The 115,343-nt window shown below is 44.5% G+C and carries 100 protein-coding genes and 2 pseudogenes (2 of these 102 running past the window's edge); 45 read left to right on the top strand and 57 right to left on the bottom strand.

What is annotated here, in order from left to right; genetic code table 11:
• The 3 genes from Q4592_RS12540 to trxA form a co-directional block, all read right to left on the bottom strand.
• On the bottom strand, positions 1-328 hold the beginning of the coding sequence (locus Q4592_RS12540; protein WP_303513528.1) for a hypothetical protein. It extends 575 nt beyond the left edge of the window; 328 of the gene's 903 nt are visible here — the first part of the coding sequence; it begins with the start codon at positions 326-328; its stop codon lies off the left edge, out of view.
• 39 nt (positions 329-367) lie between these two features.
• Entirely contained in the window at positions 368-1,633 is a 1,266-nt protein-coding gene (rho, locus tag Q4592_RS12535; RefSeq protein WP_221075269.1) for a transcription termination factor Rho, read from the bottom strand.
• 203 nt (positions 1,634-1,836) lie between these two features.
• Positions 1,837-2,163: a thioredoxin TrxA gene (trxA, locus tag Q4592_RS12530; RefSeq protein ID WP_303513518.1), complete on the bottom strand. Its 327-nt coding sequence runs from the start codon at positions 2,161-2,163 to the stop codon at positions 1,837-1,839.
• 194 nt (positions 2,164-2,357) lie between these two features.
• Between trxA and rhlB the strand changes: the two genes are divergently transcribed.
• Entirely contained in the window at positions 2,358-3,647 is a 1,290-nt protein-coding gene (gene rhlB, locus Q4592_RS12525; protein ID WP_303513516.1) for an ATP-dependent RNA helicase RhlB, read from the top strand.
• Positions 3,648-3,668: 21 nt separating this feature from the next.
• Positions 3,669-5,156: a guanosine-5'-triphosphate,3'-diphosphate diphosphatase gene (gene gppA / locus Q4592_RS12520; protein WP_303513513.1), complete on the top strand. Its 1,488-nt coding sequence runs from the start codon at positions 3,669-3,671 to the stop codon at positions 5,154-5,156.
• 4 nt (positions 5,157-5,160) lie between these two features.
• On the opposite strand, the gene Q4592_RS12515 is transcribed toward gppA, so the two are convergent.
• Complete coding sequence (locus tag Q4592_RS12515; RefSeq protein WP_303513510.1) at positions 5,161-5,955, bottom strand: hypothetical protein; 795 nt, start codon at positions 5,953-5,955, stop codon at positions 5,161-5,163.
• Positions 5,956-6,263: 308 nt separating this feature from the next.
• Here Q4592_RS12515 and purE point away from each other — a divergent pair, with 308 nt between their 5' ends.
• The 4 genes from purE (at position 6,264) to Q4592_RS12495 (ending at position 10,020) form a co-directional block, all read left to right on the top strand.
• The gene (purE, locus tag Q4592_RS12510) at positions 6,264-6,761 is read left to right on the top strand and encodes a 5-(carboxyamino)imidazole ribonucleotide mutase (RefSeq protein ID WP_137674453.1); all 498 of its coding nucleotides are present in this window, start codon (positions 6,264-6,266) and stop codon (positions 6,759-6,761) included.
• 14 nt (positions 6,762-6,775) lie between these two features.
• On the top strand, positions 6,776-7,852 hold the full coding sequence (gene purK, locus Q4592_RS12505; protein WP_303513465.1) for a 5-(carboxyamino)imidazole ribonucleotide synthase: 1,077 nt from the start codon (positions 6,776-6,778) through the stop codon (positions 7,850-7,852).
• A 145-nt stretch (positions 7,853-7,997) separates the two neighbouring features.
• Positions 7,998-9,071 carry a GGDEF domain-containing protein gene (locus Q4592_RS12500; RefSeq protein WP_303513463.1) on the top strand — a complete coding sequence of 358 codons (1,074 nt, stop codon included), beginning with the start codon at positions 7,998-8,000 and terminating at the stop codon, positions 9,069-9,071.
• Positions 9,072-9,120: 49 nt separating this feature from the next.
• Positions 9,121-10,020 (top strand): DMT family transporter, encoded by a 900-nt coding sequence (locus Q4592_RS12495; RefSeq protein ID WP_303513460.1) that lies wholly within the window; start codon positions 9,121-9,123, stop codon positions 10,018-10,020.
• Between the two features lie 36 nt (positions 10,021-10,056).
• On the opposite strand, the gene Q4592_RS12490 is transcribed toward Q4592_RS12495, so the two are convergent.
• Positions 10,057-11,349 carry a hypothetical protein gene (locus tag Q4592_RS12490; protein ID WP_303513457.1) on the bottom strand — a complete coding sequence of 431 codons (1,293 nt, stop codon included), beginning with the start codon at positions 11,347-11,349 and terminating at the stop codon, positions 10,057-10,059.
• A 40-nt stretch (positions 11,350-11,389) separates the two neighbouring features.
• On the bottom strand, positions 11,390-12,421 hold the full coding sequence (gene hemB, locus Q4592_RS12485; RefSeq protein WP_303513454.1) for a porphobilinogen synthase: 1,032 nt from the start codon (positions 12,419-12,421) through the stop codon (positions 11,390-11,392).
• 284 nt (positions 12,422-12,705) lie between these two features.
• On the opposite strand from hemB, the gene Q4592_RS12480 reads away from it, so the two are divergent.
• Complete coding sequence (locus Q4592_RS12480; RefSeq protein WP_137674448.1) at positions 12,706-13,722, top strand: substrate-binding domain-containing protein; 1,017 nt, start codon at positions 12,706-12,708, stop codon at positions 13,720-13,722.
• Positions 13,723-13,807: 85 nt separating this feature from the next.
• Here Q4592_RS12480 and Q4592_RS12475 read toward each other — a convergent pair whose 3' ends face one another.
• On the bottom strand, positions 13,808-15,085 hold the full coding sequence (locus Q4592_RS12475) for an FAD-binding oxidoreductase (protein ID WP_303513450.1): 1,278 nt from the start codon (positions 15,083-15,085) through the stop codon (positions 13,808-13,810).
• Between the two features lie 20 nt (positions 15,086-15,105).
• A complete protein-coding gene (locus Q4592_RS12470; RefSeq protein ID WP_303513447.1) occupies positions 15,106-15,849 on the bottom strand; it encodes a gamma-glutamyl-gamma-aminobutyrate hydrolase family protein in 744 nt (247 codons plus the stop codon).
• A gap of 329 nt (positions 15,850-16,178) precedes the next feature.
• Between Q4592_RS12470 and Q4592_RS12465 the strand changes: the two genes are divergently transcribed.
• The gene (locus tag Q4592_RS12465; RefSeq protein WP_303513444.1) at positions 16,179-17,138 is read left to right on the top strand and encodes a DUF2914 domain-containing protein; all 960 of its coding nucleotides are present in this window, start codon (positions 16,179-16,181) and stop codon (positions 17,136-17,138) included.
• 71 nt (positions 17,139-17,209) lie between these two features.
• A complete protein-coding gene (locus tag Q4592_RS12460) occupies positions 17,210-17,455 on the top strand; it encodes a DUF6868 family protein (RefSeq protein WP_137674444.1) in 246 nt (81 codons plus the stop codon).
• Here the strand turns inward: Q4592_RS12460 and Q4592_RS12455 are convergent.
• The 9 genes from Q4592_RS12455 to Q4592_RS12415 form a co-directional block, all read right to left on the bottom strand.
• A complete protein-coding gene (locus Q4592_RS12455; protein ID WP_137674443.1) occupies positions 17,452-17,931 on the bottom strand; it encodes a DUF3299 domain-containing protein in 480 nt (159 codons plus the stop codon). The two genes, Q4592_RS12460 and Q4592_RS12455, sit on opposite strands and share 4 nt — an antisense overlap.
• A 12-nt stretch (positions 17,932-17,943) precedes the next feature.
• On the bottom strand, positions 17,944-19,170 hold the full coding sequence (locus Q4592_RS12450; RefSeq protein WP_303513439.1) for an ABC transporter permease: 1,227 nt from the start codon (positions 19,168-19,170) through the stop codon (positions 17,944-17,946).
• Positions 19,157-19,873, bottom strand: a complete 717-nt coding sequence (locus Q4592_RS12445) for an ABC transporter ATP-binding protein (RefSeq protein ID WP_303513436.1) — start codon at positions 19,871-19,873, stop codon at positions 19,157-19,159. Before Q4592_RS12445 ends, Q4592_RS12450 begins: the two co-directional genes overlap by 14 nt.
• A gap of 1 nt (position 19,874) precedes the next feature.
• Positions 19,875-20,666 (bottom strand): DUF2796 domain-containing protein, encoded by a 792-nt coding sequence (locus Q4592_RS12440; RefSeq protein ID WP_303513434.1) that lies wholly within the window; start codon positions 20,664-20,666, stop codon positions 19,875-19,877.
• Positions 20,667-20,711: 45 nt separating this feature from the next.
• Positions 20,712-20,996, bottom strand: coding sequence for a hypothetical protein (locus Q4592_RS12435; RefSeq protein ID WP_303513432.1), 285 nt, complete (start codon positions 20,994-20,996; stop codon positions 20,712-20,714).
• A 42-nt stretch (positions 20,997-21,038) separates the two neighbouring features.
• On the bottom strand, positions 21,039-21,857 hold the full coding sequence (locus Q4592_RS12430; protein WP_303513430.1) for a DUF2797 domain-containing protein: 819 nt from the start codon (positions 21,855-21,857) through the stop codon (positions 21,039-21,041).
• A gap of 84 nt (positions 21,858-21,941) precedes the next feature.
• Positions 21,942-22,658, bottom strand: coding sequence for an ABC transporter substrate-binding protein (locus tag Q4592_RS12425; RefSeq protein WP_303513426.1), 717 nt, complete (start codon positions 22,656-22,658; stop codon positions 21,942-21,944).
• 62 nt (positions 22,659-22,720) lie between these two features.
• Positions 22,721-23,665, bottom strand: a complete 945-nt coding sequence (locus tag Q4592_RS12420) for a chemotaxis protein (RefSeq protein ID WP_303513422.1) — start codon at positions 23,663-23,665, stop codon at positions 22,721-22,723.
• A gap of 28 nt (positions 23,666-23,693) precedes the next feature.
• On the bottom strand, positions 23,694-24,575 hold the full coding sequence (locus tag Q4592_RS12415) for a LysR family transcriptional regulator (protein ID WP_303513419.1): 882 nt from the start codon (positions 24,573-24,575) through the stop codon (positions 23,694-23,696).
• Between the two features lie 106 nt (positions 24,576-24,681).
• On the opposite strand from Q4592_RS12415, the gene Q4592_RS12410 reads away from it, so the two are divergent.
• Positions 24,682-25,299: a glutathione S-transferase family protein gene (locus tag Q4592_RS12410; protein WP_303513417.1), complete on the top strand. Its 618-nt coding sequence runs from the start codon at positions 24,682-24,684 to the stop codon at positions 25,297-25,299.
• Positions 25,300-25,355: 56 nt separating this feature from the next.
• On the opposite strand, the gene Q4592_RS12405 is transcribed toward Q4592_RS12410, so the two are convergent.
• On the bottom strand, positions 25,356-26,351 hold the full coding sequence (locus Q4592_RS12405; protein WP_303513415.1) for an NADP-dependent oxidoreductase: 996 nt from the start codon (positions 26,349-26,351) through the stop codon (positions 25,356-25,358).
• Positions 26,352-26,477: 126 nt separating this feature from the next.
• Here Q4592_RS12405 and Q4592_RS12400 point away from each other — a divergent pair, with 126 nt between their 5' ends.
• The 10 genes from Q4592_RS12400 to Q4592_RS12355 all read left to right on the top strand — a co-directional run bounded on the left by Q4592_RS12400 (position 26,478) and on the right by Q4592_RS12355 (position 37,982).
• On the top strand, positions 26,478-27,377 hold the full coding sequence (locus Q4592_RS12400; RefSeq protein ID WP_303513412.1) for a LysR family transcriptional regulator: 900 nt from the start codon (positions 26,478-26,480) through the stop codon (positions 27,375-27,377).
• Positions 27,378-27,584: 207 nt separating this feature from the next.
• A complete protein-coding gene (locus tag Q4592_RS12395) occupies positions 27,585-28,694 on the top strand; it encodes an ABC transporter ATP-binding protein (protein ID WP_303513409.1) in 1,110 nt (369 codons plus the stop codon).
• Between the two features lie 18 nt (positions 28,695-28,712).
• Positions 28,713-29,759, top strand: coding sequence for an ABC transporter substrate-binding protein (locus Q4592_RS12390; RefSeq protein ID WP_303513407.1), 1,047 nt, complete (start codon positions 28,713-28,715; stop codon positions 29,757-29,759).
• Positions 29,760-29,802: 43 nt separating this feature from the next.
• Positions 29,803-31,044: an ABC transporter permease gene (locus tag Q4592_RS12385; protein ID WP_303513405.1), complete on the top strand. Its 1,242-nt coding sequence runs from the start codon at positions 29,803-29,805 to the stop codon at positions 31,042-31,044.
• 2 nt (positions 31,045-31,046) lie between these two features.
• Positions 31,047-31,904, top strand: a complete 858-nt coding sequence (locus tag Q4592_RS12380) for an ABC transporter permease (RefSeq protein WP_303513403.1) — start codon at positions 31,047-31,049, stop codon at positions 31,902-31,904.
• Positions 31,905-32,172: 268 nt separating this feature from the next.
• The gene (locus tag Q4592_RS12375; RefSeq protein WP_137674427.1) at positions 32,173-32,901 is read left to right on the top strand and encodes a glutathione peroxidase; all 729 of its coding nucleotides are present in this window, start codon (positions 32,173-32,175) and stop codon (positions 32,899-32,901) included.
• A 74-nt stretch (positions 32,902-32,975) separates the two neighbouring features.
• Positions 32,976-34,448 (top strand): dihydrolipoyl dehydrogenase, encoded by a 1,473-nt coding sequence (locus Q4592_RS12370; protein WP_303513399.1) that lies wholly within the window; start codon positions 32,976-32,978, stop codon positions 34,446-34,448.
• A gap of 233 nt (positions 34,449-34,681) precedes the next feature.
• A complete protein-coding gene (locus Q4592_RS12365) occupies positions 34,682-36,280 on the top strand; it encodes a diguanylate cyclase (protein WP_303513396.1) in 1,599 nt (532 codons plus the stop codon).
• 101 nt (positions 36,281-36,381) lie between these two features.
• On the top strand, positions 36,382-37,575 hold the full coding sequence (gene fabV, locus Q4592_RS12360; protein ID WP_303513394.1) for an enoyl-ACP reductase FabV: 1,194 nt from the start codon (positions 36,382-36,384) through the stop codon (positions 37,573-37,575).
• A complete protein-coding gene (locus Q4592_RS12355) occupies positions 37,572-37,982 on the top strand; it encodes a GNAT family N-acetyltransferase (RefSeq protein ID WP_303513391.1) in 411 nt (136 codons plus the stop codon). Before fabV ends, Q4592_RS12355 begins: the two co-directional genes overlap by 4 nt.
• A gap of 409 nt (positions 37,983-38,391) precedes the next feature.
• On the opposite strand, the pseudogene Q4592_RS12350 reads toward Q4592_RS12355, so the two are convergent.
• Both Q4592_RS12350 and Q4592_RS12345 read right to left on the bottom strand, forming a co-directional pair.
• Positions 38,392-39,042: pseudogene (locus Q4592_RS12350) on the bottom strand (class I SAM-dependent methyltransferase); the annotation flags it as partial.
• A 155-nt stretch (positions 39,043-39,197) separates the two neighbouring features.
• Positions 39,198-42,239 carry a bifunctional diguanylate cyclase/phosphodiesterase gene (locus Q4592_RS12345; protein WP_303513389.1) on the bottom strand — a complete coding sequence of 1,014 codons (3,042 nt, stop codon included), beginning with the start codon at positions 42,237-42,239 and terminating at the stop codon, positions 39,198-39,200.
• A gap of 256 nt (positions 42,240-42,495) precedes the next feature.
• On the opposite strand from Q4592_RS12345, the gene Q4592_RS12340 reads away from it, so the two are divergent.
• From Q4592_RS12340 to Q4592_RS12325, 4 genes are read left to right on the top strand one after another with little or no spacing between them, the layout of a single operon-like run.
• A complete protein-coding gene (locus tag Q4592_RS12340; RefSeq protein ID WP_303513387.1) occupies positions 42,496-44,286 on the top strand; it encodes a polysaccharide deacetylase family protein in 1,791 nt (596 codons plus the stop codon).
• 43 nt (positions 44,287-44,329) lie between these two features.
• The gene (locus tag Q4592_RS12335; RefSeq protein WP_303513384.1) at positions 44,330-45,235 is read left to right on the top strand and encodes a glycosyltransferase family 2 protein; all 906 of its coding nucleotides are present in this window, start codon (positions 44,330-44,332) and stop codon (positions 45,233-45,235) included.
• On the top strand, positions 45,232-46,056 hold the full coding sequence (locus tag Q4592_RS12330) for a glycosyltransferase (protein ID WP_303513381.1): 825 nt from the start codon (positions 45,232-45,234) through the stop codon (positions 46,054-46,056). Before Q4592_RS12335 ends, Q4592_RS12330 begins: the two co-directional genes overlap by 4 nt.
• A 26-nt stretch (positions 46,057-46,082) precedes the next feature.
• A complete protein-coding gene (locus tag Q4592_RS12325; RefSeq protein ID WP_303513379.1) occupies positions 46,083-46,892 on the top strand; it encodes a hypothetical protein in 810 nt (269 codons plus the stop codon).
• On the opposite strand, the gene Q4592_RS12320 is transcribed toward Q4592_RS12325, so the two are convergent.
• Positions 46,889-48,241, bottom strand: coding sequence for a hypothetical protein (locus tag Q4592_RS12320; RefSeq protein WP_303513377.1), 1,353 nt, complete (start codon positions 48,239-48,241; stop codon positions 46,889-46,891). The genes Q4592_RS12325 and Q4592_RS12320 overlap by 4 nt on opposite strands.
• A 168-nt stretch (positions 48,242-48,409) precedes the next feature.
• Between Q4592_RS12320 and rffA the strand changes: the two genes are divergently transcribed.
• Positions 48,410-49,549: a dTDP-4-amino-4,6-dideoxygalactose transaminase gene (gene rffA, locus Q4592_RS12315; protein WP_303513376.1), complete on the top strand. Its 1,140-nt coding sequence runs from the start codon at positions 48,410-48,412 to the stop codon at positions 49,547-49,549.
• Positions 49,550-49,582: 33 nt separating this feature from the next.
• Here rffA and Q4592_RS12310 read toward each other — a convergent pair whose 3' ends face one another.
• The 9 genes from Q4592_RS12310 to Q4592_RS12270 all read right to left on the bottom strand — a co-directional run bounded on the left by Q4592_RS12310 (position 49,583) and on the right by Q4592_RS12270 (position 58,055).
• The gene (locus Q4592_RS12310) at positions 49,583-50,155 is read right to left on the bottom strand and encodes an acyltransferase (RefSeq protein ID WP_303513375.1); all 573 of its coding nucleotides are present in this window, start codon (positions 50,153-50,155) and stop codon (positions 49,583-49,585) included.
• A gap of 63 nt (positions 50,156-50,218) precedes the next feature.
• The gene (locus tag Q4592_RS12305; protein WP_303513373.1) at positions 50,219-51,262 is read right to left on the bottom strand and encodes a glycosyltransferase; all 1,044 of its coding nucleotides are present in this window, start codon (positions 51,260-51,262) and stop codon (positions 50,219-50,221) included.
• Between the two features lie 11 nt (positions 51,263-51,273).
• Positions 51,274-51,822 carry an outer membrane beta-barrel protein gene (locus Q4592_RS12300; protein WP_303513371.1) on the bottom strand — a complete coding sequence of 183 codons (549 nt, stop codon included), beginning with the start codon at positions 51,820-51,822 and terminating at the stop codon, positions 51,274-51,276.
• Complete coding sequence (locus tag Q4592_RS12295; protein WP_303513368.1) at positions 51,803-53,221, bottom strand: capsule assembly Wzi family protein; 1,419 nt, start codon at positions 53,219-53,221, stop codon at positions 51,803-51,805. Before Q4592_RS12295 ends, Q4592_RS12300 begins: the two co-directional genes overlap by 20 nt.
• Before the next feature lie 24 nt (positions 53,222-53,245).
• Complete coding sequence (gene glf, locus Q4592_RS12290; protein ID WP_303513367.1) at positions 53,246-54,343, bottom strand: UDP-galactopyranose mutase; 1,098 nt, start codon at positions 54,341-54,343, stop codon at positions 53,246-53,248.
• Positions 54,344-54,346: 3 nt separating this feature from the next.
• Positions 54,347-55,075, bottom strand: coding sequence for a DUF4422 domain-containing protein (locus Q4592_RS12285; RefSeq protein WP_303513364.1), 729 nt, complete (start codon positions 55,073-55,075; stop codon positions 54,347-54,349).
• Between the two features lie 31 nt (positions 55,076-55,106).
• Entirely contained in the window at positions 55,107-56,132 is a 1,026-nt protein-coding gene (gene tdh / locus Q4592_RS12280; RefSeq protein ID WP_303513628.1) for an L-threonine 3-dehydrogenase, read from the bottom strand.
• A gap of 2 nt (positions 56,133-56,134) precedes the next feature.
• On the bottom strand, positions 56,135-57,328 hold the full coding sequence (locus tag Q4592_RS12275; RefSeq protein WP_303513362.1) for a glycine C-acetyltransferase: 1,194 nt from the start codon (positions 57,326-57,328) through the stop codon (positions 56,135-56,137).
• Between the two features lie 82 nt (positions 57,329-57,410).
• On the bottom strand, positions 57,411-58,055 hold the full coding sequence (locus Q4592_RS12270; protein WP_303513359.1) for a TetR/AcrR family transcriptional regulator: 645 nt from the start codon (positions 58,053-58,055) through the stop codon (positions 57,411-57,413).
• A gap of 156 nt (positions 58,056-58,211) precedes the next feature.
• Between Q4592_RS12270 and rfaD the strand changes: the two genes are divergently transcribed.
• Together rfaD and waaF are read left to right on the top strand one after the other, a co-directional pair.
• Complete coding sequence (gene rfaD / locus Q4592_RS12265; protein ID WP_303513357.1) at positions 58,212-59,168, top strand: ADP-glyceromanno-heptose 6-epimerase; 957 nt, start codon at positions 58,212-58,214, stop codon at positions 59,166-59,168.
• Positions 59,169-59,216: 48 nt separating this feature from the next.
• A complete protein-coding gene (gene waaF / locus Q4592_RS12260; RefSeq protein ID WP_303513355.1) occupies positions 59,217-60,248 on the top strand; it encodes a lipopolysaccharide heptosyltransferase II in 1,032 nt (343 codons plus the stop codon).
• On the opposite strand, the gene Q4592_RS12255 is transcribed toward waaF, so the two are convergent.
• Both Q4592_RS12255 and Q4592_RS12250 read right to left on the bottom strand, forming a co-directional pair.
• A complete protein-coding gene (locus Q4592_RS12255; RefSeq protein ID WP_303513352.1) occupies positions 60,245-61,063 on the bottom strand; it encodes a glycosyltransferase family 2 protein in 819 nt (272 codons plus the stop codon). The genes waaF and Q4592_RS12255 overlap by 4 nt on opposite strands.
• Positions 61,064-61,076: 13 nt before the next feature.
• Positions 61,077-62,063 carry a glycosyltransferase family 9 protein gene (locus tag Q4592_RS12250; RefSeq protein ID WP_303513624.1) on the bottom strand — a complete coding sequence of 329 codons (987 nt, stop codon included), beginning with the start codon at positions 62,061-62,063 and terminating at the stop codon, positions 61,077-61,079.
• 128 nt (positions 62,064-62,191) lie between these two features.
• On the opposite strand from Q4592_RS12250, the gene waaA reads away from it, so the two are divergent.
• Entirely contained in the window at positions 62,192-63,451 is a 1,260-nt protein-coding gene (waaA, locus tag Q4592_RS12245) for a lipid IV(A) 3-deoxy-D-manno-octulosonic acid transferase (RefSeq protein WP_303513350.1), read from the top strand.
• Here the strand turns inward: waaA and Q4592_RS12240 are convergent.
• The gene (locus Q4592_RS12240; RefSeq protein WP_303513347.1) at positions 63,448-64,167 is read right to left on the bottom strand and encodes a 3-deoxy-D-manno-octulosonic acid kinase; all 720 of its coding nucleotides are present in this window, start codon (positions 64,165-64,167) and stop codon (positions 63,448-63,450) included. The genes waaA and Q4592_RS12240 overlap by 4 nt on opposite strands.
• A 110-nt stretch (positions 64,168-64,277) precedes the next feature.
• Here Q4592_RS12240 and Q4592_RS12235 point away from each other — a divergent pair, with 110 nt between their 5' ends.
• Together Q4592_RS12235 and Q4592_RS12230 are read left to right on the top strand one after the other, a co-directional pair.
• Complete coding sequence (locus tag Q4592_RS12235) at positions 64,278-65,318, top strand: glycosyltransferase family 9 protein (protein WP_303513344.1); 1,041 nt, start codon at positions 64,278-64,280, stop codon at positions 65,316-65,318.
• On the top strand, positions 65,315-66,094 hold the full coding sequence (locus Q4592_RS12230; RefSeq protein WP_303513342.1) for a glycosyltransferase family 2 protein: 780 nt from the start codon (positions 65,315-65,317) through the stop codon (positions 66,092-66,094). Before Q4592_RS12235 ends, Q4592_RS12230 begins: the two co-directional genes overlap by 4 nt.
• 1 nt (position 66,095) lies before the next feature.
• Here the strand turns inward: Q4592_RS12230 and Q4592_RS12225 are convergent, their stop codons facing one another.
• Together Q4592_RS12225 and Q4592_RS12220 are read right to left on the bottom strand one after the other, a co-directional pair.
• Complete coding sequence (locus tag Q4592_RS12225; protein ID WP_303513339.1) at positions 66,096-67,169, bottom strand: glycosyltransferase family 9 protein; 1,074 nt, start codon at positions 67,167-67,169, stop codon at positions 66,096-66,098.
• A 4-nt stretch (positions 67,170-67,173) separates the two neighbouring features.
• Positions 67,174-68,211 (bottom strand): glycosyltransferase family 9 protein, encoded by a 1,038-nt coding sequence (locus Q4592_RS12220; RefSeq protein WP_303513336.1) that lies wholly within the window; start codon positions 68,209-68,211, stop codon positions 67,174-67,176.
• 120 nt (positions 68,212-68,331) lie between these two features.
• Between Q4592_RS12220 and coaD the strand changes: the two genes are divergently transcribed.
• Complete coding sequence (gene coaD, locus Q4592_RS12215) at positions 68,332-68,817, top strand: pantetheine-phosphate adenylyltransferase (protein WP_137674400.1); 486 nt, start codon at positions 68,332-68,334, stop codon at positions 68,815-68,817.
• Here the strand turns inward: coaD and mutM are convergent.
• The 5 genes from mutM to radC all read right to left on the bottom strand — a co-directional run bounded on the left by mutM (position 68,814) and on the right by radC (position 71,447).
• Positions 68,814-69,626 carry a bifunctional DNA-formamidopyrimidine glycosylase/DNA-(apurinic or apyrimidinic site) lyase gene (gene mutM / locus Q4592_RS12210; protein ID WP_303513334.1) on the bottom strand — a complete coding sequence of 271 codons (813 nt, stop codon included), beginning with the start codon at positions 69,624-69,626 and terminating at the stop codon, positions 68,814-68,816. The genes coaD and mutM overlap by 4 nt on opposite strands.
• Before the next feature lie 2 nt (positions 69,627-69,628).
• Positions 69,629-70,087, bottom strand: coding sequence for a hypothetical protein (locus Q4592_RS12205; RefSeq protein ID WP_303513331.1), 459 nt, complete (start codon positions 70,085-70,087; stop codon positions 69,629-69,631).
• Positions 70,088-70,223: 136 nt separating this feature from the next.
• A complete protein-coding gene (gene rpmG / locus Q4592_RS12200) occupies positions 70,224-70,379 on the bottom strand; it encodes a 50S ribosomal protein L33 (RefSeq protein ID WP_343212515.1) in 156 nt (51 codons plus the stop codon).
• 23 nt (positions 70,380-70,402) lie between these two features.
• A complete protein-coding gene (gene rpmB, locus Q4592_RS12195; RefSeq protein ID WP_137675396.1) occupies positions 70,403-70,639 on the bottom strand; it encodes a 50S ribosomal protein L28 in 237 nt (78 codons plus the stop codon).
• A gap of 133 nt (positions 70,640-70,772) precedes the next feature.
• Positions 70,773-71,447, bottom strand: coding sequence for a DNA repair protein RadC (gene radC / locus Q4592_RS12190; RefSeq protein WP_137675395.1), 675 nt, complete (start codon positions 71,445-71,447; stop codon positions 70,773-70,775).
• A 128-nt stretch (positions 71,448-71,575) separates the two neighbouring features.
• Between radC and coaBC the strand changes: the two genes are divergently transcribed.
• The 4 genes from coaBC to mscS all read left to right on the top strand — a co-directional run bounded on the left by coaBC (position 71,576) and on the right by mscS (position 74,866).
• The gene (gene coaBC, locus Q4592_RS12185; RefSeq protein WP_303513327.1) at positions 71,576-72,784 is read left to right on the top strand and encodes a bifunctional phosphopantothenoylcysteine decarboxylase/phosphopantothenate--cysteine ligase CoaBC; all 1,209 of its coding nucleotides are present in this window, start codon (positions 71,576-71,578) and stop codon (positions 72,782-72,784) included.
• 13 nt (positions 72,785-72,797) lie between these two features.
• A complete protein-coding gene (gene dut / locus Q4592_RS12180; protein ID WP_137675393.1) occupies positions 72,798-73,253 on the top strand; it encodes a dUTP diphosphatase in 456 nt (151 codons plus the stop codon).
• A gap of 51 nt (positions 73,254-73,304) precedes the next feature.
• Positions 73,305-73,898, top strand: a complete 594-nt coding sequence (slmA, locus tag Q4592_RS12175) for a nucleoid occlusion factor SlmA (protein ID WP_137675392.1) — start codon at positions 73,305-73,307, stop codon at positions 73,896-73,898.
• A gap of 137 nt (positions 73,899-74,035) precedes the next feature.
• Positions 74,036-74,866, top strand: a complete 831-nt coding sequence (gene mscS, locus Q4592_RS12170) for a small-conductance mechanosensitive channel MscS (RefSeq protein WP_303513325.1) — start codon at positions 74,036-74,038, stop codon at positions 74,864-74,866.
• A 65-nt stretch (positions 74,867-74,931) separates the two neighbouring features.
• On the opposite strand, the gene Q4592_RS12165 is transcribed toward mscS, so the two are convergent.
• A complete protein-coding gene (locus tag Q4592_RS12165; RefSeq protein WP_303513323.1) occupies positions 74,932-75,387 on the bottom strand; it encodes a hypothetical protein in 456 nt (151 codons plus the stop codon).
• Between the two features lie 218 nt (positions 75,388-75,605).
• On the opposite strand from Q4592_RS12165, the gene Q4592_RS12160 reads away from it, so the two are divergent.
• The gene (locus Q4592_RS12160) at positions 75,606-76,283 is read left to right on the top strand and encodes a potassium channel family protein (protein ID WP_137675389.1); all 678 of its coding nucleotides are present in this window, start codon (positions 75,606-75,608) and stop codon (positions 76,281-76,283) included.
• A 60-nt stretch (positions 76,284-76,343) separates the two neighbouring features.
• On the opposite strand, the gene Q4592_RS12155 is transcribed toward Q4592_RS12160, so the two are convergent.
• The 3 genes from Q4592_RS12155 to rph all read right to left on the bottom strand — a co-directional run bounded on the left by Q4592_RS12155 (position 76,344) and on the right by rph (position 78,487).
• Entirely contained in the window at positions 76,344-76,934 is a 591-nt protein-coding gene (locus tag Q4592_RS12155) for a hypothetical protein (RefSeq protein ID WP_303513319.1), read from the bottom strand.
• Between the two features lie 178 nt (positions 76,935-77,112).
• A complete protein-coding gene (gene pyrE, locus Q4592_RS12150) occupies positions 77,113-77,757 on the bottom strand; it encodes an orotate phosphoribosyltransferase (protein WP_303513318.1) in 645 nt (214 codons plus the stop codon).
• A gap of 13 nt (positions 77,758-77,770) precedes the next feature.
• Positions 77,771-78,487, bottom strand: a complete 717-nt coding sequence (gene rph, locus Q4592_RS12145) for a ribonuclease PH (RefSeq protein WP_303513315.1) — start codon at positions 78,485-78,487, stop codon at positions 77,771-77,773.
• A gap of 126 nt (positions 78,488-78,613) precedes the next feature.
• On the opposite strand from rph, the gene Q4592_RS12140 reads away from it, so the two are divergent.
• Positions 78,614-79,474, top strand: coding sequence for a YicC/YloC family endoribonuclease (locus tag Q4592_RS12140; protein ID WP_303513313.1), 861 nt, complete (start codon positions 78,614-78,616; stop codon positions 79,472-79,474).
• Between the two features lie 92 nt (positions 79,475-79,566).
• Here Q4592_RS12140 and Q4592_RS12135 read toward each other — a convergent pair whose 3' ends face one another.
• Positions 79,567-81,423, bottom strand: coding sequence for a DUF2075 domain-containing protein (locus tag Q4592_RS12135; protein WP_303513310.1), 1,857 nt, complete (start codon positions 81,421-81,423; stop codon positions 79,567-79,569).
• A 97-nt stretch (positions 81,424-81,520) separates the two neighbouring features.
• Positions 81,521-81,754: a helix-turn-helix domain-containing protein gene (locus Q4592_RS12130; protein ID WP_248713521.1), complete on the bottom strand. Its 234-nt coding sequence runs from the start codon at positions 81,752-81,754 to the stop codon at positions 81,521-81,523.
• A 598-nt stretch (positions 81,755-82,352) separates the two neighbouring features.
• On the opposite strand from Q4592_RS12130, the gene Q4592_RS12125 reads away from it, so the two are divergent.
• Entirely contained in the window at positions 82,353-83,666 is a 1,314-nt protein-coding gene (locus tag Q4592_RS12125; RefSeq protein ID WP_303513306.1) for an ATP-binding protein, read from the top strand.
• 358 nt (positions 83,667-84,024) lie between these two features.
• A pseudogene (locus tag Q4592_RS12120) lies at positions 84,025-84,297 on the top strand (DUF6172 family protein); the annotation flags it as partial.
• 241 nt (positions 84,298-84,538) lie between these two features.
• On the opposite strand, the gene pulA reads toward Q4592_RS12120, so the two are convergent.
• The gene (gene pulA, locus Q4592_RS12115) at positions 84,539-91,732 is read right to left on the bottom strand and encodes a pullulanase-type alpha-1,6-glucosidase (RefSeq protein ID WP_303513304.1); all 7,194 of its coding nucleotides are present in this window, start codon (positions 91,730-91,732) and stop codon (positions 84,539-84,541) included.
• Positions 91,733-92,112: 380 nt separating this feature from the next.
• Between pulA and Q4592_RS12110 the strand changes: the two genes are divergently transcribed.
• Both Q4592_RS12110 and Q4592_RS12105 read left to right on the top strand, forming a co-directional pair.
• Complete coding sequence (locus Q4592_RS12110; protein ID WP_303513301.1) at positions 92,113-92,877, top strand: endonuclease; 765 nt, start codon at positions 92,113-92,115, stop codon at positions 92,875-92,877.
• A gap of 156 nt (positions 92,878-93,033) precedes the next feature.
• Complete coding sequence (locus tag Q4592_RS12105) at positions 93,034-94,305, top strand: GGDEF domain-containing protein (protein WP_303513299.1); 1,272 nt, start codon at positions 93,034-93,036, stop codon at positions 94,303-94,305.
• Positions 94,306-94,532: 227 nt separating this feature from the next.
• On the opposite strand, the gene Q4592_RS12100 is transcribed toward Q4592_RS12105, so the two are convergent.
• The 3 genes from Q4592_RS12100 to Q4592_RS12090 all read right to left on the bottom strand — a co-directional run bounded on the left by Q4592_RS12100 (position 94,533) and on the right by Q4592_RS12090 (position 101,498).
• Entirely contained in the window at positions 94,533-98,708 is a 4,176-nt protein-coding gene (locus tag Q4592_RS12100) for a putative Ig domain-containing protein (protein ID WP_303513296.1), read from the bottom strand.
• Between the two features lie 284 nt (positions 98,709-98,992).
• On the bottom strand, positions 98,993-100,513 hold the full coding sequence (locus tag Q4592_RS12095; RefSeq protein ID WP_303513294.1) for a M14 family zinc carboxypeptidase: 1,521 nt from the start codon (positions 100,511-100,513) through the stop codon (positions 98,993-98,995).
• A gap of 154 nt (positions 100,514-100,667) precedes the next feature.
• The gene (locus Q4592_RS12090) at positions 100,668-101,498 is read right to left on the bottom strand and encodes a mechanosensitive ion channel family protein (protein WP_303513292.1); all 831 of its coding nucleotides are present in this window, start codon (positions 101,496-101,498) and stop codon (positions 100,668-100,670) included.
• 222 nt (positions 101,499-101,720) lie between these two features.
• Between Q4592_RS12090 and Q4592_RS12085 the strand changes: the two genes are divergently transcribed.
• Entirely contained in the window at positions 101,721-102,932 is a 1,212-nt protein-coding gene (locus tag Q4592_RS12085) for a winged helix-turn-helix domain-containing protein (RefSeq protein ID WP_303513289.1), read from the top strand.
• 32 nt (positions 102,933-102,964) lie between these two features.
• Here the strand turns inward: Q4592_RS12085 and Q4592_RS12080 are convergent, their stop codons facing one another.
• Positions 102,965-103,603, bottom strand: coding sequence for an HAD family phosphatase (locus tag Q4592_RS12080; RefSeq protein WP_303513285.1), 639 nt, complete (start codon positions 103,601-103,603; stop codon positions 102,965-102,967).
• 494 nt (positions 103,604-104,097) lie between these two features.
• On the opposite strand from Q4592_RS12080, the gene Q4592_RS12075 reads away from it, so the two are divergent.
• The 3 genes from Q4592_RS12075 (at position 104,098) to Q4592_RS12065 (ending at position 107,826) form a co-directional block, all read left to right on the top strand.
• Positions 104,098-105,990, top strand: coding sequence for a PTS mannitol transporter subunit IICBA (locus Q4592_RS12075; protein ID WP_137673466.1), 1,893 nt, complete (start codon positions 104,098-104,100; stop codon positions 105,988-105,990).
• Positions 105,991-106,078: 88 nt separating this feature from the next.
• The gene (locus Q4592_RS12070; protein WP_303513282.1) at positions 106,079-107,227 is read left to right on the top strand and encodes a mannitol-1-phosphate 5-dehydrogenase; all 1,149 of its coding nucleotides are present in this window, start codon (positions 106,079-106,081) and stop codon (positions 107,225-107,227) included.
• Positions 107,227-107,826, top strand: a complete 600-nt coding sequence (locus Q4592_RS12065) for an MltR family transcriptional regulator (protein WP_303513279.1) — start codon at positions 107,227-107,229, stop codon at positions 107,824-107,826. Before Q4592_RS12070 ends, Q4592_RS12065 begins: the two co-directional genes overlap by 1 nt.
• Before the next feature lie 73 nt (positions 107,827-107,899).
• Here the strand turns inward: Q4592_RS12065 and Q4592_RS12060 are convergent, their stop codons facing one another.
• The 6 genes from Q4592_RS12060 to glmS all read right to left on the bottom strand — a co-directional run.
• On the bottom strand, positions 107,900-109,384 hold the full coding sequence (locus Q4592_RS12060; protein ID WP_303513276.1) for a hypothetical protein: 1,485 nt from the start codon (positions 109,382-109,384) through the stop codon (positions 107,900-107,902).
• Between the two features lie 226 nt (positions 109,385-109,610).
• Positions 109,611-110,030, bottom strand: coding sequence for a DUF2141 domain-containing protein (locus Q4592_RS12055; protein WP_303513273.1), 420 nt, complete (start codon positions 110,028-110,030; stop codon positions 109,611-109,613).
• A 104-nt stretch (positions 110,031-110,134) separates the two neighbouring features.
• Entirely contained in the window at positions 110,135-112,681 is a 2,547-nt protein-coding gene (locus Q4592_RS12050) for a right-handed parallel beta-helix repeat-containing protein (RefSeq protein WP_303513268.1), read from the bottom strand.
• Positions 112,682-112,887: 206 nt separating this feature from the next.
• On the bottom strand, positions 112,888-113,469 hold the full coding sequence (locus tag Q4592_RS12045; RefSeq protein WP_303513265.1) for a hypothetical protein: 582 nt from the start codon (positions 113,467-113,469) through the stop codon (positions 112,888-112,890).
• Positions 113,470-113,887: 418 nt separating this feature from the next.
• Positions 113,888-114,538: a hypothetical protein gene (locus Q4592_RS12040; RefSeq protein ID WP_303513262.1), complete on the bottom strand. Its 651-nt coding sequence runs from the start codon at positions 114,536-114,538 to the stop codon at positions 113,888-113,890.
• 406 nt (positions 114,539-114,944) lie between these two features.
• A protein-coding gene (gene glmS, locus Q4592_RS12035) for a glutamine--fructose-6-phosphate transaminase (isomerizing) (RefSeq protein ID WP_303513259.1) crosses the window boundary here: on the bottom strand, positions 114,945-115,343 show its 3' end. The gene runs 1,437 nt beyond the window's last position; only the last 399 of its 1,836 coding nucleotides appear in the window; its start codon lies off the right edge, out of view — the gene reads right to left on this strand; the stop codon is at positions 114,945-114,947.

Below are 115,343 nucleotides of genomic sequence, written 5' to 3'. Positions count from 1 at the left end.
CAATCACCGCTGCTTGTCTAATTTTTGGGCGCTCAGAAGCTAACTCTAATAACCAGTTTTTTAGAGTTTGATCGGGAATATGGTTGTTTTGGTGAAGGTACAACAAACTTTCAAACAACAGTGCTTCGCGGTCTTCGGGGCGTAAATACGGCAGTAAATCAATGATCCAAGCGGGTTGATTCTGCATTAGCGTATCAACACTACGTTGCAGGATCATCAAAGGAACATCTTGGTAAAGCGGTTGGGAAAGAGGATTAGGACCTTGCTGCTCAGCATGAACAGATAATTGGAAAAATAGCCCTAGTACTAGCAGTAAACGTTTCATCATCCAAAATGAAACTGGCCGAATTAACGGCCAGTTTTTTGTTTATTTCTTCTGTGCTTTCATCGCATTAAAGAATTCGTCATTGGTTTTGGTCATTGCCAATTTATCAATTAAGAATTCCATTGCGCCAGTTTCGTCCATTGGGTGAACAATCTTGCGTAAGATCCACATTTTCTGTAGTTCTTCGGCACTGGTAAGCAACTCTTCACGACGAGTACCTGAACGGTTAATGTCGATGGCTGGGTAAACACGTTTTTCTGCAATTTTACGGCTTAAGTGCAGCTCCATGTTACCGGTACCTTTAAACTCTTCGTAAATCACTTCGTCCATTTTAGAACCAGTATCTACAAGAGCAGTAGCAATAATAGTTAAGCTGCCACCTTCTTCAACATTTCGAGCGGCACCAAAGAATCGCTTCGGACGGTGCAATGCGTTAGCGTCTACACCACCGGTTAGTACCTTTCCTGAAGAAGGAATAACGGTGTTATAAGCACGTGCCAATCGAGTGATTGAGTCAAGCAAGATGATCACATCTTTTTTGTGCTCAACCAAGCGCTTAGCTTTTTCAATAACCATTTCGGCTACTTGAACATGGCGACTCGCTGGCTCATCAAAGGTAGAAGCAATAACTTCACCGCGAACCAAACGTTGCATCTCGGTCACTTCTTCTGGACGCTCATCGATTAGCAATACAATCAATTCACACTCAGGATGATTAAACGCCACATTTTGCGCAATGTTTTGCAGCAACATGGTTTTACCCGCTTTTGGCGGAGCAACAATCAAACCACGTTGGCCTTTACCAATTGGCGAGGCTAAATCTAATACACGGGCAGTGATGTCTTCAGTTGCACCGTTACCACGCTCCATACGCAAACGGTCGTTGGCGTGTAGCGGCGTTAAGTTTTCAAATAAGATTTTGTTGCGCGAGTTCTCTGGCTTGTCGTGGTTAACAATGCCAATTTTAAGCAAGGCAAAGTAACGCTCACCTTCTTTAGGTGGACGAATCTTACCTTCTACCGTGTCACCGGTACGCAGGTTGAAACGACGAATTTGACTTGGAGAAACGTAAATATCGTCGGGGCCCGCTAAGTAAGAACTGTCGGCACTACGCAAAAAGCCGAAGCCATCTTGCAAAATCTCCAGCACACCATGACCAAAAATGGCCTCACCGCTTTTAGCGTGAGCCTTTAAGATCGAGAAGATAATATCTTGCTTACGTAATCGGGCCAGATTTTCTAAGCCCATTGATTCGCCTAGCGTAATCAGTTCATGGACCGGGGTATTTTTTAGCTCAGTTAAATTCATAATGGTGAGTATTCAATTTTTATCGAAAGTAGGCTGACAGCAGCGTGAGTTAGGTAAAGTGGAGATGCTTACTCGACTGTTTAGTCGGCCAAGGGATAGCCTTTAATAACGGGCGTAGGAAAAATTCGAAAATAAAATTAGCACTAATGTGGGGAAAGATCCAGCAAAAGCAGGCAACGAATGTCGACCTGCTCACAATGTTACTATAGGTTCTCGTCCAAAAACGCAGTTAACTGTGCTTTTGATAAGGCGCCAACCTTAGTTGCGGCTACCTTGCCGTCTTTAAATAACAACAAAGTAGGAATACCGCGAATACCAAACTTAGGTGGTGTGCCTGCGTTTTGGTCGATATTTAGTTTGCCAACGATAACTTTACCGTCATATTCGTTAGCCACTTCGTCTAGGATAGGTGCAATCATTTTGCAAGGTCCACACCATTCAGCCCAGAAATCAACTAGTACTGGTGTGCTTGAATTAAGTACGTCTGCGTCGAAACTGTCGTCGCTTAGCTGAACTAACTTGTCGCTCATTTATTACTCCAAATATTCTATGCTATCTATATAGATAATTTACCTGACTATTTGAAAACATCCGACCAATGAATGCAAGCCCAAGCTCATTCCAAGGGAATCTAAGCTACTACCAATTAACATAAGTGACTTACGCGCTCATTTAACAAAGAATGCGTGCTGGTAGTGCCACTTAGCTGTGATATGCTTACGCAATGAGCAAAACACATTTAACTGAACTACGATTTGCCGAGTTAGGACTGCAAGATAAGGTATTAGAAGCCTTAGAGCAGCACGGCTATCACAATTGCACCCCGATCCAAGCCCAAAGCCTACCTATTTTAACCAAAGGTAAAGATATTGCAGGCCAAGCTCAAACCGGTACGGGGAAAACATTAGCCTTTTTAGTTGCCACGTTCAATCACTTGCTAACCACCGCAGTGCCTGAAACGCGTCAACAAAATCAACCTCGAGCAATCATACTTGCTCCTACTCGCGAACTAGCGATTCAAATTCATAACGACGCCCGCTTACTAGCCAAAGCAACCGGCCTAAAATTAGGCTTGGTATATGGTGGTGAAGGCTACGCTAGCCAACGCGCAACCTTAGACGAAGGTGTCGATATTTTGATCGGCACAACTGGTCGAATGATTGACTACTTCAAACAAGGTGCTTTTAGCTTAAATAGCGTGCAAGCAATGGTATTGGATGAAGCCGATCGCATGTTCGATTTAGGCTTTATTAAAGATATTCGCTATTTAATGCGCCGCATGCCAGAACCTAAACTTCGCTTAAACATGCTGTTCTCTGCCACCTTATCTTTCAAAGTGAAAGAGCTTGCGTTCGAACACATGAACGAGCCAGAGCACGTGATTGTTGAACCGGAACAAATGACCGGCGCGCGCATTCAAGAAGAGCTATTTTACCCCTCTAACGATGACAAAATGGCGCTGTTGCAAACGCTTATTGAAGAAGAATGGCCAGAGCGCGCGATTATTTTCGCTAATACCAAACACCGTTGTGAAGACATTTGGGGGCATTTAAGCGCCGACAAACACCGTGTTGGTTTGTTAACTGGTGATATTCCGCAGCGTAAACGCGTGCAAATTTTAGAACAATTTACTGAAGGTAAGATAGACGTACTAGTGGCTACAGATGTTGCCGCTCGTGGTTTACATATTCCTTCGGTGACTCACGTATTTAACTACGACCTACCTGACGATGCAGAAGACTATGTGCACCGTATTGGCCGTACTGGTCGTGCCGGTGCTAGCGGTCACGCCATTAGCCTAGCCTGTGAAGAATACGTATTTAACTTGCCAGCGATTGAAGAGTACATTAAACATCCGGTGCCTGTTAGCCAATACGATAGCGAAGCATTGATGCGTGATTTGCCAAAAGCACAACGTATTCATCGCGCTAAAAATACCAATAGCCGTAGTGGTAACCGTAGCAATAGTCGCGGTAACAGTGGTCATTCTAATCAGCGTCGCCACCGCCATTAAGCACTAAGCACAAGGAATACAGTGTCTAAAGTTTCACCCCTTTATGCAGCCATTGATTTAGGTTCCAACAGCTTCCACATGTTAATCGTGCGGGAGTTGAGTGGTAGCGTGCAAACCATTGCTAAAGTGAAACGTAAAGTGCGTTTAGCAGCGGGTTTAGATGCCAACGACAAACTCGACCATGCTGCCATGGTAAGAGGTTGGCAATGTTTAAGCCTGTTTGCCGAGCAACTACAAGATATTCCGGAAGCACAAATAAAAATAGTGGCCACCGCAACCTTGCGCCGCGCCACTAATGCCGATGCTTTTTTAGTTCAAGCCGAAAAAATCCTCAATCACAAAATTCACATCATTAGCGGCGAAACCGAAGCTAAAATTATCTATCGAGGTGTAGCCCATACTAGTAGTGGTAGCGGTAAGCGTTTAGTGATTGATATTGGTGGAGCCAGCACCGAATTAGTTGTGGGTGAGCAAAGCGAAACCTTATTGCTGAACAGCTTAGATATGGGTTGTGTAACCTGGCTTAAGCGTTTTTTCCAAACAGGGCTAAACGATGCTAACTTTGAAGTAGCGATCGATGCAGCCAAACAAGTCATTGATCCGGTACTCAGTGACTATCGCCGCCTCGGTTGGCAATCTAGCTTAGGGGCATCGGGCACTATTCAAGCCCTACTAGAGATTATAACCGCCCAAGGTTTAGACGAACGAATCACCTACTCAAAGCTGAAAACCATACAGCAGCAAGTTGTCGCTTGCGGCAGCTTAGATAAACTAGATATTCAGGGCTTAGCCGAAGAACGTAAACCGGTATTTGCGTCGGGTTTAGCAATCATTATTGCGCTATTCGAAAGTTTACAAATTGAAGGCTTAATCCTCGCTGGCGGAGCATTACGCGAGGGTTTGGTGTACGGCTTATTAAGCCAGAAAGAAACCAGCAGCGTAAGGGCTCGTACCGCCGAGAGCTTTGTAAAACGCCATCGCATTGATAAGCAACATGCAGAGCGAGTTGCTCAATGTGCGCGAGGCATGGCCCAGCAAATGAGTCCCGGTTTAAGCAATCGCGCCTTAAGTTTGTTGAAGTGGGCATCAATGTTCCACGAAGTAGGTTTGAACATTGAATTCAAAAAAGCGCCGCAACACGCTGCCTATATTATTGATCACTCTGACCTACCCGGCTTTACCAGCGCTCAAAAACACTTTGTCTCTAGTTTGTTGCTAAATCAGCGAGGAGATTGGCAAGCTGAATTGCTCGCCCAGCAACATGCTTTGAAAAAGCCCGAAGCCTTAGTACTCGCGCGCTTACTGCGCATTGCCATTATCGTATGCATGCGTCGCACTCAAGGTAGCGTACCTAAAATTACCGTGCTGCAGGCTGAAAATGATTGGCAACTATGCTTCCCGCCAACATGGAACGAACAACATCCATTGCGGGCGGCCGAGTTGGAACATGAAGCGAAAGTACAAAGCCAAGCAGGCTTTCCGCTAGCAATTATCGAGGCGCTTTGTTAAACGCCTATTTGGGAGTGGTTAATTCAATCACCACCCGTTTGCGATAGTTAAGTAAGTCGAAATCTTCTCGCCAATACTCCTCAATGAGCTTATCTAACAATCCGCTGTCTTCTGCTTTTTTTAAGGCTTCTTCGATGATTGGCGCAAGCTCTGGCTCTGAGCTACTCACGTAAAACTGAAAATCACGTTGATACTGCAAAACTAAATAGGGCTCTATGGCTAAGTAAGGGTGCTGCAGAGAGTCGTTAACAATCTCGGTAAATCCCCTAGAGAAGTAATCAATCCCTCGTTTATGATTTGCCACCATTTTGTATAAACGGCGCCACTCTCCGTCTACTTCCACGGTTTTTAACTGGTTAGCTTGCCAAACTTTTACATCAAACCAGTTTTTACCAAAACCGCCAGTTTTATTAAGATCTCTAAATTCCTCTAAGCTTCCTACAAAACGATACGCATCGACCTCAGAGCGAGGAACCAATAACAAGCGGTGGCCAATTAAACCGTTGGTTAAGCCCATATTAATAGCAACCAAGCTTGGATCTTGATTACGTTCTTCAGACGCCAACAACCACACAAGGCTTAGTTGGCCATTACGCAACATCGACTCTGCGCGCTTTTGCGGCAAATTAGATGAAGGCACATCAATCACCGGTGTATGACCCGCTTCAATAAGCGCTTGCTCAAGTAATTCATGGTAATAAATGTGTGAATCGTCTGAATATGCAGGTAGGCGTAATTCAACAGTAGCTGCGTATGCCTGAGCAGAGACCAAACATAAACCTGCCAAAAATTTCCACATAGCGTCTCTCCCTAGAGGCCGATGGCTTAATCACTAACACTGGCATTAAGCACTATTCTAACAGTAGCTCAAAATCACTACTTCTTGCTCAGCGAGTGAACAAAAAATAATTAATACCTCAAAGGTTTAGTGATTTAGTTCAGTTCGACAGCAATCAACCTAGTTAAAGTATGCTTTTATTCGCTAGCACTGCGCTAATATTGACCTTAGCGGACTAGGCTGGCAAACTGCGCCCGCGAGCAGTCAACATTTCGCTGGCTGCCATAAAAACGTGTTACCACTGTGCTATTTAAGTCGAGGAGAATACAATGCCACAACCGCAAGTTGCCATCATCATGGGTTCAAAAAGTGATTGGCCAACCATGGAAAACGCCGCCCAAGTTCTAGAACAATTAGGCGTTGAATTTGAGGTTGAAGTGGTTAGCGCTCACCGTACTCCCGACAAGCTTATGGAATTCTCAGCTAACGCAGCTGACCGCGGCATTAAGGTTATTATTGGCGGCGCAGGCGGCGCAGCACATTTACCAGGTATGGTCGCCTCAAAAACACGCTTACCTGTGCTAGGTGTTCCCGTTCAAAGCAAAGCTTTAAACGGCATGGACAGTTTATTATCAATTGCCCAAATGCCTAAAGGTGTAGCCGTTGGTACCTTGGCTATTGGCACCGCAGGTGCTTACAACGCAGGTTTGTTTGCCGCTCAGATTTTAGCGACGACCAATGCAGAGTTAGCTGAGCGCATTGAACACTTTCGTACCACGCAAACTGAAACCGTGTTAGCCCACCCAGATCCACGAGTAGCCGAGTAAGTTAGGTGAGTACAATGAACAAAATTTGGATCTTAGGCGCTGGCCAACTTGGTGCCATGTTGAAGCATGCTGCCCAGCCGCTCAACATAGAAGTTTGCCCAATTGAAACCGATGAGACAGGCACTTTTGCTATCGCCGACAACGACATCATCACCGTTGAGCGCGAGCACTGGCCGGTAACATCGGCGACTGAGCAACTAACTCAACACCCGCGCTTTCTAAATGGCCCAGCCCTAGCGCAATTGGCCGACCGCGCAAGCCAGAAAAAACTGCTCGACTCCCTAGGCCTTGCCACAGCGCCTTGGGTAGATGTTAAACAAAAGCACAGTGCCGAGCACTTGTTTGCCGAGCTTGGCGAACGAGTGTTGTTAAAGCAACGCTCTGGTGGTTACGACGGTAAAGGCCAGCACTGGCTAAAACAGCAAGGTAACGCAGAGCAACGTGCTATTCCTCAAGACTGGCTCGACCATTGTATTGCTGAGCAAGCCATCAATTTTGATGAAGAAGTATCACTGATTGGAATGCGCCACGCTAACGGCGACACAGCGTTTTACCCACTAGCCATTAACCAGCACCACGAAGGTATTCTGTTGGCCACGGTTTCTCCTGTAGCCAGCAAAGCGCCGCTACAGAGCCAAGCCGAAGCCATGCTTGGTAAACTAATGGATGGACTCGATTATGTGGGTGTAATGACCATGGAGTGTTTCCAGGTTGGCGATCAACTGCTGATTAATGAAATTGCTCCACGGGTTCACAATAGTGGCCATTGGACCCAAGCGGGTTCAAGCTTAAGCCAATTTGAAGCACATATTCGCGCAGTGGCCGATTTACCTTTAGTACAACCACTAGTGAAAACCCAAAGCGTTATGCTTAACCTTATTGGGGTAGATTTTAACAAGCAATGGTTAAGTGTGCCTGGCATAGAAGTGTTTTGGTACGGCAAAGACGTACGCCCAGGACGTAAAGTAGGGCATATCAACATTAGCATTGCCAACAGAAGTCAGCTGCTTGCAAGCCTAGCGCAGCTAGAACCTTTAATGACACCGGTTTATGCCGACGCCATTGAATGGCTAATAAAGCACCTAGACTAGTAATACAGCAGCGGTGTAGCTAGCTTTACACCGCTGCCTATTTTGTTGGTTATAAAACGGCTACGATTTAAGCTGTTTCACATTAGTTTCATTTGAAGTCTTTTAAAATAAGCGTTCGTTAGAGTAGAAGCTGTAAGGATCACGGTTGCTCAATAAAATTCTCAACATTGGCACGCGCAAAGGAAAGCGCCACGCAGTGCGAATGACCAATTTGTTTATTGTTATTGGTCTACCATTGTTGATGCTCAACGTGGCTGTTCAAGCCTCTGAGTACCAGATAAATGTTGCTGAATTTTGGCTAGTAAACGCGATGGTTATTGTCGGTTATTGCATTACGCTGTTACTCAACTGGCTAAATCAGAATGACCTTGCTCGAGCTTGGATGCTCACGGTATTTGTATTAGACGTCACCCTCGCGTCTACACGCTGGTTTGGCATTGAATCGTTAATTTTCTTCCACCTCATTGTGCTGTACCCAGTGGCCTTTTTACTCTGGCAAGACAAACCATCGATTCGCAATGCGATTTTGGTGCTTATTTCGGTGGCCTTTTTAGCCATATTTTATTGGCCAAATGCCCCAATGTTTCCAAGTGATCTAGAACAGCAACAAAGCTCAATGGCGTTGGTATTTATCAACTGCGCCATATTGCTGAGTCTAGTGGCCAAACTGTTTTCTATTGATACCCAGCGCGCCCACCAGCACTTGGCTAAACAAGCTCGCATCGATTCTCTGACCAACGTATTAAATCGTCGCGAATTAGAGCGCCAACTAAAATTGGAAAATGAGTCGGTGTTCAGCATGGCAGTAATGCTTTTTGATATTGATAAGTTTAAAGCCATTAACGACCACTTTGGCCACCACGCTGGTGACCAAGCCTTAAAACATGTTGTAGCCTGCGTGCGACAAGTGTTGCCAGAAGAAGCAAAGTTTGCTCGATTTGGTGGCGATGAATTTTGTATATTGTGGCCCAATTGCAAACGCCAGCAAGCGCAAACCCTCGCCAGAAAAATCGTCCGTCACGTGGCCAATAACGCCTGGTTACACCAGCAACATAATACCGCCATCAGCATTAGCATGGGTGTCGCCTTTGAAACCCAACGAAAAGACCTTTCCAGACTATTGATTGACGCCGACAATGCCATGTATGCTGCCAAACGTAACGGGCGCAATACCTTTGTGGCATTTTGGACCGACCAAACACAAGCAATGCCCGCTTAAACGCAACCAACGCCCCTGTTTTTGCTAACGCCAACTTTAGGATTCATCTGTGAACTACGAATGGTTAGCCCTTTTGGCGGCTGCTTTATGGGCATGCACTAGCTTAATATCGGTCACTCCTAGCCGCCAGCTTGGCGCCTTTGCTTATAGCCGTTGGCGTATGGGGTTAGTCAGCGTAATGCTTCTTAGCGCAGCTTTATTCAACAACCAATGGCAAATGATAACTCTAGAGCAAGCGGGTCTGTTTGCTTTGTCTGGTTTTATTGGAGTGTTTGTTGGAGATACCGCCTTATTTGCCTGCATGAATCGGCTTGGCCCCAGGCGCGCGAGTTTACTATTTGCTTGTCACGCGGCTTTTTCAGCGTTTTTGGGAGTGTGGCTTTTTAATGAAGCGCTATTTGGCTGGTCGTTACTAGGCGCAGGCTGCTTATTTTTGGGTGTAGCCTTAGCGGTAGCCTTTGGCCGCAAACCCGACCAACATAGTTGGGAGAAGATTTCAGGTCCGGTAGGCATTGCAGTGGCCTTAGGTTTAACTGCTGCACTATGTCAAAGCCTGGGTACGGTAATGCTCAAGCCTCTAATGAGTGCTCCAGAGTTTTCTCAAATAGACCCGGTGGCAGGCTCCGCTTTGCGCATGTTTAGTGCTTTTTCTGCTCATTGGCTGTTGTGGTTAAGCGGCAATAAACTAGCGCGAGCCCAAAATCCTCTCAACTCAAGACTCTTTATGATGATTGCCGCCAATGGCTTTTTAGCCATGGCTGTAGGCATGACTCTTATGCTATTTGCTTTACGCTACGGCGACGTATCCGTCGTCGCACTATTGTCTTCTACCTCACCAGTATTGGTATTACCTTTGTTATGGATAGTCACCAAACAAGCTCCCACTCGCTCGGCCTGGTGCAGTGCTGCCTTATGTGTTTTGGGTAGCGCTTTATTAATTTTCGCCTAAATTTTGATGGTAAATAGCAAAAGACTCGTGATTACCCTAGTCCTTAAATGCCGGGAGATTAGCAATGCGCTGGTCGATAAAAAAAACCTTCTGCTGATACAACTCAGAATCAGTTGAACCGTAGATGTGAGCAAAATCAGGCTCGCTAATACCTTCTGTAAGATCATCAATTCGCGGAAAAAATGCCTCTTCGGAACGCGCATTGCGCATCACAGTTAAAAACTGTTTTGCTTTGCTTTTTTGCTTCGCCGTTTCGGCAAATATAATGCCTGCCTTATCGGCGGCCAAATCAGCAAAGCTAAAGCCGCTCCCGCCCTCGAGCGAGTCAAACAACTCTTTAAATTCACCAATAGACGCACTAAATCCTTGTTCACCAGCCATGCTCAACCCAGCCGAATAAACAAAGTGCAAGAGTAGATCTCTACGCCCAGCTAACGTCACATTAGTCGGGGCGGCTTGTAAACTTATCTGTTGCTCAAAACGCTGGGCCATTACCTGTTGAAAAGGTCCTTGGCTGAAAAACATCGCCATAGCCCATACTAGCGCCTGCTGCTCGGTTAACAGCTCCCCTTGTTCGCCACGCATTGCCACGTCAAAACTTAAGGGGTAAAGATAATCGTAAAGTGAAATAGTCTGCTGTTGGCCATATTGTTGACTAAGTGTCAGCAGTTTTTGGTAATACACGTCTACGGGCAGCTTGCTCACACTAGGGTTTTGCCACTGACTAACATTTTTATACACGCTAGCCACACGCACACCTAAGTCGGCCACTGGTTGCACCTTGACGCTGACTTGCTGAGCGTCAATATCTACCTGACTAAGCCCAGCTAACAACTCTTCAAATTGAAGCTCGGGAAACAGCGCCTCCAAACCACGGGTTAATAATGCTTTAGCAATGCTTCCGGGTAGCCGTAGCCCACCAATTTGCCAATCACCAAACCGCAAACCTTCGGCAGAAGATAACAGCGTAATATGGCTGTTAATATACCCATGGTAGATCCCCTTAGGGAGAGCAACGCTTGCCTGAAGCTGTAAATACTCTGGCGCAAAATGCGCTTCAGCATTTAAGCCACTAAAAGCTTTAGACGCCAAGGCTAACAGCCCCTGCATTTGCTGTTGGCTTAGCTGAATATCTATTGCTTGCTGGGCCTTGCTAAACTGGACGACATTACTTTGCAGCCATTGTTTAGCATCCGCCACTTGTTGCGGGCTTACCGATCTAGGAGCAGAAATAGAGGCTTGTTTAGATACACTTAAAACAACTACGCTGGCAATTGCCAGCGAAAGTATAAGCACCAAAGCGAAGAGTGAAACTAACAGCTTTTTCATTAGAAATTACGCACATTCAGGCCATTTATGAGAGACATAGTCACTGGTCTTCGGCTAACCATTGTGCAACGTCTTTGGCAAAATAAGTCAAAATCCCATCAGCGCCAGCACGTTTAAAGGCGAGCAATGATTCTAATACCACAGGTCGCTCGGCTAACCAGCCATTGTCTATTGCCGCTTTATGCATCGCGTACTCACCACTTACCTGGTAAGCAAAAGTAGGCACAGCAAAAGTGTCTTTAACTTGGCGTACTACGTCTAAATAAGGCATGCCTGGCTTCACCATCACCATGTCGGCGCCTTCTTCAATGTCTAAAGCCACTTCATGCAAGGCTTCTTGGCCATTTGCAGGATCCATTTGATAGGTCTTTTTGTTGCCGCCCTTCAAGTTGTCAGAACTGCCTACGGCGTCGCGAAACGGGCCATAATAGCTAGAGGCGTATTTAGCCGAATACGCCATAATCATGGTGTTATGGTAACCAGCATCTTCTAACGCTTCACGAATAGCGGCGATCCGCCCGTCCATCATGTCTGATGGAGCCACCATATCGGCACCAGCAGCCGCATGTGATAAGGCCTGTTTGACTAAAATCTCAGTGGTGATGTCGTTCTGCACATAACCTTGCTCGTCAATAATGCCGTCTTGCCCATGGGTAGTGAACGGGTCTAAAGCAACATCGGTCATTATGCCCAATTCAGGGAAAGCCTGTTTCAGCGCTCTCACTGCACGTTGCGCTAACGCATCGTCAGCGTAAGCTTGCTCGGCCAACAATGACTTTTGGTCTAAAGGTGTTACCGGGAATAAAGCGATCATTGGCACACCTAAGGCAACCAATTGCTCTGCTTCTTTTAGTAATAAATCGATACTAAAACGCTGAATACCCGGCATCGATGCAATGTTCTCGGTCTTATTTTCGCCTTCAATAACAAACATCGGATAAATCAGATCATCAACGCTAAGCTGATTTTCACAGGCCAAGCGACGAGAAAAATCATGGCGACGAATACGACGCATACGGGTTGCAGGGAAAACTCTTGATACGCTCACTCGGCGCTCCTTAAAATTTAGCATTGTACATCTAGCGCTACTTTAAGCGGCTATGGCTTGCTCGGCAAGCGTAGCTAACAACTTTCTTAACTCTTATCAAACAGCTGCAAGTCGCTCATGGAATGTAAGCTAAAACGCCCAATATCAGGGATAAGCGCCAACTGCCAAGGAAAACGTTTCCACATTTAGCTGACATTTGTTAAATTAGTGATACAACATGGCGTAATGTCACAGTGAGTGACGCAGGTTCTATACCTTACTTTAGGTAAGCTAACCAAGTCATGAATCGATTAGTTTTTGGAGAATAAATGGCCACAATTAAAGACGTAGCAGCTGCCGCCGGTGTTTCTGTCGCCACCGTATCACGCGTGGTAAACAATGGTCCTAAGGTTAGCGCCAAAAACCGTGATTTAGTTAAAAAGGTGATGCTAGAATTGGGTTATCGCCCCAACGCCAATGCGCGAGCCTTAGTCACTCAAACCAATCCTACTCTTGGTTTAGTATTTAGCGAATTGACCGACCCGTTTTTTGCCACTCTGGCTGGCGGCGTTGAAAAGGTCACTCGCAATAACAACATTCAGTTGCTCATTAGCAACGGCTTAGTGAGTGCCGAGAGCGAAAAACGCGCAATTGAAACCTTGTTGGAACAGCGCTGCCAAGCTCTCGTTGTGCATTCTAAGGCCTTGAGTAATCAAGCCTTAATTGACTACGCAGAAGCTGTACCGGCAATGGTACTGATTAACCGTTATATTCCAGAAATAGCTCATCGCTGTGTGTGGTTAGACAACCAAGCTGGTGGCGAAGCAGCCGCTAGGCACTTGCTAGCACAAGGCCACGAAAACATTGCCTGCATTACCAGCAACTACGACATCGAAGATCCACGCTTACGCTTACAAGGCGCAAAGGCGGCTTTAAGTGAGCATGGTATGCCGTTATCGGAACACGCTATTGCATCATCAGATCCCAATGAAATTGGCGGCGAAATTGCTGCACAAAATTTATTGGCACGTGGTTTAGACTTTTCAGCCTTGATTGTTTACAACGATTCAATGGCGTCTGGGGCTATCACTGTATTGTGCGATAACGGTTATCGAGTCCCTGAAGATGTATCGGTCATTGGTTTTGATGACGTGCTGCTATCACGCTATTTACGGCCAAAACTCACCACCATGCGTTACCCCATTGAGATGATGGCGATGGAAGCTGCTGAAATGTCTTTAGCCTTAGCCGCTGGAGAGCCCGTAGCGCCCATTCATAAATACGTACCAACCCTGGTAAAACGCGACTCTGTAGCGGTACACAAGCAACTCCAAAACGCCACTTAGCGCTTACAGCACGCAAGGCAATACCATGTCGTATCGAGTCTTTGGCTCGGTGCTACATCGCTGTAAAAACGAAATCGCTCATACCTTATATTCCCAACTTATCACACAGGTTGTAATACACCGCACCTAAGGCGGTAAAAGGCACTTGCAGGTGTCGCCCTCCTGGAAAGCGGTAATGATTAAGCGAGGCAAATACGTCAAAACGTTGCGATTGCTCACTTAATACCTCTGCCAGCAATTTTCCCGCTAAATGGGTACAAGTTAAGCCGTGACCACTATAACCCTGCAGGTAATAAATATTGCTATCTAGGCGGCCAAACTGCGGCATTCGTGAATAGGTAAGCAAAAAGTTACCGGTCCATGCATAATCGATATTTACGCCCGTTAACTGCGGAAATAAAGCCTCAAATTTGGGTCTAATTTGTTTTTCAATTGAGGCCAAAGGCTTCGCCCCGTAGACCACGCCACCACCAAACAATAAGCGCTTATCGCCACTAATTCGATAATAATCCAACAGGTAATTACAATCTTCTACGCAATAGTTTTGAGGTAGCAACTGCTCACATAAATCATCACTTAGCGGCTCTGTAGCCACCACTTGAGTACCACAACGAATGGCTTTGTCACTTAGCTTAGGTTCTAGCTCGCCCAAATACGCGTTTCCAGCAAACAGCAAATAGTTAGCCGCTACGCTGCCATGCTCGGTGGTCACTTTAGCTGGTTCACCAGCTTGGTAATCAAGCACTGCAGACTGCTCGTAAATTTCTCCACCTAAGGACAAAATCGCTTCTGCCTCTCCTAAGGCTAAGTTAAGCGAATGAATATGCCCGCCTTTCATGTCTAACAAGCCACCTTGGTATGCTTGAGTGCCAACAACTTTCGCTAACTGCGCTTTGTCTAATAACTCAAGTTGATGATTACCAAAGCGCTCCCAGTTCGCTTTTTGTTCAGCTAAGCCTTTCAGTTGCTTGGCATTATATGCCGCAAATACCCCACCTTGCTGGTAGTCACACTCAATATGGTAATCGGCAATTCGTGAGCGAATAATCTCGCCGCCCTCAAAGATCATTTCATTAAGCGCTTGCGCTGTATTTTTATCGTAACGCTGCTCGATGACATCAACGTCTCGACTGTAGCTATTGACGATTTGTCCGCCATTTCGCCCAGTAGCTCCAAAGCCTACTTTGACACTTTCCAGTATTACTACATGAAAGCCTTTTTCGGCTAAATGCAGCGCCGATGATAAGCCACTAAAGCCGGCACCAATAATACAAACATCGCAACGGATATGCTGCTGTAGCTGAGGAAACTGGCGCGTATTGTTGGCACTGGCGGCATAATACGAAGCGGTATGGTTAAGCATGTTGACTCCTTAACGACACTCTATTGCTGGTGTAAGCTAGCCGCTTTAACAAACTGGGTAAAAATGGCCTGCGAAATCGGGTTGCGAGTGGCTTGCCATTCAGGGTGCCACTGCACCGCATAAAAGAAAGGATGCTGAGCCAGCCGATAAGCTTCCACCAAGCCGTCTTCCGCCTGCGCCTCTACAATCAATGAATCTGCTAAGCGATTTACACCTTGGTTATGCAAAGAGTTCACCTCAATGCTCTGGCAATCAAGCCAACCAGCCAACCAACTGTCTTCGGCAAGCCTAAGTGAGTGCTGGTCAGCGTATTTTATTGAAAAGTTTTCGCTCTCGGGCTCTCTATGCTCAATCGCTCCCGCTAATTGATAAACCTTGTGGTGCAAACTGCCGCCAAGCGCTACGTTCATCTCTTGAAAGCCCCGGCAAATACCCAATACTGGAAGAGCATGCTGTTTAGAATATTCGATAATAGCAAAAGCTAATCTATCTCTACCGCCATCTAAACGCGGTTCTTGGTGAGTCGCACCATACAACTGTGGATGCACATTAGAATGGCTGCCGGTGAGCAATACACCATCCAATTGCGCTAATAGCGAATGCAGCGCTTCTCCTGTTAGTTGATGCGGTAAAATCACTGGGCTCGCGCCATATTCAGCCAAAGCGTTCAGATAAAACTCATTAACACTTTGTACCTGATAAAGCCCCAGTGGCTTATGGCAGGTGATGATACCTATCAATGGTTGCTTTTGGCTTTTTGTCATCAATATACTCCCTCAAACATAGCCTATTCAGCTTAGGGTTAAAGTGGCATACAATTCAGCCAATGTAAATTATATTTAACACCATGAGTTTTAGGCAATCAAACAAACCAGACAAAACACGAGTAAGGCGAATGAGTTGCGTCTTTAATCAGCATTTGATCATGCCACCAGCTAGAAAAAGACTGCGCTTATACTGAACAGCTTGTTCATTAATGCATTCGCTATTTCACTGCCGCTTAGCAGGAATCGAGTAAATCAATGGCAGCCCAGTAGCTTAATAGGTAAAATTGCCCGGCAACAATTAAGGAGTATGGGGCTCACCCTCAATCATGGCCGAACACGTAAGCATTAAAATCCAACTCAATTCGGCGCCCATTGCCGCGCCGAACGCACAACAAAACAGCATTGATAAGGTTTTAGCACCTAAACCTCCTTTCGACATTCGCAAGATTGTCGCCGCCGTACTTTTTTTATTACTGCTTGTCGGTGGCTTAATCGCGCAATTTTGGCCAGCGCCTTCTAATGCTCTTGCTGCCCAAATTGCCAGCAGCGAGCAAGTACATTTAGCCGAAACAGTAACCACCGAGAACCTGGATAGTGAAGCAACACAGCCTAAACAAGAGCCCGAAACGAACACTGAGATTCTGATAGATGCTCAGGGTAAACAAACAGTACAGACAAGCGAAATAGAGCAGGCTGCAGAAAAACAAACAGCAGCGCAGCAGCCAAATGACACCCTCAGCGCGAACAATATTGAGCAGCCCGCTATACAAGCAATAGTCGAATTAGAGCCGGCAACTTCGACTAGCGCAGAAACAGAAAATGAGTTAAATCTTCGAACTGACGAAGCCTTAGCAAACGAAGCGATAACGGACGAGCCTCAACACCCCGTAACGGCATCAGCAGAGCCTGCAACCCCAGCATTAAGCGAACAGCCGGTCACCACTGCAGAGCAAGCAAACTGGCTTACTGAACAGCTACCTCGCGCGCAATTAACTAGCGCAATAAAGCAACGCGAACCTGTAGATTCCCTCACGGTGGTGAAGCTAGACCAACAAAGCAAAATCTACTTATTTAGCGAGCTACGCAACATGCAAGACCAACAGATTCAAGTGCATTGGTACCAAGATGAACGCTTGCGTGCCAGCGTAGATTTGGCCATTGGTGGGCAACGTTGGCGCACAAATTCCAGTAAGCAATTTGATAAGCATAGCCGTGGCCATTGGCGAGTAGCCATTTTCAATCAGCAACAACAGCTAATTTTTGAACAGAACTTTGTTGTGGAGTAAGCCTAGTCACTTGCAGCGCCGCGTAGTCGTGGTAAATTGAACACTAGTGTTGAAGCACAATAGGGTGAGCCATGGAACTTGAATTGATTCGCAGTGCGCTAGGTTGGGGCGCATTGATTAATGTAGCGGTATTGCTCTATTGGTTCGCCTTTTTAACTCTTGCCCACGACTGGACGTACAAGCTGCATTCCAAATGGTTTAATCTTAGCGTAGAAAAGTTTGACCGTTTTCACTACTTGGGCTTGGCACTCTATAAAACGGCCATTATTGCCTTTTACATTGTGCCTTATATCGCCCTAGGTATAGTGTTAGATTAGTCGGTATACAGCACTATCGATTGCGGCTCAGTAATTGAATAGCCCACCGTAGCCACACCTTCTACATCTTGAATTTGGGTATTAATGGTACCCTCTACCCATACTGGTTCCCACAAATCTTCTAACTGCAAACCTTGTTTATAGGTAACGTAAACGATCTGATTAGGCGGCGGTGGCGGGTAATGCAAACATGCGCCAAAGTAAGGCACTAGCAAAAATTCAGTCACTAGCTCCCCTTCGCTATCCAGTGGCACAATAAAGCCAGGAATGCGAATAGGTTTGCCGTCCAGCTCTTTATTCACACTCACATTTAAGTTTTGCTGACCCGCTTGATCCATTGGCGCATTGTGGTCCACCTCTGGCAGTGCCATTTGTCGTTCGCTTTCCGGTAATAGCTGATCCCACACGTCAATGCCATCAGCCTGAACAGGTAGGCTGAGCATCAATAAACCAACTAGGTAATAAGCAAGTTTCATTATTTTTCCTTATTAAATCTTAATGCTCATGCCGTCACTCAGGGAGTAACGATAAGCACGCCATGCAGGCAATACACCAGCAATAAAGCCAACAACCACTACCGCCAACAGCAAATACCATTGTTCTAACGTTGGCCAAGCAAGTGTTAAGTAAAAGCCAAATTGATTAAGCAGAAGAGGCTTAGCCGCTCCCAAAATGAGGTACATACTGGCAAGGCCAAATATTGCCCCCAGCCCACTCAATAGCAACGCCTCAATCAACAGCAAACCAAAGATATGCCGAGGTTTAGCCCCCACAGAGCGTAATATTGCCATCTCGCGGCGACGCTCTTTTAGGCTCACCATAAGAGTGGTTAACATGCTCATTAAACCAGTGATCACAACACAAATCGACACCGCCAATAGCGCGCTTTCGGCAATGCTCAAGATTCCCCATAACTCTTGTAGGGCAACACCAGGCAAAATCGCTAATAGAGCTTCGCCTTTATATTGGTTTATTTGTCGCTGCAGATTAAATATCTGAAGCTTAGATTGAGTGCCTAACATCATCGCCGTAATGCTAGAGGGAGTAAGTTGTTGCTCGCTATATGGGGTGGCCTGCGGCGCTAGGTGAATCGCCTCAATACCGGCCAGCAAGGTTATCACGGTGCGATCTACTGGTGTACCGGTAGGTTTAAGTATGCCACTCACCACAAAAGGATATTGATCGTGATTAACAAAGCTAACGGCGGCAATGCCATGTGCAACTACAATTTTGTCGCCCAAGCTATAACCGAGTTTTCGAGCCACCTCTGCACCCAGCACCACTTCAAACGTTTCGTTCAAGGCTTCGCCTTGAGCAAAGCGTAACGGCTGCTTATTGGCATATTGATAGTGCTCAAAAAAGCTATTGGTGGTGCCCATGACTCGGTAGCCTCGGTGCGAATCCCCCAAGGAAATAGGAATAGACCACTTAACCGATTTCTGACCGGCAATCTCTTGATAGCTATCCCATGAAATATTGTTCGTCGCGTTACCAATACGAAACACCGAATACAGCAATAATTGAGTTGGCCCACTGCGAGCGCCTACAATAAGATCGGTCCCCGAAATGGTAGAGGCAAAGCTCGATTTAGCTTGAGTACGCAGATTTTCAACACCGAGTAACAAAGCCACACTCAAGGCAATGGTAAACAAACTGAGTAAGGCAGTACCGCGCCTTGCCCACAAACTGTGTCCGGCTAATTTAAGCAAGCTCATTTTGGCCTCCTAAATTTAACTCAGGTAAATCCACCACTTGCTCAAAACGTTCGGCCAACTCATGGTCGTGGCTTACTAACAACAAGCTGCTATCGCAGTGGCTTAATTCTGCCATGAGTAAGTTCATGAAATGTTCACGGTTGGTTTTATCCAAAGCAGAAGTGGGTTCATCAGCAATAATGAGTGCCGGTGAGCCGATCATTGCACGCGCAGCCGCCACCCTTTGTTGCTGGCCAATACTTAGCTGACCGACGGGTTGCTCTAGCTGCTTATCGGGCAGCTGTAAATGCGCCAACAAGCGACGCGCTTCTTCTAATACCGTGGCTGAACGGCTCAACGCTCGCTGTTTGCGCACTTTGGAGAACTGACAAGCTAGCGCCACATTCTCTACCACAGACAAATAAGGCAACAAGTTAAACTGCTGAAAAACATAGCCAATATTATCTGCTCTCAATTGATCTCGCTGAGCAGCACGCAGGCTTGCGCAGTCTTTTCCCATAAACGTTAAGCAACCCTGCTGTGGACTAATCACTCCCGCGATTAAACTGAGCAAAGTTGATTTACCACAACCACTTGGCCCATGAATAAAAGTGTGACTAGCTGCCGATATGTTTAAATGAGGAATGTGAATAGCCGGGTGTTGTTCACCCGGCCACGCAAACACCACTTCATCTAAACGTAAAAGAGAAGCAGAGTGGCTCATACTATAGTTTTACCTTGTTTTGCGTTGGTGTGGCTTCTATTGCTACTTGCCCGCGATCACTCGCTCCCTGCACCTGAATTTTCTGCATACGAGGGAAGTAGTTAAACAACTGTAAATCGAAGCTGCTTAACTCAGCTAACTCATGACAGTGGAAGTGATAGGTAAGGCGCACGTCTGAATGGCCAGCATGCTCGCCATGCGCTTCATGGTCATGGTCATCATGATTTTTGTGCTCATCATGGCTTTCATGAGCATGGTCGTCATGATCTTTGTGTTCATCATGCTTGTCGTGAGCATGATCGTCATGGTCTTTGTGCTCATCATGCTTCTCGTGAGCATGGTCGTCATGGTCTTTGTGTTCATCATGCTTGTCGTGAGCATGGTCGTCATGGTCTTTGTGTTCGTCATGCTTGTCGTGAGTATGATCGTCATGGTCTTTGTGCTCATCATACTTGTCGTGAGCATGCTCATCATGATGTTCGTCTTCTTGATCTAAGTCACCCCAATGTTGGCCAACTTTTTCCAACTCACATTGGCCGCCATTAAATACAAACAACTGCATGGCTTGAGCAGCCTGCTTTTTTGCATCATCCAATATCTGATGTTGTTGCTCGTTGGCAGGCGCGTGTTCAAAGCCTAAAAAGTTGTCGGCAGGTGAGAGAATTTCAATTTCCAACTCTTCACCAGCGGCAGCAAAAAATAACTCGGCTACGCCGTGTTGGTGAGCGGATTGTGCAAATGCTGCACTACTAAGCAGGCCAAAGCTGGCCGCAATTAAAGGCTTAAAGGTCATTATAGGTATCCATTGTTAGCTAAAAATAAAAGAATATAGATTTAGTTAACTGGGAGGAGGCGAGCGCGCGCTAGCCGCTAGACTATGGGCATTTTTAAAAGCGTAATTAACGGCAATAAAAGACCGCGCAATCATTAACGACGCAATCACTAAGGCGCTACTCACCAAGGCGGTAGCGAGTTTTTCTAAGTTAAAACACAGCTGGCAATGGAGCTCTGAATGATCTGGGTCTAAACGCTCTGCCTGATGCTCGCCCCACGCCAAGGCAAAGGCAAATACTGAAAAAATCAGTATCCAAGTTATGCCTTGTTGCCGGCGAGGATTTAACATTATCAGCTACCTTGTGTGTACTTCTTAAACAACTAATCCTAACTAGGATTCAAGCAGTTTTACTTCATAAGAGCCAAATTTACGTATGTTTATCACACCATTGTTAAAAATTAAGTATTGGCCTTTAATACCTTGTAACTCACCTTCTACTAAAGGATTTTTATCTAAGTTAAAGCTACTAATTTTGCTTGGGTATTGTTCAACTGGAAAGTGCAAGTCTACCACCGCCTCGTCGGGCAATGCGGTAATTGAATCTAAGCCAAAACGTTCTGCGAGTTCCGCTAAGGCATCACCAATTTGTGGCAACAATCGTTCTCGCTCGGCCACTAAATCTAATTCAATCGCGTCGCCTTTTAACATCGCCCGCCAGTTGGTTTTATCGGCCACCAATTTAGCTAACTCAATCTCCACTAAACCAGACAATTGGCGTGTTGCCACTTCAAAGATAGGCAACGCTTGAGTAGCACCTTGGTCAATCCAACGGGTAGGAATTTGAGTATGGCGAGTAATACCCACCTTTAAACCGGAAGTATTCGCTAAATAAACATAATGCGGAATCATACAGTTGGTTTCGCCCCACTCGGGCTCACGGCATGTTCCTTCACTATAGTGGCAAGTTTCGGGTTTCATAATGCACATATCGCAGCTCGCTAGTTTGCGCATACAAACAAAACAATGGCCTTGCGAATAACTCTTTTTGGTGGCTTTACCGCAGTTTCGGCAATGAATGTTACCGGTAAATTCAAAGGCGAAAGATTGTCCGATCAGGGGGTTAAGGTGCAGCTCTTGTTCACCTACCGGCAAATAATATTGTACTTGCTCGGCCAGTTCGGCGCGCATTTTAGATAAATGACCCTGCATCTTACTCTACTCTTTGAATAACTATTTAGCAGAGCAGTGTAAAGCAAAGCTCAGCGGCGTCCAAGCTTCAACATAAGCATTATTTTAGTAGGGATAGTCTTCGTCACTGCTGGTTTGGTCCATCATTATTTGATGCAGCTCGCCGCTTTCAATAAGCAGCGGCATGGCTTGGTCAAATTGATTTAATAACATTGCGCCTTTTTCAGTGGCAGAAAAACAAAAAGTAGTGCCATAGCCAAACACACTATCGATAAATGCAAAGTCCCCTTTCAGTGACGGAGAGCTATCTAGTAATGCCTCAACATCATCTCGATAATCCAAGATCGCATCTACACGGCCAACTTTAAGTAATTTAATCATTTGGCTTAAATCAGAGTATTCATCGTAGCTTGTCCCTTCTGGCAAAGAGTCAGCCCAATCGTAACCAAGGTGAGACACTACACGCTTCCCCACTAAATCGTCGCTTGATTGATAGCTATTAGCAAATGTGGCTGAAACCAGCATATCGGTAACATCGCGCTCAATTAAGTATTGTGAACAATTGGCCTTATCGAACTCATCGGCTGAAGCACCAAAAACAAGATCAACCTGCTGCTTTTCTAACATGGCCAAGCTACGTGGGTAGGGCATAAAGTGGGCGGTATAGCTGTAGTCGGGGAAAATACGTTCGACTAATGAAAAGTAATAGCCGGTGCCATTTCGATTACTGAAATCTTCCCAAAAGTCGGTGGCGATGTTGATATTGCTAGCCGCGACAAAGGGCGTATTGCACAACAATAAAAAAATGGATAATCGCGGCATAAGCCGTCCATGCTTATCAATAGGTATTAATAAGCATAGCCGAATTGACGCCGTATAGAGCCTTAAAAGATCCCCTCAAGGATTCCGTTCTTTTTTGCTAAGGAGCTCCTTGTTTCACTGTCGGAAACACGTTCCGCACCGCGTAACATGGCATCGATCAGTTCAGCTGCGTCAAATTTAGTTAAGGCTTCATCAGCACCTACTTGGCTCGCGCGGTCTACGCTAATTTCACTTGATAGTGAGGTATGCAAGATAATGTAAGCGTCTGCTACACCGGGGTCGCTACGCACTTCAAACGTCAGTTCGTAACCATCTAAGCCTGGCATTTCAATATCACTTACTAATACATCTACCGGTTGTCTAGCGGCTGCGGATTGCTGCATCATTTTAAAAGCAGTCGCACCATCGCTAGCCATTTGATAGTCAATTTCAATGCTATCCAGCGCGCTAGATAACTGCTTACGCGCCGTGGCCGAGTCATCCACCAGCAAAATTTTAAGTTGGCTAAGAATAGCTTGGTCTGGCAGGCTGACCGATACGCGAATTCGGTCTTCATCATCTGGAAATACGCTAGCAATTAGCTTTTCAATATCCAACAGCTGAATCAGCTTATCGTCTACCCGCGTAACGCCGGTTACGTAAGCATCTTTACCTAAGGTGCTTGGTGGTGGATCGATATCGCGCCAGCGACACTCGGTAATACGGTCAATACCACGCACCAAAAAACCTACCGTTTGGCGGCTTACGTCGGTAATAATGATTGAACAAGCATCGCGCTCGTCTTCGGCAATCGGCCGATAACCTACAGCTGCGGCCATATCAATAACCGAAATAGTTTGCCCACGTAAGGACGCAGAGCCTAATACATGCTCATGAGAATGAGGCAGGGCGGTAAGCCGAGTATAAGGAACAATCTCTCGTACCTTTAAGGTGCCAATTGCAAATAATTGGTTTAGCGACAACCTAAAATGCAATAAACCTTGTGTCTGACTCGTGGCGCTACTCATGAAGCATCCTTACTTTTTCGGATAACGATCAACTAATGGCAGTCGCCCTTGAACGCTCTATTACAAGCGGGTCAAGTTGGCGAAACTGCTCACAAATTTGTTTTATAACTGCACTGCCGCAAGCCGAGTGAGGCTGGGTAGCACTGACAACTACAATATCAATTGCTGGCAAGGGCGGCATTGTTTTAGCGCACAATTCTTGCAATTCACCTTTGCTAGATCGCGCCATTGCTGCTAGCGCAAGCCCTTGCGAAACCATACCATATAATCCGCTATGATTTGCACTGGTAGCCAGTAAGCGATAGGGCAGCTCAGCCTTATCTAAGCCATCTATGGCGCTACTATGAAACTTACAGTCTGCTTCATATAGCGCGATAGGAATCGGCCGTTGCTGGCTTAGGTCTTGATGTTTTGGGCTTACCCAAACGCCTTGATCGTGCCTTAGCAAGTAACCCTCGTCGCTATCTGGGCTGCGAGTGAGAATAGCTAAATCCAGCTCACCACTATCTAAACGCTCTCGCAACTGGTAGCTAGGCCCAGCGTGCAAACGCAAACATAAGTGAGGAATGTGCTGTTGCAATAGCTCACTTAACACCGGCAATACCGACACACTGTAATCATCAGGGCAGCCAATTCGTAACTCTACATTAGCGTGATTGTGTTTAAGCTCGGTGACAGCTTGGTCGTGCAAACTAACTATGCGTCGTGCATAACTGGCTAAGGCTTGGCCTGCCGGAGTAAGTACTAAACTTCTGCCTTCTTTTTCAAACAAGGGGCTTTGGCTTTCTTGCTGCAACTTTTTCATTTGTGCGCTAATCGCCGATTGAGTGCGAAAGGTTTGGCTAGCGGCTCGGGTAAAACTGCCACTTTCAACAAAAGCCACTAAACTCCGTAAGGCATCAATATCCATTTATTACCCATCACTCTTGTTAATAGTTGCCATCAAAAATAATCGTTATTCAAACTACAAGCAACTTGCCACACTAAAGCCATCAACCACTTAGCAAGGAGCCGCTATGATTTTGCATGATTACCTTCCCTCTGGAAATGGCTACAAAATTCGCTTATTACTCAGCTTATTGGCTCAGCCTTTTCAGCTAAAACACTATGATATTGTTGCTGGAGAAAGCCATACACCTGAATTTTTGGCGCTCAATGCCAATGGTAAAATTCCGGTATTGCAGCTAGACGACGGTCGCTGCTTAGCAGAATCTAATGCGGTATTGTTTTATCTGGCACAAGGCAGCCAATATTGGCCTACCGACCCTTGGCAGCAAGCGCAAGTTTTGCAATGGATGAGCTTTGAGCAATACAGTCACGAACCCAATATTGCTTCAGTGCGGTTTTGGCTAGGCCATGCTGGTTTGAATGAAACTCGACGCGCCCAACTGGCGGATAAAAAACGCCAAGGCTATGCCGCCTTAGACGTAATGGAAAAGCATTTAAGCCAACACCATTATTTAGTTGGTGAGCGCTTAAGCATTGCCGATATTGCCTTGTATGCCTATACCCACGTGGCTGAAGAAGGCGAATTTAGTTTGGCTAGCTACCCCGCAATTCAAGCGTGGTGTAAGGGCATTGCTCAGTTAGACAATTATGTCTCGATAGACGATGAATCAGCTTTATTAGCGTGATGCCAATAAGCTTAAAAAAAGGACCAAGCCAATAATATCGGCTTGGTCAAACGCGCTTACAATTTAACGATTAATTTTCCTTGGTTTTGACCACTAAACAGCAGGTTAATACCCTCTATAGCAGACTCTAAACCGTCTAATACATGCACTCGATATTGCAACTTACCCGCTTGCAAGTAAGCACCAACTTGCTGCATAAGCTGCGGCGCTTTGTCGAAGTGATCTGGCATGGTAAAGCCTTGTATGCTCAGGCGCTTCTTCACAATAGCGATCCAGTTTGGTCCCGCTGAAGGTGTTTCAGTGTTGTAATCGGCAATCATGCCGCACACCACAATACGGCCATGTGCGTTCATGTTATCAACTGCTACTTGTTGAATCGCACCGCCGGTATTCTCGAAATAAATATCTACACCATTGGGTGTCAATTCAGCCACTTTGGCGGCAATGTTGTCGGTTTTATAGTTAACTGCGCCATCAAAACCCAGTTCATCCACCAGCCACGCACATTTTTCATCACTGCCAGCAACACCAATCACCCGCAAACCTTCCGCTTTAGCAATTTGTCCCACTAAGGAACCAACCGAACCCGCAGCGCCACTCACTAATAAGGTCTCACCCGCTTTAGGCTTACCTATCTCTAACAAACCTTGTGCAGCCGTCATGCCTGGTAGCGCAAGCACTGCCAATACGGCTTCAGCAGGTAAACCTGGCGGCACAATGTTTACGCCAGCACCATTACTAATGGCTTGCTCGGTCCAACCAAACATGCCCATTACACTAGAGCCAACCGGGAAACTCGGGTTTAACGACTCAACCACCTCAGCGATACCGCTGGCACGCATTACCTCACCCAACTCTACAGGTGGAATGTAGCTATCACGGTCATCACTCATCCAGCCGCGCATGGCAGGGTCTAAAGACATATGGGTTTGTTTAACCCTAAATTGACCTTCTTGCAAAGCCTGTACAGCGTGCTGCTGGCTTTCGAAACAACTGGCTTCAATGCTGGTAACCGGGCGTTTCACTAAGTGAATTGATTGATAACTAGACATTACGCATCCTTTTTGAGTGGCCTTAGCCGTTCATTGTTAGTTGAAATAGTATAAATAGATGCATAACTTGGAATAAATAGCCCTTACAGCTAAACTTTATTGCCTTTTAGACAAAAATGAAACCTTATGGATAAGTTACGCGCGCTACAATACTTCGCCCATCTAGCCGAATCTGGCAGCTTTACCCAAACTGCAGCAGCCTTTAGTGTTCCACCCTCATCGGTATCACGACGGATTACAGATCTAGAATCCATGCTAAAACAGCAACTATTGCAGCGTAGTACCCGCCAAGTGAAACTGACCGAGTTAGGTGCCCTGTATTACCAGCAAATTCTGCCTGCTTTACATGGCCTTAATGATGCAGAAGATTTGTTAAAACAGCAGCAACAACACCCTAGTGGCATGCTGTCGATAAGTGCCATGCCCAGCTATGGAGAGCTTTGTTTAGCCCCCATTCTTAGCGAGTTTTCTCAGATTTATCCGGATATCGTTCTCGATCTACACTTTAGTGACCAACTCAGTAATTTACGTCGCGACCAGATCGATATTGCCGTGCGTGCGGGTAATGCCCCTGATGATCGGATTATTGCTAAAAAGCTATCCAATAATCATTTTGTGTTGTGCGCTGCACCAAAGTATTTGGCCAAACATGGTTTACCTCATACGCCTGCAGACTTAAACGCTCACCCGAGTCTTCGCTATCGCAGCCCTGAAAAAGTATTACCTTGGTACTACAAACACCAGCAGCAATGGCAAGAATTAAGCGCTCCTATTCGCTTAATTTCTAATCATGGTACAAGCTTAGTGAATGCTGCCATCAACGCAGAAGGCATTGCCTTGCTCCCCGAATGGGGAATTAGCCAACAGCTCGCCGAAGGCAGTTTAGTAACGATTGATGTGGGCCAAGACATTCGAGTATCTACAGCGGAATCCTCAGGAATTTTTCTTTTATACCAAGGGCTTAAATATCAGATCCCAAAAGTAAAAGTTGCTGTAGATTTTTTAGTTTCTCGTTTAACCCTGTAACTAGACAGATATTCAGCCTATTGTTAAATGACACAAATGTTTCAACCAAACGACGAATGTAAGCCAGTAGATTGTTTCGCAGTGATTGCTAAGTTGCTCAAACTTTGCACTTTTCTCTGCAAGGTTATTTGTTACGCTAGTGTTAATAGAAATTCTTAATAACTTGGTCTACTTTTAGCAACAAGCTCTTAGCAAAAGGAACTGTGTATGAGCGAGCCGGTCTCTGACCAACAATATGTGCGCTTTGTTGACGTTAAAAAAAGTTATGACCAGCGCAGCCTAGTAGTAAAAAACTTCAATTTAGACATTCGCAAAGGCGAGTTTGTTACCTTACTAGGCCCCTCCGGCTCCGGTAAAACCACCTGTTTGATGATGTTAGCTGGCTTTGAGGATGTCACCAGCGGGCAAATCCTCGTGAACGGCCAAGCCATTACCAACGTGGCTCCTTACAACCGCAATATTGGCATGGTGTTCCAACATTATGCGTTGTTCCCACACATGACCGTGGCTGAAAATCTGGCTTACCCCTTAGTGGTTCGCAAGCTACCTAAAGAAGAAATTAAACGCCGCGTGGCGGAATCCTTAGCCCTGGTAGAGCTAGATAGCTTTGGTAAACGCTATCCGGGTCATCTATCTGGCGGACAAAAACAACGGGTGGCCTTGGCTCGCTCGCTTATCTTTGAGCCTTCAATTGTATTAATGGATGAACCCCTAGGCGCTCTAGACAAAAACTTGCGAGAGCAAATGCAGCTAGAGATTAAGCGCCTGCACGAATCCATTGGGTTCACCGCTATTTACGTGACTCACGACCAAACCGAAGCGCTCACCATGTCGGATCGCATCGCAGTATTTAACGATGGCGTGGTGCAGCAATGTGCCGCCCCAGATGTATTGTATGAACGACCAGAAAATGCCTTTGTAGCCGACTTTATTGGTGAAAATAATCACCTGTCGGGCAAAGTACTCAATCGCGCTCAAGGCTTAGCGAAAGTAGAGCTCAGTGACGGTAGCGTAGTAACTGGCCAAGCGATGGATTGCCCAGAAACAGGCGAAGCCTGTGTACTGGCAGTACGCCCAGAGAACCTCTTCATCCAAAGTGACAAACATAGCTTTGAAAATAGTATTGAAGCTGAATTTATTACCCGCCTTTATGTGGGCGACTTTATTCGTTACTTCTTCAAACTTCGTGACAAAACTGAGCTGATGGTAAAAGTGCTCAACGATCACGATGCGCCCAGCATTAATGCTGGTGCGCCAACTAAACTAACGTGGTCCGTTAATGACGGGTTAGCTTTTAATCCACCCCCGAGCTCTTAATGGTAAAGGAAGGTACCTATGAAACGTTTACTCCCAGTTATTGCCCTCGCATCTGTATGTAATATTGCGAGCGCAGACCAACTCACTGCGGTCTCTTTTGGTGGTGCCTACGGTGCAGCCCAACAAAAACATATGCTTGATCCATTTATGAAGGAAACGGGTCACAACATTCTGTTTGAAAACTACTCCGGCGGGATTGCGGAAATTAAAGCCCAAGTAGAAAGCGGTAACATCCTTTGGGATGTGATTGATGTAGAGGTAATTGACTTAGAGCGCGCCTGTTCTGAAGGCTTGCTAGAAGTGATTGACCACGACAGTTTACCCCCCGGTGACGATGGCACCCCGGCAGCCAAAGACTTCAGCGAAGCGGCATTAGCCAACGAGTGTGGCGTGGGGAATATTGTATGGACGGTATTGTATGCCTTTAATAACGACACCATTAAGGGTGGCCAGCCTAGTTCTATTGCCGATTTGTTTGATACCAAGAAATACCCAGGTAAACGCGCCCTACGTAAGCGCCCACAAGTAAACCTTGAGTGGGCATTAATCGCCGATGGCGTGCCAAAAGAGCAGGTTTATGAAGTATTAGAAACCGACGAAGGCCAAGCACGTGCCTTTGCCAAACTGGCCACCATTGCCGATGACATTGTTTGGTTCGACAGCTGGTCACAAGCACCACAACTGCTTAATGATGGCGGCGCGGTAATGGTCCAATCAGCCAACGGCCGAATCTTTGATGCCATTCAAAGCGAAGGTAAGCCTTTTGAAATGGTGTGGGACGCTCACCTATACGACTTGGACGTATGGGCAATTGTAAAAGGCACCAAGAAAAAAGATTTGGCGATGGAGTTTATTCGCTTCGCTACTGGCTCTAAGCCTTTAAGTGGTATGCCTGAAGTGGCATACGGCCCAACCCGTAATTCATCTTACGCTTATGTAGATAAAGCGGTCATTCCCAAGCTACCGTCTTCGCATTTAGATGAGGGCCTAAAAGCGTCAGGTGATTTCTGGGCCGACTATGGCGAGTCACTGGGTGAGAAGTTTAACGAATGGTTACTTAAGTAAGCGCAAGCTACGCCAGTAACCCTAGTTGAAATTGAAGGTGAAGATGAATAACAACAGCCTAAGCGTTGAAGAAATACTCGAGAGTAAGCGACTGCTTAATCGTAAAAAGCGCTTATTGCTGTTGTTTACCCTGCCGTTGCTGGTGTTTATCTTCATCACCTTTATTTCACCGATTGCCACCATGCTGTACCGCAGCGTTTATCACCCTACGGTTAGCCAACTGATACCACTGAGTTTAGCGGAGCTAAAAAACTGGGATGAAGCGGGCGATGATCTTCCGCCATCAGCGGCTTTGCAGCAATTTGCGATTGAGTTACAAGATTTATCCAAACAGCGGCTCTCAGGTAAATTAGCCGAAGAGGTAAACCGACTTAAACCCGGCAGCTCTAGCTTGATTAAATCAAGCGCGCGAAAACTAAAGAAAAAAACCTTAGAAGAGTTACAAGAAAATGGCGATAGCATATTACTGAGTTACTCCAAAAAATGGCATAATATTGACCTATGGCGCGCAGTAAAACGGGCTGGTCAGCCATTCACCGATAGCTATTACCTCACTACTTTCGATTTAAAACGTAATCCCGCTGGCGAAATAGAACAGCGCGATACTCAAATCTACCTAAAGCTTTATTGGAAAAGCTTGAAGATAGCCATTTACATCACCTTGTTAACCGCCCTGCTAGCCTATCCATTAGCTTATTACCTGGCCACTGCACCTAGCAAAATAGCTAATCGACTGATGGTACTGGTACTGCTACCATTTTGGACCTCGCTGTTGGTGCGAACCACCTCATGGATTGCCATTTTACAAACTAATGGTGTGCTCAACTCAAGCTTACAGTCGCTAGGTTTGATTGATGAGCCCTTTGAGCTGCTATATACCCAAGCGGCCACCATTATCGCTATGACCCATATTTTGCTGCCCTTCATGATTTTACCGCTGTATAGCGTGATGAAAAATATTGATCCCAGCTACTTACGCGCAGCCTTGTCGTTAGGTGCTAGACCTATACCAGCCTTTATAAAAATTTACTTACCAATGACCGTACCGGGGGTTAGCGCAGGCGCCTTGCTGGTATTTATTATTTCCATTGGTTACTACATTACCCCAGCCATTGTAGGGGGTACCGATGGACAGATGATTTCTAACATTATTGCCTTCCACATGCAGTCGTCGAACAACTGGGAGTTAGCCGCAGCCTTGGGCTCGTTATTGCTGGCACTGATTATTGCCTTGTATTGGATCTACGACCGCCTAGTGGGCGTGAATAACATTAAGTTGGGCTAAGCATGAAAAGCTATCCGAAGTACTTCACCTTTTGGCACATTCTGGCTCACTACGGCTTACGTTTTTGTTCTTTGCTGGTACTAGCTTTTTTGATGCTGCCTATCTTAGTGATTATTCCCCTGTCGTTTAATGTAGAACCCTTTTTCAGCTTTACCGAAGGCATGCTGGCCTTAGAGCCCGAAGCTTATTCGCTCAAGTGGTACGCCGAAATCTGGCATGATGACAAGTGGTTATTAGCAATTAAGAACAGCTTCATCATAGGTATTTTTGCCACCCTTATTGCCACTGTATTAGGCACCTTAGCCGCGATTGGTTTAAGTAACCCCGCCATGCCTTGGCAAAAACTGTGGATGGCGATTTTGCTCTCGCCAATGATTGTGCCGCTGATTATTACCGCAGCGGGCATGTATTTCTTTTATAGCCAACTCAATTTGGCGGGCTCTTATCTGGGAGTGATTCTTGCTCACGCAGCACTCGGTACACCTTTTGTATTAATCACCGTAAACGCCGCGCTGTCGGGCTTTGACTATTCTTTGGTAAATGCCTCGTTAGGCTTGGGAGCACGCCCCACTATGACGTTTTTCAAGGTGATCATGCCACTCATCCGTCCCGGTGTTATCTCTGGCGCTTTATTTGCCTTTATTACTTCTTTTGATGAAGTAGTGGTGGTGCTGTTTTTAGCTGGTCCAGAACAGAGAACAATTCCTCGACAAATGTTCTCTGGCTTACGTGAGCAAATTAATCCCACCATACTCGCGGTAGCAACCTTACTCATTATCATTTCCGCCCTATTGCTGTTTACCATTGAGTACCTACGCGCCCGTAGCGAGCGAATTCAAAGCGGTGAGCTCGATAGCTGATTACCGCGGCAATTCAATCGCTTACCATCACTGACTAAAAGCACTTAGCTAAATTGATCAATAACAAAAATATCATCAGTATTTTCTAAACTCACTCCTCAAAATCCTTATTTCAGCACTATGATTGGCAAGCAAATGCTTGGATATTTATTTCGATAGCCAAAGACTATCGTAAAAATAGATTCAATCGCTTTTACTTATTGCATGTAAAAATCGATACTAGCTACATCAAACGGAAACAACTTATTAAAACTTTTTGGAGAACATTATGTTAGAGAATCGCGAAGGCCAAACCATTCCAAGTGTCACTTTCCATACTCGTCAAAACGATGCATGGGTAGACATTACTACCGAGCAACTATTTAAAGACAAAACCGTTGTAGTATTTGCCTTACCAGGTGCATTTACTCCAACCTGTTCATCAACTCACTTACCACGCTACAACGAACTAGCCGGTGTATTAAAAGAAAACGGCGTTGATGAGATTGTTTGTTTAAGCGTAAACGATACCTTTGTAATGAATGCTTGGTTAGCCGACCAAGAAGCTGAAAACATCACTGTAGTGCCAGACGGCAATGGTGAATTCAGCGAAGGCATGGGCATGTTAGTAGACAAAGCTGACCTAGGCTTTGGCAAGCGCAGCTGGCGCTACTCAATGTTGGTGAAAAATGGCGTTATCGAAAAAATGTTCATTGAAGCTGACGTAGCGGGCGACCCGTTTGAAGTATCAGACGCAGATACCATGCTTAACTACATTAATGCCGATGCCAAGAAACCTGCAGCTATTAGCATTATTACTAAACCAGGCTGCCCATTCTGTGCAAAAGCCAAAGATTTACTTAAAGCCAAAGGTTTATCTTTTGAAGAAGTAGTATTGGGCACCGACGCCACCAGCGTAAGCCTAAAAGCACTAAGCGGTCGCAGCACTGTTCCACAAATATTTGTAGACGGTAAGCACATTGGCGGCAGTGACGACTTAGAAGCTTACTTAGCGTAAGCAATAAAAACTCAGGCGAGTCGGTCTACTCGCCTGTACTTTCCCATTCGCTGGTATTTTTAAAGGTAGTAACCATGTCTAATATACGCGCTAAAAAAACTGTAGATGTTGCCGTGATCGGTGGCGGAACTGCTGGCCTTGCTGCTTATCGAGCTGCTAAAGAGCATACTGATTCAGTATTAATGATTGAGGCTGGTCCTTACGGCACTACCTGTGCGCGAGTGGGCTGTATGCCGAGTAAACTACTGATTGCCGCGGCTGAAAATGCGCATCAATATGAAAAGTCAGCCCGATTTGGGGTAAACCTTGGTAAACCACAAATTGATGGCCACGCGGTAATGCAACGCGTAAAAGCCGAACGCGATCGCTTTGTAGGATTTGTATTAGAGTCGGTGGAAGGCATTGATCCTGAGCACAAACTAGATGGCTATGCCGACTTTATAGACCAGCACCACCTGAATGTAAGTCACTCAGATGGCGGCTCCACGATTGTAGAAGCTAAACGCATCGTTATCGCCAGTGGTTCTCGCCCAGCATTCCCGGCACCCTGGGCTGAATTAGGTGATCGTTTGTTAGTTAACGACGACATTTTTGAGTGGGACAGCCTACCAGAATCGGTGGCAGTATTTGGACCAGGCGTTATTGGACTAGAACTTGGCCAAGCCTTACATCGCTTGGGAGTAAAAGTGCTAATGTTTGGAGTTGGCGGCGCAGTAGGCCCATTAACAGATCCAGCGTTAACCGACTACGCCAATACCACTTATAGCGAAGAGTTTTACCTAGATTCTGATGCCAAAGTAGATCTGATTGAACGCAGCGAACAGGGCGTAAAGCTTCGCTATATTGATAAGCAAGGCGACACCGTTGAAACCGAAGTAGATTACTTAGTTGCTGCTACTGGTCGCAAACCTAATACCGATAAACTTGGTTTAGACAAACTCGATATTCAACTGGATCAACGAGGTGTGCCGGTAGCCGACCACTACACCTTGCAAACCTCACTCAGCAATATTTTTATTGCCGGTGATGCCAGCAACCAAATTCCTTTGTTACACGAAGCCGCAGACCAAGGAAAAATTGCCGGTGATAATGCAGGCAGAGGCAACGACATACGAGCAGGCCTACGCCGTAGCTCTATTGCTGCGGTATTTAGTGACCCGCAAATTGCGATGGTTGGCGAGAGCTACCGCGATATTGAAAAGCGCCTAGGTAACTGTGGCTGTTTTGAAGTAGGCGCTGTGAGCTTTGAAAACCAAGGCCGTAGCCGCGTGATGCTGGTTAATAAAGGTATCGCTCACCTTTATGGTGAACAAGGTACCGGACGCTTCTTAGGTGCCGAGATCATTGGCCCTAACGCTGAACACTTAGCTCACCTATTAGCTTGGGCGCATCAGGCAAAAATGACCGTATCACAAATGTTAGATATGCCATTTTATCACCCGGTGATTGAAGAAGGAGTGCGCACCGCACTGCGCGACTTAAACGCTAAGCTGCACCTTGGCCCAGAAATGATTGATGCTTGTATGGAGTGTGGAGTAGGTAGCTAATCCAATTCATCTAGCAAGTACATTGCCCCTTTTGCTTGAGCAACAGGGGCTTTTTTATATCTAGTGATACAAAAATCAATAAAAATGGTAGCATCAGCAACTATTGATAACAGCACTTATCATTAGCGGCGCTTTCCTCTATGCTAATGACAGTTTTGTGGGTACAAGGATGGTCGATACAAACGCTTATGTCTTTTCTTAGATGTTTACTTACGCTAGTTATAACGACACTTGTGGCCTTTGCGCCATCGCTATCTGCTACTCCTTTCAGTGCTAGTTCGCAACAGATCTATTATGCAGAAGACCAGCAAGTATTGCCGCATCGTTACAGCGATATTCCGCTTTGGTTAAACAAACTAAACAAAGCAGAGCGGGTAAGCCTAACCGGTGGTAGCTACTGGTTAGTTAAAAAACTGAATATTACAGAGCCTAATCAATGGATCACCAATGTAGAAGGACCAGTAATAGAAAACATCGACTATTACCTGTATTCAGAAGGTAATCAAATTCGCCACCTGAGCAGTGGTTATTTGCATTCCTACGACTACCTCTTCAGCTATGCGCGACACATAGATACGCCCACTTTAGGCGGTTATTGGCTGATTACTCGCATCTCCAGCCAATACTATACCGACCAGCCGCAACTGAGTTTTGGCCTAAAATCTGAAATGACCCAGCTTTATCATTGGCGAGCCAGTGTTATTACTCTCTGTTTAGGGGCCTTACTCATTCTAGCTATTTACAATGGGGCGGTAGGTCTAGTGCAACAAGATAGAGTGTTTGCTTATTTCAGCACTTATTTGTTTTCAATTACCTTGTCGCTGGGGTTTATCTTTCATGTTGGGGTACACCTCTTTCACATCAAACTACTCAGCATCCACCTGTTACCCATTTTAGCAATTCCGGTATTTAGCGTGTTGTTCTATAGCCGATTTCTCAATTTAGAAAAGTACGCTCCACGACTATGGCATGCCAGCCGCTATATTGTGGGACTGAGCATTATTGCCGTCCCCATTGCTGCCATTTGGGTTAATTATGCGGTGGTGCTGATTTATAGCGTAGTGGTGTTATGGATCTCGTTAGCCTTAGCCAGCGCGCTGCAGTGCTGGCGCCAGGGTTCAAAACAAGCTCAATTGTTTATTCTATCGACGTTATTGCTACTGATTCCAGCCATGCTGCTCACTATGTCTATGGTGCCGAAAAATAGCACAACCCTATTGGCTGCTGATCTCTCGGTAATTATTAGCTGCGTACTTAGCACCCTGTTTATGTCTTTAGCTTTACACTACAAGTTTAAACGCCTCACTTTAGAATCGTTGCTGGTCACTCAACAGCTCAATCAAGAACGTGATGCGGCGCGCCTCGATGCACTCACCAATCTAAAAAATCGCTACGCATTTAATGAGTACGTGAACAATATTGAGTTTACCGGCAGCCAATCTACATGCTTAGCTTTAGTCGATATCGATTACTTAAAAAGTATTAATGATCAATCTGGACACCAAGAAGGTGACAAGCTGATTAAACTGGTGGCGGAAGCGCTGAGCATGGTGCTAACAGAAAAAGTGCAGTTATTCCGTATCGGCGGAGACGAATTTGCCGCCTTTTCTACCCATTTAAACCGCAGCGAAATGGACGAAAAACTCGCCATTGCCGACAAAATAGTCCAACTCAATGGCTCAGCCCATAGTGGCATCAGCTTTGGTTGTGCCACAACTGACGAATGCCAAGACCCTGAGCAACTGTTTTATCGCGCCGACATGACCATGTATCAGCAGAAAGCGCAACGCAAACGAAAGACCAAACCGCTAGCCATTCAGGAGTCGCTGTAAACTCGCAACGTACTGAGCAAACTTAGCTTGATATTGATTGCGATTTCCGCCGATAAAGTACGCTACACTGGATCTTCTACGACCCAATTCTTGGAGCCATCATGCTTATTTCTCCGCAGCTAAGCGGTAACGTTGCGCGTAATTGCCATCCCCCAGGGTGTAAAGCCTATCTTCAACAACAAGCCGATTATATTCAGCAACAAGCGCCTTTTAATAGCGCCAAAAAAGTACTGATATTGGGTGCGTCTTCTGGCTTTGGTTTAGCCTCAAGACTTGCCCTCGCTGTTGGCGGAGGTGCCGACACCATTGGGGTGTCTTTTGAGCGCGGCCCCAGTGAAAAAGGCGTGGGTAGCGCCGGTTGGTATAATAATATCTACTGCAGAGAATTAGCCGAGCAACGAGGTCTAATAGCCAAAAACTTTGTAGGCGATGCGTTTAACCCAGCCATGCGTGAGCAAGTCATTGACTACATCAAAAATCAGTTTGGTGGCAAAGTGGACTTGGTGATTTATAGCCTCGCCACCGGCAAGCGAAAAACAGCGTCAGGACAGTGGCAATCGGTACTCAAAACAACCGACAAAGCCATGCATGGTTACAGCATCAATTTGGAAACCGAACAACTAGAAGCGCAATCCGTCGAGGTAGCCAATACCGAAGAAGTAGAAGCCACCACCAAAGTCATGGGTGGCGATGAATGGCGAAACTGGATAGATGCCTTGCAGCAAGCAGACGTGCTAGCCGAAGCGTGCAATACCATAGCCTACTCCTACGTTGGGCCAGAGCGTACCGCAGCAATTTATCGTGACGGTACCATCGGCCGCGCAAAACAGCACCTTCACGCCACCGCACAAGAGTTAGACACTCAACTAAACAAACAGCTCAATGGCCATGCCTACGCTTGTGTTTGTAAGGCCTTAGTCACCAAAGCCAGTGTATATATTCCGGTGATGTCACCTTACATTGCCTTGCTCTACCAAGTGATGAAAGAGCTCGGTATTCATGAAGAATGTATTGAGCAAGCTTACCGCTTGTTTAGCCAACACCTATACCCTAAAGATGGCGAAGTACGCCTTGATAGCCTTAAGCAAATCCGCATCGATGATCTAGAGCTCAGCACTCAAGTTCAGCAACAAATCGATCAGCGTTATAACACGATAAGCCCAGCCAATTTTAAACAACTCACTGATTTTAGTGGCTACAAGGCTGCCTTTATGCGCCTCAATGGCTTTGCTGTAGAGGGTGTTAACTACCAACAAAGTATTGATATGAGTGAATTAGAAAAACTACAGCCATGATAAATATTACTCGCATAGATGCGGAGCAAACCTTAGATATTCGTCAGCAGGTACTTTGGCCAGATCACGACCAAGCATTTTGCCGCGTGGCCGAAGATGCCACTGGCCAACATTACGGTGGCTGGCTGGACGGAAAACTCATCATGGTGGCATCTTTATTTGTAGAAAATAAGCACATTCGCTTGCGTAAATTTGCGTGTTTAACTGAACATCAAGGCAAGGGCTTTGGTAGCCATATGTTGCTACATTTAATTGCACTACAGCAATCCACCATGCTGGAACTATTTTGGTTTGACGCTCGCTGCAGCGCGATTAGCTTTTATCAAGGTTTGGGTTTCAGCGTGACCAGTGAGGTATTTGATAAACACGGTGTAGACTACGTGAAAATGTCGAAACCACTGCCCTAAGTAAATTTTTCACAAAAAAAAGGAGAAGCAATCGCTTCTCCAGTTTTTCTGTCGGTCAACAAAGGTCAGATCTTATTTCTTTCGATACCGCTCCAATCCTTGGCGCGATAAAAATAGAGTAATGATAGCGTTTTCTTGATGCAAGTATTTTCCTTTTCAATCACAAGAAACTAGATCGAGCTCACTTAAAGTCAACCGATACGTGATCCAGATCAAGGAATTGAGCCGTAAGCTCATAGCTTGAACTTAAGCTGCTGTTTTTGCTCATTTATATCAATCAACCATCTGTAAGGACGATATCGCTAGAAGCGCAGGTTCGCAAAAAAATATTGAGTGATATCAATAGATAATGGATTTATTGTGCAACCAAGAGCCGCCAAATACAGTTTTTAAATGACTTTAGCTAGCGCTAAATGATTGAATAAATATCAAAGCGGTGAGTTTTGGTTTCAAGATGATTCTGTGCCGCCTTACCGGCTAAAGGTTCAGCGTAATTAGGCCGTTTTACAACAACTCGTTTAGTGGCTGCAGCAAAGGCTTGCTCAAGTAATAGATCTGCATCTACATCGGCACCCACCAAGTGTTGAAAGATACGCATTTCTTTTTTCACTTGCGCCGATTTTTTGCGGTGTGGATACATGGGATCTAAATACACTACATCAGCCTGTAACTGATGCTGGGGTAAATCGTTAATACTACTAGCATGGATTAGGCCCATTCGTTCACTCACCCATTCACCAATCGTCGAGTCAGCTTCTGCACGGCGCAAACCGTCGGCTAACAAAGCAGCTACCCACGGAGAACGCTCAAGCATGGTGACTTGGCAGCCTAGATTAGCCAAAACAAAGGCGTCACGGCCTAAACCAGCGGTTCCATCAATTACACTAGGGCGTTGACCCTTCTTAACACCTACGGCCTTGCTAACGGCTTCTGCGCCGCCATATTGACGACGATGAGCAGCCCTGCCGGCAAGAAAGTCCACAGAGATATCTCCCAACTTGGCCTCATCGCACCAACGTAAACGCAAGCTATCTTCATCAAGTATCAAGCAAAAACCACTAACAGGTAGTTGCGTACACTGCAGCAACGCAAAACGCTGTACTAAACTCGCGGCATATTCTGGCTTAGCGCTGTCTTCACAAAATAAACGTGGTTGCTGGTTACTCAATCGAGCTCTCCAAGAAAAAATAAGGTGGCTAGTTTATCTAGTCGCGGCTAGTTAAGCACTAACATCTCGATAGGTACTGGCTTACCAAAATGGTAGCCCTGAGCATAATCGACACCAATTTCCGACAGAATTTGATTAATCCCATCGTTCTCAACAAACTCGGCAATGGTTTTCTTACCCATAACATGCGCCATTTGATTGATGCTTTTTACAATTGCTGCATCCATGTGGTCATTCTCTAAATCACGAATGAAGATGCCATCAATTTTCAGGTAATCAATCGGCAGGTTTTTAAGATAGCCAAACGACGATAGCCCAGAACCAAAATCATCCAGAGCAATTTTACAGCCCAATTGCCTTACTTTGTTAAAGAACTCGGTAGCAATATCTAAGTTGGCAATCGCTACGGTTTCGGTGGTTTCAAAACACAATTTGTTCATTGGCAACGCACTATTCTCTAGCGTATTTAGCAGCCACTCAACAAATTCGGCACTACCTAAAGATTGCCCAGACAGGTTCATTGAACACATGTTTAATCGGGTAAGGTGGCCAGGATTTTCGGCTAACCATTGCAGGCTCTTAGCAATAACGACTTTATCAATTTGGTCAGCCAAATTGTAATTTTCAGCGGCCGGTAAAAAGGCCCCAGGCGGTACAATTCGACCCGCTTCGTCAATCATCCGCAGTAGCACTTCATAATGCAGATAATCATCGTCATTAGCGGTAACCGGCACTATCGCTTGCGCATATAACAAGAAGCGTTCTTCACGCAGCGCTTGTTGAATACGAGTGACCCATTCCATTTGGCCTTGCCGCTCGAGCAGCATTTGGTCATCCATTTGGTATAAATATACCCGATTTCGACCGAGAGATTTTGCTGTGAAACAAGCATTGTCGGCCTGTGCAATCAGCTCTTGAGCAGAACCTTGTTGCTGCTGAAACAAGGTTAAACCAATGCTACAACCAAAACTAAACATCCGCTCATCACGCACATAGTGACTATCGTTAAGCCTGTCGATGACTCGATTAGCAAAATCTAAACTGTCTTGTTGCGAACAAGCCTCCAGTAATATGGCAAACTCGTCGCTTCCCAAACGGGCAACAATGGCTGAGCGAGGCAATAGCTGCTCTAATACTCCGGCAACCTGCTTAAGTGCTTGGTCACCCGAGCCATGACCAAAGGTATCGTTGATAACTTTGAACTGGGCTAAATCAATGAACAACAAAGCGTGCAGTTGGTTATCTTGGCTTGATCCTAACAGTAGCTCTAAACGCCGCTCAAAAAAGCCACGGTTGTATATACCAGTGAGCAAATCAAAGTTTGCATGAAAGTCCAACTCTTCGGCTAGGCTGCGAGTCGCGGTAACGTCTTCACATACCAACATAAATACGTCTTCTTCAGCCATTCTCACAAACGACTCTTTAAACCAAAGTTGCTGGTTTTTACTATTGCGATAAGCAATTTGGCGAGTCACTTTGTGCTTGCCTACAGTGTCTAGGTATTCCAACAAAGTCGTTTGCTGCTCTGCCTCACCGTATAAACTGCGTAGTTGCGACAGTTCTAGTTGCTTACGGGGATAACCCAAATGCTTAGCCGCCACTTTGTTACAACAAACAATCACCCCCAAGCGATTCACCAACATTAACAAGGCTGGGCTTTGTTCAAACAGTAATCGGTAATGGGTTTCGCTTTGCTTAAGTTGACGATGTTGCTGCTGAATCAGTGCAAGGTTTCTCATTTCCAATACCACTTGCTCAACCCGATTGCTGTGGTCGAGCTGCGGGCTCATAGCAAAATCATACAGAATACTGTGTTTGCCTTGATCAAACTCGGCTTGAAAATGCACCGCGTCGCCACTCAAACTTTTAGCAATACCTTCTCGCAACTGCTGCTTAAGCGCCGACTGATGTTCCCAAATGTGGCTATCGAGCAATGAATTACCAATAATAAAACCCGCGCGGTCACCCAGTAAATCCATTAATGCTTGGTTGATTAACAAGACATGGCCATTCTCGTCCAACAGCGCACAGGCTTGCTCGGTTTGACTAAATACCGACGATAGCTGCTTTTTCTGCTGCAGCAAATTTGCTCTAGCGCGGCCGTAAGCCCGCCACAAAGCAAACAACAGTAGCCCAGCGAACAAGCTCAGCCCTGTCATCATCAAACTCGTTTGGTAGCGCTGCGACCACGATTGGTAGGCCTGCTGATTTAAATACTCACTTCCTGTGGCCAAATTAGCCCGAGACACCTTCCAACGGTTTAGTTGAGTACTATCAAACAAATAGGTTTGCGGACCGCGCGCATTAATCGCGACATCACGTACGTCGGTGCCAAGCAATACTTTTAACACCATATTACCAATCGCTTCGCCTAAAGGTTTAGGCTGGGTAACAAATCCACCTACCGCGCCATTACCCACCGCATACTCCCAAAGGCTGTACATGGGCGCGCGCGATACCATAGATAAAGATTGAACCCGTTGCTCGGTTAACTGAGTTTTCCCGGTTGGCGCTTGTTGTAAAACCCCCAATAAAATCGCCTCGTTGGCACTAAGTAACGACGTTTTAGCTTTTACTTCTTCGTAATCTTGCTCTTGCCAAAGGGTATAGGGAATAGCCAGTTGATCGGCCAATTGAATAAACGCTTTGCGAATATGTTCACTGCCAGGCTGGTCATCAATCAATAAGTGAACGGCTTCTAAATCGGGGATTAATTGACGAATAAGTAACAAGTTTTCGCGAATAGCGAGTTGCTCATGAATACCAGTAATTCGCCGCTCTCGCGGTCCCATATAGGCAGACAAGTCAGCGCCAGCAGCCACAATGGGGGCTTGCAAGATACCCTCATCTTGCAAAGCGAGGGCAATATTAAGCGCTTGCTCACCTACACTCACCACTAAATCAAACTGGTAATAGAGAATAATCTCATTCAGTAAATCAAATTGGGCTAAGCGGTAACTGGGGTCTTGATTAGGAGAAGGTTCAATACGGTGGTTAAACATCCATACCGAGCGGTCGCCAACTTGCTGGCGCAAGCCTAAGTCAAAACTAGCATCCCACTGCATACCCGCCTGGTAAGAATTGAGCATGAGGACTCGAGCAGTGCGGGCTTCAGCAGAACAAACCAAAGAAAGTAACAGCAAGCCAAGCAAACCCAAATAGCTACGCTTTGAGTTGATGAGTGAAGAGACGCTTGTTAAACACTTACCCACAGAAATAAACCGCCACCTTTGTCACCAACTATCCGTTTTTACTCATATTTTCAGAGCTTGAACCTACTACTAGGCGGAACCAAGCCTCTTCTGTAGAATATGCTATCAAACTACAGCAAGGTTTATCATATTTATGAATATTTTGATGGCTCTATCACAACTCGAAGTGACCGGAGCCGAAGTCTACGCCACTCAAGTTGGCGATCGGCTAACTCAGCGAGGACATCAAGTATTTTACGTCTCTGATACCTTAAGTTGCCCCCATCAAGGACAACACTTTAGATTACGTTTCAATAAACGAAGCTTACCCCGCAGAGTATGGCACGTATTCTACCTTATCTATCTAATTCTTAGATATAAAATTCAACTGGTCCACGCACACAGCCGCGCATCAGGTTGGTCCTCTTATATCGCTTGTAAGCTCACCAATACACCAATGGTTACCAGTGTACACGGTCGCCAACCGGTGCATCGTTCACGCAAAAAATTCCATGCCTTGGGTTACCACGCAGTTGCCGTTTGTGAAAACATAGCCCAGCAAATTATAAGAGACTTGGGTGTGCCAGAGCAGCAAGTCAGTGTGGTACGTAATGGCGTAGACAGCCAAGCATTTCACCCCTTACCTGCAACCAATAATCAAAAGCCTGTCATTCAAATCATTGGCAGATTAACTGGACCCAAAGGCGAGTTGGTGTATCAGCTGTTAAAACAAACCATCAATTTAGATGCAAACCAAGTGCAAGTCATTAGTGGTAGCAAGACCGAAGTGCGGTTTGCCGAGTTTGAGGACAAAGTAGAGTTTTGTGGTTACAGCCAAGATATCCGCCAAACCATTAGCCAAGCTGATTTGGTCATAGGTGCCGGGCGTGTCGCAATGGAAGCGCTGTTGTGCCAAAAGCCTGTGTTTGCCGTGGGCGAAGCTAAAGCATTAGGTTTTATCACCTTGAATAATTTACCCGCAGCATTAGCCAGCAATTTTGGTGATGTAGCCGATGACGGTAAAACTGAGCTGGATATCGACTATCAGCAACTTGCAAAGCAACTCTTGGATTTGCCGCAAAACACCGCCGTAAGTGAGCAATTAGTGACAGCTATAAAAGCTGAGTACGACCTTGATGAAGTATCTAAAAAGCTCTTAGATATTTATCAAAGCGCTTACGTTTACACCAAACAGCGCGAAGTACCCATCATTATGTATCACCGGGTGATTGACGACCCAACGCAACATGGCGCATATGGGACTTATGTTACTGCGCAGCGATTAGAAGAGCATTTTCAAACCATTAAGTGGATGGGGCTAACCCCCATTACTTTTAGCGAGTTAGCAAAAGTAGGGCTTGAGCATCGCTTTAACCACGGTAAACGCTATATTATTCTTACCTTTGATGATGGCTACCAAGATAATTACGATTTGCTGCTGCCCTTGCTCAAAAAATATCAGTTTAAAGCAGTAATTTATGCCGTGAGTGGCACTGATCATAACCAATGGGATGTAAGCCACCCTACAAAACCTGACCAACGGTTTGAGCTAATGACCCCTGAGACTATGCGCAAGATAGACCAAAGTGGTTATGTGGAAATAGGCGGGCATACAGTGACTCATCCTAAGTTAGCAGAATTAACTGAAGCTGAGCAACAACAAGAAATTGAACAAAACAAAGCTGAGCTAGAAAGTTTACTAGACCGTAAGCTCAACACCTTTGCTTACCCTTATGGCAACCATAACCAGCAAACCAAGTTGTTAGCTAAACAAGCAGGCTATACTTATACGGTTGCGACAGATTCAGGCCCTATAGGCATGCACCAAGATTTACAACAAATACGACGGATTGTGATGTTCCCAAGCACGACCAAATTTGGCTTGTGGCGAAAAGTTAAAGGAAATTACACCTACAAAAAGCTACTGAATAAAAAGACAGATTAGTTATGCGCAATTCCTCCCTAAAAACCTTTAAACAGGCTCAACAATGAACATTTCTATTGTAATGATCAACTACAACTCAACGGAGCACACTCTAGACTGTTTAAAGTCGATAGAAAACTGCAAACCAAATCTGTCATTTGAGGCAGTTGTTGTTGATAACGCTTCCAATAGAAATGAATTAACAATGCTAGAGGCTAATATTAGTCTATATCCTTGGGTCAAGTTGGTAAAAAATGAGTTTAACTTAGGTTTTTCTGCCGGAAATATGGCTGGCTTTTCTCATACGAATGGAAAGTATATTTTCTTTTTAAATAATGACACCCGTATAGCGATTAACAGCTTAGAAGTCATGTTTGAATTTATGGAACAAAATCCTAACGTAGCTCTCTGTAGCCCCACAATATACAGTGAGAGCAATCAACGTACCGCCTCATTTGAATACATTCCTAGCGTAGCAAATAAGTTGTTTGGCAACTCACTACCTAGGCTTTTTAACCCAAGCGTTTACCCTAAAAGAAAAATGGACTATCAACAGCCTATTGCTGTCCCTGTGATTAGTGGAGCTACAATGTTTTTTAGGCGCAGCGATTTTGAGCAACAAGGCGGCTATGACACTGGATACTTCCTCTACTGTGAAGAAGAGGATTTTGCTATTCGTTTACATAAAGCCGGTAAGACTATTTACTTACTAAATAGAGCAAAAGTCATTCATATTGGTGGAGGAAGCACTGAAAGGGATCTAGAAATAGAACAAGAATTTTATATCTCATTTTATCGCTTGTTAAGCAAACACTACTCTTGGCCTTCAAGGTTGATTATAAAAAGTATCTATTTTCTCAAAGAATACAAACGTTCCTTAATAAAACCAGCCAGAAAACCACTACTTAAATTTTTGCTCAAGGGCTGTCCCCAAAAACAGTCTCTGAGATATAAACAGGGTAATCAATGAACAACTCTTCTTTAAAAGCAAGTGTCATAATTTCCATTTACCAAGATGTCGAGGCACTCAATGCTATTTTATACGCCTTGGAGCAACAGACAGAGAAAGCGTTTGAAGTAATTATTGCTGAAGATGGCCAAAGCGAGTCCGTTCATGATTACTTAAATAATCACAGCTTTAGTTTTTTGATTCATCATATTAGTCAAGAAGATCGCGGGTTTAGAAAAACAAAAGCTGTCAATAAAGCAGTCGCTGCAGCATGTAACGACTATCTAATGTTTTTAGACGGTGATTGTTTACCGCATAGCCGTTACGTAGAAGAGCATCTAAGGCAACGAGAACTTGGTCGAGTATGCGTAGGTAGACGGGTACACTTAGGGCCATCTTTATCAAAATGGATGAGGTCCAAGCCACTATTACTTAAACTATTAGAAAACCGTCTAGCTTATCTGCTGCTCAGCTTACCATTGTTTATAGATCATACAAAAAACTATGAAATAGGTTTTCGCTCCCGTTTTTTACATAAACGACAAACCAAAAAATATCTCAACATTGTTGGCTGCAATTGGTCTGTAGCAAAAGTCGACATGTTAAAAATAAACGGATACAACGAAAGCTTGCCAGGTGTAGGTGGTGAAGACGATGACCTAGGTTGGCGTTTCAATGGAAAAAACATCCATGAAAAAAGTGTGAAATTTATCGTCCCTGTGTACCATCTACATCATATTGAAAGGCGTGCAGACGTTAGCACAAACTTACGGATTATCGAAGAAAACAAAACCAAGCAACTATACTATTGTGAAAATGGTGTAGACCAGTATTTAAAGTAGTTTCGAATAGCTATCAGAGTAACAATATGACACACACGGTTAAAGCGAAAGAAATTGGAGAATTAAATTTCGATTACCAATTCTCAATTTGCACACTGGTAACAGATCTCAATGAATACCAAGGAATGCTTCACTCGTTTTCAGCTGCAGGCTTCACCCAAGAAAACTCCCAGTTTATCTATGCGGATAATAGTGTTGGAAACAAATTTGATGCCTATCAAGCGATAAGAAAATTTATTACTCACGCTAATGCCGAATATTTAATAATTTGCCATCAAGATGTGTTATTAGATTTTGATAATCAAGAGAAACTATCAACGGTACTGCAGGAATTAAACGAATTAGATCCCAATTGGGCACTTTGTGGCAATGCAGGTTATGTTGATTTTAAGCAATACGCTATGAGAATTAGCGACCCGCATGACGACAACATAAATATAGGTAGTTTTCCAAAAAAAGTTAAAAGCTTAGATGAAAATTTTATTGTTGTTAAAAAAAATGCAGCATTATCAATATCCAAAGACTTATCAGGCTTCCACCTATACGGTACTGATATGTGTATATTAGCTAATATCTTAGGCTTCAATGCCTACGTGATTGACTTTCATTTACGCCACAATAGCGGAGGGAATATTAATCAAAGCTTTGATGAGAGCAAGAGGCTCTTATTAAAAAAATATCATAGAGCTTTAAAAACAAAATATATTAGAACAACCTGTACCAAATTAATCATTACAAATTCAAATTATTTAAACCAAATACTAAATCGAAAAATTTTCTATAGTCTTCGAAAGCGTATAGAGTTTATTTACGGTAAGCTGACACGCATCAATTAAGATAAATGGCCAATGCTCACTGTTCCTTTTTTAAGGATAGGCACAATCCAAGATTTGAAATTTTCAGTATCATTAACTAAATCTAAATAAATTTGCTTTACTACTGAAAATTCATTATAGAAAAGATAGTGTTGGTAGTTTTCTTCAACGACCTTCAAGGCTTCGCTAGGGTGATTCAACAAATATTCAATACCCTTTTGCATTTCTTCAGGTGTTTCAAAAGCATAAGGATAGTTAGCAGGTAAGTATTCTTCAAAGGAGTAAAGTCCATTCTCAACGCATTTTTTTACTACGGTGGGTTTTCTGTTTCTCATCATATCAATATGGGTTAGGGCACTTCCTTGAGGGAAACTATCTATAAACAAGTCACAGCTTTGAAACAATTCATTAAAATTTGGCATCATGTCTTGTAATAGAAATCGGGAACGCACCTCTGGCTTATCAGCAAAGATGTTTTCAACTATATCTATTTGCTCACTATTTAAATTTGATATTAACAAATGCTTAAGTTTAGGCCTTTTTACTAGCAAGGATTTGATTAGGTATAAGTACTCATAATTATCATCAGAAAATATTTTGTGGCTATCAAAACCACTTAAAGTGAACTCTTCTTCTTTAAGAATACCTAACTTTAAACGAAGTTGCTGCTGCTCTACTTTACTAAGATAGTGAGTATCAGTCTTAGCTAAGGACTGAAGAGGTAATTTGGTTGTTTTGTGTAGCTTACGTAGATGCTGAGTAATATAAATGGCAGGCTCTCTAAAGTTAATTACTAGATCAGCCTGACTCATAGCCAAGTTAGGTAAGTGATCTGCATGGTTATAATAAACCACTTTAATATCAGTATGTTTTTTCAACAAAGCAACAACCGCAGCCGCTAACATGTCATGCGGGTGAGTAAAAATAAAAACTATATTGCTACCGCCATCAACCACGGACTGGAATATATCATTAGCATTCTTTAGAAACTGCATTCGTTGGTAATCTACCCCTCCAACAATGGCGAGATCATCTAGCTGCCTATGTCGTAAGGGTGCATTTTGTTTAGATCCTGAAAGCTGAGTAAAAAGGCATTGAACACTCATATCCTTTTCAAGTGAACGAACGAAGTTAAACAAAATAGGACTATGCCCACCGCTATCATACAATTCTGTGGCTATTACACTAGCGCCAATACGTTTAGTTCCTGAATGCTTAGCCAAATCACTCATTTTAAGCCGCTTGATTGCTAATTCACCAACGGCCTTGTCTATACTCGCCATGTCAAATTGAGCGTCCCTGTACATTTTCTTGAATTTGCTTTTAATAAGCTTTAATTGTAGTCCTGTAATGAGATCAACGAGCGTCATGTTGGTGTACCGATGAGAACAAATTAACGAATCAGAGCAGATTACTACAACTCATAACGACAAACGATAAAATTACTACCTAGATAATTCGATTTACTGTGCAGCCAACAGTTTTAAAGTATTATACAAGCGACAAAAACTAGCCATGTAGATTGCTGCGGTAAAACAATGAACATTAATTTCAACACTCCTTATATTTCAGGCAAAGAGCTATATTATATTTCTCAAGCAGTTATGAATGGGCACACGGCTGGAGATGGGCCATTTGGCAAGAAATGTGAAAGTTTGCTTAACAAAATTTTAAACTTGGAAGGCAAAGCTTTACTCACCACATCTTGTACATCTGCGCTAGAAATCGCTGCAATGTTAAGTAACTTAACAACATCAAGTGAGTTTATTTTACCGTCATACACATTCGTGTCTTCAGCTAACGCTTTTTGTCTACGCGGTGCAAAACCTATTTTTGCTGATATAGATCCGCTTACTCTCAATATGGACTTAGATCACGCCAATAGTTTAATCACAAGCCAAACCAAGGTGATTGTGCCCGTTCACTACGCTGGTATTAGTTGTGATATGAAAATGTTGATGGATATTGCAGATACTAATAATCTAACAGTTATTGAAGATGCCGCGCAAGCCATCGGATCCAGTTACAACGGCCAAGCACTAGGCACATTCGGCGACTTTTCAGCTTTCAGCTTTCATGAAACCAAAAATATTATATGCGGCGAAGGTGGGGCATTAATTAGTAACGATACCCGCAAAAAAGAAACTGCAGAAGTGATACGTGAGAAAGGAACTAACCGAGCACAGTTTTTCCGCGGCCAAGTAGACAAATACACTTGGCAGTCTATTGGCTCCTCTTACATTTTGTCAGATTTATCTGCTGCTTTCTTACTTGCTCAATTAGAAAATTTTCAAAGTATCCAAAAACGAAGAATGGATGTATACACTCGCTATAAAAGCCGATTAGCAATTCTTGAAACCAAAGGCTTAGCAAAGCTGCCTTTCATTCCTTCATACAACGCACATAACAGCCATATTTTTTATTTATTGTTGGAAGATTTATCGACTAGAACGCGCTTAATATCCCACCTTAAGAAATGTGGAATCATGTCTGTATTTCACTACATACCATTACACACTTCGCCTATGGGCGAATCTTACGGTTACAAGCGCGGCATGCTTCCTGTAAGCGAGCACGTTAGCCAAACCTTATTGCGACTCCCGCTATGCTCGGCTTACGATGAGGAAGTAGCCGATAAGGTTTCTAATGAGATTCTATATTTTTTCGGACTTACTTAACTCGCGTCATAAAGCCCAATTTATTACTTTGACTTAACGACGAAAACTAGCTGATTCTTTTTCAAAGTCATCAGCTAACTTTACTAACTTAGTGCTTCTTTTTTTTATTCGCTTAGCTGGACAACCAACATAAACTCCCCATGGAGAGGTTGATTTATTAACTAAAGCAGCTGCTCCTATAGCACAGCCAAGCGCCACGTCCACCCCTGGAAAAATGACAGCGTTTGCACCAACAATTACATGCTCGCAAAGTGTCACCTTAGCAATAGTTTCATTTTTAAACTTCTTGGGGATTAACGAATTTACCATTGTTTCCCCTGTATAATCATCGGATTGAGCAAACACCTTAACGCCATAAGCTAAGGTGCAATAATCGGCTAAATGAACACCTGCAGCCCCCCCTGCAATTAAACACATAGGGGTAACGTGACAATACTTACCGATATAAACAATGCCAGAAACAATGCAAAAGTCATCTATGCGACTATGGCTGCCAATTTCAATAAGATGTGGATCATAGATAGCAGCTTTATCACTAATTTTTACATTTTCACCCAAGGATTTAAACGGTATTTTTGCTAATTCTGATGTACTTAAATATGCCATATGGCCTCTTATTCAACACTAATCGAGGTTTGCTGAACGATAAATCAGATGACTCCCCTAACTCTATAAACACTCGAATTCACTCAGAGTGTTTTCAGGCATAAAGCGTTTGTAACACTCTTTTTTTATTTGAGGCTGATTAGCACTTAAACGCTGTAAACCGTTCTTAAAACCTTCTACATCACCACATGGTACCAAATAATCAACTAACCCAGCGTAAACTAAGATTTCTCTTGGGCCCGAAGGGCAGTCCATGGCTAAAAGAGGCGTTTTAAGCATTAGAGCCTCAACAAGTACTAAAGGAGCCCCTTCTCTTTTAGAGCTAAGTAATAATGCTTTAGCATTCTTTATATAGGGATATGGATTAGTTTTATATCCAGCAAAAATCACTTGTTTTTCAATACCAAGATTTTTCACATACGTTTTTAGCTTCGCTTCAAGCGGGCCTTTACCGATAAGAACTAATTTTTCGTTAACTCCGCTTTGCGCAAAAGCGGATAACAACTGATGATGGCCTTTTCTATCTTCCAATGCGGCAACGCAAACGAAATAATCACCTTCCAACGTAATCTCTTCTAAATCAGCCTCTCGGTTAATTGAATTGTAATCAATTGGATTCCATAACACCTTATTACTTGCCGGGGTGACCCCAATAGATTCAATACTTTTAGCCGCTCCTTCTGACACACAAAGAAGATGCTTACCGTTATATCGGCGCTTCGTCTTAGCTAGGTGTTTAGATTTACACGCAGAGTAATCTCCATGCAGCCAAAAATACTGATTAGCGTGGCTTAGGTGAGCACCAACTTTGTCGCTTGAACAACAAATCAACACGTCTATTTGCTGTTTATCTAATTCTCTTTGTACACGTAATGCTTGCCACTTTTGAATAAGGGTATTATCAAAAGCTTTGGTAAAGGGAGTAATGATGTCTAATACGGTTACGTCAAGGTTGTCTGGTATCTTGTGTTCTATTTTGTTTCGTAATAGCCACACTTGTACGTCGTTACCGCGACTAGCTAAACCGCTAGCAACGGTGAGCAATACCTTCTCTGCACCACCGCCATAAAGATCATCAATGATAAATACAAAGCTTTTAGTTGTCATATTGCCCTAAATTAAAAAGAGTAACCTACACGCAGCTGAAGCATGTCGTAGTCACGTAAGTTCGATTCACCAGGAGGGCGAGATAAGTTATCATCCGCATCATTGGATGTAGAACGATATTCACCGCTTAGTGACCAGCGCGGGCTAAACTCATAGCGTAAATAGCCGCCATACAACAAACCAAATGCAGTGTGATAACGATTACTCATTTGCCCTCCTGCATACGCCCCAAAGTAAAGCTGATCAAACAAACGATAACGAGCGTCAACGGCCTTTAAGTACCAGTAAGAGTTTTGCGCTTCAAAATTAGATAAGTCACCAATAAAACCTGCTCCAAGACCTAATTGGAAGTTATCAGAAAACACACCATGAACTTCAACAGCTACGTCACTGGCGAGTACTTTTTCAGTATTGTTATCAACGCCAACCTCCTGCACACCTAAACCTAGATTAACCGAAGGGATAAACTGGGTTTCCTTCAGCGATAGCGGCTCAGCATAAGCACTGCCAGCAAAAATGAATGTTATAAGTGCGAACAACCTACAAATGATATTGTGCATATACTCTTCCATAAGAATCTTTCGACGTATCACGACCAGCCAAGAAACCAGCAGCTACGTTGTTGCCAAATAAGCTAAAGCTATACATCATATCCAGCTCAAAACCAGGGCTGTAGTCAGAATAATAACTATCGTTTTGAATGTAACGTAAAGTGGTAAATAATTGTTCTTGATTGCTTAGCATGCGCTCGTATTTAAACGAAAATGCGTTAGCACCAACGCCTTCATTAATGTCTTTGCGGTTGCCACCCCCCCAATGCCCCATTACGTTGCCATTATTGGTAAAACCATTCTGATACATCCAATGGTTATACCATTGAGATTGCCAGCTATTCCATTCAATCCTTAGCGAAGATTGCTCGGTTAACAATGGTAAATAAACGCCCGCTCCCATGGTGATATTACCGAGTTGATAATCTAATCCGTTTGCCGTGTCCTCGCCACCATACTCAAAATACACACTCATTGGTTGGCCAATATCAATGTTAAAGCGGCTTTGGATACTCATGAGTTGATTACCCCACGCATCTTCGTTGGCTTCACTTTGAACACACGTTGGGCATACTAAGGCTTCGAGAATGTCTGACCAAGAACGATCAACGCCATCACCGCCATATTGAAGATTACGAGTTATACCTATTTGCCACCAATCCACCGGCATAAGAGACAGTTGAAAGCTCAAAAGCTCCGGTCTATCTTGGCGACACTCCCCTTTAACACGTATACAATCAACTTCTTCCAATTTGCTGTAAAACAATTCGTACTGGAAACGCCAAGGTGTAAGCGGCTCGGAATTACTTAAGGTGATAGACGGAGAAACCTGAGCATGGGTGCTCATTAGCATAGACGAATCGTTAAAAGGCGAGTACCAATGCTCTCGCATGCCTACGTCTAACTGCATCCAATCAAAGCCTAAGGCGACAAAGGTTTCAGTCGGATTTAATTGATTTGCTTGAGTGTAATGAACGCCTAATGAAGCCGCAGCCCAATCAGTGGCACGCCAATGACCACGTATACTTGCTTGAAGATTATCTTCAACTTTCTGACCTCGAGCGTTGGCTAAACTTTGCTCGCCATTACCTAAAGAAAGCTCTACATTCGCATCGGTAAGCGCCCAATCTTGCTCGTAACGCTTCAAATAAGTATCAATGCGCGCATATAAGCTAGGGTAAGCCTCCGTTATTTGTTCTGCGTAATAACGAATTTGATTGACCGGATAAGGTCTTTTTAAACCTGGGGCGGAAGTAATAGTGACTAATTTTTCAATATCAGATTCAATGCCTGCATTTTGATTTAGAGGCAAATACAACGATACTTGCGCATAACTACTAAAGCCAACAAATAACAAGCTTAGCCAAGCTAACGTTGGTAGCCTTAATCGTGTAAATATGAGAAGCAAGAGGAAATTCCTTTTAAATTAAGCCTATAAGAATCGTTTACTGAAGTGAAAAGCCGAAGCAATCACTTTATCCATGTCGTAGTATTTGTATTCTGCCAAACGGCCACCGAAATGAACAGCTTCAGTGCCTTTACTCAATTGGCGGTAGCGTTTATACAATTGCATGTTTTTATCATCGTTCACTGGGTAGTAGCGCTCCAAACCCTCGCGCCATTCCAGTGGTGATTCTTCTGAAATCACTGTGTGTTTAGTATTTGTATCCAACGCAAAGTGTTTATGCTCAATAACCCGAGTATAAGCAACCTCTTTATCAATATAATTAACCACTGCGTTACCCTGGTAATTATCTTGCTCCAAGCGCTGAGTGTTAAAGTGCAAAGAACGGTAGTCTAATTTACCAAAACAAAAATCATAATAAGCATCAATGGGGCCGGTATATACCACCTCTTTTGCAAGTGCTTGATAGTGAGCTTTCTGCTTCAAGAAATCAGTATTCATTTCTACATCAATCCCAGCTAAAAGACCTTCGATTAAGGGGTTATACCCATCTACAGGTATCCCTTGATAAGTATCGTTGAAGTAGTTGTTGTCAAAAGTAAAACGCAGAGGAAGTCGCTTAATGATAAAGGCGGGTAAGTCTTTACAATCGCGCCCCCACTGCTTCTCTGTATACTCTTTAATTAGCAGTTCATAGATATCTTTGCCAACCAACGCAATGGCTTGTTGTTCAAGATTTTGCGGTTCACCTTTCACACCCCTTCGCTGCTCTTCAATTATGTCCAATGCTTGTTTAGGTGTTTTAACCCCCCAAATCTGAGCAAAGGTATTCATATTGAAGGGTAAGTTATAAAGCTTTCCTTTTGACAGCGCTAACGGCGAATTAGTAAAACGATTGAAATCCACAAAACCATTAACAAAATCCCATACTTCTTTATTACTGGTATGAAATATGTGGGCACCATATTTGTGCACTTTGATTCCATCGTTGTCTTCACAATAAATGTTGCCCCCTAGATGATGACGTTTTTCAACGACCAGTACATTTAAGCCTTGTTGCTTAGCTTTGTAGGCTGTGACCGCACCAAATAAGCCTGAACCAACAACCAATAAATCATACGCCATAAACTAAATACCTCGAACAAACGGTTTATCATTCAGGGTAATAGTTGGCACTTCTAGGTAGGACAGCGAGCGCTCTTTCAATAACCACACGTCCAGCAAACGCTCAGCAATAAATCCATATACTCGCTGTTGGTAAGAAGAGCGAGATTTTAAATCTAATCGCTCTTCCAACGAAAACAAAATAGGAAATAACCAAGAGCAATAACTATGAAAAACTTCTTTGGTTGCTATTAGCATATTAAATCCATGAAATTCTCCAGAGGCCATAACTTGATCAAAAAAGTAAGCTCCTTCTGGTTTGCCCTTAGAAATGATTTCACGCACCAGTAATAAATCGTCTAGATAATGATCCTTTCTATAGCTAAGCAATACGCTAGAAGAAAGCTTCATAGGAGAAGGTAAAATAAGGTCGTATTCACCAGAGAGCTTGTGAGACCAATCGCTTTCAGAATACACCTGATGCTTCAAAGCATACTTGAGCAAGCCTTTACGCTTTTTTTTTGCAAAAAAGCGCCGATAATGGGAAATACCGACTATCTCATCTTGCCCATGTTTCCAAATAGCATACAAAGCAGTCAACTCGCAAAAATAAGGGTTTTTTTCCGCAATATTCTTTTGAAAGCTGGCTTCATGAGCGACTTTCTCCCTCATGGAGCTACCAACATAGATAGGTTTGTATCCGCTCTCACTAGGCAATTGAAAAGCCTTGTGTGAAACAACATACATAGTCATACACATTCCCTTGTTTGTTTTTCGGGTGCTGCTAGCGCCAATCTAAAATCACTTTACCACTTTGTCCTGAGCGCATTGCGTCAAAACCTTGTTGAAAATCATCAACAGAGTAGTGGTGAGTAATAATGGGGCTTAAATCGAGGCCAGATTGTACCAAAGATGCCATTTTATACCATGTTTCAAACATCTCTCTGCCATAAATACCTTTAATCACAAGGCCTTTAAAGATTACTTGGCTCCAATCAATGCCCATGTCGCTAGGGGGAATACCCAACATGGCTACTTTACCGCCATGGTTCATTAGCTCGAGCATTGAGCTAAAGGCACTGGGCACACCAGACATTTCAAGACCTACATCAAAACCTTCAGTCATTTTAAGCTCAGCCATGGTGTCATTAAGTGATTGCTTAGCCACGTTCACTACTCGAGTTGCGCCCATTTTTTTGGCTAACTCCAAACGGTAATCATTCACATCGGTGACAACCACATGACGCGCGCCCACATGCTTACAAATGGCTGCTGCCATTACGCCAATTGGCCCTGCACCTGTAATCAATACATCTTCGCCCACTAAGTCGAAGGACAAAGCACTATGTACTGCGTTACCAAAAGGGTCAAAAATAGCCGCTAAATCATCACTGATTTCATCTGGTAACTTAAAAGCATTTACTGCAGGTATCACTAAGTATTCAGAAAAACAGCCGGTGCGATTAACACCCACACCGACGGTATTGCGGCATAGGTGAGTACGCCCACCGCGGCAGTTTCGGCAATGGCCACAGGTAATGTGCCCTTCACCCGAAACACGGTCACCAATAGCAAAACCTCTAACTTCTTGGCCTATTTCAACTACTTCACCAGCATATTCATGACCCACCACCATTGGCACAGGAATGGTTTTTTGTGACCACTCATCCCAATTATAAATATGTACGTCGGTGCCACAAATCGCTGTTTTATTAATTTTAATCAGTAAGTCGTTATGACCGAGCTCTGGCATCTCAACTTGAGCCATCCAAATGCCTGGCTCTGCTTTGGTTTTCGCTAAAGCCTTAATGCTCATGCTATTACTCCAAGCTCTTTACCTACCTCGGTAAAGGCTTTAACCGCATGGGCTAATTGTTCGGGCGTATGTGCCGCAGAAATTTGCGTACGAATACGCGCTTGACCTTTAGGTACCACTGGGAAGGAAAAACCAATCACATAAATACCACGTTCTAGTAATTTGTCAGCAAAGGTGCTGGCCAGTTTGGCATCGCCTAACATCACTGGAATAATCGCATGATCAGCGCCCGCAAGGGTAAACCCTGCTTTGCTCATTTCGGTTCTAAAGTAGCTAACATTATCCCAAAGCTGCTTACGCAGAGCATCACCTTCAGCAAGTAATTCCAACACTTTTAAAGACGCACTCACAATCGAAGGTGCTAAGGAGTTTGAAAACAAATACGGGCGCGAGCGCTGACGCAACCAATCTATCACCTCTTTTTTGGCAGACGTAAAACCACCCGAAGCGCCACCCATAGCTTTACCTAAAGTTCCGGTAATAATGTCGACTCTATCCATCACTTGGTGATACTCATGGGTACCGCGACCTTGCTCACCCACAAAGCCCACAGCGTGGGAATCATCTACCATCACCATCGCATTGTACTTATCCGCTAAGTCACAAATGCCGGGGAGCTTGGCAATGACCCCATCCATTGAAAATACACCATCGGTGGCGATAAGTTTAAAACGTACACCTGCTGCATCGGCTTCTTTTAAACATTGCTCTAACTCAGCAAGGTTGTTGTTGGCATATCTAAAGCGTTTCGCTTTACATAAGCGAACACCGTCGATAATAGATGCGTGATTTAAGGCATCGGAGATAATGGCATCTTCAGGGCCCAGCAAGGTTTCGAATAAACCCGCATTGGCATCAAAGCATGAAGAGTAAAGAATGGTGTCTTGCATACCCAGAAATTCGCTCAAGCCTTGCTCTAAGCGCTTGTGAATATCTTGAGTACCACAAATAAAACGCACTGAAGCAGCGCCAAAGCCGTGGCTGTCTAGGCCATCTTTGGCTGCTTGAATAAGCGCTGGAGAATTGGCTAAACCTAGATAGTTATTGGCACAAAAGTTAACTACTTGGCCTTGGTCAACCGCAATAGAAGCTTGCTGTTGCGAACTAATGACCCGTTCACTTTTATATAAACCGTCATCTTTAACTTGCTGCAGTTGCTGTGAAATGAATGCTGAGAAAGCGGCTGTCATACCAAACCCTATTTAAATCCAGAAAATTAGCTGAATTATAGTGCTTTATTTGGCAAATACAGCCTTTAATCTCAATTAAAAACTATTCGCTGCGTTCAGCACATTTTACGTAGTGATCATACAAGCGCTGATAGATACTCATAGACTCTTCGGTAAAGTAAGGCCTTAAGGTAAACAGTATTTTTAGTACTCCTTGGTAGAGCCGAGGCTTAGTAATTTCGCCCCCCTTTAACTGCGCACTTTGATAGCCGATCCACGCACCAATAATGAACTTAACGCTGTCTGCCAACTCAGCCATAATCGCGTCATCACCACTAATAAAGCGGCTGTCTTTTAACTGCAGCAAAATATCTCGACTCCAGTTAGACAATTCTAGCTGCATGTTTTGGTACTGTGTCTCTAGCTCAGGGTCTCGCGCCAGTAACTCCAATAAGTTGGCGTACATAAAGCGAAAACGCCACATTAATTCGAAACTGGCGTCTAAATATTGGGTTAAATGATCAAGGCTCAGTAGCTGGTCGGCATGCGGCCGAAAGCTGTTTTCTAATTGCTCTACATACAATTGAAAAATACTGCGGATAATCTCTTGCTTGTTACCGAAGTGGTAATACAAATTGCCAGGGCTAATGCCTAGCTCAGCCGCGATATGATTAGTAGTAATTTGGCGTTCGCCACGTTCATTGAAGAGCTGTAAAGAAGTGTGAATGATTTTATCTTTAGTTTTCATTTGGCTAAAAAGTTCTCCGTTATACTACTGTGATACCTGTAAACGCTGCCAAAATCCAGTTTTTCTTCGCTAGCTTCTGCTGTTGAGGCAATTGCTATTCCCCTCGCCACAGCATAAAATCCTTAGATTAACGGCAATTTTTGGAATGGTAGTATTATGATTATCGTAACAGGTGGGGCGGGCTTCATTGGCGCCAATATTGTAAAGAGCTTAAACGAGCAAGGTCATAACGACATTATTGTGGTTGACGACCTAAAAGACGGCACCAAGTTTGTTAATCTTGTCGACTTAGAGATTGCCGACTACCTCGACAAAGACGATTTTATTGCGCGTGTGGTATCAGGTGAAGACATTGGCGCTGAATATGGCCAAAAAATTGAAGCCATTTTCCATGAAGGTGCGTGCTCTGCCACTACCGAGTGGGACGGTAAATACATGATGGAAAACAACTATGAGTACTCAAAAGAGTTACTTCATTATTGTTTAGATCGCCGTATTCCTTTCTTATACGCCTCTTCTGCAGCCACTTACGGCGATACCGATACCTTTATTGAAGAAAAGCAGTACGAAGGACCGCTAAACGTTTACGGCTACTCAAAACTACAATTTGATAACTACGTTCGCCGTTTATTACCAGAGATTGAATCGCAAGTCGTTGGTTTCCGTTACTTCAATGTATATGGTCCACGTGAGCAGCACAAAGGCAGCATGGCGAGCGTTGCTTTCCACTTAAACAACCAAGTAAACGACGGACAAAATCCAAAATTGTTTGAAGGTTACGACGGCTACGGCAATGGCGGACAAAGTCGTGATTTCGTTTATGTTGGTGATGTTGTAAAAGTAAACCTTTGGTTCTGGAAAAATCCTGAACAAAGCGGCATTTTCAACTTAGGTACAGGCCAAGCAGAACCCTTCCGATCAGTAGCTGAAGCGGTGATTAATTATCATCAGAAAGGTGAGATTGAATACATTCCTTTCCCTGATCACTTAAAAGGTCGCTACCAAAGCTTCACTCAAGCCAATATTGATAAGCTGCGTGCCGCAGGTTACCCAGATGCCTTTAAAGATGTAGCGCAAGGCGTTGCCGAATACATGAAGTGGCTAAACAAGTAGTTCTCAAAACCAATGGGAGCAACAGGCTCCCTTTTATTTAGGTAAACGATGAAGATTTTGGTGGTGGGCCCCTCTTGGGTGGGCGACATGGTGATGTCGCAAAGCTTGTACAAAGCACTTAAGCAACTGCATCCGCAAGCTCAACTTGATGTACTCGCCCCAGATTGGTGTCGTCCAATGTTAGAGCGCATGCCGGAGGTAGATAACGCTCTGCGTATGCCACTTGGTCATGGCGACTTACAATTAGCGGTTCGCTGGAAGCTGGCCAAACAACTCAAGCAAAGCCACTATGACTGGGCAATCACCCAGCCGAACTCACTTAAAGCTGCATTAATCCCTTGGTTTGCTGGTATAAAACAACGCACTGGTTGGAAAGGCGAAAGCCGTTATGGCTTGCTTAATGATTTACGCAGCAACAAGCAGGCTTTCCCGTTAATGGTAGAGCGCTATGTTTCGCTAGCTCATCCAAAAAGCAACATGACCTCAGCAGAAGCCCTACCAGGTTATGGCCACCCAGCACTAGCCGCAAACATCAACAATCAACAACAAGCGCTAGCACAGCTAAAGCTTAACACTCAACAGCCAATACTCGCCCTATGCCCCGGCGCTGAATTTGGCCCAGCCAAACGCTGGCCAGAACAACACTACGCTAAAGTAGCTGCCCATTGGATTGAACAATGCCAAGGGCAGGCATGGATCTTTGGGTCAGACAAAGACCAAACGGTAGGTGAGCAAATCATTGAGCATTTACCAAAAGCCTTACAAAGCCATTGCCACAACCTTGCAGGTAAAACCAAACTAGCGGAAGCCATTGACCTAATGGCCTTAGCAAAGTTAGCAATCAGTAATGATTCAGGATTAATGCATATTGCCGCGGCACTGCAACTTCCCTTAATCGCTGTTTATGGTTCTTCGTCACCACAATATACGCCGCCACTTACCGATAAGGCTGAGATTTTACATACCGATATTGAGTGCAGGCCATGCTTTAAGAAAACGTGTCAGTTTGGCCACTTAAAATGTTTAACGGAGCTAGCTCCCGAACGAGCGATCAGTGCAATGAAAAATCTCATAGACTAACCTTGCCAACGGCGCTTACGTTTAAACCAGCTTGATTGGGGTAACACCCTAACTAAAAGAGCTATCAATCGGTGCTTCAACCGAAAGAGTTGGCGGTTTTGAACTAACGAAACAGTAAAGAAGTCTTCCTCTAAACACAGGTTGGCGTAGTGTTTTTTCTCTTCCAAACTAAAATCTAGTTCTTCAACATGGTGAGTTACCATTTTAGAAGTTACAAAGGTATTAAATCTATAATTGCACTTCGGATATAAAGTGCGAAATGTTTTGCTGGGGTGGACTGGCATGTTTTCGTTTATGAAAAGAATATGCTGCTTATCATCCATTAAGTAATTACAAACCGTTTTTTCTGGATGCTCTCCATAATCAACTAGAGAAGGGTTATCTCTTAAATACTCACTGCTAATAATGGCAAAATCTAAACCTACGCTCCAAGTATTTGAGATCCATTCGGAACTAGACCAAACAGACCCTTCCTTTTCCATTTTTGAACAGTATTTCGTAATTAACGAGTCGTCTAATAGCCAAGTATCCGCTTCCAGAATAACCGTATAATCACTTTCAATTGGAATACAAGGAATCGCAGCTCGCAGTAACTGGCTATTTCCTTTTAAGTGCCCAGCGTTCTCTTCTAGGCAAATATGGCTATCAACCAGATTTTCTAATGCTGTTGGTACAGTAAATCCTGACTTTTTCCCATTGCTGACTAAAACAATATGATAATGGTTTTGTTTCCAAAGCCCTTTAATCACCTTCAAGCAGCACTCTAAATCATCTATGCGATTAAACACTCTTACAACTACAGTAATTTGCTTCATAAAAAAATAAGCTTCAATCCATAAGGTCTTTAAGGTGAGATAACACCATATCAACTGAAAGTAGTTTCATACAGTTATTGTGTTTGCATTGCTTAAATCTAGGAGTAAAAGAGCATGGCGAGCAATCTAAATTTAAACTCGCTATTTTTACCTCATTAGTCTCACAAGAATATGGACCAGTTTCATTTGAGTCACTAGGACCAAAAAGCGCTAAAGTTGGAGCACCCGCTGCTGCCGCTATATGGGATGGCCCTGTATCGGTGGTAATCACTACACGCGCCAAGCCCAATACACCAATTAGCTCTGCAATGTTTGTCGCCCCAACTAAATTATGAAGCTTAGCGTGCTTTATAGAAGTCAATGGAAGCAAAGAGCCCGCTTCTTCTCTGGTGCCCACTAGCACTATATGGGTCGATGGCAGCAAACTTTTCGCAAGGCTCAACCAGCAATCAATTGGCCAAGAGCGATAACTTCGATAATCTTGCTTGTCTGAATGACTATTGGCGGCATGCAGCACAACAAATGAGTCGGGTAAAGCGAACTTTTTCTTGAGAAGAGTAGCAGGCGCCCCAATAAGCCTAGGCTTAGCAGCCAAGTATTTGAATTCAGTTCCAGCTAAGACAGAAAGCATGTTGTCTACAGCGTGTGGCCCTAAAACCTGCCCTGCTTTTACCTCTGTAACAGTAAGTTTTTTTCTGGCGGAAATAGCGTTATACAAGGAAGAAAATCGCTTCGAATGCTCAAGATTAATCAACAAGTCGTATGGCTGCTTTCTTGAGTGTGCTACAACACTCCTTTTCTCTTTGCTTAACCAAATAGGAAGTTTTCGCCTATTCAATACAAAGACTTTGCTGATAATAGGATCTTCTTTAAATAAGCCCACGGCCAAAGAAGTGCCTAACCAATCAACCGAAAGGGCTTGTTTAAACTGGGTATGCAAGGCATCAACAATCGCTGTAGCGAAAACAGTATCACCTAATGCTCCAGCTCGAATAATCATAACTTTCACGTGCTTTCACTTTTGGAAGTAACATCACCTACAATATTACCAGCTTCAAAGTAAACTACTAACCTTTAGCAAGTTTTAGGTGCTAAACTCAGCCTATTAACCACTCACTTTATTTTATTTTGATTCTCTTTATCCTCTACCAGCTTTTACTTTTCGCCTTTCTTCCAATTGCTATGTACAAGCTCTACTGGCCAAAAGCGGGCAAACCTAATGTAGGTAAACGCTGGGTTGAGCATTTTGGTTTTGGTAAAAAAGTTAGCAATGTCGACCTGTGGTTCCATGCCGTTTCTGTCGGGGAAGTCATTGCCGCTACACCGTTAATTAAACAACTGAAACAACAACACCCAGCGTTACATATTCTTGTTACCACCACCACTGCAACGGGTGCGGAGCAAGTTTCCGCTAAGCTAGGTGAGCTAATAACTCATCGCTACGCGCCTTTTGATTTATGGCCATGCATCAAGCTTTTTATCCACAAAAATCAGCCTAAAAAGCTCTGGGTTATGGAAACCGAGCTTTGGCCGAACTGGCTAAGCGTGTGTCAGCAACATCGTATTCCGGTGTCATTAGTCAATGCACGCATGTCGGAGCGCTCTTGCAAACGCTATTTACGTTTTTCAGGTTTTAGTCAGCGCTTGTTCGCGAAACTTAGTTTGGTATTAGCCCAACACCAAGATGATGCCCAGCGCTTTAATCAATTGGGCGTTGCGGCTGCAAATCTGCAAGTCAGTGGCTCTATCAAGTATGACTTACCTGCTACTGACTCCCTAATACAGCAAGCGGCTGATACTCGCAAAAGCTTATTCGCTGAGCGTTTAGTATGGATAGCGGCTAGTACCCATAAGGGTGAAGACGAGCTTGTTCTCGACGTGATGCAACAAGTTCGCAAGCAATTGCCCGATAGTTTGCTCATTTTAGTGCCTCGCCACCCAGAACGCTTTGATCAAGTGGCAGAGCTAATCGCAGCCCGAGAGCTATCTTTCGCTCGACGTAGCCTGCAGCAAGTCCCCAATTCTAATCAAACAGTGTATTTAGCCGACACCATGGGTGAAATGATGCTGATGTATGGTTGTGCTGATACAGCATTTATTGGTGGCTCACTAGTAAAAATAGGCGGCCACAATTACTTGGAAGCCGCAGCCATGTGCTTGCCTTGTGTGGCAGGTGAATATGACTTCAATTTCTCTGATATCAGCCAACAACTACAAGCTTGTGGCGCCTTAAAACTAAGCGCTGACAACGAACAGCTGGCCAATTGGATTAAAGCATGGCTCAGTGATGAAAACGCTCGAAAAAAAGCGGGAGAGGCAGGCCTTGGCATTGTTAAACAAAACCAAGGAGCGTTAGCGCGTAGTTTAGATGCCTTGCTTAATCATTAAAGCGCTTGTTTATAAGCTGCTAGCAGGTGCTGCCAATCAGACTCTAACCAATGGCAATAGCCCGGCTTAGCCTGCTCTTTCTCCAATGAGCGATAAAAGCGAGCAATGTTAGCCTGTTGCCATTTTTTACGCGGCCGGCACAGTCGACCATTATCAAAATCGATTAACCATACCTTTTGCTGATCATCGACCATAATATTACGCAGATTGAGATCGGCGTGATAAACCCCAGAGCGATGAAACAATGCAATGGTCTCGCCTATTTTTTGCCATAAGCTTAATGGTAAACGTCGCTCACTCAGCATCTGCGCTAAATCTCTTGCACCACTAATCCGCTCAAGAATAAGATCGGCCTGAAAAGTTAAGCCAGTGCGCTTTACTCTACCCGCAACAGGCACCGGAGCAGGCAACTCCAGCGCTTGTAATTTCATCAGCAAGGCAAATTCTTTCCACACTCGGCTTCTATGCAAGCTGGAATAAAAATAACGATCGTTGCTCAGCTTAGAGACTAAACCACCACGGTGGTAATGGCGCAGTACAAACTCTCGATGCTCAAAACGGAAAAACAAGGTTTTACCTCTACCAATTGCTTGGCCCACTACCGCTCTATTTTGCTGCCAATGGCGCGCTTCAAAATAAGCATCGCTTACTTGTTGCCACACGGTAGAGTTATAGAATAGCCAGCCGTCGGGAGTTTTTTGTTTTTCAATCTGCATAGTTTTCGCTTGTGAAACAAATCCCAACAATTTTACATCGCGCACCGCAAAAAGCATAATACTTAAGAAAATCCGCCACTTTTAGCAAAATGACAACAAACCAGCCTGCCTTGAAAATTTGCATCCTGCGCTTATCCGCCATTGGGGATGTATGTAATGCGCTTGCAGTAGTGCAGCAGCTTCAACAAGCTCTTCCACAGGTAGAAGTAACCTGGATCTGCGGCAAAGCTGAGGCACAACTACTCGCACTGTATAGCGACATTACAGTTGTGGTTTACGACAAAAAACAAGGCCTGAAAGGTTTACTCGCGTTAAGGCGACAACTAGCGAATCAGCAATTTGATATCTTATGGCACATGCAAGCAGCACTAAGATCCAGTTTGGTGAGTTGCTGTATCAAGGCCAAAAGGCGTATTGGTTTTGATAAAAGCCGAGCTAAAGACGGCCAATGGTTGTTCACCAACGAAAAAGTCTTACCCGCCAGCTCCCCTCATGTATTGGATGGCTTCTTGCAGTTTCTTTCGCAGCTAGATATTGCTCCCAAGCCAGTGCATTGGCAGGTTCCTTTGAGCAAGCAAGATATTGAGTTCGCTCAAGACTTACTTAACATTCAAGGTAACGATAAAGGTAAACATATACTTATATGTGCAGCAGCCAGTAAATCCTATAAAAATTGGACTCTTGAAGGTTATGTAGGTATTGCCCAACACGCCCTACAGCAAGGCTTTCAAGTCAGCTTAATTGGTAGCCCTACTAAAAGTGAAGTGGCACTTGCCGAACACATTAATCAAGCCTGTAATCAACAACTCAATAACCTGTGTGGGCAAACCTCATTAAGTCAACTTTGGGCCCTTATCGCGCAGGCAGATCTGCTAATATCTCCAGATACTGGACCGGCACATATGGCGGTAGCGGTGAACACCCCCGTGTTAGGTTTGTATGCCCATCATAACCCGCAACGCACTGGACCTTATCATTATCGGCACTATGTGGTGAGTGTATGGCAGCAACTTATCGAGCAAGAGCAGGGTAAGGCCGCCGATCAACTTAATTGGCGTAGCCGATTAAAAGACCCAAACGCCATGCAACATATTACGCTCGATGCCGTTATCGAGATGTTTGAGACGATTAAACAAGAGCAACAGTTATGAGCGTAAACAAAACCAGCATTAGCGCTATTATCATCACTAAAAATGAACAAGACAGCCTTAAAGATTGCTTAGAAAGCCTAAGTTGGGTTGACCAAATAGTCGTGGTGGATTCTGGCAGTACCGATGGCACCTTAGAGCTCGCTAAACAATATACTCAAGACGTATATAGCAATACTGAGTGGCCAGGTTTTGGCAAACAAAAACAATTAGCGCAGAGCTACGCCACCAGTGATTGGATTCTTGCGGTAGATGCCGATGAGCGCATCGACCACACCTTGCGTGAAAATATCGAACAAATGCTAGAAAACCCACCTGCCGATACCGTGTTTAACCTTAACGAATTGACCTGGGTATTTGGCCGTTTTCTTAAACATTCCGGGTGGTATTACCGCCACGTGCGCTTATACCCGCGTGAACTCACCACTTACAACGACAACCTAGTGCATGAATCCGTCATTGTGCCAGAGGGTACGCAAGTGGCTGAGTTAGATGGCGATATCCTGCACTTCTCCTATCGCAACATTGAGCACTACCTAGTGAAGTCAGCCGGCTACGCCAAGGCTTGGGCCGACCAACGAGAGGCGCGAGGTAAACGTGTTACCTTAGGCCAAGGAGTGTTACATGCCATTGGCTGTTTTGCCAAAATGTACTTACTCAAACGTGGCTTTTTAGATGGTAAGGCAGGCTTTTTGATCGCTGTATTATCAGCCCATTCTACCTTTGTAAAATACGCTGATTTATGGGCGAGGCAACACGATAGTCATTACCGAAAGTAACTTATTCTAGGCCCAGTTCGGCCAAAAGTTCAGCGGCGTTAATCGCCGCTAAATCACTTAGGTTCACTGCGTGCTCTCCTAAACAGCCGTATTGGGCAATATTAGTTACCGTAAATAAGCCCACACAATGCGCGCCTGCTGAACTGGCTAAATGCAAAGGACCAGTATCACCACAGAAAAACAAGGGAACTTGTTGTAAAAAAGCAGCAAGTTTTCTCAAATCGCCATTTGAATAAGTAAAGTCAGCATCTGTTAGTGGCTTCACTACATCCGGGCTGAGAATTTCGATAACATTAACTTGATTGCCATAATGTTGCTTAAACTTGTCCAAAAGAGTTTGCCAATCTTGATCGGCAATTACCTTCGCACCACGTGCGCCCCTAAAATAAGCTAGGCAAGGTTTACTATTATCTTCACCTATCAACTCAACTAGCTGGTCTCGCGCTTGCTGTTGTTCCACATCGCTTAACACTAAGCGAGCATAATAATCACTAGGCTCAGCGTCGTGCAGCTGCTCTAGCAACTCCATACAACTTAACGCAAAGTGGGAATATCGACCTTGATACTTGAACGTATGACTACATACTGCAGCATCCGCACGCCCATAAAAAGCAACTACGTTTTTACTTTCAATCATTGAGGCGACAATTCGATCACTTGAGCCTCCATAAGGCAATAAAATCAAATCGTAGGGCTTTTTTCTTAGCGCTTTTATTGAACTAAAGAATGCAGGTATGGTTCTCAAACCAAACTGAGAAAAGTGAATCTGACTAAGCCCTAAATTCTCAAAAATTGAACCTTGCCAAGGATCACTTAAAATTAACTCAACTTCTGCGCTAGGATACAAAGATTTCACTTGATTGACGAACGGCAGTAAGAAAAACATATTACCAATTCGCTTATTATTGCGAATAATTAGAACTCGTTTAACCTCTGCAGGTTTCAACAGCGTTGAACTACGGCCTTTTTGTCCGCCAAGTAATTTTAGAAACCATACCTCTAGACCAATAGACTTTTCCCGGCGTTTACCGTCAAACTGGCGTAACGCGGTGCGAATTTTTTTAGTTATGCTCATCGATTTATTCTACCGGATCATTAGCGTGTAGCTTTTGCCACCAAAGATTAATTTTCACTGCTGAATCACTCACATTAATTAAACTCATGTCTTCTTGAGTTAGCTCACCAGCAGGTGGAGAAAATGAAATATGCCGACCAGCACTATTAAGTGGTTGCCAGCGCAACGGTGTGGCGCTGCGTCTACTAGGGAAAAAACCTACCGTGGGTACATCTAACGCACCTGCGATATGCAGTGGACCCGTGGAGCCAGCAATAAACATATCTGCGCAAGCCAATACTTCACAAAAGGTAGTGAGGCCTTCTTCAGAAAAGTACAGCTGATGTGAGACTTCGGCTTTTGCCAATTGATTCACCAAATCTTGCGCTGCTACCAACTCTCCGGGGCCAGCGGTAATCACAAAGTGTAGGTCTAAATTAAGCTTAGCTAAGCAATCAATTAAGCTAAAATACTGCTCCACGCTTAAATTATTGGCTGAGCCGCCACTGCCAATGTGTACCATCACCATAGGCTGCGAGCCGGTAAATTCGCTATTTTTACGCGCCTCTGTCTGTGCGGGCGAAAAAGACAAGAAAGGGGCGTCTAAGGCTTTAGCGTCGATTTGGTGTTTCGCTAAAAAAGCCTTGGCTAAATCGAGATTATACTCAAATTCAGGTTTACGTGATTGAGAGCGGCGCTGTTTTACTCGCTGAGTAAATAAGAACTGAGCCAACTTAGTGGCGGGTGCGCAACGGTGCTTAATACCCGCTCGTGCACCTAGCCAAGCATTGCGCATAGTCGAGAATAAACACAAGTAACCATCAAACTGCTGCTGTTTAACCTGCTGTAACAAGCTTGCTTGAGCCTGGCCATCAGCCTCTGCTCCACAGTCAATGATCACCTTATCGATCCAGGGACATAACTCTGCCAAAGGTGCCGTATAACTAGGCACCAAAGCACTAATTTCGCAATTGGGTAGAGAGTTTTTCAGTAAAGCGAAACTGGGCCATGCCAACATGAAGTCGCCTATTTTATCGTTCCGCACTACCAACAGTTTTTGCATTTTTTTACCCTAATGACCAAGCTTGCGCATTGTGACCAATCTTGCAGGTATGCTCAAGAATTTTCCCCAATCGATTGAGCGGGTTATAATCCAGCTAACATTAATTTTTGGCAAATACTCATGACAACTCGGGTTATCTATCCTGGCACCTTTGATCCTGTAACCAATGGCCATAGTGATTTAATTAAGCGCGCTGCAAAAATGTTCGACAAAGTGATTGTGGCAGTGGCCGCCAGCCCTAGCAAACAACCACTGTTTAGTTTAGAAGAACGGGTAGCGTTGTTGGAACAAACCGTAACCAAAGCAAATAATGTTGAAGTGATTGGTTTTACTGGCTTATTGGTTGATTTAGCCAAAAAACAAGATGCGAACGTATTGCTGCGTGGCTTGCGTACCGGCTCAGATTTTGAGTATGAAATGCAACTAGCAGATATGAACCGCCAGTTAGACCCAAACCTAGAAAGCGTATTTTTAACCCCAGGCGAAGGAGTTTCGTTTATTTCATCGAGCTTGATTAAAGAAGTAGCTAAACACGGTGGCGATATTGAACGCTTTGTATCACCACAAGTTGCTCAAGCTGTCAGCGCTAAACTTGCTGCGAGTTAACGCTGGCAATGCGGACAATAAAAGGTATTACGCTGACCAATGCGTAGTGCCTTAATTAACTCTCCACAACTATCACAAGCCTCGCCCTCACGGCCATATACCGCCAATGTCTGCTTAAAATAACCGGGCTTACCGTCAGCGTTGGTAAAATCTTTTAAACTCGTCCCACCTTGCTCAATCGCCTCGGCTAATACTTGCTTAATGTTGTCGGTGAGCAACTCTAAACGCACTTTACTGACTTTGTTGGCAGCGCGTTTTGGATGAATACCGGTTCTAAACAATGCTTCGTTGGCGTAGATATTCCCTACACCCACCACCACTTTGTTATCCATAATAAACTGCTTAACCGCTACGCTACGTTTAGCCGCGTGCACAGCCAAATGCTCAAAAGTAAATTCATCGGTTAAAGGCTCTGGCCCTAAATTAACCAACAAATTATGCTGCTCGATAGGCAACTGGCTAAACAATACACAGCCAAAGCGGCGAGGGTCGTTCAAACGAAGCGCTTTACCACTGGCCAATACAATATCAACATGATCGTGTTTTTCAGCGACCAAACCGCTATCTACAATGCGCAAGCTACCAGACATACCAAGGTGAATAATAATGTGGCCAGCTTGAGTTTCAATCAGCAAGTATTTAGCGCGGCGTGTTACCGCCAATACTTTCAAGCCTACACAGCACTGGATAAGCTCAGGCACCGGCCAACGCAATTTAGCTTGGCGCACAATGATCTCACTAATAACCTGCTGCTCGATATGCGGGGCAATGCCGCGTCGGCTGGTTTCAACCTCGGGTAACTCAGGCATGTTTATAAACTCGTAGTAGGAAAAAGGGCGTGGTAGCTGTCTTCGTCAAGGCTCAATAGTTGGCCTTGCCAATTAGTCAGCCAACGTTGGTGGCCTAACTCAAATAAGGTTAACTCGATAGGAGCAGCCGAATTGGCAAGGTAAATATGTACGCCTTGGCTACTCGCGGCGCCACCTAAGGCGTTTTGCCATGGCTCTAGGGTGATATGTAACCAAGCATCTATCACCGCAATAGAGCGCTCTGTAGGCGGCTCACTACGCCATTGGGTGCCCACTCGCTCAATCACCAACTCTGGCAGCTCTATGCGAAGTATGGTCGCGCCTTGAGGCAATAGCTGGCCAGCAAGTTGCTGTTCAGACTCCGATTGCTGATTGTTTAACTCTACGTACTTAAAAATCAAAATCATTGAGGCAACAGCAAATATTATGATGTTGTTCCAGCCACGGCGGCTCATTTTCATCGCACATCTCCCTTTCTCACTTCATCATAAGCGCGAAGTAATTGTTGAGTAAAGGGCAAGCAAGCCTGCAAAGCACTAAAAAAAGGCCAAAAAAAAGCCCAGCCTAAGCTGAGCTTTTTTACATAAGAGCCAAAATCTATTTGATTTTGCCTTCTTTGTACATAACGTGCTGACGAACAACAGGATCAAATTTTTTGATTTCCATTTTCTCAGGCATGTTACGTTTGTTCTTATCAGTGGTGTAGAAGTGACCAGTGCCAGCTGATGAGTTCAAACGAATTTTCTCGCGAATACCTTTAGCCATTATTTAGCTCCTTATACCTTCTCACCACGACCACGCATCTCAGCTAAAATAGCGTCGATACCTTTCTTGTCGATGATGCGCATACCTTTAGTAGATACGCGTAATTTAACAAAACGCTTCTCAGTCTCTACCCAAAAACGGTGAGATTGTAGATTAGGCAAAAAACGACGACGAGTGCGGTTTTTTGCGTGCGATACGTTGTTACCAACAGCTGGTTTTTTACCAGTAACTTGGCATACTCTAGACATGTCAGTCTTCTCCAAATATGTACTTCTGCTCGAGCATCTGTTCATGCCCCGTTAGGCCGTCGCCCGGGACGACAGAAAGGCCGCATTTTATACAGGAAATAGAACCCTAGATCAACTAAAAATTGAACAAAGATCAGATCCAACCGCGCTCGGCGAAAGACACAGTCTCTCCACAGCCGACCACTACATGGTCTAAAACTCGAACATCGATTAGCTCTAAAGCCTTGATTAATTTAGTAGTTATTTGCTTATCGGCCAAACTTGGTTCGGCCACACCCGAGGGATGATTATGGGCAAATATTACTGCAGCGGCATTTTTTTCTAATACCCGCTGTACCACCACCCGTGGATAAACACTGGCGGCATCAATCGTTCCGAAAAATAGCGGCGCGAATTGTAACACCCGATGCTGATTATCCAAAAGCAATATCGCAAATACTTCACGTTGATGGTGAGATAATTCCATAGAAAGGTAGTTTTTTGCCGATTCAGCAGTATTCAGCACACTATTTTCACTAATCTCGGCCAACAAATACCGCCGACTCATTTCTATGCTGGCATGTAATTGCGCATATTTTGCACTACCCATACCGCGTTCGGCACAAAACTGCTGTTGATCAGCTGCTAATACTTTTCTTAAGGAGCCAAATTGAGTGAGTAAATGCTGCGCCAAACTCACTGCATCTAATCCCACACACCCTACGCGCAAAAAAATCGCCAGTAATTCAGCATCACTTAAACTCTCTGCACCTTGGTTTAATAGCTTTTCTCTAGGACGTTGTTCGGCGGGCCAATCACTTATTGCCATAAAATAGTAATAACAGATGAATCAGTAAAAATAAGCGTAGTCGAAACTGCCACCTTGTGTATGCGGAGATCTTAAGTTTTGTGATAGGCTTGCCGATATCAAACGGTGATTAATATTTCGGTATCAGCATGTTAACGGGAAAGAAGATCCTGCTCGCCATAACCGGCGGTATTGCAGCGTATAAAATGCCAGAGCTTGTGCGTCGCTTAAAAGAGCAGGGCGCAGAAGTAAAAGTGGTAATGACTAACCACGCCACCAGCTTTATTACTCCGTTAACCTTGCAAGCGGTATCTGGCGAACCGGTGGGGCAAGAAGTGGTAGACCCCGCTCAAGAAGCCTCAATGGGTCATATAGCCTATGCCAAATGGCCAGATTTAGTATTGATGGCGCCCGCCACGGCAAATAGCATTGCCAAATTTAGTCATGGTTTAGCCGACGATTTAGTCAGTACATTGCTCCTTGCTACAGATGCCCCGATTGTGATTGCTCCAGCAATGAATCAACAAATGTATCAAGCGATGGCGACCCAAGCCAATTTAAGCCTTCTCAAGCAACGCGGCGTGCCCATTTGGGGCCCAGCTCAAGGCGAGCAAGCTTGTGGTGATGTAGGCCCAGGGAGAATGCTAGAGCCCGCTCAGTTATTGGCGAACGTACAAGCCATGTTTGCTCCCAAAGCACCTCCAGTGCTAAATGGCGTCAATGTAATGATTACTGCTGGCCCAACTCGCGAAGCCATTGACCCAGTGCGCTACATTAGCAATCACAGCTCGGGTAAAATGGGCTTTGCTTTAGCCGAAGCCGCCAAACAACTCGGTGCCAGTGTAACCTTGGTATCTGGTCCAGTTAATCTTGCTACGCCACAGGGCGTAGAGAAAGTGGCAGTCAATACCGCACAAGAAATGCTAGACGCAACACTTGAACACGCTGCCCAATGTGACATTTTCATCGCCTGTGCAGCGGTCGCCGACTACCGCGTTGCTGACGTGGCCGAGCAAAAAATCAAGAAAACCGATGAAAGCGACGAGATGCAATTACGTTTGGTGAAAAACCCAGATATTGTGGCCACCATTGCACGTTTAGCCAAAAAACCTTTCACGGTAGGTTTTGCGGCAGAAACCCAAAATGTTAGCCACTATGCACAAGATAAAATGGCGCGAAAGAATTTAGATATGATCGCCGCCAATGACGTATCAAAACCTGAACAAGGTTTTAATAGTGAACAAAATGCCCTAACGGTATTTTGGCCAACCGGCCATCAGCAATTAGACCTCGCTGATAAATCGGCACTGGCACAACAATTACTGGCACTGGTTGCCAAGCAGTACGCTGCACAATAATCAAAATAAAAAAATGACCCAAATAGCACTAAAAATACTAGACCAAAGAATTGGCACTACCTTTCCAATGCCAGAATATGCAACGCCAGGCTCGGCCGGCATGGACTTACGCGCCTGCCTAGACCAAGCCGTAACATTAGCCCCCGGTCAAACCGAGCTAATACCTACCGGCCTTGCGATTCATATTGCAGACCCTACGCTTGCAGCCACCATTTTACCGCGTTCTGGCCTTGGCCATAAACACGGTATTGTACTGGGTAACCTCGTCGGACTTATCGACTCAGATTACCAAGGACAATTAATGGTGTCTTGCTGGAACCGCGGACAAAGCACTTTTACTATTGAACCCGGCGAGCGCATCGCCCAGTTAGTTTTTGTACCCGTGGTACAAGCTAGCTTTGAAATAGTAGAAGACTTTACCGCCAGCCAGCGCGGCGAAGGTGGCTTTGGCCATTCGGGCACCCAATAAACGGTTATCAAGTAGTACGCTAATAGACTAATAAAAAGGATTACAATAAAAATGGCGGGAAAACCAAAAAGCAATCGCCGCGAACAAATTCTGCAGGCGCTTGCGCGCATGTTAGAAACCAGCCACGGACAACGCATCACCACAGCCAGTTTGGCTAAAGAAGTCGGTGTATCGGAAGCCGCGCTTTATCGCCACTTTCCAAGCAAAGCACGCATGTTTGAAGGGTTAATAGAGTTTATAGAAGAAACTTTATTGTCACGCATTAATCTGATTCAAGAAGAGCAAAAAGACACGCTTAACCGTTGTCAGCATATTCTTATGTTGTTACTCGGGTTTGCCGAGCGTAACCCAGGCTTAAGCCGTATTTTAACTGGCGACGCCCTACAAGGTGAGCACGAACGTTTACGCGCTCGTGTGAGTATTTTATTTGAAAAAATAGAAGTGCAGCTAAAACAGGTATTGCGCGAACGCCGCCTGCGCGAAGGCCAAGGTTTTTTAATTGAAGAAAACAGCCTAGCCACCTTATTGCTGGCTTATACCGAAGGCCGAATTAGCCAGTATGTTCGCAGTGAATTTAAACTTGAACCCACCGCACAATTTGATACTCACTGGGGCTTTTTGAAGCAACAGTTGATTCAAGGTTAAACCCGCGTTCAAAACATTGCGCCCATGCATCTGATGCTGGGCGTACTTTGTGCTTTCTGTAAAAAAATTAGACACTTGTTTGTAATCAAAAAGCTGCTAAATTTGTAGCAACTTTTAACACTAATAGGTCTAAAAACATGGACGTACTAAATCAAGGCACAAGCTGGTTGGAAAACAACCAAGACTTGCTAATGCAATACGCAATTAATATTGCTGCCGCTATTGTTGTTCTGTTTGTTGGTATGATCGTAGCGCGCGTAATGGCGTCTAGCGTAGAAAAACTAATGAACGCCCGCAACCTCGACTCAACCATTAGCCATTTTGTTGGCTCAATGGTGAAATACGTGATTGTTGCTTTTGTTATCATTGCAGCGCTATCGCGCATTGGTATTCAAACCGCTTCTTTTGTTGCCATTATTGGTGCCGCTGGTTTAGCCGTTGGTTTGGCACTACAAGGTTCACTGTCTAACTTTGCTGCCGGCGTGCTAATTATTGGTTTCCGCCCATTCAAAGCGGGTGACTACGTAGAAATTGCCGGTACTTCTGGTTCTGTTGCTTCAGTGCAAATTTTTACTACGGTATTAAAAACGCCAGATAACAAGCAAGTTGTGGTACCAAACGGTTCTGTATTGGGTGGTAATATTGTTAATTACTCTACTCATCCAACTCGCCGTGTAGATTTGGTTGTTGGTGTTAGCTATAACGCCGATTTGGCTAAAACCAAAGCCATTTTACGTGAAGTATGTGAAGCAGATTCACGCGTACTTAAAGATCCAGACATCACTATTGGTGTGTCTGAACTGGCTGACAGCTCAGTAAACTTAGTAGTTCGCCCATGGGTAAACAGTGCTGATTACTGGGGTGTGTACTTTGATTTAAATGAAAACATCAAAGTAGCATTAGACAATGCAGGTATCGAGATTCCGTTCCCACAAATGGATATACATTTGGAAAAAGTAGCCAGCTAAGCGGCACTCTTCTCCAAATAAAAAGCACAGCCTAGGCTGTGCTTTTTATTTACTACATTATGCCGCTAAATATCGTCTAAGCGATGAGTAGCATGCACCATTTGCTGCTGGCGTTTTTCTTGGTGCTCAATCAAGTTAGCTAAAAACTGCCGCGCGCCCAGCATAGTGAGCTCGTCTTTAGCTAAACGTAACAAGCTTAAAGACTGTTCACTTAACTCTAGCGCCAGCGCACTCACATCATCACTGCTCATATTGGCGGGCTTGCTTAGCTTTGCAACCTTGTCTAACACATCTTGCTCTACGCGAATATCTGTCCAGGTGTCTAGTAATTCTGGTTTCGCTTGGCTAATAAACTCTTGTAAATGAGCGGCGTTTTCTCGCTCTTGATGCTGCAAATAATTGAGCAGCATACGTACTCGCTCAGAATCAGCATTAAGCTCTAATCGTCGATACATGGCTTGCATCGCCTCACGGCAACTTACAAAATGTTCGAGCAATAAATTAAGTTGATTAAATCGCATCTTTCGCTCTCTAGTTAAGCCTTGATACTTACTATAGTAGAGCCACAAAACACTTTCGTTTTGCTTAAGACAAGTTGGCTTGATTTACATCAAACAGATGAAGCGCCAAACCCTAATGTTGCGAGCAAGAACAAACTTTATACAGCACTTAATTAGTAAGCGGCGATGGAATAAATTTGCTAAGTTACTCTTTAAACCACTGATATTAGGTTAACAAGATGAAAAAGCTCATAGAATGGAGCGACAAAAACAACTTCTATTTTCTTACTATTGCGCTTGTTGGCTATATTTTTTTGGCGGCTTGTCTTGACCAATTTTGGCAAGGCGATGGTTTTAAGTTTCTGCAAATCGCCATGGTATTAGTGCTAGCAGCAGGAGTGTGGCAAGCCAAAGGCAAACGACTTTGGTATGTAACTGGTTTAGGATTTTTGCTCACCAGTACTACCTTGGCCTTTTTTAGCTATTGGTTTGAGGCTGAAGGCTTAGTGAGCTTGTATCTAAGCATCGTATTCTGCTTTTTAGTGATGACAACGTGGACAGCCTTAAAGCAAGTGCTGTTTACCGGCAATATCGACAGCAATAAAATCGTTGGGGCTATCTGTATCTTTTTACTGATAGGCCTAGGCTGGGCGCACTTGTATACCATACTTAATTTTTGGTTTAACGATGCCTTTAATGGCGTGCCCACCGAGCACTGGAGCACCCAAATGACTGACTTCATTTACTTCAGCTTTGTTACACTAACCACCCTAGGATATGGCGAAATCACTCCTAATACGCCCATTAGTCGATTTTTCACTTACAGCGAAGCGATCTTTGGTCAATTCTATATGGCTATACTGGTAGCGAGTTTAGTGGGAGCGCGTATGGCAAGCAGAGAAAACGAGCACTCATAAGCACTTCAAAGCTGTTTAAGCTTGCGCCGAACAGCTTTAAAGCTCGCACTCGCGGCATGACTACTTTTGCTTGGTGGCCAACATCATCGCCACTACGCGTAACGACAGTGCCGCTAACATGAGTATGCTTGGCCCATTAACACCCTGCGTTTTTAATAGCATAGTGTTGTTTTGAATCACCACTGCGTTACTAGTTGTCGTGGTTTTAGCGGCAGTTTTCGCCAAGCTATCTAAGGAGCTAAGTAGTTTGTCGTAAGAACTGACTTCACCGGCCAGCATATCCATTAACTCATACGCTTTTTTGTCTTTAAAAGGCGACTTAATCGATTCATCCTTAAGCTGTTTACCTATCTTTTTCATCGCACTATTAACCGCGTCTTCTAAGCCATTCATATTGGCAACTTTACTGTTAGTTGATTGCCTAGCGCTAAAACGATGCTGTGGTGCTGCGGCTCTTTCTTGAGCTTTACCAAAAAAAAGCGCATTGCTCTTTGAGCTTTTAATTGTTTTGCTTAAGTGGGCAAGCTTATCAGCAGCCGTTTTTACTTTTTGCTCCCACTGAGAGTCGGTGCTGCGGTTTTTAATGGCGGTTAAGGCGTTTGAAACGAGCAGTGAGATTTGAGTTTTTGTGGCATTGAGTTCAACAGACATGAGACTTCCTTAGTTCTCTGAATTACATGCAATTTCCGAAAATACAGGGTTATTAACCCTAAGCCTCGCTACTCTATCTATTAAAAACAAAAGCATCAATATAGCGGGTGATAATTACCGCATTTTGGCCAAAAAAAGGCGGCTTTAAAAGCCGCCTTGGTGTTAGATATTATAAATACTACGCAATACCGTATTGCTCTCGGTAAGCGCTTACCGCAGCCAGTGCGGTTTGATTATCGCCTTGCTCTTCTAAGTAGGTGATTAAATCGGCTAACTTAACAATAGAGATCACCGTAGCGCTGTAGTCGCGCTCTACTTCTTGAATCGCCGACAACTCGCCTTTGCCTTTTTCTTGGCGATCTAAGGCAATCAAAACACCAGCTAACTCAGCGTTATGGGCATTGATAATGTCCATAGATTCACGAATCGCCGTACCGGCAGTAATAACGTCATCAACCAACATTATTTTACCGGCCAACTCAGAGCCTACCAAGCTGCCACCTTCACCGTGAGTTTTCGCTTCTTTACGGTTAAAGCAGTAAGGTACGTCTTTGCCGTGGTGCTCATCTAAAGCAACCACCGTGGTAGTAGCAATAGGAATACCTTTGTACGCTGGGCCAAATACCAAGTCATAATCAATATTTGAATCTTGCAAAGCCGCCGCGTAAAACTTACCTAAACGGTTTAAATCACGGCCTGTATTAAACAAACCCGCATTAAAAAAGTAGGGGCTAGTGCGGCCAGACTTTAAGGTAAATTCGCCAAACTTTAATACGCCTTTGGCTAAAGCAAATTCAATAAACTCACGTTGATAAGCTTTCATCTTTCTCTCTCAATTACTTAGATAGGGCTTCGCGCTGGGCAGTATTGATTTGGCTAATACCTTCTTTGGCAAAGGCTAACATCTCAAGCAGCTCTTCATGGCTAAATGGTGCGCCTTCGGCAGTACCTTGTACTTCAATCATGTTGCCGTCTTCACACATCACAACATTCATATCGGTTTCAGCTACGCTATCTTCGGTGTACTCAAGGTCACAAACAACCTCACCACCCACCACGCCTACCGATACCGCAGCAATAAGCTGCTTGAGTGGGCTTACTTTTAATTTCTTCTGCTCAATCATCCACCAAATAGCGTCTTGCAAGGCAACACATGCACCAGTAATAGCCGCTGTACGTGTACCGCCATCCGCTTGAATCACGTCACAATCTACTACGATGGTGTATTCGCCTAAGGCTTCTAAATCAACAGCTGCGCGTAACGAGCGACCAATTAAGCGTTGGATTTCTTGGGTACGGCCACTTTGCTTACCACGAGCAGCTTCGCGGCCCATGCGGCTGTGAGTAGAACGCGGCAACATGCCATATTCAGCGGTAATCCAGCCTTGGCCTTTACCTTTTAAGAAACGTGGCACACCGTCGTCTACCGAGGCATTACATAGCACTTTGGTATCGCCAAATTCGACCAAAACCGAACCTTCAGCATGTGCCGTGTAGTTTCGAGTAATAGTAATTGGACGCATTTGTTCAACAGCTCTTCCGTTCGGACGCATGGTAATAACCCTGTAATTTAAAATTCGCGGCTATTATATAGGCTTTTGTCGCACTTGGTCACGCCTAGACTGACTAAGCGCCTATTAGCCGCTATAATCGAGCAAATTTATCAAAGGCTATCAATTATGATTCACAGCATGACAGGCTACGCACGCCACCAAATCAAAGGCGATTGGGGCAGTGCAACATGGGAAATTCGCAGCGTAAACCAACGCTACCTTGAAACCTACTGGCGCATGCCAGAACAGTTTCGCGCCCTAGAGCCGGTATTGCGTGACAAAATTAGAAAAGCCCTACAGCGCGGTAAAGTTGAATGTAACCTGCGTTTTGAAGCAGACCAAGCCAACCGCGGCGAGCTGCAACTCAACCAAGCTTTAGCTGAGCAACTGATTAAAAATGCCGAATGGGTACAGCAGCAAGCGGGTGGGCAAATTAACCCGCTAGATGTGCTGCGCTGGCCAGGCGTAATGGAAACCCCAGAGCAAGACGCCGACGCGATTAGCAAAGAGTTATTAGCCGGCTGGCAAGAAGCCCTAACGGCATTCATCGAAAGCCGCGCCAGCGAAGGGGCAAACACTGCCACCATGATTACCACTCGCCTCGATAAAATTACCGAGCAAGTGGCTTTTGTGCGCGAACAAATGCCCGCAGTAATGCAATGGCAGCGTGACCGTTTGACCAATCGCCTAGCCGAAGTAAAAGACGAGTTAGAGCCGCAACGCATTGAATTAGAAATGATAATGGTGGCACAAAAAGTTGATGTCGCCGAAGAATTAGATCGCCTTGACTCACACGTAACAGAAACCCTAAAAATCATCAAAAAAGGCGGCGCCTGTGGCCGACGTTTAGACTTTATGATGCAAGAGTTTAACCGCGAAGCGAATACTTTAGCGTCTAAGTCTATTAACTCAGAAATCACTCAAGCCGCGGTAGAGCTTAAAGTGTTAATTGAGCAGATGAGAGAGCAAATTCAAAACTTAGAATAATACTTTGAAGCACTAAGTAACCGTCTTAATAGGATGAAAAGGCTATGCTTTTAGCCTTTTTAATTCTAACCTAGCTTCATCAACACAGGGATTCAATTCAAATCTAAAAAACCACAAGCTAACAAGTACTGATAAGTATCGGAATAATACTGAGTTGGACGAGTAGGGTCCGCATCGTTGCCTTCAGGTATATAAATAACCATACCTTGACGCGCTCTAGTCAATAACACCCTGTAGGCATTTTCCAGATAACGTTTATCTTCAATCTTTTTACGTTGCTGCCATTTGGTACCTTTAAATTTCCAATGTTCAAAGGTAGAACCGTTATAGCGAAAATCAGCATCCCAGCCAACTAAGCACCAATCTAGCTCTAACCCTTGAACATCAAACTCAGTAGCAGTGTCTTCTAAAAAATGGCAAGAGCGAATATCATCCTGCGGACTCAGAAACCATGCCACAGGGTCGAAGCGATTTTTGACAAAAATCCCATCAGGCTTTAAACGGATTCCATTTGAAGAAGCAAGCATACCTCGGCTCTCCAATCCTCGAGACTTGCTCTTTAACCATGCCTTTGCCAACGTTAAATCCCGCGTAATATAGAGCGGATATTGCTCATGCAGTGATTCAGAAATAGCTACAGCTTTATCAGTTTCACCATCAATTACAAAATGTACAAAGCTAGACAATGTTTCAGCACGAAATGAACGCATTGAGGTAGCTAGATGCAAACTAGGTAATTGCTTCACTTGTTCTAAACTCTCCTGCGAGACACCGTTAGATATGTATTCACCTGATAGTAATTGCTCTGAACAATACACATGCCAATGACTAAACCTATTCTTTAAGGCTTCAAGCCAACCACCGAGTCCTGCTTCGCCGGTATTGATTTCTTGCCCACCACCAATCAAGGCAATGATAACCGCCCAGTCATCATGGCGATCCATAACCTCAATAAGAAATTCTGGTTCTGACTCATCAAAATCATCTAGCTTGCGCTTTGATTTCATAAACTTTGATGCTTGCTCCGCATTCCAAGCCCTTTGCGCTTCATCAAAAATAACGACCTGCTCAGGCGGCTTGCTGCCATCAAGAGCTTCGTCTCTAAATCTATGTATATTTTGAATAAACTGCGAGGTTTGCCTGCGAGCACTGGCTTTAGTTTCCCCGCTGCTACTGACTTTATCGATGGTAAGTGCCTCTTGTAAAACCGTAACCAGTGGCCCATTACCACTGAGGAATACAGCATACTCGTCATTCTCTGGCCAAGAATGCTTATTCGCGATATTCAATCCGACCAAGGTTTTACCTGCACCGGGAACTCCAGTAACAAAACAGATTACCTTGTGCTTGTTGAGTCTTGCCTCGTGGATAACCTCTAATAGTTTGTCGCTTGTTACACCAAGATTGGTTACATCAGCTTCCGTTTTTGCAATATCCTCAACGGCATGTTGAGCATACAATGCCTGCGCTGCTTCGATTATTGTCGGTGTTGGCAGGTAGCCACTATCAGCCCAATCGCGAGCATTAAAGATAGGGGCATTACATTGTTGTGCAATATCATCAACCAATGCAGCAAGACCATCACCATTAGTTAACAACGGTTTAGCTACGTGGTCAGCCGCAAGAGCCAACTGGTTTGAGCTATTACTTGAATGCGTAGAGATAAGGATCGGGATGACTGGCTTGTTATGACTGCCGCGATGAAAATTCTTCAGATCAAGTGCATAGCTATGTGCTTGACGCATATCAGCTTGCTGATACTTTAAGGCGCCAACCTTAAATTCCAACGCAAACACCACACCTCGGTAACACAAAACGACATCTGCGCGTTTGCCCATGCGCGGGATCATAAACTCAAAAAAGATGTGCCCTGCAGGTTCAGTGAGCATCTTAAATTCTTGTTGTAACAGCTCGACTTGAGACAGCCAAGCTCCTGTTTGTTCGTGCACCAGCTGTTGCGTATGGTTTGCAGTAAGCTCGCCAATGATGCTGTTATTACTAGCAGACATAAAATCAGCCAGCTCAGCGCTATAAAATGCGCGGCAGCTACTCATCATTAGTCTTTAATTCAAATGCTAGTAGTGATGCTGGCGTCACCTTAAGTGCGTCAGCCAGTTTAAAGATGTTGAGTAAACTAAGGTTACGAACCCCACGCTCTATGCCGCTGATATAGGTACGGTCTAGGCCGCTAGTTGCAGAAAGCTCTTCTTGGCTGATACCTATATCTAGGCGAATCTGGCGTACATGCGCACCAAAAGAGGTAAGAATTGATGTGTTCACGCTGGTAACTCGTTGAACTATAGAGAACAACATAATCACCACCTGTAGCTTTTACGTCCACGGACTATAAGTCACATAGCGCAGTGATTCGAAGGTGCTTTACACCTTTATTGTCTGGCTCACAGCATACTTCGAGATAAACCTTGCTCTATAGCCTAGAAGCATTAAAGAGTGTCTTCCTTTGCTGCACTCGGCAGTTGCCTAGGATTACTATAAAAAAGGCTTACCCGCTTACTCACCCCTAGCTTAAATTGGCGCGCATTGTTGAAGCCGCTAAGTATGATGCTAATAAATATCTTCGCCGCGAGTTTGGCTAACTCCTATCGAAAATATTCAAACGCGATGGCGTTTACCTCTACTTGACCACACGCTATCCACCAAAGGTTGTTAAAGGCTGCTTCAAAATGGGAAAGCCTTGCTCAACAAGCTGGTATCTGCAAGAAGAAAGAGAGTTATTGAAGGGCTGCTTTATACTCGGCCAGAACAAAACAACGCTTTTATGCGCACAAAAGTGTCAACATTTACATTTTTATGCGCGTAAAAATGTGAAATAAGTTATGGTATAGGTTGTTAACCATTTTTCTTGGCAGGAATGACAATGCAGCGCAACTTACTCAAAGCTCTAATTGCATGGAAAAACCAAGCTGTACGCAAGCCATTATTGATCGATGGCGCAAGACAAACGGGTAAAACGTATCTGCTGCAAGAGTTGTTTGGTAACAGCTTTGCTAACATCCTTCGTATCGACTTTCTTGAAAATCCCGCCTACAAAGAAGCGTTCGATGGCTCACTGTCGCCTGACGAGCTACTAATGAACATTGAGCTTTTGACCAATCAGGCGTTCAACCCAGAAACCGATCTGCTGATATTAGATGAAATTGGTGAATGTGAACATGCCGTTACCTCCCTAAAGTATTTTGCTGAAAAAGCGCCTTCCTATTTTGTCGCGGCCAGCGGTTCGAATATTGGCTTGCTCAATACCTTCCCCGTTGGCAAGGTAGAGCAATACAATTTACGACCACTGACCTTTCAAGAGTTTATTTACGCATCAAGCGAGCAAGCACTGATCAAAGCGTTTGACAGCCAAGCAAGCACACCGGCAGTGCACACCAAATTGATGGATAAACTAACAGACTACTTTTTTACGGGTGGTATGCCGGAAGCCGTTTCTACTTGGTATCAGTTTAAAGACTCAAGCGTTTTAGAGCGTGTTGAAAAAGTCACAAAAATTCATGCTGATTTAGTTGAAGGTTATCGGCGCGACTTTGGTAAGTATGCGGGCAAGGTAAATGCAGCACTGATTGAGTCGGTGTTTAATAGCATTCCTGCGCAGCTATCACTTGTAAGCGATGAGTCCGTTAAACGCTTTAAATTTAAAAATGTGCATGAGCGTAAATCTCGCTATAGTGATTTTGAAACCGCGATCCATTGTCTTAACTGTTGCCGCTTAGCCTTACCAAACTATCCTATTGAAGGATTGCCGAAATCACCTCTGGCGGCCTATAAAAAGGAGAATATGGTTAAACTATTTATGTTTGATGTGGGCCTACTCAATCATATGCTGGGCAGTAGCTATAAAGAGATTAAGCAACAAAACTATGAATACAAAGGATATGTAGCAGAAAACTTTGTGCAACAAGAACTCACTGCCATTGGCGTTGACCCAAGTTATTCATGGAATGACGCCCGCGCCGAAATCGAGTTTATTTTGGCAATAGGTGGAGGAGGTGTCGTCCCTGTTGAAGTAAAAAGTGGCAAACGTACAAGAGCAAAATCGCTGGCATCTTACATTGAAAAATGTACACCAAGTAAAACCTTTAAATTAACTGGTACACAAGGCTCATCGGCATTAGAGCAAACCAATATCGTGATGCCTTTGTATTTCACCCATTATTTACCACAGAGATGGTAAAAGCGCTTTGCCCATAATCTCTAGGTCTACACAAGGTTACTTTATGGGTAACAATCTGCAGACCTTGAGGATTTAGTAAAATCCGTAAGCAAGTAGTAAGCAAACATTTTTGAACGGTTTCTTTTCGGTCACTTATTGAGTTTTTAGGTCTAGAACACTCCTCAATGAGCTGTTCCAACACCTCGAATAAGCTAATCATAACCATAGTCTCAATGCCTCATACTCAAAGAGGCTTTGTTACTTTCCACCTCGGCTATGCTGTGCTTTTGCAAACAATCTCGATTAATCCTTGCTCTATAGCCTAGAATCATTACAGTGTGCCTCCCTTTGCTACTTTCGGCAGTTTTCTAGGATTATTATGAAAAAGACTTACCCGCTTACTCATCCCAAGCTTAATTTGGCGCGCATTGTTGAAGCCGCTAAGTATGATGCTAAAAAATATATTCGCCGCGAGAAGAACAAAACCTTACCTGCGGGTGCCGACTTTTGGGCCTTTGACTGTAAGTACGGTCCTACTCAAGAAGAAGCTGAAGAAATTCATGTTTCACAAATTAACGCGTCTATGGATAAAGCCGAGCAACAACAGCTACCGTCTTTCTACTTAGAGATAATGGCAAAGCCTGCAAACCGCCCAGAGCGACCGGCTTCTGAAGAAGTAATGGACGAAGAAGGCGCTGAATTAGACGATATTATTGCTGACGCAGAGCAAGAGATAAGCAAAGACGCAGAGTAATACCAGGCTTACTAGAAAACAGTACTGCTATTGTTAGCGCTTGTACTGCAAGCTGAACAAACAAGCCGATACCAACCCCGGTTGGTGCAAATAAAAAAGCCGCTTTAACAGCGGCTTTTTAGATCTTAAATGTTAAGTACTAACGCACCGTTAGGCTTATTGCCGCTGAGTCGGAGGCATCTAACACAAAGTCATAGCTACCTGCAGCAGCTGGGGTAAAGCTTAAGTTTGCTCCACCGTCGAACAGTTGCAGCGGTAAGTCTGGGTTTACCAGCGTTTCTGTACCGCCACCGAGGTTAATGTTAGTCCAATCTGGATCGGCTAACTTGAACAAGTAAGTTTGCGCGTCTAATTGAACAGTAATCTCGTATTTACCGCTACCGTGATAAAGCATTTGGCTATCTGGGCCGGCGGCCCAGCCATTCATGTCACCACGCAGGTAGACCGCCGTATAACCATATGGAGAAAACTCCTCATCAGCAGCAACAATAAGTACTGGATTTTCCGGGTCATCAGCTTGGAGTGCTATTCTAAGCGGAGTTGCCTCTTCGAGAGTAATGCTTAAGTTGCCACCGCCAGAAGCAAGTGTTTTAAAACTTGAGGCATCAAACTCTCCACCATCTACACCTGCACCAAAGTTTAAATTAGCCCAAGTAGCGTCGGCCACTTTGAACTCAGTGGTTCCCGCAGGGAAGGTGACACTTACATCGTAGGTATCTGCACCTTTAAATTCAAAAGCTAGACTAGTATCCCAGCCATTTAGATCGCCACGTAGGTATACGGTTTCGCTGTAAGGCTGAGTAGGTTCTTCACCGCCTACCAATAAGAACTTGGCTTCGAACGGTGCGAGCTCTATCTCAACAATGCCAGCTGCAAACGCGTATTGAGCTTCACTCTGCAGGTCTTGGAAGGTATTGTGGTTACCTAGCCCCATAAACTCCGGTGGCAATATTGCCAACTGAGTATTTGCGGTCATGTTGGCCATATAGAGAACTTGCTGCCCACCGAAGCTCTTCACATCAGCGTATAACTCACCGATGCTCAATACACTGAGGCGTTCACCTTGGCTAAGCGCAGGATAGCTTGCGCGAAGCTGCATAAGTTCAGCAATGTAGTTACGAAGTTCGGCTTGCTGGGCATTGGCGGTAAATACTTCACCACCTTGCTCGCTGGCTAAGCCTTCAATTTTTCCGCTAGAGCGTGATACGTGGTCATCACACAAACCGGCAATTGCTCCAACGCCGCCATCACTCGCACAATCTAACCTTTCAGCAAAGTTAGCCACTTCATCACCAATCTCATCACCGTAGTACAAGGTAATAGGGCCGGTGTAAGCAGCTAAGAAGGCGTAAGCGGCTTTATGGCGTTGCCAGTACTCCGCATCACTAGGCTCGGCGATACCAGCACGCTGCAATAGGTCGCCAAAGCGAACCACATCATGATTGGTAATCATTAAGTTAGGGATGGCGTGCTCTGGGTATACTGCATGGGTATCAAATATACCCGCAAGCGTAGAGGCATCGGTGAAGAAGAAGCCATCTTCTTGCGCCGCAAAGTTTTGCACCACGCGGTAGCGACCTGGGAAGTCGAAGGCGCTACACAAGCCATGTTGCTCATCGGTACCGTAGCCTGTTTCGGCAATTTGGTCTTCGCCCGACCAGATTTCGGCCACCATATAACCCAGTGGGTTAACTGTTTCGCCATTCATCTGGTAGCTTACACCTTGCGAAGCTTCAGCTACCGCTTGGCGGATCTCGCCCCAAGCGCCTACCGGTACTTGATAAGCTTGGTCTAAGCGCCAGCCATCAATTTTTAGCTCTTCAATCCAGAACTTGGCGACTTCTTTAAAGAAAGCCAAATCCTCAGGATACTCAGACCGGCGGCCAAGGCTACCTTGTGCTGGCCCTGTTTCGGTAACTGCTAGGCCGTTTGGCGATGCGTAATCTTGAGCATTTGATTTAAAATGACCAAAAACACCATCGAAGAATACATACATGCCGCGGGCGTGAGCTTCATCAACCAAGGTTTTAGCTAACCGCATATCACCAAACTTAGGGTCGATATTGAAGTAGTTAGTAGCAAAGTAACCTGTTGCATCTAAGCGATCTATCCAGTGCTCTTGGCCATCAACTGCTATCGTTTCAAACACTGGTGTTAGCCAAACCGCATTCATGCCTAGAGATTGAATATAATCTAAGGAATCAATAACACCTTGTATGTCGCCTTTATGATGACTGCTGCCATATGCAGTACCGTAATCTGCATTACTGTCACCATCGATAAACGCTTCAGTCATTACTTGGTAAATCCGCAAGTCGTTGAACTTAGCTTGGTCTTCGGCAGCACATTGGAAAGCAAGATAGTCATACTCTGGCTCTTCGCTATAACCTTGGAACGCTAGTAGGCGAGTAGCATATTCGCGACCATCGGCAATAACCGCAACAGCACGCTCAGGGTAGTTAGTGAGGTTGAGTTGTAAATCAGCCTCTACTACTTTATTTAGCGCGCCATCACGAATAATGTAGTTGAAACAACCGTCTAGTGTGGCTAGGTCTACTTCCCAGTAAGGGCCGTATTCATCAACACCCGCGGGTGCGATGCTTTGATCGGCCCAGTCTAGTGTCACGCTTGGATCCGCTGCGCTACAGCTTGCATCATTCCAAATGTACAGTGACCAACTGGCATATTTGATGTCTGGGTCTGCCACTGGCGACTCGGCATCAACAAAGCTAATCACCGCTTTTCCGTCGGCTACTACAGGCTCTGGAATCTCGGTTTTAACCGTGCCAATTTCACACACATTTAAAGTAGATTGGTCACCCGATACATCTAGGTTAAAGGCATAACGGCCTTCGCTAAGCGTAATGCTGTTATTGCTTAAACCAGCGTCACCACTTACTGCAACGTACTCAACATCGGTTTCAAGCTCAATCAAGCTGTCGTCTTCCACCACAAAATACTGGGTGCCCCAATCGTCGCTGGCCAGCTTGAACATGAAGGTGCCGCTAAAGTCAGCCACCGCCTGATAAAGACCATTACCTTTATGACTAAAGGCATAGGCCGCGTCCCAAGCCCAATCTGAGTTTTCACCACGAATGGCTAAGGCTTCGGCAAGTGGACCTGCTTCGCCTACTGTAGCTAACTCGCTACATACCGCGCCAGCATCGGCAAAGCTAACCGCCAATGTAGGTGCTGCAGTGTCGGCTGCATTTAAGGTTAAGGTATAGTCTGATGATGTAGCTACGCTTAAGCTTAGGTTGTCGTTGCTACCCGATTGCAGCGTTACACTTTCGCCACCAGCCACCAAGGCCAGACCACCGCCCAAATTAACTGTGCTCCAATCAGCACTAGCTAATTTAAAGCCATAGTCACCCGCAGCTAGATTTACGGTTTGGCTGTAGATACCGCTGCCGTTGTAAGCAAACGGTAGGCTTTCGTCCCAACCGTTCATATCACCACGCAGTAATACCGTTGTATCGCCATAGGGCGCTTCTTCAAGCTGGGCAGTAATGCCTACGGTTAAGATGCTAGGGTCAGCAATGTCGATGGCAAAGCTGATTAAGTATTGGCCATCTTCTGCAATGGTCACACTTAGATTGTCAGCTCCAGTCACAATCGGCAACGAGCCTTGGGCAACGGCAGCACTGTTACCGCCGTAGTTAACCCCTTGTGCGCCCCAATCTGCATCAGCAAATTTGAACTCGTAGCTGCCTGCCACCAAATCAACCAAGGCACGATATTCACCGTCGTAGAAGTACTCTAGTGGGTTATCGGTAGACCAAGCATTCATGCCACCACGTAGGTACACCACGGTGTCACCAAATGTAGGCTGCGCGGGGTCATACTTGCCAACAACCGGAATACCTGCACCTTGCTCTTCACCCTGAGGGAGAACAAATACTACGGTGCTGTAGGCTGGTACGTTAATCGCGGTGCCGTTAACACTTGCAGAGGCCAGTATAGAATCAACAGACTGCGCCTGAGCTGGGTGTAACTCTAAACCGGCAATGCCAGTATCAAAGCCAAGCACTTCTGCGCCTGCGTTAAAGGCAATTAAGATAGCGTCGTAGTTAGCATCAAGATCTTCAAGGCCGGCACCGTCATTCACCGACATAAGGATTAGACCTGGGGTTTGAGCGCTACCCATGTTGTGGTAATCAACACGAGTATTAATCGCGTCTGCGCTGCCCAAACCAATTAATGGCGTTGAGTTACGCAGTGCTAAGTACTCGTTAAATACCGCTTTAGCTTGGGCAATATCCCCAGCTGCTACATCGGTAGTTGGGTCAGCGATAATCTGGCCAATTAGTGGGTAGTTACCATCTAGGCCGTCTTTACTGTAGCGTGGTAAACCCACATTCCAGTTGTTGTCTTGTGCGCTGAAATCTACCTTGTTGTACCAATCACCCGAGTCATAGCTGTCTCGCTCCATAGACTTAGAGCGAAGAACGTCGGACCCCATGTGAATAAATGGTACACCTTGGCCTAATAGCGGGAAGCTTAAGGCAAAGCTTTGCGCACGTACGCGATCGCTAGGGCTCATGCCACTAGGTAATTTGTACTGGTTAATGTCCCATAGCGTTTGGTTATCGTGCTTAGACACGTAAGACACAGCTTCTAAAGGAGAGGCTGTGTAACCGGCTGGTTGTCCGTTGTAGTCAACTTCACTACCTAATACCACTTGGTCATTAGCATCAATGAGTTTAAAACTAGACAACAAGCCTGCCAGCTCTACCCGTGCAATGTCGGTATGTTGCAGCAATACTAGCTTGGTCGCCTCATCGCTAATATTTAGCTCGTTGGGATCGTGGAATAAACCATTGGCCAAACCTTGAGAACCGCGAATCGCTTCGGCGCTATCAAATGGGCTGCCGCCACGAACCACGTCGCGCATCCTATCTGAAAATGAACCAATGCCAGTACCCGCTAGGTTAAGTTGGGTGGCTTGAACAAAACGGGCATCGTTTTGTACTTCACCAAAATTCCAGCCTTCACCGTAGAAGTAGTTGTCTGAATCTGCCGCTTGAACGGCTGCTAAAGATTCTTCCATAGCCGCTAAAGGTTGGTGGCCCATTAGATCAAAGCGGAAGGCATCTACACCGTAGGCATCTGCCCAAATCACCAAGGTGTCTTTCATCAATTTGGCCATCATGGCATGTTCAGTGGCAGTATTATCACAACAGGTAGAGGTTTCTACCGCTCCGGTAATGGCATTACGGCGCTGGTAATAACCCGGAACCACTTTATCAAGCACCGATTTATCGTTTAGGCCAGACGCATTAGTGTGGTTATACACGACGTCCATGGCTACTCGTAGACCCATCTCGTGCACCGACTGCACCATGGCGCGGAATTCTTTAATTCGCGTGAAACCATCTGGGTTACTGGCATAGCTGCCTTCTGGCGCGCCAAAGTGGAATGGGTCATAACCCCAGTTAAAACCGTCTAACCAACGTAATGAATCCACAATGTCATCGGCACATTGGGTCGTTGGATCACACGCTTCCAGCAAATCAGCAATCACTGCACCATTAGATTCAACGCCACACAAGGCATTGTCTGGCTGAATGCTACATAACTTGCCTACAGTGTCGCTAATTTCAACACGGCGTTTCTCGTCTTCTTCAACAGTGGCGATGTCAAAAGCAGGCAATAGGTGCAAGTGAGTTAAACCCGCTTGTTTCAGCTCTGCTAGATGCTGCATCGGCACACTGTCTAGCTCGGTAAAGGCAAGATATTTACCACGATTCTCTTCACTGGTAGATACATCATGCGCACTAAAGTCACGTACGTGGGCTTCGTAAATGCTCATGCTGGTCATCGGCAGCTCAGGCACAACGTGGCCATCCCAACCAGCTGGTTTGGTTTTACGGTGATCTAAATCAACAACTTGTGAATACAATGAGTTGGTGGCCAAACTTAGCGAGTAAGGGTCGGTCACCTCCAGTGTTTCTACTTCACCAGAAGCTGGGTGATAAACCTCTACCACATAGCGATAATACTGGCCGTGTTTAACTCGCGTATCAACTAACCACGTACCTAACTCTGCTTGCCACTTCATAGAGTAAGCACGTTTGGCTTTTTTACGTTTGTTGTAGGTTTGCAGCGTTACCGATTGAGCTGTAGGCGCCCAAAGTTGGAATTGGTAACCTTTTTGACTAGGGCTTACACCCAGCTGAACTGCATCATCATTCGCTGCGGTATATAAGCTATCTAGCGCTCCGGCAAACTGCACTTCAGTGGTTTTATAAACATAGCCTTCGGCGGTAAGCGCCATGGCTACTACTTCGCCTTTCAACAAGCTTTTTAGGTCAATGTCATCTGGCAGTTGATAGGCCGAACTAAAGTCTAAGTGAGGAAAGGCGGCTTGCGCTGCGTCACTTACCTGACCAGGCTCTAGCATCACCATTTGGTAAGCGCCATCTACGGTACTATCGCCATTTACGGTAAAACTACCATCTGCAGACGAGTACAAGCGTACATAGTCAGCGGCAATGGCATCTGACCATACCAAGGTATTGGCATCAACTAAATGTGCCGACGCATTGATAATGCCCAAACCCGGAGGATTGGTATTCCAAGCTTCAAGTCGACTATCGAAAACCTGAGTATTGCCTTGAATTACACTCACGGTTCTATCGCTGAATTCATCAAGTGAAATCGCTAAGTCAGCATCGATAAGCTTTGATAAGGTGCCGTCACGAAGGATCAGGTTGGCACAACCGGTTTCTTTGGTTAGCTCAACTTCCCAATAAGGACCGTATTGGTCAAAGCCTGCAGGTACCAAAGATTGGTCAGCCCACTCGGCGTTTAGAGCAGATTCCGCAATCGCATCACAGGAAGCATTGTTCCAAAGGTGCAATGACCAGCTTGAGTAATCTGCTGCAGCATCTTCTCGGGTACTGGCTGAAGGGTCCACAAAGTTCACACGCAGTTGATTAGGGCCTGCTAACGCAAGCTCTTCTGGTGGAGTGGTATCCAAATTTGGATTCGGAACCGGTGGAAAGTGGGGTTCCCAAGGCTTGTCAACACAGGCAACAACAAGCTGCATGTAGTCTTCTTCAGCCATTGCATCTTGTTCCGGGGTCACCGTACAAGATTGCGTCATCGGCTCATCTACCACCGCAACAGTGAATACTTCCTCTGAGCGTAATTTGGTTTTAAAGACAAAAGGACCATCTTGAGTGATGGCCAAGGGATCTTTCTCATTTAACTGTAGGCTTAAGTTGCCATTTAGGCCCTCGACTTCTCCACCGACGTTATAACAAGCCGTCAATAGGAGCGATCCAGCGATTACTGCTGAATGTCGTGCCCACCCGCTGAGTATTATCATTACAACATATCCTTGTTGTGTTTATTTTTGCTGCCAGTAAGTCTTCCTACTACTTAATGGGCTCTGGCAGATTACTAGTCCCCAAAAGGGACAAAACGGCTCAACGATAAGTCAGTCAGAACGAGATTTTTGTGACCAGTTCCACCATTTATAACTTTGTTAAAACAACAAAAAAACCGCAAAAAACGCTGAGGCCAGAGCTAGCAACATAGAAAACGCTTTCAAAGCAGCGAAAGAAATGTCACTTATTTTGGAGGCTTCTGAATCAATATCTGGCTCACTGGTCTCTCCGCTATAAGCGCGGGTTATTGATGATTAGCTGAGTTTATAAACAGCCTGTACAGTTGCCGCCTGTTCGTTTGGTTTTTTATAAGATTAAGATGTACTTAAAAACAACCCTAAGCAGCCTACCGCGATGTTTATTGCTGCTTACCCTTTGCTTCCCGGCACTCGCCTTTGCTGATGGAAATCAAACCATTGAGTCATTCAGCAGCGCCAAGCGTTTGTTATTGCAGCAGGTGTATATTGAGCCCGCGATGCGTAGCACCTTGTATTGCCAAGCCTCATTTGATGAGAAGAAAAATGTTCGCTTAAATGCTGGCTTCTCCACCAGTAAATACCTTAATCGACTGGCTCGCTATGAAACCGAACATGTAGTGCCTGCAGAAAACTTTGGCCGTAGTTTTAGTGAGTGGCGAGAAGGGCACCCAAGCTGTGTAAACACCAAAGGAAAAAGCTATAAAGGCCGCCGTTGCGCAGAAAAAGCCAACAGCGAATACCGCTTAATGCAGGCAGACATGTATAACCTTTATCCTGCCATTGGTGCGGTAAATGCGGCGCGTTCGAACTACAACTTCACTATGTTAAGCGATAGCGCATCTAGCTTCGGCAGTTGTGATATGCGCATTGAGAGCCGTAAAGCACAACCGCCAGAGCTTGCTCGCGGGCCAATTGCTCGCAGTTATTTGTATATGGACGCCAGCTATTCCCGTTTTACGCTGAGCAAAAGCCAACGCCAATTAATGCACGCTTGGGATAAACAATACCCGGTTACACAACATGAATGCCTAAGAGCAGAGCGCATCGAAAACATTCAGCAAAACCGCAATGCCATTTTACATGAGCGCTGTTTAGCCATGAAATAACATAAGCTTAAGTACGATAGATTAGACTGAATACTCTATTCCGCTCACCAAATGTGGTTATTTATACGTTATGAGCTGTAAAGCCCTTTAAAAAACATAGGATTAATTGATAATAACAGAGGATAAATAGTCACTCTTACTCTCTTCAATTGGTATATGAATTTACAGCAACGAGATGTTTACTACCCGCTACTCTTCCTAGTCTCTTTGGTATTAGTCCTTTGGCAATACTTTGGTATGGAACATCAGCTGAACTTCAACCTACATGAAGATTCTCCCATTTCGCTCTCACATCAGCTAGCAGATGGTCGCGTGGGAAAAGGCTTATTGCTGAAACAGCAGAACAAAGCCACCTTGTTTTGCAGTACGCCCGCCGCAGACAGCGCCCAAGCCTGCGCTATGCAACTCCATCTGCAAAATGGTAAGCAACAAGGTATTGATTTAAGCGCTTATCAAAGCATCGCTATAAACTTGTCTTATCAAGGCAATGCGCCCGATAACCTGTTGCTGCAACTGTATAACCCACAGCAAAAAAAGCCTGAATATTTGCATCTCTACCAACAAAGCCTATTACCCCAACAAGGGCGCGGTACTTATAGTTTTGACCTAGACCAGCTTTATATCCCCTCTTGGTGGCAGTATGCTCAGCGCGACAAACCAAGCAGTGATGAAAACCAATGGGTAACACATTTAACCTTACTTACCGGTGATAACCAGCAGGCTAAGAATATTGAACTATCACTACATTCTGTAGAGCTTGAAGGTAAATGGCTACAAGCTAAAGACCTTTATATAGCGTTACTAGTGGTGTGGTTGATTAGCATTACTCAGGCGTTTTTTAGCGTATCGCGCGGTGTAAAAGCCCAAAACAAGCAATCTGATAAACATGCACTAGAGCTAAATAAAGTGAATAGCTTTTTAAGCATTGAGCGCGACAACTACGAGTTTATGGCCAAAACCGATCCACTCACCAGTTGCTTTAACCGCGCCGGGCTCAGCAGTATCTTCAGTGATATTGTGATCGAATATGTAGATATAGGTATGCCCGCTAGCATTGTGTTATTCGATATCGACCACTTTAAGCGAGTGAACGACCAATACGGCCACGATGAAGGCGACAAAGTACTGGTAAACATTGCTAACCTAATTCGCCAGCAAATTCGCGAGGGCGACTATTTAGCTCGCTGGGGCGGTGAAGAGTTTCTTGTGGTATGTACTCACACTAGGTTAAAAGGCGCATGTGCCTTAGCCGAGCATTTGCGTAAAAGTGTAGAAGGCACTGTGCTCAGTGAAAAAGCCCGCATCACTAGCTCGTTTGGCGTAGCAGAAATTAACTCCGGTTTTATTGAACAATGGATTAAACGCGCCGACAAAGCCTTGTATCAAGCGAAAGAAACCGGCCGTAATAAGGTTGTTGCAGCTAAGTAGTCATTTCAACATTTTATGAAGCGCTACATTCCTAGGCACTTGTGTTCTCGATGACTTATATCCACCACTATTGCACCAATCGACTCTTCACTGCACTCAGCTAAACAAAGAAGCAACCAACTAATAAGCTAATGGCCGTATAGTGAAAGCTATGTTGCTACTCGCAATACAACAATAATAAAAAAGGCGCTGGTGAGCGCCTTTTATCAAACCATGAAACCTAAAACCTAAGGAGGACTTAACTCCAATAGCTTAGCGTTAGCGCTGGCTAAGTCTAAGTAGCCGAAGAAGGTTGTGTCGGTATCACCCCAAACAGCTTGAGATTCAAACGAGCCCGCATCTACATCTGCCGCTAAAACAGGGACAGGTGTATTACCACTAGACTTAACAATGATTAAGCCTCCTGGGATCGGCTTAAATACCCAACCGTTTGGTAATAACTCTAGTGTTGTAGTTGTTACTTCCCATCCAGCTGCATCGAACTGGTTAACTAGGTACCAAGTTCTCGGATTTCCTTCATCATCAAAAATTAAACTTTCATTTAAAGCTAAACGGTTATAGTCCCCTAGATTAGGAATTACCGAACTGTCAATTTCCGCGTAAGTTTTGCCTGCATCAATGGCTGTGCGCACTTGCCCAGTTAAATCCACAACATCAACGCTTCCCCATTCAGGGTATTCGTGACCCAACCAAATACCGGTTGCACCTTTTTCCCACACTCGAACACTTTGGCCAATATTTTCGTCATTAGCCGTAAATGCGTACTCATCTAATGGAATGTGCTGGTATTTACCGTAGTTAATCGACAAAGTGTCACTAATTTGGGTTTGTGTCGCTTGCCAGTTTTGGAACTCAATAACTTCACCATCCAAGTCCGGCTGAGCATCATCTTTAGATGCATTTATAACCAAACGTTTTCCGGTAAGCTCTGTAACAACTTCCGCATTAACAACTTTCTTGGCTTCAGTATTTTCAAACCAATAATCTGTCAACATGTAAGGTGCATTCCACACATAATGCGAATACTCTTCAAACTTCTCAGTATCCGACATCAACATTGGGCCAGTAGTAGTTTCTACATTAGAAAGCGTACCATCTTCACAGATCGCAACCAAAATTGAGCCTACATCTAAGCTATCATTAATTTCAAAAGCAATTAACGACACTTTTTGACTGCTTAGTAGAATAGAGTTCGAGTAATCCCATTCCGTGTTAGGAACTAAGTCAACTTGGTCTCCATACCAATATAATGGGTTATCAGAATAAAATCTTAAGCTCTCATCTTCAGATGTAAGCTCAAAATTGAACACCTGCTCAGCGTCAGTAAATACTTTAGCTTGATACGTATTGTTCCCTACGTACTCGAATAATGTGCCATCTACAGAGGATGGGTTACCTGTACTGCGCAAGAATAGCTGCTGCTGAAGCGGCCCCAAATCATCCAATGGTTCCAAGTCACAACTTGCGTGATTAACATTCAGCCCAGCATAGTCAACTTCTATACTATCGATTTTAGTTTCCGCTAGGGCATACTTACTACGCTCGAATCTAAGAGGGCTTTGCGCAAATACTGAGCCATCTTTATTCACCACATCAAACTCAAAACAGCCGTAGCCCACTTCTGTGTATATATCAACATTGAACACCGCGCCCAACGCATCGACTGAACTAAATGCAATTGTCTCACCGGCTGCATTTCTGTCGGAATAGTCTTTGGTTAAGCTTTGGCAATATCCAGCATTTTCAGCTCGCAGGCTATAGCTTGTATATAGCGCTTCTAATTCGCTTTGGTTTAAGCCAGTGGTTTGCTCGCTAGGAAGAGTAAACAGCACGCTCACTCGTTCCCGTGGCATCGCAGCTTCTCTAGCTGCTTCCTCGGCAATAAGCGCATCCAATTTAGCTTGGGCGGCTGCTTGATTTAAATAACCATAAAAAGTTTGCTCAGGATCCCAATACATTTGAGATTCGAAGTACCCCTTATCAACATCAGCATCAATCAAAGGCACTGGGGTATAATTATCACGAGAGTAATAATCATCACTGTCTTCCAATTTTACGACCATTCCACCAGGTACAACATTAAAGCGCCAGCCATTCGGTAGTTGCTCTAAACCTGTCTCTTGCAGCTGCCATTCTCCTTCAAATTGGTTGACTAAGAACCACGTTCTCACATCGCCATTTGCTTGGTAAACAAAACTATCGCTAAAACGCAGTACGTTATAAGCACTCAAGCCTGCAACCACACTTTCATCAATTTCAGCGTAAGATAAGCCACTATCTAAGGCGGCTTTAATTTTACTATCGAGACCTTCTATTTCGGCAGAGTTCCATTCCGGATAGTCGTGACCAAGCCATAAACCCGAATCACCCTTCTCCCAAACTTTAACTGCTTGGCCAGGCTCTTCTTTAGTAAATGAATAGTTATCTAAGCCGTAGTGGTGATATTCATTAAACTCGAGGCTTAAAGTTTCGGATAGATCGGTAGTTGTATACTTCCAATCCTGAAACTTAATAGCTTTACCATCCTGCCCAAGTTCAGCCATTCCAGTATCATAACTGTATACGTAACGCCCACCAGAACCTTCCGATACCTTTAAACCATCAACTACTTTGCTTGATTCTTGGTAATCTTCCCAATAATTAGTAAGCTCACCTCTATCCCAACGGTATTGCGCATACTCTTCAAATACACCATTGATGCAACAAGTATAAACACTACCTCGCTTAGTGAACTCTCTTTCACCATTTGGCGTTAGCGTTTCTTTGGTGTAATCATTGATCGTTCCATCTGCGGAAGAATCTCTAAGCTCTTCATTTGAAACAGAGCCGTCAGCAAAAGTGGTCGTCACTTGGGTTCTTCTAAAGTAAGGCTCTAGTTCTTCTTTATCTAAAGACTCACTGATTCTCGTTTTTACTTGTTCACCACTTTCTAAGGTTTCAGACGAATGCGTCACTCTTTGAACCCATTCGATTTGAGAGAGGTTTCCAGCATTAACTGCTGCTTCAATATCTATATCGTCAAAGCTTTCATCATCATCATAGCCACCTTCGTCAATTGAAGAAGACTCATCATGGTAAGCAACATAGGAAAGTTGACCAGCTTCATCATGAGTTCCGACTCGGTAAACGCGCCCTTTAAACGTTCTAAGGTTGTCTTGGTTTAAATCGGTTTCCCAATAAAAATGGGCTGAATAAGTTCCATCAGCCAAATAGTTTTCGGTCCAGGATTCTTTTTCAAAAATCAGCGCTTCCTGATCCCCATCTAGCTTTCTTTTATAGTTAGCATAGGTGAGGTAACTGACGGACTCAGCCGCTACTTTTTTTGTACCGTCATCCAATAAGGTAGTAATTTTGCTTTGTTCAACTAGGAAGTAATCTTCTTTCCCAGCAATCCAATTTTTTCGACTGCTTCGCCGGGTGGTAACTTCTACCGTTTGGTTGTCTTCCAAATCCTGTTTAAGCTCTTGCTCTTTTTTAGCCGCTTCTTGACGTTCAGTAGTACGGTCAATCGCTTCTTTTGCTAAGGCTGCTTTAATCGCTTCACCTACCTCATCAGAAAGAAAGTCACCTAAAATAACCTCAACACCACCGTCTAAACCTAAGTCAGCTACCACCTTGGTTTTAGCCGCCATTAGCTCTTGATTAATTTGCTCAGCACTGACTGAACCGCTAGCCAGCAAGGTTAAGCTTTCTTTTAATTCATCAACAACTAGAGAAGTAAAAGGAGAAATCGCTGCGCCGGTAGGATCTTCATTCTCGTCTAATTCAAATAGAGGAGGAGCTGACAACACAACTGGATTAGTAGAGAAATCTTCACCGGTATCCAGGTCAATGGCTCCATCACCCAATAGTGCGCGAATAGGGGCCGACTTCAAACTGGTAATATCAGCGCCCTTCAAAGCTAGAGTGTATGCGCCCGTGTTATCACTTATTGCACTCGGCTCATTTTCGTCTAGCTCCCCATTGAGATTTAGATCCAAAAATACCACGGCGCCAGATACGTAACCATCAATAACTTTTCCGCTCAAGGCTAATACACGGCTTACCGATAATTCAAATGGAGCCAATGAAGCAGTCTCCTTGCCATCACTCACGCTAATAATGATGTCTGATACTGAGCCAATATCTTCTCGCGCAGGCGTACCAGATAGTACGCCAGTTTCCTCATCAAAAGACGCCCAAGTAGGTTTATTGGTAATTGAAAAACTCAGGGTGTCATTATTTTCGTCAGAAGCGACAGGGGTAAAATTAAATGCCACTCCTTCATCTATACTCGACTGCGGCGTACCACTAATAGTTGGCGCGACATTCTTAGGGCTAGAATCACCACCTCCACCGCCACAGGCGGTTAAAGAAAGCGAGATCGCGATCAACGAGGCCAATTTTGACTTGGCATACTTCATATTAAGAGTCCTTTCCTAAAGCTTGCTGTTAATTTGTTTATAATTAGATTTTTTGGCCTACAAAAAGGCCATAAACATCAACATACTACAAATAACAAATGGCTTAACAAGCATACAAATAGGAAAAGAATCGATTATTAGTGACAAGTCAAAAAATAAGACAAATAAACTAATATAAAGATGATTTACCGCAATTGAGGGATAGAAACAACATCAAAATAATGCCACAGTCTCACACCGCGGCATTATTGATTACTTTAATATTATAGGGGGTTGGGCCACTGTTATAAAGGATTATCTGGACAGTTACCACTGATATACAGCGGTACACCAACGCCCGGGTCTATTGGAATAAGCTGAGGGCCGTTAGTAGCTTGCGAGCCCCAATATTCAGCAGGCAAGTTAGCACGTAAACCTTGGGCGAGGGGATAATCACAGAAGCCATTGGTATCTTGTGGCGGATGTTGAGCATAACCCGCCAAGCTTGATAAGGCTTCAAACAAGGCAATTCGGTTTATCCAAATCTGTTTGCTGATCAAGCTAGGCTCAGGCAAACCAGGGTTCACCCCTATCACCGCTTGTCCATCTACCAACGCAACCACGTCCCCGCGAAGTTCTTTACTAAAGTTAACCGTTTCCCAACCTCCGGCTGCTGCACCAATAAATTGATAATTGCCAGTAGCGCCGCTACTTATATTACCAGCACCTAACTGTACCTGAGAAAAACGGCCAGTTGAGCCTACAAACAACCTATCGACTCGCTGCATAACTTCCACCGCCAAGCTTTGTACTAACTTTTCTTGCTGAGAATCAGGAATAGCATCGGCAAAGGGGCTTAATAAACGAAAGTTACCTTGGTGTTCTTCACTTAAGCAATCAACAGTGGGTAACACACCAAGTACTTGCGCGGGCTGAATGGTTCTAAAATCTAGCTGGCAATCGGTTTTTTGCAGGTCTCCGTGTAAATCCAGCACCGTGTGGGGTTTAAACGCCAATGCTGCTGCCACCATGGCTTGGCTCTCTACTGGACGAATGGGCTTATCAAGCTTCACATGGTGATAACGGTTTAAATCGTAACCACGACCAACAATGCCAATAAAACCTGCTTCAGAGTTTTCAGCAAATCCACCACCGGCTTGCGGATCAAGGTTTTGTCTAATGAGGGCACAATTCTCGTCAATCACCGTGCCGGGAGTGGGATTGAAGTTACAACTCTGTGGATCTGGCTCCCCGCCATCAGGATTCGCCCGTAATATAACCAATATATCAAGCTGCTCAAGAATACGCCTGCTGCTGTAGCCAAACCCAGCGCTTAACCAGCGCATAACAGTAAGTGCAGCTTCGGTACCGGCGGGTTCGTTGCCATGTTGCTGAGTAATAATCATCACTCGCTTGCCACTAGGGTTGCCCATTCGTATGCCTAGTAGCTCTCGCCCTTGGGTAGACCACCCAATATGCTCAGGGTTGGTATTACCTCGACCACCGTCGTCTACCGTGCAAACTACCGCCTGGCGAATACTTTGCGGCTCAACCTGCTCGCCACAAACTTGATAATTGATATCAAGATCTGTCGGTAGCGCTTGGTCGATATTCACAATACCTTGGTTATTATCGTTAATAATCAACGCCCCTGTTTGCAGTGGTACTCGTGCGAAGTAGGGCATAAAACGCAGCTGAGTGCGCAGGTCTTGGTAGGTTGAGAGTCGCCAATAAGGGTTGTCGTGAACTGCCGAGTGAAACCTGGCTGAGGCAGTAGCACTTAAACCTAACAGCAAAGGCAGCAAGCAAATCGAGCTAAATTTCATTGATCATCCTTGATAAGTGAGAGCTAGAGCAAATAAAGCTCAACTCGTAGTCAAAAATAAATCATAGGGCTTTGGCTGTTTAATTAGTAATTAATTAATAATACTAATTATCAATTCGCTGTAATTTTTCCTTTGCAGTAAGTAGCTTAGCCGTTTATTCATCGGCAGACAGCATACGAATTTCGCGCTGCGGAAAGGGTATTTGCACGCCAGCTTGTTGCAAAGCTTTAAACACAGCAAGGTTGGCAGAGAATTTTGTTTGATGGAATATCGGAGTGGGTACCCAAAAGCGGTAACTAATGTTTATGCCGCTATCGGCGAATGCATCAATGCCCACTTTAGTAGCTGGTGTGCTTTGCACCTCAGCAATGGTCGCCAAGGTGTTTTCTATCAAGGCGATGACTTGCTCGGGGTCACTGCCGTAAGCCACGGCCACCTCACCTTCTACTAAACTATTTTGCTCAGTATTTTTAAGAATTTCCCCAACAATATGGCGATTAGGAATGGTCACGCGTTCGTTGTCTTCGTTCACCAACACCGTCGTCGCCAAATTAATTTCTTCTACGATACCGGTGTAGCCTTTTACCGTGATGGTGTTTTTAAGCACGAAAGGCCGCGTAAGAATAATCGCCAAACCCGCACCATAGTTAGATAACGTACCTTGAATGGCTAAACCTGCGCCAAGAGAAACAGCACCTAATGCCGCCACAAATGGCGTAATGCTGACCCCAAGTTTACCCAAGGCAATAATCACCGTCATGCTAATCAGCAATATCTTCACCACATTAGCGATGAAGTTAGCCAAAGTAATGTCTAAACCTTTACCGTCTAAGGTTTTGAATAACCACTTAGCGACTTTAGAGGCAAACCACAGCCCCAATAGCACAATAATAATGGCGCCCACTAGCTGGAAGCTATAGCGCACCATAAAGTCGACAATAGTTTGATATACCGATTCGAGCTGGGCGAGTTCTTGGTCAATCATTTAGCATTCCTTGCAGGCAGTACAAACAGTGAGCAGACTTGCTGATTAATCATGCTCTTAGTCAAGTTTACTCGTTAAATATTAGCTTGATAGGATAATTTTTGCATGTCACTAAATCATTTACTGAAGTACGCAACGGGAAGTGAAAAATCGTTCTTAATCTAGTTTGCCCCCTCTACTCGCGGTAAGCTGGTTTTTATGGCTAGCGATTAAAAATACTTAATGACAGAATCACTCTCTCTTCAACAAGCTAGAAAACTGGTACTGCACGCTCAGCTCTTGCCGCCAACAGCAGCTCGCGGCAGCGCAATAGATGCCAGCCTAGCCGCCATTGAGCAACTCGCTTATTTACAGATAGATACCATCTCAGTGATTCAACGCGCTCATCATCACACTCTGTGGAACCGCAACCCACGTTATCAAGTAGAGCACCTAGATCGATTAGTTAAAGATAAAAAGGTCTTTGAATACTGGTCGCATGCGGCGGCTTATTTACCCATGCGTGATTACCGCTTTAGCTTGCCACGTAAACATGCCTTTGCCAGCGGTCAGCAAAAACACTGGTATAACAAAAACACCCAATTGATGGACGCGATATTAAAGCGCATTAGCGAAGAAGGGCCATTAATGGCCAAAGATTTTGAGCACCATGGTAAAAAAACCGGTGATTGGGCCAGTAAACCGGCTAAACAAGCGTTGGAGTGTTTGTTCATGCAAGGCGATTTAATGGTGCCTTACCGTCAAAACTTCCATAAGGTGTATCAGCTCACCGAACGAGTACTGCCAACAACTATCAACACATCTGTTCCCTGCCAAGAAGAACATAGCCGCTTTTTAGTCACCTCTTACTTACGCGCCAATGGGTTAGGCCAAGCGTCTGAAATGGTGTATTTGTTAAAGAACAATAAAAAGGCAGTAGAGAACACCTTAAACGAAATGCTGAATAGCGGCGAAGTCGATAGGTTTAACGTTAATGGGCACCCCTATTTTGCATTGCCCGCATCACTCCCTCTACTGAGCAAACCGCTAGCACGCAGCAAATTGAAAATTTTGTCTCCCTTCGATAACTTGCTAATCCAGCGTAAACGTATGCAAAAGCTGTTTGATTTTGACTATTTAATTGAGTGTTACGTACCTAAAGCTAAACGCCAATACGGGTATTTCTCTTTGCCTATATTGTGGGATGGTCGTTTAGTAGCGCGAATGGACTGCAAAGCTGAGCGTAGCAGCCAAACCCTGCATATTTTCAACTTGGTATTAGAGCCTTGGCTAAAAAAGCTCGACGCCTTTAGCCTAGCGTTAACAACAGAACTGGCGATGTTTATGCGCTTTAACCAATGTAATGCTCTGCAGTTATCCATTAGCAAAGCCAACGCCAAGCAACTGAATACGACCTTACTCAGCCAACTAACAGCCTTTAGTACAATTCAATAAGCTATCGGCTTCCAATAGTTAGCCACCAACGTTTAAAGCAGCGGGATTACCTCGCGCAAACTCGTGAGAATATGCTTGGCTCGACGCTTAACCTCATCATTAGCTTGCAACATATCCGGAATCATTATTGCCTGGCAACCTGCGTCTAACGCCGCTTGCATACCGTTATTCGAGTCTTCTAATACCAAGCATTCTGCTGGCGGTAACACTAAGCCTTCACAAGCCAACAAATAACAATCTGGGTAAGGCTTGCCACGACTCACATCTTCCGAAGTAATTACTCGTTCAAATTGCTCTAAAAAGGGAGAGCCTGAAAAATAATGCTTAACCTCGGCCATGCCAGAAGAGGTCACCAAAGCACAACGAATGGCTCGTTGCTGTAAATAGCCAAACAACTCGGTAAAACCAGGTTGGTAAGTTACCCCAGCAGCACACAAAGCGTGAAAGTGCTTATCTCTTACCGCTTGGTATCGCGGCAAATCCAGTTCAGCACCAAGGTGTTGCACTAACATTTGCTCACAGGCGGCATCAGGCACGCCAATAAAGTGCTGGTACAGAGCATCGCTCAGCTTTAAGCCTTGCTCTTTAGCGGCATATTGCCAACTGGTTTTATAGATGCTTTCGGTATCAAAAATTAAACCATCCATGTCAAACAACACTGCGTTAATCATAAGTGAAAACTCCCACAACCAAAGAATGTCGATAAAGCGTCATTATTGCGCGAATCTTTCATTACCAATACTAAAACGCCAAAGAAAAAATACTACAAATATGTAATTTAATTACAAATTAGCCATGCGAGGCTCAATAAACGAACCAAAACAGCTCAATAAACAAACTAACCAATGCTTAAATTAGGCCTAGAATTCAATTTATGAGACGGAAGTCACACATCAACAGCCGACCGCCCCCCTACAAATAGTGACTCAAATCACTTTAATATTTACTTAAAGGTCACTTAAATTGGCTTGTAAGTTATCAACGCGTAAATGATGTGACATTAATCACCAATTCTTCTGCTTACACCCAACCAAAAATAGATGTGAGTCACAAAAACCCACTAGAAGTAGGCAAAATGAAATCTTATGCTAAATTTACATCAACTTGAGAGACACCCAGCGGTCCTTCAAGGACCGACAAACAAATTCATTAAAGGGACAATTCTATGCTATCCCCAGATGCAAAGATTAAAGTACAAAACTTTGGACGCTTCCTCTCCAACATGGTGATGCCGAACATTGGCGCCTTCATCGCTTGGGGTTTTATTACTGCACTATTCATCCCAACCGGTTGGCTACCAAACGAAACGCTAGCCTCTATGGTTGGCCCAATGATTACCTACTTGCTACCACTACTGATTGGTTATACCGGCGGTAAAATGGTTGGCGGCGATCGCGGCGCGGTTGTGGGTGCTATTACAACTATGGGTGTAATTGTAGGTACCGACATTCCAATGTTTATGGGCGCGATGATTGTTGGCCCACTTGGCGGTATCGCCATTAAGAAATTTGATGCAGCAGTTCACGGTAAAGTGAAAAGCGGCTTTGAGATGTTGGTAAACAACTTCTCTGCCGGCATTATCGGTATGATTTGTGCCATTCTTGCTTACTTAGTGATTGGCCCAGCGGTTAAATTGCTGTCTGCTGGTTTAGCTGCAGGCGTTAACGCTATGGTTGAAGCAGGCGCGTTACCACTAGCCTCTATCTTTGTAGAGCCAGCCAAAATCCTATTCTTGAATAATGCGATTAACCACGGCATCTTCTCGCCACTGGGTATTCAGCAGTCAGAAGAGTTTGGTCGCTCAATCTTCTTCTTGATTGAAGCAAACCCAGGCCCAGGTCTTGGTTTACTTATCGCTTACATGGTGTTTGGTAAAGGTAACGCTAAGCAGTCTGCAGCGGGTGCGTCTATCATCCACTTCTTTGGTGGTATCCACGAAATCTATTTCCCTTACGTGTTAATGAATCCACGTCTTATTTTGGCGGTTATTGCCGGTGGTATGACAGGTGTATTCACACTGACTGTGTTTGACGCAGGTCTGATTTCTCCAGCATCACCAGGGTCTATTTTTGCGGTACTACTAATGACACCGAAGTCAGGCTTTGTAGGCGTGATTCTATCGGTAATCGCTTCTGCTGCAGTGTCATTCATTGTTGCTTCGCTGCTGCTTAAAACCCAAGCTGATACTGGTGAAGACGATTCACTTGAGCAAGCGACTAGCCAAATGCAAGGCATGAAGTCATCTTCTAAAGGCCAATCTGGTGAAGCGGTAACTGCCGACATGGCTTTAGTTAACAAAATCATCGTAGCGTGTGATGCCGGTATGGGCTCTAGCGCCATGGGTGCCAGCTTACTGCGTAAGAAAGTTGAAGCTGCCAACCTCAATATTGAGGTCACCAACTTAGCTATTAATAACCTGCCAAACGACGCAGACATTGTGATTACTCACAAAGACCTAACCGACCGAGCGCGAACTCATGCGGCGCAAGCACAGCATATATCTTTGAATAACTTCTTAGACAGCGCACTTTACGACAACTTAGTCAGCGAACTAAGCACTGCACAGGCGGCTCCAGCAAAAAAGGCTGAAACGCCAGCAGACACAAGCTCTAGCGAATCAGGAACGCTTAAGCTTTCAAAAGAAAACATCTTTTTGGGAATGGAAGCAAAAACCAAACAAGATGTGATCCAGTTTGCTGGTGAACAACTCGTGAAGCTGGGCTACGTGGAGGCCGATTACGTGCCAGGCATGTTAGCTCGTGAAGAACTAGTGTCTACCTATCTTGGCGAATCTATTGCTGTTCCACATGGAACAATTGAAGCAAAACAATTCGTTAAAGCCACTGGCATCGTGTTCTGTCAGTTCCCAGAGGGCATCCGCTGGGGTGAAGACGAAGACGATATTGCCAAAATGGTGATTGGTATTGCAGCGCAAGGTGATGAACATATTCACGTTATCACCGCCATTACCAACGCATTGGACGACGAAGAAGCAATTGAATGCTTAAAAACAACATCAAACCCGGATGATGTGCTTCGAATCCTAAACGGCAAGTAAGCCTCATTCATTCTTAATACCTACGGAGGCCAAAAACAATTTTGGCCTCCTGTTTCAGTTTTACAGTACTATTTTCGGGACATTTATTATGAAAGCATTACATTTTGGCGCCGGTAACATTGGCCGCGGCTTTATTGGCAAATTATTAGCCGACGCAGGCATCGCCGTTACCTTTGCCGACGTAAACGAAACCGTTATTTCCGCACTACAACAACGTGGCGAGTACCAGGTTAAGGTAGTGGGCGAACAATGCACTTTAGAGCCAGTAAGCAAAGTAACCGCGGTAAATTCAAGCAGTGCAGAAGTGGTTGATTGCGTGGCTGAGTCTGACCTTGTGACCACCGCGGTGGGGCCAACAGTATTAAACATTATTGCTAAAACCATTGCCCAAGGCATTGAGAAACGCTTGCTAGCCGGTGTCACTCAACCAATGAACATTATCGCCTGCGAAAACATGGTACGCGGTACTAGCCAGCTAAAAGCGGAAGTACTTAAACATTTACCCCAAGCTTTACATGCGCAAACAGAGCTTTTGATCGGTTTTGTTGACTCAGCAGTGGACCGCATTGTGCCACCAGCTGAAGCCGGTGAAAGCGACCCATTAGCGGTAACCGTAGAAACCTTTAGTGAGTGGATTGTTGACCAGACTCAATTTAAGGGAAACATCCCTGACATTAAAGGTATGGAATGCACCGACAACCTAATGGCCTTTGTAGAACGTAAACTGTTCACTTTAAACACCGGTCACCTCATCACCGCTTATTTAGGCGTAATGGCGGGCCACGAAACCATTAAAGATGCGATTGAAGACCCTGCCATTAGAGCTGACGTTAAAGCCGCCATGCAAGAAAGTGGTGAAGTGCTGATTCGCCGTTATCAGTTTGACCCAACGGCGCACGCTGCTTACATAGAAAAAATTCTTGGCCGCTTTGCTAACCCTTATTTGCGTGACGAAGTAGACCGCGTAGGTCGCCAACCTATTCGTAAACTCAGCCCACAAGATCGTTTGATTAAGCCATTAAATGGTACTTTGGAATATCAGCTACCCAACAGCCACTTGATTAAAGGCATTGCGGCTGCTTTCCATTATCAAAACGACGACGATCCACAAGCAGTAGAACTGCAAGCAATGTTCAAAGAAAAAGGCTTCTGCGACACACTCGCGCATTATTCAGAGCTGAATAGTAGCGACGAAGTTGTTAAACTAGCCGAACAAGCGTATCTAGCGTTGAAATAATGAATCAGCCAAGTGCCACTAATGTGGCACTTTGTTATTACCGAGACCCTATGCCTATTCACCCCACAAATGAAGCTGAGCTATTAGAAGCTATTGCCGAAGCAAGCAGTGCTAGCGAGTGTTTAATGGCGGCGTACGACGCCCTTGATGACACCGTAGACACCCTGCTAAAAAGCATCTTCAACAAAGACGACTATGCCGTTAAGTTTGCGGTAGACCCCTTGTTGAAAAACGATGGCCCGCTGGGCGACATTATGCTGCGAGCAAAGCTAATTTTGGGTTTAGGAGTGATTTCTCAGGAGATTTACGAAGACATCGAAATTTTTGTCACCCTAAGAGAGTGGACAAAAATTCAAGATGAGAAGGTAAGTTTTACTGAAATAGACATTCTGTTCGAACTTAACAAAGTGCACGCTATTCAACGGATCATGCCCATTGAAGAAGACCTTGCCAAACTTAACAAACTTAGCGGTCCAATGTACGACATGCATCTTGCTCGTCATAATCAAAAAGTGCGGTCAACCATCGTTTTAGCCATTACCGACATGGTTGCCTATCTATGTCGCGACAATGTGTTAATGCAAACCATGATGCGCTAACCCTCACTTCGTAAAAGGCAGGGATGCCTAGTCTCTCGCGCAATTCCCAGGCAACACTCGCAAACCCGTGCTGCTAGAAACGACGATTTAAACCTGCAATAAATTGGCGTCGGTCTCCACCAAAGCCTACATACTCCACCATTACCGACCAATACGCATTAACGTTGAAGTTACCGCCGACCAGCCCTTGCCATTTATCTTTATTCTCTTGGCGAATCTTATAGTCTATGGACAAGTCAGTACCGGGAACCGGCTGATTACCCTCAATACGTAACTCGCTGTCTAAATAGCTCACGCCACCATACAGGGCCAAGCTGCGATCGTCTTCAAACTGGAACAATTTCCCGACTCGTGGCACCGCGCTAAACACTACACCGTCGCTGCTGGTTCGATCCATATCTGCATAGGTAAAAGTAAGTGGTACAGCCACAAAATAGCTTCGCCAACCACCAGCTAGCACGGTACCAATGCTATAGCTGTAACCCGATACATCTACATTTACATTAAACGGTACCGTTTCTTTTCCTTCTAGAACGCGACACGCTGGGTGGCTAATAATGCCTGAACAGTCAATTTCTAGCTGCTCTAATAAATCGTCACCATTGAGTGCAAAATTAACGTTAGCGTCGCCGCTTATCCGGCCAAAGGTGCCAAATACGTTCATGAAAGGAAACAGCCAAGCATCCACTTTAATTTGCGGAGTAGAGGTGCTGTTATCATTGTCGCTAAAGGCCACGAAATCGATCGGTACTTTGTTTCCACCGCCACCTGGGCCAACTTCTAATTCATCAAGATCCATGTGTTGATAAGTATCAACGTAAATCAAACTAATGCCGATAGGCATGGGTAAGTCGTAACCTAGGTCTACGACACGCTGGCCGTAAAAGGGCAATACACGGTCCCACTTTCTCGGCGCATGTTGCTTTTGAGTACCGCGAGATTGGCTGTCTTTCATTGGCAGAGTGATTTTGTTTAAGCCGCTGTCGGTAAGTTCTTCATTACGTGAAACGTTCACTAACACCGCTGAGCCAGACAGATTTGCGCCGCCATCATTCACCACGTAAGCAGGTACGTCATACTCGTTTACATTCATTGTTGTAGCAAACGTTTGGCCGCTTTCGCCCAAGCGCCATTCTGCCGACACTCCTGTGCCCCAACCGCCTTGATCAAAGGCATCTAAACTTTGTTGGTTTTCAAATAAGGCTATAAGGTAGTAATTACTTAGGCCTAAACCTAAGCCAACATCGTAACGTTCCACATCCATGTAACTAATGCTGTCGTCTTGATTATTATACAAAGCACCTAGTCCCTGAGACTTGCCCAATATAGGTACTTTAAAGCTGGATAATTCAGAACTAAAGTAACCAGCAGAGTTGGCGACTTCTTGCTCTAGCTCAGGCTGTAACTCAAGCAAGCGCTGCAGACCTACGTCGGCACTTTGCTCTACTTGTTGGCGAACTTCTTCACGCTCACCTGAGGGGATAAGGGTTTTGGTGGAGCATGCGCTTAAACCTATGACTAACAATAAACTCAGGCCGAACGACGGGGTTAATCTCATTACAATCCTTATAGGGAATGAAGTGCTTCCTGCTGCTTCTACTCAAACTATCTCACTAATTACTTTAGCGGAACAAGCTGCTCTTGAACATAATCGCCATCAATTTACTGATTGAAAAAACAGCTAATTAAGTAGAATTATGAGGCAAACTGGTAGTGAAAACCTTGCTAGCCAACTGGGCTAGTGGTGCGTATGCAGATAAATGAGGCAGGATAATGACAGGAGATTAAATCTCTTCAAGGTAAATTTTAAATATTTGTTCATTGCCTGATAGCGTAATCTTTCCATCGTTATATTTAGGTGGCCCAAAACGCCCTTTAATATTGTTGCTAATACCAACGGCTTCACGAGGAATACCAAGCCAATTAGTATCTAACTTACCGTTGGCATTCTCGTCATAATAAACACTAATGGCACACTCTGCTGGCAGTGAGCTACTAAAGGTAAACCTAAGTTGTTTATTGCGAATGTGACTAGCAGCAATGGTTTTTACAAGAAAAGGGGTTTTAAGATAGTTGTCTTCTGAGTCCCATACGCTTACCACTATTTGTCCTTTTCCTGCCTTAATCCCCAAGATATCAATGTGGACATCTGCGGCAACCACAAAAAACGGAACAAGACTTAATAGATAAATTAGGCGCTTCATAAGGCTTATATTGAACGATATAGATAACGCCAATGATAAGCCTCTACGAGTAATTTGTAATGCTGATTTCGCAGCTACCCGCTTACTTGCATTGAATGGTTACCCTACAGATTGGTTCTATTCAGCCTCAGCACAGCCAGCATCAATAGCAGGCCAAAACCTACACTACCGCCACCACTGTCAGAATCCGGCGTGGGCTCAGGATCCGGTGTAGGGTCTGGATCCGGCGTAGGGTCTGGATCCGGCGTAGGGTCTGGGTCCGGTGTAGGGTCTGGGTCCGGCGTAGGGTCTGGGTCCGGCGTTGGATCTGGGTCCGGTGTAGGGTCTGGGTCCGGCGTAGGGTCTGGGTCCGGCGTTGGATCTGGGTCCGGCGTAGGGTCCGGTGTTGGTGCTGTTGATTTATCTTTTATGGTTACCGTTACAGAATCATTAGTGCCTGCAAGGGCATTAATCAGCGTTCCCATACTAATCACTAGCGTTTCGTCACCTTCAATCAGCTCATCTGCTAGTATTTGAAAAGTTAAAGCTCCTTCAGTGCCAGCGTTAATCACTAAGCTACCGGCAAGCAAGTTGTGGTCACTGCTATCAGCGGTGCCGCTCAAGGTATAGGGAATGGTCACTGGATAAACCCCTGCGTCACTAGACAGCGTAACAACAATAGTTACCTGTTGATTTTCATCAACCTCCAAACTGCTAACACTAAAGCTCGCCAGCGGCACTTCCACCGTCGGATTTACACAATCTTCTCCAGGAAGCCCATAACAGCCATTACCGGTTGGGCCTAGCTGTCTATCCCAGGTTATGCCCGCTATCCAGTTTTCGTTATCGCCGCCTTTCTCGTAAGCGCCAACATCGGGGTTACCATCGGTAACATCGTCGGTAATACCCGCAATAACACGGCCAGCATCAATAGGGGCAGAGCTGGCTTTTAAGCGAAAATCGCCATTGGCATAATCGACAAAAGGAGATTCGGCCGTGGTTAAGTTGTTCTGCTTGTCAGATTGCGGTTCCCACGAGTCTTTATCAGACAAGTTGTTCCAAACATTCACATTAGAAAACGCGGTACCGTCTTTATGCCACGCCCCCATAGTGGCGCTGCCATTCCATAGGGTGTTGTTATAAATGTTTATGTCGGTGCCATTCCAATTAATTTGAATATTCGACCACTCGGTATTCCAAATCACATTGTGGTGAACCTCAAAACCTTCGGCGTCGTTATCTAAATAGATACCAGCCGCTTTGCTTTTACTACCCGATGAATAAGCATCGTGCAGCCAGTTGTGGTGGATCTCAGTATTGCTAGGGCCGCCCACGGTGTAAAAAAGGCCGCAATCATCGGCAATTAAATTACTGCGAGAAATGTCGTTAAAGGCATATTCAGCATTGTTATTAAAGGCTTGAATAGCATCTCGGCCACCACGGGTAATGGTGTTTCTTAGTACCTTGGTATTGTTGCCACCACGAGCGTTAATAATCGCGTCGTAATTGCCCAAGTAGTTAAAATCGTGAATATAGGAATCAAGAATTTGGGTATTTTCACCAGAATCATAAATGCCGGTACCAGAGCCAAAGCCAATCTCACTTTTCTCTATCACGTTGTTTACACTGTTAAACTGGTTCCAGTCACTACGAATATTAACGCTTTGATTATCTGACGAAAAACCCGACACCACCCCTAGTGTGTAGTTGCCGTATAAACTGGTCACGCCATAAATGTGGTTGTGCGAGGCTCCACTAGTGATCTCGATTGAGCCACCAAATACCGCAAGATTTTTAATATGAATATAACTGCGTGAAGATAAATCGATAGTGGTTTCACGCTTACGCATTTGCACTTGGTTTTCACCTGGCATCACGCCATCAGGCAGCTGCACATAAAGCTTGTTGTTATCGGCATCAAAATACCATTCGTTTTGATAATCTAATGCTTCTTTAATCCCTTGCAGGAAAAAGTCACCGCCATCGGCAGGGGCATGAAAAGTGCGGATCCAAGTGGGATTTTTATCTAGGCTAAAACTCACTTGAGTGGTGGTATTGCTGGTAATAAAGGCGCGCCAAGTTGTCCAGCCAGAACCCGGTTTATCCCCGTAAAAATAAACAGAGCCCCCCTTCGACCAATCGGCATCAGGAATACCCGGTGAATAATCTAAATAAGCATTGTTTGCTACATCACTGGCACTGCCACCCGTGTTTCTTAGCGAGTTTTGAGTAAACGGGTCGCCATCAATATTGTTCGGCCAGCGCGCTAAATCCATGGCAGTATTGCCTTGCATCACAAAGTTCGATTGGCCTAAATCCCAAGCAACATCGGCAACATAAATATTAGCCGAGTCTTCTGTCCAGTTATTTACCGCTTCCATGGCGGTAATGACTACTTTTTCATCTTGATAAGACTGAAACACAATCGGGTTTGACTCTACCCCTGAATGACTCGGCCGTAACACCTCATGATAAACACCTTCTCGAATGTTCACGGTATCGCCAGCAACCGCTATTTGCGCAGCTTTAGCCAAGCTTAGAAAAGGCGTAGCAATAGAGCCGTCGGCGGCATCATCGCCGCTTGGTGCAACAAAATAGTCAGCAGCATGAGATAAATGTGAAAGTGTGATTAAGGCGATAAATGTCGATATGTGACTTAGCTTAAAGGACACTGATAGATTCCCGTCTTTATTGTGTTCCATGTTAATTGGCGAAACAATATACTAAATGGAATCGACTATCAATTTATTATAAAACAAAGACTTAAATATGATCAGCAACTATTAAGAGTTTAATATTGACGGACAATAGTAACTATTCAAAAGTCGCCATACCCTGGCCAGATTTTTAGATATGGCTAAGTGCTTTATTAGGCATGCTACTCGCTCTTTCTTATCTCACCCCAAATGTTACGAGTATCAATTTTAGCTGACCATTCTCGAAACTTGGAACGGTACTCTTGCCAAGGCTCTTCTAGCATTTCACGAGGGTCTTCACTAATTGAATAGGCCATTCCTTCAATTAGCCAAGTGGGCAGAATTAAACACTTCAGGGTGCCTAACTCTTGCCTTTGCAAATGATGTATCAGCTCGTGACGCACATAATATGGCTTCCACGCTCGTGGGCTAATAACAATTCCAAATGTGCCAAATGAAACAGCCGAGCGCGTTCCTAATCCAAACTTCTCTGCGCACTTCCATGAGGAGCAAAAAATTACGCTTGGGGTAAGCTCAAAAGGACTGATTCGTTCAGAAAGAAATACAATAGCAGCTGAACGCAAATCTCTGGCTTCTTCAACTCTATTAACATCATCAATACAGATCCCATCATCGAAGCAATTTAGGCCTAACAGCTCTGGAGCAATAACCCTAAGCGGCTTCACTACAAACCAAGAAACCAAAGGCACTACAACCAAAAATAACAAAGCTATTCTTACTATTCGATTCTCTAGGAACTTCATTAATCTTGATACCTAACGCTTGGCGTAGGAGCTAGTATTTTCATCAGCATATTAGCTCGAGAACGGTAATCCTTTTTATAAAAGTCTCTAGACAACTCTATTAGGGATAACCATTCGTTAAGGCTATCTATTTCCGACTTTAAAAGTTCACCGTTTTGCCAAGCCATTTCGTAAGACTTTAATTTTGCTCCAATCTCTTCCCACTTAGCCTGGCATTGAGCACACAAAGTCGGAAGCCAAAATGGAAATCTACCTAACTCTTCAAATTGCCTCTTTTGCTCAACCGGCTCAAAAATGAAAGATGACCCACACCTCTTACACCAGCACCTTATGCCTTCATACTCAATTGCTCGAGTATCGTAGTGCCCCTCATAAGTAGGCTTGTTCCATTTCAATCTATCTATGGGGTATGCCATTATCAGGCAACTCCTCGATAGTTACACGTCCCTCGCTCATTGGATAACAATCCAAAGCTTTTAGCCACATAAATACTAAATACTGCACGAACAACATCTAACGGTATTGCTAAAGAATTTGCTAATTGAATGCCACCTATAGTGACCCCAATATTGCAACTATCAACAAGACTATAAAGTTCAGACATATTAGATTGATTTTCAAATAACCTTGCCAAATATAGAGTAAAAGTGGGATCAAATAACTCAATTCCTAGAGCATATGGACTCCCCATTACCATCCTTCTTTGCAGATACCCCTCAGACTCGAATAAAGCAAGAGGGCGAGCGTAACGTATGTATATGTCTTGCGTTAGGCCAAGCTTCTCATTCTTAAGCTGTTCGTATATTGCTTTGCCTAATTCAGAGAAGTTTTCACAATTTGAGCTAATAGGATCTTCTAGATTATTAAGCCTACGACTAATTTCAATACCATCAATCTCTGATTGGAGTTGCAAGAATACAGCTGCTATAGGATTCCATGCGGAGGAAATTCTTACTGCTTTTAAAAACCAATCAACTTTGCTTTCCATTGTTGCCTCTTGTTCGTCTAACTGCTTATAAAGAGGATAAACTCCTTGTTTGAACAAAGAATTTTTCTTCTTATCACGCATTTATTGAAAATTAGACTATCACCTTTTCCTTGCACCATCAGCTACCTAAGGCATGGAATAACAAAAACATCAGCATGAAAGGAGGCAAGCGCTTGAGGAAAGGAGGAGTTTTAGAAAGCTGAGTAAGACACTGTTAAATAAACTGTGAGGCCAAAAAACCTACCGACTATAACGTAGATTCCATGCTCTTATGTAACACGTATAAGAAGATAATTATCGTAATACTTAAGCTCTTATATATTGAACAGTTAACCGCTTTATTCTCACAGTTCTGAGAGTGTTATCTGCCAGTAGCTATTCCTCCAACGCCTTAGTGCTATTTCCTATAGTGGAGACAATTCAAGACAATAAAAAACCCTGCAGCGTATACCATTGCAGGGCTTTGAAGTCTTAATTGGGCTTGTGATTATTCCACTGTAACGGCTTTGGCTAAGTTACGTGGTTGGTCTACGTCGGTGCCTTTAATTAACGCTACGTGGTAAGACAACAGCTGTAGCGGTACGGTGTAAAGTACTGGCGCGACTAACTCGTCTACATGCGGCAACTCTAATACGCGCATGGTTTCGTCACTGCTAAAGCGGGCGTTTTGGTCAGCAAATACATACATTTGGCCGCCACGTGCGCGTACTTCTTCAACGTTTGATTTAAGCTTCTCTAGCAACTCGTTATTTGGTGCAACAACCACTACCGGCATATCGGCGTCAATTAACGCTAGCGGGCCGTGTTTTAGCTCGCCTGCTGCGTACGCTTCTGCGTGAATGTAAGAGATTTCTTTAAGCTTAAGCGCCCCTTCCATTGCAATTGG

Source organism: Agarivorans sp. 1_MG-2023, from assembly GCF_030548385.1.
In the GTDB taxonomy this organism is placed as follows: domain Bacteria; phylum Pseudomonadota; class Gammaproteobacteria; order Enterobacterales; family Celerinatantimonadaceae; genus Agarivorans.
The sequence above is the reverse complement of the archived record's forward strand: the minus strand, read 5'-3'. Positions and strand labels throughout refer to the sequence as shown.

Coding starts and splice junctions, on each gene's coding strand:
- fabV (WP_303513394.1), top strand. CDS start 36,382: ATGCTTATTTCTCCGCAGCTAAGCGGTAACGTTGCGCGTAATTGCCAT.
- Q4592_RS12375 (WP_137674427.1), top strand. CDS start 32,173: ATGTTAGAGAATCGCGAAGGCCAAACCATTCCAAGTGTCACTTTCCAT.
- Q4592_RS12490 (WP_303513457.1), bottom strand. CDS start 11,349: ATGAAAAAGCTGTTAGTTTCACTCTTCGCTTTGGTGCTTATACTTTCG.
- Q4592_RS12440 (WP_303513434.1), bottom strand. CDS start 20,666: ATGACCTTTAAGCCTTTAATTGCGGCCAGCTTTGGCCTGCTTAGTAGT.
- Q4592_RS12330 (WP_303513381.1), top strand. CDS start 45,232: ATGAACAACTCTTCTTTAAAAGCAAGTGTCATAATTTCCATTTACCAA.
- Q4592_RS12040 (WP_303513262.1), bottom strand. CDS start 114,538: ATGCGTGATAAGAAGAAAAATTCTTTGTTCAAACAAGGAGTTTATCCT.
- Q4592_RS12165 (WP_303513323.1), bottom strand. CDS start 75,387: ATGCGATTTAATCAACTTAATTTATTGCTCGAACATTTTGTAAGTTGC.
- Q4592_RS12515 (WP_303513510.1), bottom strand. CDS start 5,955: ATGTGGAAATTTTTGGCAGGTTTATGTTTGGTCTCTGCTCAGGCATAC.
- Q4592_RS12410 (WP_303513417.1), top strand. CDS start 24,682: ATGATTTTGCATGATTACCTTCCCTCTGGAAATGGCTACAAAATTCGC.
- Q4592_RS12390 (WP_303513407.1), top strand. CDS start 28,713: ATGAAACGTTTACTCCCAGTTATTGCCCTCGCATCTGTATGTAATATT.
- Q4592_RS12355 (WP_303513391.1), top strand. CDS start 37,572: ATGATAAATATTACTCGCATAGATGCGGAGCAAACCTTAGATATTCGT.
- rfaD (WP_303513357.1), top strand. CDS start 58,212: ATGATTATCGTAACAGGTGGGGCGGGCTTCATTGGCGCCAATATTGTA.
- trxA (WP_303513518.1), bottom strand. CDS start 2,163: ATGAGCGACAAGTTAGTTCAGCTAAGCGACGACAGTTTCGACGCAGAC.
- purE (WP_137674453.1), top strand. CDS start 6,264: ATGCCACAACCGCAAGTTGCCATCATCATGGGTTCAAAAAGTGATTGG.
- pyrE (WP_303513318.1), bottom strand. CDS start 77,757: ATGAAAGCTTATCAACGTGAGTTTATTGAATTTGCTTTAGCCAAAGGC.
- rffA (WP_303513376.1), top strand. CDS start 48,410: ATGAACATTAATTTCAACACTCCTTATATTTCAGGCAAAGAGCTATAT.
- Q4592_RS12090 (WP_303513292.1), bottom strand. CDS start 101,498: ATGATTGACCAAGAACTCGCCCAGCTCGAATCGGTATATCAAACTATT.
- Q4592_RS12155 (WP_303513319.1), bottom strand. CDS start 76,934: ATGTCTGTTGAACTCAATGCCACAAAAACTCAAATCTCACTGCTCGTT.
- Q4592_RS12075 (WP_137673466.1), top strand. CDS start 104,098: ATGCTATCCCCAGATGCAAAGATTAAAGTACAAAACTTTGGACGCTTC.
- Q4592_RS12220 (WP_303513336.1), bottom strand. CDS start 68,211: ATGCAAAAACTGTTGGTAGTGCGGAACGATAAAATAGGCGACTTCATG.
- Q4592_RS12250 (WP_303513624.1), bottom strand. CDS start 62,063: ATGATTATTCGAGCTGGAGCATTAGGTGATACTGTTTTCGCTACAGCG.
- Q4592_RS12230 (WP_303513342.1), top strand. CDS start 65,315: ATGAGCGTAAACAAAACCAGCATTAGCGCTATTATCATCACTAAAAAT.
- Q4592_RS12310 (WP_303513375.1), bottom strand. CDS start 50,155: ATGGCATATTTAAGTACATCAGAATTAGCAAAAATACCGTTTAAATCC.
- radC (WP_137675395.1), bottom strand. CDS start 71,447: ATGGCAATAAGTGATTGGCCCGCCGAACAACGTCCTAGAGAAAAGCTA.
- Q4592_RS12460 (WP_137674444.1), top strand. CDS start 17,210: ATGGAACTTGAATTGATTCGCAGTGCGCTAGGTTGGGGCGCATTGATT.
- slmA (WP_137675392.1), top strand. CDS start 73,305: ATGGCGGGAAAACCAAAAAGCAATCGCCGCGAACAAATTCTGCAGGCG.
- dut (WP_137675393.1), top strand. CDS start 72,798: ATGACCCAAATAGCACTAAAAATACTAGACCAAAGAATTGGCACTACC.
- Q4592_RS12045 (WP_303513265.1), bottom strand. CDS start 113,469: ATGAAGTTCCTAGAGAATCGAATAGTAAGAATAGCTTTGTTATTTTTG.
- Q4592_RS12380 (WP_303513403.1), top strand. CDS start 31,047: ATGAAAAGCTATCCGAAGTACTTCACCTTTTGGCACATTCTGGCTCAC.
- Q4592_RS12100 (WP_303513296.1), bottom strand. CDS start 98,708: ATGAAGTATGCCAAGTCAAAATTGGCCTCGTTGATCGCGATCTCGCTT.
- Q4592_RS12270 (WP_303513359.1), bottom strand. CDS start 58,055: ATGAAAACTAAAGATAAAATCATTCACACTTCTTTACAGCTCTTCAAT.
- Q4592_RS12425 (WP_303513426.1), bottom strand. CDS start 22,658: ATGCCGCGATTATCCATTTTTTTATTGTTGTGCAATACGCCCTTTGTC.
- Q4592_RS12225 (WP_303513339.1), bottom strand. CDS start 67,169: ATGAGCATAACTAAAAAAATTCGCACCGCGTTACGCCAGTTTGACGGT.
- Q4592_RS12445 (WP_303513436.1), bottom strand. CDS start 19,873: ATGAGCCACTCTGCTTCTCTTTTACGTTTAGATGAAGTGGTGTTTGCG.
- Q4592_RS12300 (WP_303513371.1), bottom strand. CDS start 51,822: ATGCACAATATCATTTGTAGGTTGTTCGCACTTATAACATTCATTTTT.
- Q4592_RS12240 (WP_303513347.1), bottom strand. CDS start 64,167: ATGCAGATTGAAAAACAAAAAACTCCCGACGGCTGGCTATTCTATAAC.
- Q4592_RS12205 (WP_303513331.1), bottom strand. CDS start 70,087: ATGAAAATGAGCCGCCGTGGCTGGAACAACATCATAATATTTGCTGTT.
- coaBC (WP_303513327.1), top strand. CDS start 71,576: ATGTTAACGGGAAAGAAGATCCTGCTCGCCATAACCGGCGGTATTGCA.
- Q4592_RS12450 (WP_303513439.1), bottom strand. CDS start 19,170: ATGAGCTTGCTTAAATTAGCCGGACACAGTTTGTGGGCAAGGCGCGGT.
- Q4592_RS12335 (WP_303513384.1), top strand. CDS start 44,330: ATGAACATTTCTATTGTAATGATCAACTACAACTCAACGGAGCACACT.
- Q4592_RS12435 (WP_303513432.1), bottom strand. CDS start 20,996: ATGTTAAATCCTCGCCGGCAACAAGGCATAACTTGGATACTGATTTTT.
- Q4592_RS12320 (WP_303513377.1), bottom strand. CDS start 48,241: ATGACGCTCGTTGATCTCATTACAGGACTACAATTAAAGCTTATTAAA.
- Q4592_RS12255 (WP_303513352.1), bottom strand. CDS start 61,063: ATGAAGCAAATTACTGTAGTTGTAAGAGTGTTTAATCGCATAGATGAT.
- Q4592_RS12400 (WP_303513412.1), top strand. CDS start 26,478: ATGGATAAGTTACGCGCGCTACAATACTTCGCCCATCTAGCCGAATCT.
- Q4592_RS12340 (WP_303513387.1), top strand. CDS start 42,496: ATGAATATTTTGATGGCTCTATCACAACTCGAAGTGACCGGAGCCGAA.
- Q4592_RS12395 (WP_303513409.1), top strand. CDS start 27,585: ATGAGCGAGCCGGTCTCTGACCAACAATATGTGCGCTTTGTTGACGTT.
- rhlB (WP_303513516.1), top strand. CDS start 2,358: ATGAGCAAAACACATTTAACTGAACTACGATTTGCCGAGTTAGGACTG.
- rph (WP_303513315.1), bottom strand. CDS start 78,487: ATGCGTCCGAACGGAAGAGCTGTTGAACAAATGCGTCCAATTACTATT.
- Q4592_RS12430 (WP_303513430.1), bottom strand. CDS start 21,857: ATGCAGGGTCATTTATCTAAAATGCGCGCCGAACTGGCCGAGCAAGTA.
- Q4592_RS12345 (WP_303513389.1), bottom strand. CDS start 42,239: ATGCTCAATTCTTACCAGGCGGGTATGCAGTGGGATGCTAGTTTTGAC.
- Q4592_RS12325 (WP_303513379.1), top strand. CDS start 46,083: ATGACACACACGGTTAAAGCGAAAGAAATTGGAGAATTAAATTTCGAT.
- mutM (WP_303513334.1), bottom strand. CDS start 69,626: ATGCCTGAGTTACCCGAGGTTGAAACCAGCCGACGCGGCATTGCCCCG.
- Q4592_RS12140 (WP_303513313.1), top strand. CDS start 78,614: ATGATTCACAGCATGACAGGCTACGCACGCCACCAAATCAAAGGCGAT.
- Q4592_RS12475 (WP_303513450.1), bottom strand. CDS start 15,085: ATGCTTAACCATACCGCTTCGTATTATGCCGCCAGTGCCAACAATACG.
- rpmB (WP_137675396.1), bottom strand. CDS start 70,639: ATGTCTAGAGTATGCCAAGTTACTGGTAAAAAACCAGCTGTTGGTAAC.
- waaF (WP_303513355.1), top strand. CDS start 59,217: ATGAAGATTTTGGTGGTGGGCCCCTCTTGGGTGGGCGACATGGTGATG.
- rho (WP_221075269.1), bottom strand. CDS start 1,633: ATGAATTTAACTGAGCTAAAAAATACCCCGGTCCATGAACTGATTACG.
- Q4592_RS12465 (WP_303513444.1), top strand. CDS start 16,179: ATGGCCGAACACGTAAGCATTAAAATCCAACTCAATTCGGCGCCCATT.
- hemB (WP_303513454.1), bottom strand. CDS start 12,421: ATGCTAAATTTTAAGGAGCGCCGAGTGAGCGTATCAAGAGTTTTCCCT.
- Q4592_RS12455 (WP_137674443.1), bottom strand. CDS start 17,931: ATGAAACTTGCTTATTACCTAGTTGGTTTATTGATGCTCAGCCTACCT.
- Q4592_RS12095 (WP_303513294.1), bottom strand. CDS start 100,513: ATGAAATTTAGCTCGATTTGCTTGCTGCCTTTGCTGTTAGGTTTAAGT.
- Q4592_RS12420 (WP_303513422.1), bottom strand. CDS start 23,665: ATGAGTAGCGCCACGAGTCAGACACAAGGTTTATTGCATTTTAGGTTG.
- pulA (WP_303513304.1), bottom strand. CDS start 91,732: ATGATAATACTCAGCGGGTGGGCACGACATTCAGCAGTAATCGCTGGA.
- Q4592_RS12055 (WP_303513273.1), bottom strand. CDS start 110,030: ATGAAGCGCCTAATTTATCTATTAAGTCTTGTTCCGTTTTTTGTGGTT.
- Q4592_RS12385 (WP_303513405.1), top strand. CDS start 29,803: ATGAATAACAACAGCCTAAGCGTTGAAGAAATACTCGAGAGTAAGCGA.
- Q4592_RS12070 (WP_303513282.1), top strand. CDS start 106,079: ATGAAAGCATTACATTTTGGCGCCGGTAACATTGGCCGCGGCTTTATT.
- Q4592_RS12080 (WP_303513285.1), bottom strand. CDS start 103,603: ATGATTAACGCAGTGTTGTTTGACATGGATGGTTTAATTTTTGATACC.
- Q4592_RS12480 (WP_137674448.1), top strand. CDS start 12,706: ATGGCCACAATTAAAGACGTAGCAGCTGCCGCCGGTGTTTCTGTCGCC.
- glf (WP_303513367.1), bottom strand. CDS start 54,343: ATGGCGTATGATTTATTGGTTGTTGGTTCAGGCTTATTTGGTGCGGTC.
- Q4592_RS12275 (WP_303513362.1), bottom strand. CDS start 57,328: ATGACAGCCGCTTTCTCAGCATTCATTTCACAGCAACTGCAGCAAGTT.
- Q4592_RS12125 (WP_303513306.1), top strand. CDS start 82,353: ATGCAGCGCAACTTACTCAAAGCTCTAATTGCATGGAAAAACCAAGCT.
- Q4592_RS12065 (WP_303513279.1), top strand. CDS start 107,227: ATGAATCAGCCAAGTGCCACTAATGTGGCACTTTGTTATTACCGAGAC.
- Q4592_RS12405 (WP_303513415.1), bottom strand. CDS start 26,351: ATGTCTAGTTATCAATCAATTCACTTAGTGAAACGCCCGGTTACCAGC.
- Q4592_RS12415 (WP_303513419.1), bottom strand. CDS start 24,575: ATGGATATTGATGCCTTACGGAGTTTAGTGGCTTTTGTTGAAAGTGGC.
- Q4592_RS12110 (WP_303513301.1), top strand. CDS start 92,113: ATGTACTTAAAAACAACCCTAAGCAGCCTACCGCGATGTTTATTGCTG.
- purK (WP_303513465.1), top strand. CDS start 6,776: ATGAACAAAATTTGGATCTTAGGCGCTGGCCAACTTGGTGCCATGTTG.
- mscS (WP_303513325.1), top strand. CDS start 74,036: ATGGACGTACTAAATCAAGGCACAAGCTGGTTGGAAAACAACCAAGAC.
- Q4592_RS12470 (WP_303513447.1), bottom strand. CDS start 15,849: ATGACAAAAAGCCAAAAGCAACCATTGATAGGTATCATCACCTGCCAT.
- Q4592_RS12060 (WP_303513276.1), bottom strand. CDS start 109,384: ATGAGATTAACCCCGTCGTTCGGCCTGAGTTTATTGTTAGTCATAGGT.
- Q4592_RS12105 (WP_303513299.1), top strand. CDS start 93,034: ATGAATTTACAGCAACGAGATGTTTACTACCCGCTACTCTTCCTAGTC.
- Q4592_RS12370 (WP_303513399.1), top strand. CDS start 32,976: ATGTCTAATATACGCGCTAAAAAAACTGTAGATGTTGCCGTGATCGGT.
- Q4592_RS12160 (WP_137675389.1), top strand. CDS start 75,606: ATGAAAAAGCTCATAGAATGGAGCGACAAAAACAACTTCTATTTTCTT.
- Q4592_RS12285 (WP_303513364.1), bottom strand. CDS start 55,075: ATGACTATGTATGTTGTTTCACACAAGGCTTTTCAATTGCCTAGTGAG.
- Q4592_RS12085 (WP_303513289.1), top strand. CDS start 101,721: ATGACAGAATCACTCTCTCTTCAACAAGCTAGAAAACTGGTACTGCAC.
- coaD (WP_137674400.1), top strand. CDS start 68,332: ATGACAACTCGGGTTATCTATCCTGGCACCTTTGATCCTGTAACCAAT.
- Q4592_RS12305 (WP_303513373.1), bottom strand. CDS start 51,262: ATGACAACTAAAAGCTTTGTATTTATCATTGATGATCTTTATGGCGGT.